The following is a 115,343-nucleotide window of genomic DNA, read 5'->3' on the forward strand; positions in this document are numbered from 1 at the left end:
TTGCGCAACCGCACCAGCGCGGTCTGCAGGATGTGCTGACCGCGCGGGATCGTCGCCAGGAAATGCGGCTTGTCGATCACGAGGATGTCGTCGTCGCGGTGCACGATGCCGATGTCGAACGGCACCTCGGTCTCGATGGGCAGATCGCGGTGGAACCACACGGCACTGCCCGGCACGAACGGCGCGTCCGGCGCCAGCGGACCTTCCAGATCCACGATCTCACCCGCCACCAGCATCGCGTCGATCCTGGCCGGATCCACCCGCGGCAACCGCTCGACGAGGTGATCGCGCACGGTCGCCCACTGCCCGTCCTCCGGGAGCCGGAGTCGAGCGGGATCCAGGCCGTGCCGTTTCGGCAGCGGCGGCTGCTGCCTACGTCGCATGAAACAAGTGTGGTCTGTCCGGTGAACGCGCTGTGCCGTGGGGTTCAGGCGGTGCGCGTCGCGATTCCCGGATAGTCCACGACCAGGCCCGACTCGTCGTAATCCAGCGTGGCCCGGAAGTCGAAGTCGGGAGCGCTGTAGTCGTAGCGCTGACCTGCCCCGTCGGCGATGCGGCGATAGTGCTGCGGTAACCGGGCCGCAGTGAGGTCGGCGGCCCGGAGATAGACCGCGGGCGCGTCGGCCGCGTCACCGACCGTGAGTCCGAGGCGATGCACCGGTAAGGCGTTCGTGAATGCCGACGCCTCGAGATCGATATCGAGGCACCCGTCGAGCTCCAGCGCGGGCGTGCCGTCGACCTGCCAGCGACCCAACCCGTCGGACTGCACATGCACCGACCGCCTACCCTCGGGATAGCGCCCGACGATCTGTGCCGACCGGGTATGCCAGCCCCCGTCGAGCCGCAGCCGATAGTCGATCGCCCAGACGAGCCCGTCCTCGACCGCTGTCGCACACCCCTCGACCAGAAGTCCGCGCGCATCGTCGCGGAAATAGGTCACTTCGAATCCGGTGCGCGCATCACGATGCAACCAGGCGGCCGAAGGTGGCAGGGGAGTGAACATGGCCAACGCATTCCCGGAATTCCGCCGCCCAATCGCTAGCCGGCCCGCTGATCGAGCACCATCAGTTTCGCTTCGACGAGGACTTGGCGCGCACGCCGTCGCACGCGGCACAGGTCGACGCTGCATTCCAGGTGTATTTGCATCGCCCGATGCGCCTGTTCGGGCGACAGCTTTCCAGGATCGGAATGGCAATCGGCAATTCCCACCGCTACACGAAATCAAGAAGTGGGGAGGAAATTACGCGCGAAATGGCGCAGTGCCGAAGGGTTGACTGGCAATTCACGCAACCTTCCCCGATCGGCCACGACCGCTCAACTTAGGCTAACCTACCTTCGGCGGAGTTGCCGCGGACAGGTCGAGAGGCGAGAACGATATGACGGTGCAGGTAGCGCCGCCACCGGGGGCGGAGTCGGGGAACCGGCTGCCCAAGGCGGCAGCGAAAGCGCAGAAGCAGCAGGAAGCGCTGGCGCGCAAGGAGATTCTGGCGCCGGTATCGGGGATGCTGACGGTGGCGAGCCTGATCGTGGCGCTCGCCTCGGTGTGTTCGGTGGTCCCGTTCCTGCTGATCGTCGCGGCCTGCCGCGAACTGCTGAACTCCCCGGTCGACACTGACCGGGTGTGGTGGCTGTTCGGCGCTGCCGTGCTCGTGCTCGTCGTGCGGGCCCTACTCCAGGTCGTCGCGCTCAGCTGGTCGCACGCGGTCGACGCCGGCTACCAGCTCACGCTGCGCAGGCTGCTCGCGGCCAAGCTCACCCGGGTGCCGCTCGGCTGGTTCGGTGAGCGCAGCTCCGGTGAGGTCAAGGGCTATCTGCGCGACGATGTCGACGCTCTGCACTTCCTGGTCGCGCACGCCCGGCTCGATTTCATCGGCGCGCTGGTGGTCCCGCTGGTCACCCTCGGCTACCTGTTCACCGTCGACTGGCGACTCACGCTGGTGCTGATGATTCCGCTGATCGCCTACATGATCCTGTTCAGTAAGATCATGGACCGCGACGGCCGCGACCGCCTCGCCGTGTACACCCGGTGGGAGCGTCGTCTGTCCGCCGCGACGGTCGAGTTCGTCGACGGCATCCAGGTGGTGCGGGCGTTCGGTCAGGCGGGTAAAGCGCACAAGGAGTTCCAGGACGCTGTCGAAGGCCAGGTCCAGGCGGCGCATCGGATGAAGACGCCGATCATTCGCGTGCAGGCGGCCTCCGACATCGTGGTGATGCCCGTGTTCGTCATGCTGGTCGTCGTCCTCGGTGGCCTCGCCGGGGTCGGCCTCGGCTGGGTGGACCCGCTCGATCTGCTGCCGTTCCTGCTGGTCGGGCTCGGCATCGGCAGCTCGCTGCTCGGCCTCGGCTACGGCTCGCAGGCCCTGCGCGCCGGTGGCGCCGCGGCCCTGCGACTGCACAAACTGCTGCAGACCCCGGAATTGGAGATCGCCGAAACACCGGCGGGCGTCCAGACCGGCATCGTGGGATTCGAAGGCGTCGAGTTCGCCTACCGCACCGGCCATGATGTGCTGCGCGGCATCGACCTCGAACTGACCCCGGGCACCATCACCGCCCTGGTCGGTCCGAGCGGTTCCGGCAAGTCGACCCTGGCCAAGCTGCTGCCCCGCTTCTATGACGTGGGTGCGGGCCGAATCACCATCGACGGCCGCGATATTCGCGAGTTCACCAGCGAAGAGCTCTACCGCACAGTCGGATTCGTCTTCCAGGATGTGCGCCTGATCCGCGGCAGCATCCGCGAGAACCTCCTGCTGGCCCGCCCCGACGCGGACGACGAAGCCATCGAGCGCGCGACAAGGGCCGCTCAGATCCACGACCGGATCCTGGCGCTGCCGCGCGGCTACGACTCCGAGATCGGCGTCGACGCGACGCTCTCCGGTGGTGAATCGCAGCGCCTGTCGATCGCCCGCGCACTGCTGGCCGACACCCCGGTGCTCGTCCTCGACGAGGCGACCGCGTTCGCCGACCCCGAGTCCGAGGCCGCGGTCCAGGACGCGCTGGCCGCCCTGGTCGCCGGGCGCACGGTGCTGGTTATCGCGCACCGTCTGCACACCATCACCGGTGTCGACCGGATTCTGGTGCTGGACAACGGAGCTCTCGTCGAACAGGGCACGCATGAGCAACTGCGGGCCGCGGGCGGGCTGTATCAGCGGCTGTGGGAGATCAACGAAGCTGCCCTCGGCGCGCTCGCCCTGGTGGAGGAAACACGATGATTCGCAAGGTTTTCCGGCTCGTCCCCGACGAGTTCGCCCCCCTGATCTCGCGGCTGCTCGCCGTGATCGTGGTGCAGGCGCTGTGCCAGGCCATCGCGTATCTGCTGCTGGTTCCTGTATTGGAAGCGCTGTTCGACGACAACCTGAGCGGCGCGTGGCTGTGGGCGCTCGGCATGGCCGCCGCCGTGGCCGGTGTGGTCGTCTTCGGTTACCTGCAGGCCGTGATCGGTCTGCGGATCGGCCTCGGCATGCAGCGCGGTCTGCAGACCCGGCTCGGCGATCAGCTCAACGCGTTGCCGCTCGGCTGGTTCGAAGATCGCGACGCGGGCCCGCTCTCGCGGGTGATGGTCGAGCAGGTGCGTGAAATGCAGGGCCTGATCGCCTATCTGCTCACCAAGGTGCTCACCGGCATCATCGTGCCGCTGGTGGTCGCGATCGGGATGCTGTTCATCGACTGGCGCGTCGGCGTGGCGATGTTGCTCGCCGCACCGGTGCTCTACCTGGTAAACAATCTCGCCAATCGCGCCTACACCGGCGCCGACGCCCGGCTGCACGCCGCGGCGGCCGAAGCCGACTCGCGGGTGGTGGAGTTCGCGCAGGCCCAGCCGGTACTGCGCGCGTTCGGCGCTGTCGGCGCCGGCAACAAGAAGCTGGATTCTGCGCTGGTACAGCAGCGTTCGGCCGTGCTGAAGATGATGGTCGCGACCGTGCCGGGGCTGACGGTGTTCGCGCTGTTCGTGCAGGCCGTATTCCTGGTGCTCGCCTATATCGCGGTCGTCCAGGTGACCGATGGCGCGATCTCGGCCGCCGCGGCGATCGCGCTGATCGCGGTGAGCGCGCGCTTCATCGAACCGGTGAACCAGGCCGCCCAGTTGGGTACAGCCCTGCGCTCGGCCGCCGCGGCCGCCGATCGCATCACCGACCTGCTCGCCGAATCGCCGCTGCCCGCCGCCACCGAACCGGTCACCCCCGGTGCGCCCGCGGTGGTCTTCGACGAGGTGAGCTTCGGCTACCGCCCCGGCGAACCGGTGCTGTCGGACCTGACCTTCACCGTCCCCGCCGGCACCACCACCGCCATCGTCGGGCCGAGTGGTTCGGGCAAGACCACCCTGCTTCGTCTCGCCGCCCGCTTCTACGACGTCGACTCCGGCACGGTCTCGGTGGGCGAACACGATGTGCGCCGACAGCCTTCAGACACCCTGCTCGATCAGCTCTCGCTGGTCTTCCAGAACGTCTACCTGTTCAATCGCTCGGTCGCCGACAACATCCGCATCGGCAAGCCCGATGCCACCGAGGACGACCTGCACCGCGCGGCGGTCGCCGCCAGGGTCGACGAGATCGTCGAACGTCTTCCGGACGGCTTCGACACCACCGTCGGCGAAGGCGGCACCTCGCTGTCCGGCGGTGAGCGTCAACGGGTCTCGATCGCGCGCGCCCTGCTCAAGGACGCCCCGATCGTGCTGCTCGACGAGGCCACCAGCGCGCTCGACCCGCACAGCGAGGCCGTCGTGGTCCGTGGCATCCACCAACTCACCAGGGACAAAACCGTTCTCGTCGTCGCGCATCGTCTCTCGACGATCGCCCACGCCGACCAGATCCTGTTCCTGGACAAGGGCCGTATCTCCGAACGCGGCACGCACGCCGAGCTTCTCGCCCTGAACGGCCGTTACGCCGCGTTCTGGAACGAGCGCGAGCGGGCAACAGGCTGGCGCCTGGAACCCGTCTCTGCCTGACCAGGTATGCCTCGGCGGTCTCGCTGGACCGCCGAGGTGTTCTCGGCGCGCCTCCGCCGATGGACTGACCGAAGGGTGCGACGAAGGAGTGCCCGTAGGGAGGGAAGAGGTGGAGTCAAGCGCCGAGAACCGCGGCGCCAGCCGCCAATGTTACTGCTGGTAGGTGGAGAGGAATTCGCCGATCCTGCCGATGATCTGGTCGAGTTCATCGGCGTGCGGCAGGGTGACGATGCGGAAGTGGTCGGGTGCGGGCCAGTTGAAGCCGGTGCCCTGCACGACGTGGATCTTGGTGGCCAGCAACAGATCAAGGACGAACTTCTCGTCGTTGTCGATCCGGTAGGTCGCGCGGTCGAGCTTGGGGAAGGCGTACAGCGCGCCCTTGGGCTTCACGCACGACACACCCGGAATCGCGTTGAGTGCCGACCACGCACGATCGCGCTGCTCGAGTAGTCGCCCGCCCGGCAGGGTGAGTTCGTGGATGCTCTGATGTCCGCCCAGCGCCGCCTGAACGGCCTGCTGTGCGGGCACATTCGCGCACAGCCGCAACCCGGACAGCATCGTCAGACCCTCGAGGTAGCTTTCGGCATGACGCGTCGGCCCGGAGACGGTGAGCCAGCCCGACCGGAAGCCGGCGAGCCGGTAGGCCTTGGACAAGCCGTTGAACGTCAGACACAACAGGTCGGGCGCGAGCGAGGCGGTGACGGTGTGGGCCACGTCGTCGTAGAGGATCTTGTCGTAGATCTCGTCGGAACAGACGATCAGATTGTGCTGGCGGGCGAGCTCGAGCATCTGCTCGAGCACCTCGGTCGGATACACCGCGCCGGTCGGGTTGTTCGGGTTGATGATCACGATGGCCCGCGTGCGGTCGGTGATCTTGGCCGCGATATCGGCGATGTCGGGATACCAGTCGGCGCCCTCGTCGCAGAGGTAGTGCACCGCTCTGCCGCCGTTGAGATGCACTGCGGCGGTCCACAGCGGGAAATCCGGTGCGGGGACGAGGACTTCGTCGCCGTTCTCGATGAGCGCGGTCATCGCCATCATGATGAGTTCGGACGCGCCGTTGCCGAGGAAGACGTTCTCGATGTCGAGGTCGTCCACGCCGCGGTCCTCGTAGTACTGCACCACCGCGCGCCGCGCGGGCAGCAACCCCTTCGAGGTCACGTAGCCCGCCGACGCCGGCAGGTTGGCGATGATGTCGCGCAGCAGCTCCGACGGCGCGTCGAACCCGAACTGCATCGGGTTACCGGTATTGAGCTTGACCACCCGGTGTCCCTCGACCTCTAGTCGAGCGGCGTGCTCGGCTATCGGGCCGCGGATTTCATAGGAAACGTTCGCGAGCTTGCTCGACTGTTTGAACTGCATGTCGGCTCCCCACCGTGATACGGACGGAGATCGCCACAGTACTCGCCGGGATCCGGCGCACGAACCGCGGCAGTTCAGAAGCCGCGCAGGCGGTCCGGGGCGATGCGGATCGGCACCGAGTAGGTCTCGAAGAATTCCGATCGGGTCATCTTGATGTCGACGAAACCCTTGGTGTATTTCCGTGCGTAGTGGGCGATCTCGTCCTCGGTGGGCGGTTCGTCTACTCGCGCAGTGCCGGTGAAGACGGCAACCTCGCCACCGGTATCGGTGGCATTGAAATTCAGTGCGACCCGCGGATTGTGCGCGAGGTGGCGCAGCTTTTTGGCCTCGGGCATGGTGAAGATGAGGAACTCGTCGTTCTCCCAGTGGAACCACACCGGGTTCGGCTGCGGGGTGGTGTCCGCGCCGACGGTGGTCAACCAGATCACGGTTTCGACGGCCAGCCGCTTACCGACCTCTGCGCCGAACGGGGTGGCGGCATCGAGAATGGACACGGTGTTCTCCTCGCGGGCAGGGGACAACTTCCGCCCCCACCCTTGCCGAAATCCCGCCGCGTAGCTACCCGCCTCGCGGGCTACCGCGCAACCGGTCCGCCGACGACCCCCGGATGGTTCGTCGCGGCGGGCGCGATCTCGCTGTGCCTACCGAGGAGAAACGGCGTGAGGATGTCGTTGGTGAGGCGTTGGGTGTCCGGTGCGCCCCGTGACCCGCCGACCAGGCTCGTCACGACGAAACGGGCTGGAGCGGCCAGGAACTGGGGGACGTCGGTGAAGCTGTAATGGTCGGCCTTGCTGATCTCGTACCGGAACCCCGGCGCCCGCAGCCGTTCCAGCAGACTGCGATTGCCGTCGAGATAGCTCTGGGAATGGCCGGTCTCGGCTCTGTCGCTCTCGATCAGCAGGACCGGTCGGGTGAGCGAGCGCTCGGGCAGTGCGCCGTAGAGCGTGCCGTCGATATTGGCCGCGGCGGTGAGCCTGTGGTCTGTCGATAGCGCCGACAGCGCGGTGGCACCCCCGAAGGAATGGCCTGCCGCGCTGAGGTTTCCGAGGTCGACTCGGTCGGCAAGCGGGCCGAGCAGCTCAGGGCGCGCGAGTTGATCGAGCACGAAGCGCAGGTCGGCCGTTCGGGTTTCGAGTCGCTCGGCCATGTATCGGGTGCCGTCGGGGTCGTCGGCCGACATGTTCTCGACGGTGGTGGCGATGGTGCCGTCGGCGAGTTCGGTCACCGCCGATTCGTAGGGGTGATCGACGGCGAGGACAACGAAACCGCGGCTGGCCAGGTCGGCGATCAGTCCGGTGTAGAAGGCGCGCGGTGCGCCGTAGCCGGGGGAGAACAGCACAACGGGCCAGCGATCCTTCGCTGCCGAGATCGGCACATCGGCCGTGGCATGGGTCTCGACGTGGTGGTCGGACAGCAAGAAGCCCGGTATTCCGGACACCCGCGACGGCAATCGGCCGTGCCCGTCGAGATACACCCACTGCCTGCCGGACTCGACTTCTGTCGGGTACCACGCCTGGACAACGACATTGCGCCGATCGTCGGCTGCTGTCATCGGCTCCGGTCGCTGCTCGTCGACCCAGCGGAAGATCTCCGATCCGACGGCATAGGGGCCGGTGGGCTCGGGCAGTCGCGGCTGCGGTGGCAATGCCCACGGCAGTATCGCCACGGCGGTGAGCACGCCGATCCCGATCCGGAACGGCACCCGGCGGCGGGCACCCGCGACATCGGTCACCACGAATGCCAGCATCAGCGCGATCAGCAGGTAGAGCGGCCACCAGTGCCAGTAGCCATCGAGGACCCACAGCCCCAGACCGCCGATGATCAGCAGTGGCAAGACGAACGGTGCCGCCCGCCTGCCGAACCTGGGCGCGGCGACCAGCGAGATCGCGAGCGCGACGGTGGACAGCAACAGCACGGCATCGACGGCGGACACGGCTCTCGATTCGGTCTGGTCAGCTCGGAGAGCGACTATCCGACCAGCTTGCCGAGAATCGACGATGCCCGCATCGGCATCAGGGTGCGGTTCGGGTCATCCCGGAGGATGACCTCACTTCCAGTAGGCCTGCGACTTGATCGAGGTCTTGGGCAGGGCGTGCTGGGTCTTGAGGGTCTTCACGATCGAGCGGGTGGTGTGCCCGTCGCAGGTGACCCATCCGTAAGTGCCAGGTACGCAGGTGATTTCCTGAGCGGCCTCGCGCAGCAGGCGGCCGTCATCGATGCGCTGGACCCAGGTGAGGGTGTGGTGGGGCTTGTTGCTGACCGGGATGGTCTGGTCGGACTCGTACTGCCATTCCAGCCAGACTCGCGCGGGGGTGTCGCCGATGGCGTCGAGCAGCGAGTTGATGGCGGGCAGGGAGGCGGTGTCGCCGAAGATGACGTACTCGCTCGGTGTCTGCTCGGGCAGTTGGAAGTCCGAGCCGAGCACGGTGGCGTCGAGCGGGTCGCCCGGCTTCGCGCGGCGCGCCCAGTCGGCTGCCGGACCGTCATGCAGGGCGAAGTCGATGCTCATCGTGTCCGCGTCGGGGTTCTGGTCGACCAGGGTGTAGCCGCGGTGGTGCAGCTTGTCGCTGGTGGCGTCGGGAATCCACAGGCGGATCCACTGGGTCGGGTGCACGGGGTGGTCGGCGAGCAGGCCACCCGCGGTGAAGCCGATGCGGACGAACTTGTCGGTGACCTGTTCGTTGGACGTCACCGTCAGCCGGTAGTCGGCACCGCCCCAGGCCTTGGTTATCAGACCATTCAATCCCTTACCCATGGGCGTTAGGTTAGCCTAACGACACTTGTTTGTCTGCTCCGGTGGTTAAATAAGGTAAGCCTATGCAAATATGGGCTGGTGCGTAAGAGAGTGGAGAACGAACCGGTGGAAACCCTCCTGGTAGTCGGCGCGGGGCCGAAAGCCCTTGCGGTGGCGACTAAATCGCACGTTCTGCGCTCGCTCGGAATGCCCGCTCCGCGCGTTGTCGTGGTCGAGGCGCACGCCGTCGGCGGTAACTGGCTGCCCACCGGCGGCTGGACCGATGGACAGCACCGTCTCGGCACCAGTCCCGAGAAGGACATCGGCTTCCCGTACCACTCCACCTGGGCGCGCGGCCGCAACCACGACATCGACCATGCGATGTCCGCCTTCAGCTGGACCACGTTCCTGATCGAACACGGCACCTACGCCGAGTGGATCGACCGCGGCAGACCCAGTCCGCAACATCATGTGTGGGCCAAGTACCTGCAGTGGGTCGCGAAGTCCATCGACCTCGAGCTGGTGCTCGGTCGCGTGGAGCGCATCAGCCACGGCGACGGCGAGCAGTGGCAGGTCGATGTGGTCGACGCCGACGGCGCGCGCAGCGAACTGACCGCCGACGGCCTGATGATCACCGGCCCCGGCCGCAGCAGCCGCGCCCTCATCGACCATCCGCGCGTGCTCAGCATCGCCGAATTCTGGGACAGGGCGGGCAAACGCACGCTGCCCGCCGCCTCGCGCGCCGCGGTGATCGGCGGTGGCGAGACCGGCGGCTCGGCGCTGGACGAGCTGGTTCGCCACGAGATGCTCACCATCTCGGTGATCTCCCCGCTGGCCACCCTCTACACCCGTGGCGAGAGCTTCTTCGAGAACTCGCTGTTCAGCGATCCCGTGAAGTGGGCGGCGCTGAGCATTCAGGAACGCCGCGACGTGATCCGGCGCACCGACCGCGGGGTGTTCTCGGTGCGCGTGCAGGAGAGCCTGTTGGGCGACAACCGCGTTCATCACCTGCAGGGCCGGGTCACCAAGATCGCGCCGCAGGGCGAATCGCTGGCCCTGACGCTGAGCAACGAGTTGCGGGCCGATCAGGTGCACAACTTCGATCTGGTGGTGGATGCCACCGGCGGCCAGCCGCTGTGGTTCCTCGAGATGTTCGATCAGCGCACGGCGGACCTGCTCGAACTCGCAGTCGGCGGAGCGTTGACGCAGTCGCGGATCGAATCGTCGATCGGCTACGACCTGGCCGTCACCGGGCTCGGCGGAAAGCTCTATCTCCCCAATATGGCCGCGATGGCGCAGGGGCCGGGGTTCCCGAACCTCAGTTGCCTCGGCGAGCTTTCGGACCGAGTGCTGCAGACGGTGCCCGCTCGTGCGCGAGCCGCCGCCATCTCTCGCTGAGCACAGACAAAGAGCCCCTTCTGGTCGAGAAGTCGACGAGAAGGGGCTCTGGTGTTCGCGCTCAGCGCGGCGCGACTACGTCTTCCGGAGTGCGCGGCACGTACTGCAACGCGATGCGCCGATCGGGGCGGACGTCGATCTCACCGATCATCTGGAACCCGGCCTTGGCCAGGCTGCGGGCGATCGCCACGTTGCGGTGGTCGGGGTCGCCCAGCACGCGACGGCAATCGGGATCGGCCGCGAAGACGGCGGTGGTCATGGAGGAAATCCAGGCGGACATGATGCCCTTGCCGATCACCGCGGTGTCGGCGGTGGCGATGTGGAAGCCGATGTCGCTGGGATCGCTGTCGTAGAAGCGGCCGATCTCGTCTTTGGCGGCGCGGTAGAACTCCAGGTAGGCGATATCGCGGACACCGAGTTCGGGCTCGCCGAGCAGGGCGAAGTCCAGGCTGAGAATGCAAGGGCGGGAATAGGTTCCGGCCAGTTGCGCGCGGAAGTTGTCGCGGCGGCGCTCGGCATCCCAGTCCTGTTCCCACGATTCGAGCAGGTGCGGGCGGGCCATCCATTCGGCGAGCAGTTCGGGGTCTGTGCCGTCGGGATCGGCCAGGCGCAGGCTGAACGGCGCCGCGAAAACGGGCAGCGCGGGCGCGGGCGCGGCGGCCACCTCGGCGGGCAGATCGGTCTGCTCGCGGGGCAGCGCGGTGGGGGTCCCGGCGGGGTTCATCTACTCGGTGCTCCGTTCAATCGTAACCTTGGTCACCTCGATGGGTAAGGCTAGCCTATACTAATGGCCGGGTGTTACTGTTGCCCGACCGATCGCCCGGTAGTAGCGGGCGGTCCACGAGTCCGGTCGGATTCGGGTGCAACAGGATTCACCCCGGTCCCGGACGACCGCGCCGGGCGGGCCCGTGCGCGAGCGCGGCGTTGGACAGTGCGAAACGGTAGCGCAGCGTTGTGCGGCCGGTAAGGGAGAGCGACATGGCAAGAGAACTCGGCTGGATCAGGCAATTTCAGGCCCCCAGGACCGATTCCCTACCGCCGCTGATCGTCTTCCCGCACGCGGGCGCGGGCGCCTCGGCCTACCGGGTGTTCGCCAAGCGTATGGCCGCCGATTTCGACACCGTGATCGTGCAGTACCCCGGCCGTCAGGACCGTGCGCGCGAAGCCGCCGCCGACACGCTGCCCGAGCTGGCCGCCGGTGCCTTCGACGCCTTCCGTGACTCCGCCCGCGACACCGGCGCACCGCTGACCGTCTTCGGCCACAGCATGGGCTCCATCGTCGCGTTCGAGTTCGTGCGTTTGGCGGAAGCCGCGGGGTTGCCTGTGCGTTTGCTAGTGGTCTCCGCGGCCGCCGCACCGCACCGAATCGCCGAGCTCCCCGGCCATCCCACCGAAGACGATGAATTGCTCGACCACATGGCCGCGCTCAACGGAACCGGTGCCGACGTGATGGCCAGCCGTGAGGTGATGCGGATGGCGCTGCCGGTTTTGAAGGCCGATTACCGTGCCTTCGATGCCTATTCGTGCGGCCCCGAGGTGACTGTCGCGACACCCGTGCTGGTCCTCGGCGGCGACGACGACCCGTTCGTCGGCCCCCGCGACCTCTACGGCTGGGACCAGAGCAGCACCGCCGAGACCGAGGTCAACCTGTTCGCGGGCGGCCACTTCTACCTCGACGAGAACATCGACGGCATCGCCGAGGCGCTCGTCGGCAAGGCGCTCGCGCGATGAACTCCGATCCCATCGTCATCGTCGGGATGGGCGTCGAAGCCCCCGGCGGCGTCGACACACTGCCCGACTTCTGGTCGGCACTGGCCTCCGGGCGCGAGCTGATCGGCCCGTTCCCGCGCGACCGTGACTGGCCGCTCGACGAACTGTTCGCCCTCGGCAGGCTCGAGGGCTGGGCACCGGTCCGCGACGCGGGCGGATTCCTCGACAGCGCCACCGAGTTCGACGCGCAGTTCTTCGGCATCACACCGCGCGAAGCGGTGGCGATGGATCCGCAGCAGCGGGTGGCCATGCGGGTGGCCTGGCGCGCGCTCGAGCACGCGGGCATCAATCCCGGCGCGCTCGACGGTGATTCGGCCGGTGTGTGGATGGGTGTCTCGGCGGCCGAGTACGGGCCCCGGGTGGGCTCGGTGAACGAGTACAGCGGTTACCGCGCGACCGGCACCGCGCTCGGTGCGGTGGCCGGGCGGATCTCGCACGGGCTCGGCCTGGTCGGTCCTTCGATCAGCGTGGATACCGCGTGCGCGTCGTCGCTGACCGCCGTGCATCAGGCGGCCTCGGCGATCCGCGCGGGCGAGTGCGACTGGGCGCTGGCGGGCGGGGTGTGCGTGATGGGTTCGCCCGGCGCGTTCTACGAGTTCTCCAAGAACAATGCCCTGGCCACCGACGGCCACTGCCGTTCCTACGCCGCCGACCCGACCGGCACCCTGTGGGCCGAAGGCGCGGGAGTCGTCGTGCTGGAACGGCAATCCCGGGCGAAGGCGCTCGGCCACCGGATCTACGGGCAGCTGCTCGGTTCGCGGGTGAACCACAACGGTGCGGGCGCCCCGATCGCGGTACCCAGCGCGAGCGCGCAACAGCGGCTGATCGCGGACACGGTCGCCGCGGCCGGAATCAGTGCCGACGACATCGGCCTGATCGAAGGCCACGGCACCGGCACCGCCGTGGGCGATCCGCTCGAATTGACCGCGTTGGCAGCGACTTACGGCAATCCCGATCGCACCGACGGCCCGCTGCTGGGCTCGGTGAAGTCCAACACCGGCCACGCCCAGGCGGCCTCGGGGATGCTCGGGCTGATCAAGGTGCTGCTGTGCGGTGCGCACGGCGCCATCGCACCGAGCCTGTGGGCCGACGCCCCGACCACCGACATCGACTGGGACGCGACCAGTTTGCGGCTGGCGGCCGAACTCACCGACTGGGCGCCTCGTGCGGACGGCCTGCGCTACGCCGCGGTGTCCTCGTTCGGTGTCGCGGGAACCAATGCGCACGCCATCGTCGGCCTGCCGGTGCTGGAGGAGACCAACCATGGCTGAGTACCGCTTGCCGGACGGCAGCGTTCCCGTGCTGGTGTCCTCCGACAGTGTCGACGGCCTGCGCGTCGAGGCCGCCGCGCTGCGCGACTACGTCGCCGCGCATCCTGAGGTGACTCCGGAACGGTTGGCGGACATGCTGTTCCGCACCCGTTCGGCCCGTCGCCGCCGTGCCGTGATCCTGGCCTCGCCGTCGGTCGCGGCCGATACCGACTCGGGCGCGGGAGCCGACCAGGCCGCAGCGCCCTCGGCGCGGGCAACAGACGAGCTGCTTTCCGCCCTCGACGCCATCGCCACCGGCGCCGACCACGCGTTGGTCGTGCACGGCGACGTCCCGGCGAGCGCGCGTCGGGTCGGCTTCGTTTTCCCGGGTCAGGGCAGTCAACGGCCCGGGATGGGCGCGGTGTTCTACGCGCAGTCGCAGGCCTACCGCGCGGTTGTCGACGAGTGCGCCGCCATCCATGCCGAACGCTTCGGGCATTCCCAGCCGCTGCACTATCTGCTCGGGCACGAGGGGCAGTACGAGGACACGGTGTGGGAAGTGCAGCCCGCGTTGATGTTCCACATGACGGGCCTGGCCGCGCTGTGGCGAGCGGCGGGTGTGGATCCGCACGCGACCATCGGCCACAGCCAGGGCGAGCTCGCCGCCGGCGCGGTCTCCGGCGTGATGACGCTGCGTGATTCGGTGCTCGCGGTGACCCATCGCGCCCTGCTCGCGGACCGGCTTTCCCCGCGCGGCTATTCGATGGCGGTCTTCGGGATGGACCGCGAGAGTGTGGAAGCGCTGATGGCGCGGCACTCGGGGTGGGCCGAACTCGCCGTCGTCAACTCGCCGCATATCATCGCCATCTCCGGTGAACGCGGCGCCGTGGTCGATCTGGTGGCCGCGGCCACCGCGCGCGGCCAGTTCGCCAGGGAGATCCGGGTCGCCTTCCCGGCACACACCTCCATCGTCGCCGAGGTGCGGTCCGATTTCGAGGGCTTCCTCGGTGACGAGATGAGCACACCGAACTTCACCGCGTCCGAGATCGCTTGCTACGGCGCGACCCTCGGCGAGAAGATCACCCCCGACCTCAAGCAGGAGGAGTACTGGTTCTGGAACCTGCGCAACCGCGTCCGGTTCGACCGGGCCGTGGTCAGCGCGGGCAGTGACGGCGTCGACCTGCTGATCGAGGTCGCCGAGCACCCCGTGCTGCAACTGGCCATCCAGGAGAACCTCGGCCTCGTCCCGAACCGTCCCGGCCTGCCCGCGCGCGATTTCCGTGTCCTCGGTACCTCGCTGCGCACAGCGGACGGCCTGTCGGAGTTCACTCGCAACCTCGCCCAGGTCGCCGTTCTCGACATCGATTACCGCTGGGACGCGCTGCGAGTCGACGACACCGTCACCCTCCCGCTGCGCGACTTCCCGCACACCGTCACCAACCCCAAGCGTCTCTGGGCACCCCTCGGCACCAACGAGACTCCCGCCGAACTCGCCGTCACCACCCCGAAACCCCAACGGCTGGTGGAACAGTGGACGCCACTACAGCGTCGCGCGCTGACCGCGCCGCGTCACCTGCTCATCGTCGACCACACGGGCGAATGCGCCGAGCTGGCCGCCGCGTTGGTCACCGCGGCGGACCGCCACGGCGCCGAGGCGCGCGTTGTCGCCGCGGGTGGACGCGGCGATGAACTGCCCACCGACACCGTGATCGTCCTGCTTCCGCCGAGCCCCGACGACGACAGTGCCGATGCGATCGACGCGCTGGTCGACTTCTATGCCGAACGTGCTTGGGCCCCGGCACTATCCGCGCTGCGACCGGGCGGCGAGTGCTGGCTGCTCACCGCAGGCGGCGAGACCGTGCACGACGGTGACCCGATTCCCGGACTGTTCCAGTCGGGCGTCAGCGCCGGATTCCGCAGTGTCGGCATCGAACACCCCGGCATCCACTTCCGCCATCTCGACCTCGCCGCGAGCGAATCCGCGCCCGCGCAAGCCGCCAAGATCGTCGGCGCGGTGCACTCGAGCGGTGAGGCCGAGTTGGCGCTGCGGACGGGCAAGCTGTTCGTGAAGCGGCTGGTCGTCGATACGACCGACGAAACCGGCTCGCTGGACACGGATCTCGATCATGTGGTGATCGTGGGCGGCACCGGTCAACTGGGTCTGCGGTTCGCCGATCACCTGGCGCGCACGGGTGCGGGCCGGGTCACGCTGCTGAGCCGCAGTGGCGAAACCGACGCGCTGGCACCGGAACTGGCTCGGCTGCGCGGTATCGGCACGACCGAGATCGTGGTGCGGTCCTGCGATGTCAGCGACATCGACGCCGCGACCGCCTTCGGGGCCGAGATCGCCCACCGCCCCGTGGATCTGGTGATCCATGCCGCGGTGAACTACGTGGACGCCGAACTCGAGCAGATCACCGGCGACGCCGTGCGCACCGCCGCCGCCGCGAAGCTGCGCGGCCTGGACAACCTGATCGACGCGGTCGCGCTGACTGTGGACTGCCGGGTCCTGCTGTGCTCCTCGATGGCGGCGACGCTGGGCGGACGCGGGCAGGTTCTGTACGCGGTGACCAACCGCATGCTCGACGTGGCGGCCCGCCGACTCCGCGCCCACGGCATCGCCGCCGCGAGCCTGCAGTGGGGTCTGTGGAGTGTGGCCGGTCCGCTCGACGACGCCGGGTTCGCCCGGGTCGAAGAGGCGGGCGTGTTCCCGATGGTGCCCGCCGACGCGATCGAGGCCGGACTGGCCGCGCCGGTTCGCGACGGCATGATCATCGCCGCCGACTGGGACTTCCTGCGCGAGGTGCTCGGGGCGTTCGGACAGGCCAGCGTGCTCACCGGCCTCGAATCCGCGACGCGGACACCGCAGGTGACACAAGCACCCGCCGACGTGGTTCCTTCCGCCGCACCCGCTCCCGTCGCTGCCGCACCAATCGACAGCTTCCCGCTCGACCTGCGCATGCGCACCGAACTGCTCAAGGTGATCGGCGGTGACAGTGCCGAATCCATCGACGCCACCATGCCGTTGGTCGCACTCGGCCTCGATTCCTTGCAGGCTTTGGACTTCCGCAAGCGCGTGAAGGCGGAGCTGGATCGCGATCTGCCGGTCGCGGCGATTCTCGGCGGCGCATCGCTCGACGATGTCGTGCTGCTCATGGCACAGAACACCAACCAGGGCTGAGGGGCCGAAGAACATGTCTGACACCGAAGCCACCCTGTCCGTCGCGGAACGCCGCAAACTGCTGCTGCAGCAGAAGCTGCGCGAACGCGGCATGTCGGTCGTGCAAGCCGAACCCGTCGAGGTGCCGAGGATCCCGGCGGGGGAGCGGCGCCCGCTCACCCCCGGCCAGCGCCGCATGTGGTTCCTGCAGACCCGCGACGCCGACGACACCGCCCTCAATATCTGCGTCGCCTACCGCCTCACCGGCCCGCTCGACGCCGACCGCCTGCACGCCGCGTTCGACACGGTGGTGGCGCGCCACGACATCCTGCGCACGACCTACGGCGCGGATGTCGACGGCACTCCGTTCCAGGTGTTCGCCACGGATGCCCGCGCCGAATGGTCGACCCACGACGTCACCGAGCTCGCGGAGTCGGGTCGCGACCTGCGGGTGGAGGTGCTGGCCCAGCGTGACTTCGCCCGCCCGTTCGCCCTCGGCACCGAGCTCCCGCTGCGTGCCACGCTGATCCGCACCGGCGTCGACGAGCATGTCGTGCTGTTCACCATCCACCACATCTGCTGGGACGACGACTCCTGGGCCATCTTCTTCGCCGAACTCAACGCCGCCTACCGGCTAGGCACCGCGTCGAACGCCGACCGCCCGGCGGCCGCTAGCGGCTCCCAGCCCGACACGGTGCAGTTCGCCGCGATCGCGCCCACTGCCGAGCCCGCCGAAGACGACGTCGCCTACTGGCGTGACGCCCTTCGCCCGCTGCCCGAACCGCTCGACCTCCCCGGCGCCGCCTCGGTCGGCGCGGGCAGGCACGCCCGTCGCCGCACCCACCGGCTGCCCGCCGACCTCGTCACCCGCACCGAACAGTTCGCGCGCGAGCAGGCCGCGACCCCGTTCATGGTGCTGCTCGCCGGTTTCGACGCCCTCGTGCACCGCTACACCGCCGCCGACGACTTCCTGGTCTCCATCCCGGTGACCGACCGTCCCGTCGGCACCGAACAGCTCATCGGCTACTTCGGCAACACCTTGCTGTTGCGCGCGGGAATCGGTGGCCGCGACGATTTCGCCACCTTGGTCGCCGGCGTTCGCGACACCTGCACCGGTTCGTTCGCACGCCGTGGGGTCGGCATCGATCGTGTTGTCCGTGAAGCGAATCCGGACCGTGTCGCCGGACGCGACGGCATGGATCAGCTGGTCCGCCTCGGCTTCAGCGTGCGCAAGAGCGCCGACGGTTTCGCCATCGACGGCGTGCGATCCACCCAGCTCGAACTGGGCGCGGCGAGCGCGCAGGTGCCGCTGGCCTTCGCCGTGGTGCTCGAGGCCGACGGCAGCGCGGTGGTGGAAGCCGAGTATCAGACCGACGTGCTCGCCGATGCCCTCATCGACCAGCTGCTGGTCCATTTCGGTCGCCTCCTCGACAGTGCCCTGCGCGACCCGAAGCGCAGGCTCGCCGATCTCGACATGCTCGGCGACGCCGACCGCGCCGCGCTGCTCGACCGTTCGCACGGCGTGCTCGTCGACGAACAGGCGACAACCCTTGTCGCCCTGCTGGAGTCGGCCGCGGCCGCCGATCCCGAGGCGCGGGCGCTGGTCTCCGATGATGTGGAGCTCACCTACGCCGCGCTGCACGCTCGCGCGAATCGGTTGGCGCACTGGCTGATCGAGCAGGGCATCGGCACCGAAGACATCGTCGGCCTTCGGCTCGGTACTTCGGTCGAGTTCATCGTCGCCGTGCTCGCGGTGCTGAAGGCCGGTGGCGCGTACCTGCCGATCGACCCGGCCTACCCGGAGGACCGCATCGAGTACCTGGTCGAGGACGCGAATCCTCGACTACTGCTCGGGGCGGTCGAATTGGCCGCCGCGGAGGAGACGGCGTCCGAGCTGCCCGTGACGGCACCCACCGATGCCGAGCGACTGCGCCCACTGCGCCCGTCGAACCTCGCCTACGTCATCTACACCTCCGGCTCCACCGGCAAGCCCAAGGGTGTTCCGGTGCCGCACAACGCGATCGCCGAACATATCGTCTGCTTCACCGCCGACTGGAACATGACCCCCGCCGACCGGCTGATGCAGTCGTCGTCGGTGAGCTTCGACGCGTCGCTGGTCGACATCGCGATCACGCTGACCGTCGGTGCGCAGCTGATCGTGCCCAAGCCCAACGCTTTCCGCGACATCCGCTACGTCGCCGACTTGATCAGCCGCCGCCAGGTCACCGTGCTGCACATGGTGCCGTCGATGCTGAGCACCTTCCTGCTGCTTCCCGAGATCAGTGAATGGCAGTCGCTGCGCCAGATCCCCGTCGGTGGCGAGGCATTGCCCGGCGAGGTCGCCGACCGCTTCGCCAACACCCTCGACGCCGAACTGCGCAACCACTACGGCCCCACCGAAGCCGTGGTGTGCTCCACCCACATGCCGGTCTCCGGCCCGCAGGGTACCGGCGTGGTGCCGATCGGCATCCCCAACCGCAACGTCTACACCTATGTCCTCGACGAGGCGCTCCAATTGGTGCCCGACGGCGTCGTCGGTGAGCTCTACCTGGGCGGTGAGCAGCTCGCCCGCGGCTACCTCGACCGGCCCGCGCTGAGCGCCCAGCGTTTCGTCGCCGATCCGTTCACCCCGGGCGCTCGGCTGTACCGCTCCGGTGACCTGGTGCGCCGCAACAACTTCGGTGAGCTGGAGTTCGTCGGTCGCGCCGACGAGCAGGTGAAGGTGCGCGGTTTCCGCATCGAACTCGGCGAGGTAGAAGCCGCGATCGCCGCGCATCCCGCCGTGGCCCACTGTGTTGTCGTGGTGACCGAGGACCCCGCCATCGGCGCGATGCTGGCCGCCTATGTGGTGCCCGCCGAGGGCACCGTCGACCTCGAACAGGTCCACGCGTTCGCGGCAAGCGGACTGCCCGAATACATGGTGCCCAGCGCGTTCGCGGTGATCCCCGAGATCCCGCTCACCGTCAACGGCAAGCTCGACAAGCGCGCCCTGCCCGCGGCGACCCCCGCCGTGGTGCGCACCCACCGCGCCCCCGCCACGGCCACCGAGCGCAAGGTCTGCGCTCTGTTCGGCGCTCTGTTCAGCCTCGACGAGGTCAGCGCGGAGGACTCCTTCTTCGAACTCGGCGGCCACTCACTGCTCGCGGCCCGGCTGGTAGCCCAGGTCCGCGCCGAATTCGGCGTGGAACTCGACGTCCGCGTCGTCTTCGACAGCCCGACCCCCGCTGCCCTCGCCGCGAACTTGGTCGCCCGCTTCCTGGCCGAATTCGACATCGACCTCGACGCCGTCGACAACGATTTCGACGACGCCCCCGCCGCTACCGAGAGCGAGTCCGTGACCACGGACACCAGCCGCCCCGCGATCGGTGGGCGCCCGCGTGGCGAGCGCGTTCCACTGTCGTACTCGCAGCTGGCGATGTGGTTCCAGTATCGGATGGAGGGTGCGGGCTCGGTCGGCAACCTGCCGCTGGCCATGCGCTTCGACGGCGCACTCGACATCGCGGCGCTGCGTGCCGCACTCGATGACGTGGTCGCTCGGCACGAGTCGCTGCGCACTACGTTCCCCGAACACGACGGCGTGCCCTACCAGGTGGTGCACCCCGTCGCTCCGGTCCCGCTGCCGGTGCGCGAGATCGCGTCCGACCAGCTCACCGAGGCACTCGCCGAGATCGCCGACTACCACTTCACCCTCGACGGTGAGCCGCTGATCCGCGCCGAACTGCTCGTCCTCGACGCCGACACCCACGTGCTCTCGCTGCTCGTGCACCACATCGTCGCCGACCACGCGTCCTTCGGCGTGCTGCTCGACGACCTCACCACCGCCTACCGTGCTCGAGGCGAGCTGGGCGGCGCCCCGAACTGGGCGGCACTGCCGGTCCAGTTCGCCGACTACGCGCTGTGGCAGCGCGAACTGTTCGACCAGGCCGCGCCGAGCGCGTTCGCCACCGACCAGATCGACTACTGGCGTGGCGCGCTCGCCGACGTCCCCGAGGAGATCGCGGTCGCCCACGATCGGCAGCGTCCGCCGGTGCTCGGCAAGCGCGGTGAAGTGGTGAACTTCTCGTTGCCCGCCACCGTGCGCTCCGGGCTGGAATCGCTCGCGATCCGCAGCGGCGCCACCGAATTCATGGTGTGCCAGGCCGCGGTCGCGACCCTGTTGCACACCCTCGGTGGTGGCACCGACATCACCCTCGGCACTCCCGTCGCGGCGCGCACCGATCCGGCGACAACGGCCATGATCGGGTTGTTCGCCAACATGGTCGTGCTGCGCAACGACCTGTCGAACGCGCCGACCCTGCACGACACCGTGCTTCGGGCGCGCAATGTGGTGCTCGACGCCAATGCCCACCAGGAGCTCCCGATCGAGCGACTGGTCGAAGCGCTCAACCCGCGTCGCTCACGCTCACGGAACCCGCTGTTCCAGAGCATGATCCACTTCCGTGGCGCCGACTGGGCACCGACCACGTTGCCGTTCGCCTCCTCGGGCGAAACCACCGTCACCGTGCTGCCCGCCGACTTCGACGTCTCGTTCCTGGATCTGAACCTGAGCCTGAACGTGACCGCCGAGGGCGGCATGGATGTGCGCGTCGTCGTCAACGCCGATCTGTACGACCCGGCCACAGCCGCGCTGATCGCCGACGCGCTCGCCGCCACGCTGCGCGCTTTCGCTGAGACACCCGACCTACCGGTCGCCGACCTGCGGGTGCTGCCTGCCGCGGATCTCGAGCGCCTGCTCGCCCCGCCTGCCCCGATAGCGGCGAGCGCCGTCGCCGCCGGTGCCGCGACCGACTCCGATACCGAGCGCACCCTGATCGCCCTGATCGAGGAACTGCTGGAGATCGACGAGGTCGTCGGCGACGACAACTTCTTCGCCCTCGGCGGCGACAGTGTCATCTCCATCCAGTGGTCGGCCCGCGCCGATGCCCTCGGCCTGCCGCTGTCGCCGCAGATGGTCTTCGAGTGCGCCACGATCACCGAATTGGCCGCCGCAGTCGACGCCGCCGCCGGTGGCGCGACTCGAGCCGATGAGCCCGAACAGGTTTCGCACGCGCCGATGAGCGCGTCGGGCCTGGAATCCGACGCCCTGTCCGCGCTGACGGCCGCCTGGTCCGCACAGGGATGAGCACGAACGTCGGGATGAACGAGCAGTTAGGAAGGGACGCAGCATGAGTGCGCCGCAGATCGAAGACGTACTCGCGCTGAGCCCGCTACAGGAGGGGCTGTTCTCCCTTTCCCGGTTGACGGGTACCGAGATCGACCTGTACACGATGCAATTCGTGGTCGATATCGACGGCCCGCTCGACACCGACCTGCTGCACCGCAGCGCGCAGGCCATGCTGGACCGTCATCCGAACCTGCGGGCCGCGTTCTGGGACACCGATGTGCCCAAGCCGGTGCAGATCATTCCTTCGCGCGCGGAGCTGCCGTGGGCCGAACGGTCTGCGCTGTCCACAGAATTCGACTCGATCGCCGAATCCGAGCGCCGCGTCCCGTTCGTGCTCAGTCGCGGTCCCGCACTGCGAGTGCTGCTGCTCGACGTCACCGACGCGCCCGCGCCGCGCAAGCGGATGATCCTCACCGCCCACCACATCCTCATGGACGGCTGGGCGGTCGCGGTGTTCTTCACCGAACTGCTCGCCGTCTACCGGGCGGGCGGCACCCTCGACGGTCTGCCCGCGCCCCGTCCCTACCGTGACTACATCGGCTGGCTCGGTGCCCAGGACCACGACGCCGCGGCCCGCCGCTGGGCCGAGTACCTGCAGCAGGTCAGCGCACCGCTGGTGCTGGCCGACGGCACCGGTGAGCGCGGCTCCGCGGTTCCGGAGACCACGCGACTCCGGTTGTCCGCCACCGAAACCGAACAGTTGCAGCAGTGGGCACGCGGCAACGGGATGACGCTGAACACCGCGGTCCAGTTCGCCTGGACGCTTCTGCTCGGCCGCATCACCGACCGTCGCGATGTCGTCTACGGCACCACCATCTCCGGCCGCCCCGAGAAGCTCGCGGGCGTCGAAGGCATGGTCGGACTCTTCATCAACACCGTCCCGGTCGTGCACCGCCTCGATCCCGCCGAGCCGGTGGTCGCGCAATGCGCACGCCTGCAACGTGATTCGGCCACCATGCGCGACATCGGCTACCTCAGCCTGTCGACCCTGCAGCGCGCGGCGGGGCACGGCGCCCTGTTCGACACCCTGTTCGTCTTCGAGAACGCCCCCATCGACGACGCCATCCAGACGGTCACCGCCCCCGACGGCGCGCAGTTCCGCCCGATCGAGATGGAAAGCCTCGCCCACTACCCGCTCACGGTGGTCTCCCACCTGAGCGACGGCGAGCTCCTCGTCCTGGTCGAGGCGATTCCCGCCCTCCTCGGTCACCTCGATCCGGCCGACCTCGGGTCCCGGATGCTCACCGTCCTGCGCACCCTGTCGACCCTCGACGCCACCGCGACTACAGAGTCGATCGACCTGCTCACCGAGGCCGAACACGCCGAACTCCGGAGCGCCGCATCAGATATCACTGCGGCGCCGACCGCCACCCCGTGGGAACTGTTCGAGCGGCAGGCGGCCGCTAGCCCGGACGCGATCGCCCTCACCACCACTTTCGGCGAGGTTTTCACCTACCGCGCCCTGCGCGACGAAGCCTGCCGGTTGGCGGGGGAGTTCGCCGCCAACGGCGTCGGCCCGGAAGCCGTCGTCGCCCTCATGCTCCCGCGTGGCCACCGTTCGATCGTCGCCATCCTCGCGACGTTCGCCGCAGGCGCTGCTTACGTCCCGGTCGACATCACGCTCCCGGCCGCTCGGATCGAATCGATTCTGCGCCAATCGAACCCGGCGCTCGCCGTCGTCCTGGACAAAGATCGGACGCTGCTCGGCGAGTCGGTGTTCGATTCGCCGTCCGCCGGATCGGAGACCGGAACGAGTCGGCTGAACAGCCTCGGCTCGGCAGCGCTCGCCGACACCACGGACGATCGAGGTTCAGTGCCGGTGTTGGCGATCGACGAGCCCGCCGTCGTGGCGCGGGTCGCGGCCAGGCCCGCGCAGGCACCCGCCGTGCATCGCGAACTCGACCACAGTGCCTACATCATCTTCACCTCCGGCTCCACCGGCGAACCCAAGGGTGTGGTCGGCACCAACGCGGCATTGGCGGGTTACTTCGCCGATCACCTGGAGCGTTTCTACCGTCCGGCCATGGAGAAGCTCGGCCGACCGCTACGGATCGCCCACGCCTGGTCGCTCGGCTTCGATGCCTCCTGGCAGCCGATGGTCGGCTTCTTCGCCGGCCAGGCCCTGCACCTGTTCGATGCCGAGGAGATGCGCGACGCGCACCGAATCGTCGCGGGCATGGCCGAATTCGACATCGACATGATCGACACGACCCCGTCGATGCTCGCGCAGTTGGCGGCAGCGGGCCTGCTCGACCGCGAACTGTCGGTGCTCGCCCTCGGCGGCGAGGCCATCGACACCGCGCTGTGGGCGAGACTGCGCGCCCTGCCCGGGACGGCTGTGTACAACTGCTACGGCCCCACCGAGACGACCGTCGAAGCCGTGGTCGCACCCGTGGCCACCTCGGAGATCCCCACGATCGGCACCGCCAACGGCGGCATGGTCGGCTACGTCCTCGACTCCCGGCTGCGACCGGTCCCGCAGGGCATCGTCGGCGAGCTCTACCTGTCGGGCGTGCAGTTGGCCCGCGGCTACCTCGGCAAACCCGCCATCACCTCGGACCGTTTCGTCGCCGACCCCACGCGCCCCGGTGAGCGCATGTACCGCACCGGCGACCTCGTGCGCCGGCTTCCCGGTGGCCGTTTCGGCTACCTCGGGCGCGCCGACGCCCAGGTGAAAGTGCGCGGCTATCGCATCGAGGTCGGCGAGATCGAGACCGCGCTGCGTCGCTCCGCCGATATCGACACCGCCGCGGTGACCGTGGTGCGCCGTGCCGGTGGTGCGTCGCTGGTCGGCTTCGTCGTCGGCAAGGCCGGTCGCGCCGTGATCGTGAGCCGGGTGCGCGCCGATCTGGCGCAACGCCTGCCCGCGTACATGATTCCCGCGCGCATCGTCGTGCTCGACCAGCTGCCGGTGAACGTCAACGGCAAACTCGACGGTCACGCGCTGAACGAACTCGCCGAGCAGTCGCTGTCGGTCGCTCACAGCAACGCCGCCGCCGAGACACCCACCGAGATCGCGCTCAGCGAACTGTTCGCCGAACTCTTCGACGGCCGCGCCCCTGGCATCGACGCCGACTTCTACGAACTCGGCGTGGACAGCATCGTCGCGATCTCGCTGGTCAACAAGGCCCGTCGTCGCGGCCTCGCCCTCAATCCGCGAATGGTGCTGGCCTGCCCGACTATCCGTGAACTCGCCGCCGCCGTCGATGACGCACCGGCCGCCGCCGCGCAGTCCGGCGCCGACGCCTACGGTGTGGTGCCGCCGCTGCCGGTGGTCTCCTGGATGTACGAATACGGCAACTACCGCCGTTTCACCCAGACCGCACTGCTGCGTCTGCCCACCGGAATCGACCGTGCGGCACTGGAATCCACCCTCCAGGCGTTGCTCGACGCACACGACACCCTGCGTGCGGTGCTCACCGATACCCCGGACGGCCCACGCATGATCACGCGCGCCCCCGGTGCTGCGAACGCTGCCGACCTCGTTATCGAAGCGCCGCGAGGGCTCAGCGGCGCCGAACTCGACACGGCCATCACGAAATACGCGCGAATCGCCAATGACGCGATCGACCCGCTGGCCGGCGGAATGGTTCGGGCAGTGTGGTTCGCGGGTACCGAGCCGACCGCCGACGCCCACGGTGCGGCCGAGATCGAGGGTGCCGCCACGCCTGGTCCGGAAGACGCGCCCATCTCAGTCGGTGGCACCCGTGCTCACGGGGACATCTTGCTGCTCGCCGTGCACCACCTCGCGGTCGACGTCGTGTCCTGGCACATCATGCTCGACGCACTGGCCGCCGCCTGGCAGCAGATCCAAGCCGGCGTGACGCCGAAGATGTTGCCCGAGTTCACCTCGTACCGACAGTGGTCCGAGGCCATGTGGCAGCGCGCGTCCGAACCGGAAGTCCTCGCTCAGCGCGATTACTGGACCACACAGGTCCGCGAACCCGATGCCGCACTCGGCTCCCGGCACCCCGCCCCGGCGACCGACACCTGGTCGAGCCTGCGGGTCAGCACGGTAGCGACTCCGGTAGCGGTCACCGAACGTCTGCTCAACCGCGTCGGCAAGGACGAGGGCGTCCGCGAATTCCTCCTCACCGCCCTCACCATGACCATGGCCTCGCTGCACGCCGACAACGGAAACGACCCGGCCGCAGGCGCATTGATCGCCATGGAAGGCCACGGCCGCGCCGACACCACCCTCGGCACCGACACGGCCAACACCCTCGGCTGGTTCACCAGCGTCTTCCCGGTACGCCTCGGCGTCGGCGACAACGCGGTGGATGTCGCACGCGCCCAAGCAGACCCCGCCGCCGCTCGTACCCTGCTCGACTCGGTTTCCGCTCACCTACGCGAAATCCCCAACCAGGGCCTCGATTACGGCCTCCTCCGCTACGTCAACCGTTCCGCGGAGCTCCGCACCGCCGCCGAACCCCAGGTCGAGTTCAACTACCTCGGCCGAATCGACTTGAGCGGCAACGAAACCGACCCCTGGTCGCTGCTCGTCGGCGAACACGACACCGCACTCCCACTCGACCCGGAACCGGACCTACCCCTGCGCTACGCGGTAGACGTCATCGCGGGCATCGGCGCCACACCCGACGGTTCCGCGCTCACGACGAACTTCCGCTGGAGTACCGCGCTCTTCACGGAAGCTCAGGCGGCCCGCTTCGCCGAACTCTGGGAGCTGGCGATCACCACCCTCGCCGACGTGCTGGACAGCTAGAACACACTGCTTACCGGGCTTGTGCCGGTGTCGTCATCCGCATTGGTCGTGCCAGGCAGGCTGTGTCGGTGGTCCGACAGGACCGGCAGAGATCGCCCGGTGGTTCGCGCGGTGTCGGTCAGTCACTGTGGGGTTTGGCGAACTCTTCGATCAGCACGGGATACTGTTCCCCGCCGTGACCCGCGGCGATCGACCGGTCCGCTATGGCCTTGATCAGCTTCGGCAGTTCGGCGTTGACGCCGAGCGCCTCGCACTCCTCGATCAGGTGGGCCATCGTTCGCGCGTCGGTCTCCAGGGCCGCCACCTCGGCGGGATAGGAACCGTTGTCGATCTGCTCGGCATAACCGGGCAGCCAGGTGGCCACCCCGGCCGCCATCATCTGCGCGAACGGGGCGAACGTCGCGGCGTCGACACCAGCTGTTCTGAGCATGGCGGTGCCCTGGAGCCAGGCGTTGAGGACGCTCCACATCATGGTCAGGCCGGCCACGTCATACAGGGAGGCGAGGCCGTGATCGGCGCCGAGGTAGGTGACGGTGCCCAGTGCCTCGAGCGTTGACTGATGGGTATCGAAGTCGGCCTGTGGACCGCTGTGCAGAATCACTGCGTCGGGGGTTCCGATCGCCTGCGGGATGGCCATGATCGCGCCGTCCAGGTAGTGAGCGCCACGCCGCGCGAACCAGCGGGCGGTCTCGCGGGCCTGGGCCGATTCGCCCGAGGTCAGATTGAGCAAGGTCGTACCGCCGACCTCTGTGGAATCGAACAGTTCACGGACGGCCGGGTAGTCGGAGACGCAGATGATCGTGATCGAGCCCGCTCGTAGCGCGTCACCGATGGTCGGCGCGAGCCGCGCACCCTCGGCGACCAGTCGGTCCGCCTTGGCAGGCGTCCGATTCCAAACGGTGGTGGGATGTCCGGTGGCGAGGAACGCGCCGGCGAGCGCCTGACCCATGAGCCCGAGTCCGATGACGGTGACAGGTGTTTCGGTTGCGTTGTTCATGGCAGCATCATCAACGTTCATACCGGTATGAAGGTCAAGCGAGGATGCGATGCGAATCGGCGAACTGAGTACCCGCACAGGCGTCAACACCCACCAACTGCGCTACTACGAGGCACAGGGCCTGATGTCCGCGCACCGCAGCCCGAACGGCTACCGCGAATACGACGAAACCGCCCCGCTGCGCGTCCAACAGATCCGCCACCTACTCGGCGCGGGCCTGTCCTCCGAAGACATCGCCTACCTCCTACCCTGCGCAGAAGGCGAAACCCCCACCCTCCCCGCCTGCCCAGACCTACTGTCCGCCATGCGAACCCGCCTCCACCGCCTCGACGACCAAATCAACCGCCTCGCCCGATCCCGCGAAGCCCTGGCCGGCTACATCGCCGCCGCCGAACGCACAACCAGCGACACCTACCCACCCTTCGACGGAACCGAACCGATCCCCGCCTGAGCGATGGTCGCGTTCTCCACCAACTGAGTCGGCATGACGACTCCTGCCGACCCACGCCACCGTTCGCGTCGATCAGACAGGAGAGTGATATTCAACTTGGTGGTCGCCGATCTCCGCACCATGGCGACGCAGGCTGTCCAGCACCTGTCGCGTGAATCGTCGGGCAGGTCGGTAGTGGGTGCTGTGATCGCTGATCATGAGGACTTTCCCCTGGTGAGCTGCTATTTCCCCGGCTCCCGCGACGGGTGCTCCCGCCAGGAAGCTCGAATGATGGAACTCTCCGAGGATATGAAAAGGCGCCGAATACAGGTTTCCGTCATGGTCCATGGCGAATATTGCTCGACCTCCCTGTGGAGTCCACAAGGTTTGTGCAGACGTGGTGTCGAACAAATTTCGTTCGAAGTCACGAAGTAATCCGCCGTCGCGGAACAGTTTAAATCTCCAGCGTTCTTCGCCATCGAGATATTTGACTTGTTTGCCTGCCCAAACGGAATTTCCGACAAGGTGTTCGCCCCAGAACGGGGAAGTGATCGGTGTCGTTTCGTATCGCGTAGAAAGTGGTGAGGACCGGGGATCCTCGCTGCCGAGTAGGAAGATATTCCGCCAGTCCAATCGTCCCGTTCCGACGAGCTCGCGAAGGACGTCCATGGGGTCTCGGTCCGGGCTTCCGTTGGCAACCATGACATCATCGCTCCCCTTCCAATAGGGCGAGAACAATCCGATGACGGCACCTGATCGGAGGCGTAGCAGCAGGAAGGAGTCATCGCTGTCGGTAGGAAAGAACCCGCGGGCGAGTCGAGCTGAGACATTGTTCGACGACAGCGCGATGCGCGCGATCGGTTGTGTGTGTTCGAAGGCGGAAAGCCACTCGCTGGGAAGCCGTACGTACTCTGGATGGGCCCAGGGGCGCAGTGCGTCCATACGTTCGACAACACGGCTCAGAAATTGGAACAGCTCACGGGGGCTCTGCTTCATTTCCACGACAGTCGGCAAGGGAGAATGATTTCTCAGTCCGGTGCAGAGGATCGAGTACTCTTCCTCGGCGGTCATCGTTCCGATCGGTTCCACGATGAGCGCGTTCGCAATTCTGCCGACCAGGTCGTCGCTCAGTTCGTGTTCGAATTGGATTGGATAGAAGATGGACGTAATTGTCCCCGACCAAGTCGTTATCACTCGAACTCCATCTCACACCTGCGCTAATCCACATCCCGATGCGCTGACCGTACCGGCCGATGTTTTATGACTGACGATGACCGGATTTCAACCACTTCCATCGGTTCGGCTAATTTTCAGCATCGTATCGGTGCCCGACGGAGCGTACGTCGACGTAACTGGACTCGATGCGTCGAGGAGGGATGGAGGAGGGAAAGCTGACGAGCGTCGCCGTATCGCGTTCTACTACAAGGCTGGTCGCACCTCGGCCTTGAACCGCGCGGACAATCCGCCAACCTGCGTCGAACTCGACCAAATCGAATTCTTCGGAATCCAAAAATTTGGACGCAATTTCTCTGGCGCCGGACTCATTTATCATGGTAGCTCACTTTCCCTCAGGTGATTTCCATCAGCATCGATGTACATGACATCAATTGATCTCGCGTCACTTTCATCGTATCCCACCCCCTGGTCCGACGGCGGCCACGGCTCCAGTGTGGAGTTTTGGGAGTCAGATGCCATAGGGACGCCTTCGACATTGAAAGCGTTGAACCAATGTCCTCCGCCGCCGTGCCAATCGACTCCGACTATTGCGCTCGATCCCGGCCCGAGTTGCGACAGCGTATCTTGGATTTCTTGGAATGTTGCAGTAATTCTTTCGCCTCGCTCCCAGTCATCCATGCACGAGTTGGGCTCACCGTCTCCGTGCGGATCCGTATTGCGCCCTGCTTGGGGTTCGATGCCGCGCCATCGCATCTCAGATGCGCGTGTGCAGTCACCGCAATTGTTATCAGTACCTGTGACGTGCGGATAGCCTGGATTGATGGATCCTATCCATCCTGCGGGGTTCTGAAGCGGGGGTACTGGGGTCGGCGCAACGTTTCCGGCACGGTCATATAGTCCTGGATGGCCGATGTCGACCTCATCCAACGAAGGCGGAGAGACCTGGCCTGCCTGAGCGATGCTGTTGCTCAGCCCTTGAAGGTCGCTTGCATTCAGGGCCGTGCCGCCGTTGTCTGCCAACCCGATCTGCTGTCGCAACAGCGTAGTGAGCGCAGCGAGTTCTGTTGCGGGGCTTATGCTTTCGGGGCCGCCGGGGTCCAAATCAACGGTCATGTCAGCGCCGGGTCCAGTGACTGGAACGAGATCGACCATCATCCAGTCGCCAGACAATAGCTGGCTGCCGCTGTTGAAGTGCAGATCAACAGCGAGCTGGGCACGTTCAATCAGCGCATTGACGGTTGCGGGGGAGAGGTTTCCTCCGCCGACCACGCGAACTGTAATACGTAGAACGGATACCGGGGCGCCTAGTGCGGTGGCGTATCTGCCCACCGTGAAGCGTGGACGCCCGTTCGGATCGGTCACCGGCTGTATGCCGCCGTCGGGCTGTTGAGTCCGGAGGTTGTCGCGGGCGACACGCGACTGGTTCGCGTTATTTATCTGTTGTGGCGTCGGTGTGGAGATCGGCGACGACGGCTGTGAGGGCGGATGAGACCCGCCATTGGTCGGGATCGGCGAGGTCCCTCGGGCGTTCGACGGTTCGACGGGGCCGGAGGATCGAGTCGCTGTTGTTGTCTGCCGCTGCGCTGTCGGCTCCGGACCGGGCTGTGTGGAAGCTCGTGTCGGTATGGTGCCGGGGCTCGGACTGGTCGTCGGCGTGTTCCACGGGGCCGCCGACGGTGTCGGTCGGATCGCCGGAGTCGGTATGTTTGCTGTGGTCGGCGTTGGTTGCGATGACGTAGACGACTGGTGAGAAGCGGGCGTTGTGCTGTTGACAGGTGCTGGTGACGTAGGACTGGCCGCCGGTGGTGTGGAAGTTGCGGGAGACGAGGTCGACGGGTTGGTGTCCGAAGCCCGCGTTACTGCTCGATCGTTCCCTCCGCGGGCCACGTCCCCGTGTTCCGGCTCTGCTCGTACGCCCATGATGTCGCCACCGCTGAGACTCGGTCCGTGGGCCGGTGACGGATCGGATTCTTGGTGATCTCGACTTCCTGAGTCATTCCCGGATCGTCCGGGCTCTCCAAGAAGGTCAGGTGTACTCGGTACACGATCGTGTTCTGGTCCTCGAACCGGCGAGTCAGGTGAATTCGGCGCTGTTTCGGATGGATCTGGTAGCCCTGGGGTGGTAGGCCCGCTTCCGTCGTCGCGTCGAACTCCTCCGCGATCACCGGCATCGCCATGCTCGAGTGCGCCGTGATCACCCCCGTATGTTTGTTGATCACGTAATTCCCCAAGCCCATTCCCCTCTGGGCGTCCTCCTCCGGCGACAGCATCGGCTGACATACCCAGCCGTGCTTGCTCTCCAGGATGCTGTACTCCTGGCTCGGACCGAACACTTGGGCCAGCAAATGTCTGGCCTGTTCCCGGGTGGGTACTGGTTCCGCCATGGGGAGATCCTCCGTTTGCGTCGATGGGTATGCACTCCAACGCCGCCGAGTCGTTGGTCAGGTATGCCGGTGGAGCATCGAATGTCTGCCCGGACTGCGGATCCCACCACACCGGGCCTGCCGCTCCCGGTGGGAAGACGATCACTGTCGCATGCCCGCCGCGGAACACAGGTGAGCCGTCGTTGTTGTAGAGCTTGTTGCCGTTCTGATCACGCGCATGCCACCTGGTCCCGACCATGGCCGCGGAACCAGGGCCGAGGCCGGCGATGTGGTTGTGCAATGCCTGGTACTGGTCCGGAATCGGCATTCCAGAATACGACGCCCAGTTCGCGCCCAGGCAGGCTGCCGCACGGCTATGGCCGTTCCACTCTCCTGACACGTTGTCCAGCTGGCCATTCGGCAATTGGTCGGGCCACCGGGGCGCGGACACTCGAGGCAGGCCGAAGAACGATGACAAGGCGGAAAGCGAGCAGTCGAGGCAGTTGTTGCCGCGGCCCGGGACAGTGCGCCCGCCGTCGTTGGTCAACTGCCCGTACGGATGGGTGCGTGGGTCGGCGCCCTGGATGAAGCCGTTACCCGCGCGAAGCGAGTCTTCGATCCGAGTCTGATGCAGGGGATCCTCGACGTCGGCGAGTTCGCGATGATCGACCACCCGGGAATCCGCGGGATCAGCGATTCTCGAAGGCGTATTCGCGCGAGCGATGTCATTGCTGATCTCGCGAAGATCGCTCGGGCTCAGGAGCTGTCCGGGCGGCGCGGGGAACAACCCCATGTGGTCGCGGAGCGCGTTGGCGATGTCGGCAGGCCGACTGGGATCCAGGACTGTGTCGGCAGCCGCGGGATCGGTCATGAACTCCACATCGACCAGGAATCGGTCACCGCTGAGCAGGGGACTGCCGTTGTTGAAGGTCGCGTCAACGGTCGCCTGGATGCTCTCCATCGCTTGGTGTAATTCGCTGGGCGACATCGAGTGGGCGTTAGGGATGTGCGCGCGGATCGTGGCGACGGCAACCCACTGATTGCCGCCCAGGTGGAAGCGGCGGATTCGGTAGGCCGGCGGACGCTGGACGAATGGGCTTCGATTGGCGTCGACCGCGGTGGTGCGGCCGTCCTGAGATGGCAGGTTGCGCAGCGATTCTCGGAGTTCGCGAGCCTGACTTCGGGGCGGCTGGTTGGTGGTGTTCGGTGTACTGGGACTGCTGGTCGGTGTGGGGTTGGGACCGAATGGTTGGTGGGTGTTCGGTGAGTTCGGCGAAGTGGGACCGGTGCCGAGAGACTGCTGCTGTTGAGGCAGCGATGACGGTGTCGTTGATGGGGTCGAATGCGGTGTGTTCGGGGATCCGGTTGCTGCCGGAGGTGTTGTCGTCGGACTGGCGGATGACGTTGCTGACGTTGGGATTTGGCTGATCGGGGGTGCCGGCGCGGACGTCGGTGAGGTGGTGGGCGGTGGGGTCGACGTGGTGGGTGTTGTTGTGGAATTGACGGTTTGAGTTGGGGGAGCCGTGGCTGTGGTGGCGGTCGCGGTCGATGTGTCAGTGGACGACGGACGGGTGGTGTCGGAGTGTGTGGGGTTGTTCGTCGGGGTTGACGGCTGGGTCGAGGTGAGGGTCGGTGAATTGGTGGTTGCGGCGGGAGTCGAGGTCGGCGATTGCTGAGGAGTCGACTCCTGGGTAGTGGCGGTTGCTACGGGGTTCGCCGTGGTCGGTTGTTGGGCGGTCGAGTCGGGCGTGACGGTCGGGCCGGTGGGTGCTGCCGGTACTGGTGTGGGTTGAGGATTCGCCGGTGTGGTGTTCGATTGCCCGTTGTCACTCGGGGTCGGATTCTGTTGTCCAACAGTGGTATTCGTCGGCCCGTTGTCGATGTGGGTGCTCGGCTGGGAATTCTGGGTCGGTAGGTCCAGAGATGAGCCGGTGGGGGGTGTGGTCGCGGGGTTGTCCGAGGGTGCGGTGTCGCCGGTCGACGGCGTTTCGGTTGGGGCGTTGCTGTTCGGAGCCGTCGGTGAGTCGCCGCTATGGGGGGTCCCAGTGGGGGTGTCGCTGGTCGGGTTCGATGGTGTGGTGTCGCCGCTTGGTGGGGTCGGGTTGGACCCGTTGCCGTTCGGGCTGGCCGGCGTCGTGTCGTCGGCGGGGGATCCGGTGGACGAGGATGCGGTTTCCCCGGCGTCGGGCGTTCCGGTGGATCCGTTGTTGTTCGGGTTCGATGGTGCGGAGTCGGCAGTGGGCGGAGTTCCGCTCGTGCCGTTGTCATTCGGGCTCGTGGGTGCGGATTCTCCCGGTGCCGAGGTATCGGGCGAACCGTTTTGCGGGGTCGCGCCGTCCCCGGTAGGAGTGGTGGATGCTGGGTTCGTGGACCCGCCGGTGTCGCCGGTGTTCGGACTTGTCGGCGCGTTCGGACTGGTGCTGCCGGATCCGTTCGGGCTCTGATCGCCGGAGGGGGTATCGGTCCCCGCGGGCGTGGTGGAGCCTGGAACGTCGGTGCCCAGATCGGGAACGGTGGGGGCGGTGCTGTTTCCGCCGTGGCTGCTGGATTCCAGCGCGCTCTGAACGCCACCTGCTCCAGCACTGGTGAAGGTGTCCACGCCGACATCGAGCTTGAATTCCTGGCCGAGGAAGGCCGCGCCGACGCCTGCGGTGGCGACTTGGGCGGAGAGATCGGCGCCTAGTTCGGTGACGGTGCCGCCGACGACCTTGCCTGCGAGTTTGCCCGCGGTAGAGGACGCGACATCGCCGAGCGCGCCGGTGCCGCCGCCGAGCAGGCCACCTGCCGCGCCTCCGACTGCGCCGCCGAAGGTGGCGAGGCCCAGATCGGTCCAGCCGAATTTATCGCTGGAGCGGTCGCCCTTGGCTACCTGGATCAGCCGTGCGCCGAGATCGGTGCCGCCTTCTTCGAGTGCTTCGAACGCGGCGCCACGCAGAGCCAACCGGGCGGCTGCCTTCGCGGCGCCGCGGGTGAGCATGCGGGCGATGAGCTGTCTGATCGCCACGCGCACCGCTACTTGGGCGGCGACCCGCGCGGCCACACCGGCCACGGCGCCGATACCCGTCCACGAGGTCGCGATCGCCGCACCGATTTCCACCGCGGCGATGATCATCGTCGCGATGATCACCAGTTTGGTGTGCTCGATATCGTTGGCGCCGTCTTCGAGCAGCTCGGCCTGTTTTTCGCACCACTTGCGAACAGCGGTGAAGGTCGCTTCGTCGCCCGACAGCAATTTGTCGCGGTAAGCGGTGATGGCGGTGTGGGTTTCGCCTTCGGACAGCGCAGTCAAGGCGGCGTTCAGTGCGAGGGCGGCGTTGTCGTCGATCGTGTCGAGGGTGTTCGCCATGGCGGTCCACCCGTCGGCGACTCGGCGCATCGCCGTTTCGTCACCTTCGGGCCAATCACCCGCGCCGAGAATGTACTTGGCTACCCAGGCGAGCTCGTCGGGGATCTCGATGCCCATTTACAGCGACCCCGTGGCCTTGTCGATTTCACCGGCGCGCGTCGTGTCCTGGGCCTGCAACGCCTCGGCGACGGTGACCATGTTCTCGCCGAGTTGGGTCATCACCGTCGCCAGCCCGGTCACCGCCTTCTGACCGGGCTCGACACCGGGGGTGTAGTTCTTGGCGAACGACTGGCCGATCTCGTCGTTGCCCCAGCACTCACCCTCCGCCGCGATCACGGCCGCCAGCTTCTGGGCGCCGGTGGTGATCGTGTCGGCGACAGAGGTGAACGACGGCTGAGTGCCGCGCAGCGCTTGCGGGTCGGCTTTCAGCGAGCTCATCGGAGGTATCCGCGATTGCGGAAGTATTCGCCTTCTTCGTCGTCGGTGTCATCGACGAGACTGTGGGGTGAGTCCGTGACCGGTTCGGGGGCCGGTGGTGGTGGCGGGGTCAGCTGGGCGATGAGGTCTTTCATGCTGGGGGCGCCCGGGATCAGGTCGGGGAGGTCGGGCATGTTCGCGCTCATGTCCGACAGCGGGGCGAGGGCTTGTTGTTGGGTCTGGGCGGCTTGCGCGGCTACCTGGGCGATCGCCTCGGTCACCGATCGGCCGAGGGATTCCGGGGTCGACCGTTTGAAGGCGTCCGGCTCGATGTGGACCTCCGAGATGCCCGCGATGGTGCCGGAGGCGCGGACCAAGCTGTCCGCCGACCAGGCGGTCACGAGCTGGCCGGCCTGGGCCCGAGCGTCGAGCAGGGCCGATTTCTCAGCGGTGAAGGTATCCAGCATCGCATCGATCTGCGCGCGCAAAGCGTTGTTCGACGCCGGTGTCGGCGCCGACCAGTCCTCGTTCATGAGACCCTCGATCTGTCGGAATGCACGTCATATGGTTGGACGCGCGAGACCCGTCGAGGGTTGCATGGTGTGACGTAGATCTCTACCGCTAGCGGGCCGGTGAGCCGACGATGATGCTGCCGACGTTGCACTCTTCGAGTTCGTCGAGCCCGGTGGCGGCGGCGAAAGCGGAGGTGTCGCTGAAGCCTTGGGCGACGACGCCGAGGTTCATGGCGGTGGCGGCCAGGTAGACGGTCTGCATGAGGACGCCGACGTGTTTGAGGATGTTGGCGTAGGCGACCTGTTCGTAGCTCCACATGACGCGGCCCGCGCGGGCCGAAACCAGCAGCAGGACTTGGGGTTGCGCGCCGCCTGCCAGGGTGGCCGAGGTGGATTTGAGGAGCTTCTGGACGGCGGGGGCGTCGGCGAGGGCGACCTGGCGAAGGGCGTGGTCGGTCGAGTCGTAGTGGTACATGCCGTTTTCCAGGCCGGCGACATTGCGCACCACGGGGTAGATCTCGAGTTCGTAGGCGCCGCCGCCGGAGGGGTAGGGGCGGGAGCCGTCCTCGCGGGTGCGGGCGGTGCGGAACAGTAACTCGCCCAGTTGAACCGAGGTGATGGGGGCGGCGTCGTCGAAGGAGCGGGTGGAGACGCGGTCCTCGATGGCGGCGGCCAGGCTCGGGTCGGATACGCGCAGCGACACCAGGTCCGGCTTCGGAAGGGCGATCGGGTCACCGGCGAATGACGCACGGCGCAGAGGTAATTCGGGGAACTGGCCGTCGGCCCAGCGGGTGGGGCCGAAGTCGTCCCAGGTCACCGTGCGGGCGCCGAGGGTGCTGCGGCGGTGGAACCACAGGTCGGGGGTGTTCCAGGAGCGGGTGGTGAACTCGCGCTCCTCCTCGTCGCCGTCGACCAGGAAACCGCACCACTGCAGGTCTGCCATGAACTGGGTCTTCACGGCGGCGGGCACCGGCGAATCGGCGGCGAGGGGACCGTCGAGCAGGGCGAGCAGGCGCGGGTCGTGGATGCGCAGATCGCACCACGCCTGCGGGTGTTCGAGCACGAAGCCCTGGTTGTCACGGTGCAGGACAGCGAATTTCGACAGCGTCGCCGACCAGGTGGGCAGGGCCACCGTGGGGCGAGGGGCGGGGTCGGCGAAGGGGCGGATGCTGTAGAGGTCGCGGCCGCCGTCGCGGACTGTCACCGAGAGCCAGCCGCCGTCGGTGAGCTTGCGCATCAGCGCGGTGATGTCGTCGCCCGCCGCCGCGGTCGCCATTTCGGCCGCGGTCGCCGGGCCCTGGTTGAGGGTTTTCAGCGCCTGCAGCGCCCCCGCGCCCAGACCGGTCAGCTTCTCGTTGCGCGGCGGGTTCAGCAGCACCGCGCCTGCGGGTGTCGTGAGGCAGGTGACGCCCGCGCGCAGGGCGAAGCGGGTCTGGGCGGGGTAAGCGGAGGCGAGCACGGTGAAATCCTCGGGGGTAGAACCGGTCTGGGGCAGAACCTATTTCGCGGCGGAGGCGAACGCGGGTTCGAGCTTGTCCAGCATGTACGGCACCGACAGCGCGCTCGGCTGGTTGATCGCGCTGATCTCCTGCGTTGTCAGGAACACGACCGAACCCTTGCGCACCGACGGCAGATCGGCGTAACCCGGCAGCTGCCGGTACTTCTCGTCGAGGCCGGGGGAGTAGCCGGCCAGCAGCAGGTCGGCGGTGAGCTCGTCGACCTTCTCCGGCGACAGCGCCAAGCGGCCCTGGTTGGCCGGCATCGCGGTGAGGTTGGCCGGGATGCCCATGCCGAGTGCGGTGAACACCTTGGCCGAACCGTCGTTGGGGTCGGTCAGCACCATCAGCTGTGCGGGGCTCGCGAGCCAGGTGCTGGCGAAGGTCTTGCCCTTCAGGCCGGGGTTGGCGGTCGCGATGGCGGCGACCTTGTCGTCGACCTTCTTGATCACCGCGCCCGCGTCGGACTCCTTGTGCAGCACTTTGCCCAGTGCGGTGACCTGGTCCTGCCACGGGGTGACGGCGTCCTTGGTCAGCGCGGGCAGGGTGGGGGCGACCTTGGACAGGTCGTCGTAGGTCTTCTGATCGGCGATGAACGGGTCGGCCAGGATCAGATCCGGTTCCAGCGCCGCGACCTGCTCGGCGATATTGCCGGTGGTGTTGAGCGCGGTGGCCGACTTCAGCGACTCCGGCGTCCACGGCGGGGTGCTCTTGGACACCGCCGAGACGTTGTCGATGTAGCCGACCGGGACCACGCCGAGCGCCAGCGAGGTGTCGAGCCACTGGTTGCCGAGGGCGACGATCTTCTTCGGGGTTCCGGGGACGCTGGTTTCGCCACGGGCGTGGGTGATGGTCACCGCTTCCCCACCGGTCGACGACTCGTCGGATGAGCTACAGGCCGTGACACCGCCGAAGGCGAGCGCGCCTGCCAGCACGGCCACCGCCGTGCGGCGCCACCCGCGTGAGGTCCGAGCAGTCATTTGCGTCCCTTCTACCTCGAGGAGTGCTCCTCGAGCGGCCCTGACGGCCTGTCTCAGCATAAGTCAGCCAAGGCTAACCTACGTCGGTTTTAGGTGGTCAATCGATGGGCCGAGCTGCGGCCCGGCGAAGACCGGTTCGGCGGGTTAGACTGCGCCGAATTTCGGCCGTCAGGGATGGGATGCGTGCGTGGAGACGTCTAGAGACTGGAGCGTCGAGTGGTTCGAGAGTCTGAAATGGCTCGGGATCGCCTTCCTCATCACCGCGGTGGCGTTCGTGGTCATCGCCGCACTGCTGCTCAGGCTGACGAAGTGGGGTCGCCAGTTCTGGTCCGTCAGCGGTGACTACTTCCGTGGCCCCGGAGCCTGGCGGACCTGGCTGTTCATAGCTGCCCTGCTGATCATGGCATTGTTGAGTGTCCGGCTGAGCGTGCTGCTCAGCTACTGGGGCAACGACATGTTCAGCTCGTTCCAGTTCGGTGCGTCCGCACTGAAAGCTGGGGACGAGGCGGGGATTTCGGAAGCCAAATCCGGGTTCTGGGACTCCGCGAAGCTGTTCACGCTGTTGATCACCATCTGGATGGTCAAAGAGCTCGTGTATCTGTACGCCAAGCTGGCGTTCGATATCCGCTGGCGGGTGTGGCTGACCGAGCGCGTCACCGGCGATTGGACTCGTGGCCGCGCCTTCTACCGCTCCCGGTTCATCGACAACACCATCGACAACCCCGACCAGCGAATTCAGGCGGACACCGACACGTTCACGCAGCAGTCCCGCGCGCTGGCTCTCGGTGCGGTCGAGGCGGTGGTCTCGGTCGTGTCGTTCACCAAGGTCCTGTGGGATCTGTCCGGGCCGATGACGATTCTGGGGGTCACCATTCCCCGGGCCGCCCTGGTCATCGTGCTCACCTACGTCCTCGTTTCGACAGCGATCGCTTTCTGGATCGGCCACCCGCTGATCCGGATCAACTTCCTGATCGAGCGGATGAACGCCAACTTCCGTTACGCGCTGGTGCGCGTGCGTGATTCGGCCGAGAGCGTGGCGTTCTACCGCGGTGAGGACGCCGAAAGGACCGGCCTGCTCAGTCGTTTCGACCAGGTGATCCAGGTGCAGTGGTCCTATGTCTACCGGTACCTCAAGTTCGCCGGCTGGAACTTTGTCGTCGGCCAATCCGCTTATCTCTTCCCATACCTCATTCAAGCGCCGCGCTTCTTCAGCGGCGCGGTGACTCTGGGCGGGATGAACCAGACGGCTTCGGCTTTCGGTGAGATCCAGAGCTCGCTGTCGTTCTTCCGTGAGTCCTACGACGACTTCGCCGCCTACCGGGCGTCCCTCATCCGTCTCGACGGACTCATGATCGCCAGCAAGGAATCCCGCGACCTGCCCAAGCTCGCCGCCACCGATCTGGACGACGCGGTACGCCTCGACAAGGTCGATGTCCGCAAGCCGGACGGTGAAGTGCTCATCGATGACCTGACTTTGCAACTCGTCCCCAGCGACGCGTTGGTCGTGAAGGGCGCCTCGGGCAGCGGCAAGACCACGTTGCTGCGCGCGCTGGCGCAGATGTGGCCGTACGCCGACGGCGAGATCGGCCGTCCGCCAGGGACCGAGACGTTGTTCCTGTCCCAGATGCCCTACCTTCCGCTGGGCGATTTGCGCAGCGCGGTCGAATACCCGGTCAAGCCGGGCGATGTCACCGACGACATGCTGCGCGAAGCTCTCAACAAGGTCCACCTCGGCCACCTCGTCGACCGGCTCGACGAGGAGGATGACTGGGCGAAGATCCTGTCCCCGGGCGAGCAGCAGCGCTTGGCCTTCGCCCGTATCCTGCTGATCCGCCCCAAGGTGGTCTTCCTCGACGAGGCGACCTCCGCCGTCGACGAGGGTCTGGAGTACTCCCTGTACAGCCTGCTCCGCACCGAGGTGCCGGACACCATCATCGTCTCGGTGGCCCACCGCAGCACGGTCGACCAGCACCACACCCAAGTCCTCACCCTCACGGGTGACGGTCCGTGGGAACTGGCACCGGTAGCGGGCTGATACAACCTCGACCTGGTCGAGTAGCGGCCGAGCGAAGCCCTGATCGGGCCTCGCTCGGCCGCTGTCGTCAGGAGGCGCTGCCCGAGCTCCCCGTCGCCGGTTCGCAGGTCCGCTGCCCGCGTTCAGATCGTCACCGTCGGCACCCAGGCCCTTCGAACTGTTTGGTCTGTATCGGGTCGGTAGGATCGCTGGCACGGTGACCGAGGGGGATGTCGTGGCGAAAATCTGGATAGTCGCGAGTGTCGTGCACTACGACGAGAAGGTGCTGCGGGAGATGCCTGATCGGCCGGGTGGGCGAACCCTCGCGCAGTGGCGAGAGCAGTTCGGCGGCTTCCGGGGGTCGGTCCCGATGCCGGGCGGCGGTACGGCCGAAATCTCACTCGCGGCCTTGGATGGTCTGTCCGATCACGCGTATATCGATCTCGCCTGGATTACCAGCACCGATGGCAAGTCGCCGACCGAATCGGAGTTCGTGCCCGGGCAGTATCTCTTGGCCGAGATCGACGATGAGTCCGGCGGCGGCTGACCGCGGTTCGGCACTCGTTACCCTGGCTCACCCGTGCGTCGAGTGAGTCGGCTGTGAACGGGTCGGCCTTGGCACCCCGGTTGGGATCGTCCCGGAGCTTCACCTACACTAGAACGGTTGCCTGCGGGAGCTATGCCCTCGCAATCCGGCAGTGAACCCCCAGTGGAAGGTATTTCCGCTGGCAGGCGCGCGTCCGGAGGGTGACTGACCATGTGCGTCGGGTCGGCAATCCGGCGTACGTATACATCCAGGTCCAGGAGGTGCTGAAGTGATTCAGCAGGAGTCGCGACTGCGCGTCGCCGACAACACCGGAGCGAAGGAAATCCTTTGCATCCGCGTGCTCGGTGGCTCGTCGCGTCGCTATGCCGGTATCGGTGACATCATCGTCGCCACCGTGAAGGACGCCATCCCCGGCGCCAACGTGAAGAAGGGCGACGTCGTCAAGGCTGTCGTCGTTCGCACGACCAAGGAGCGTCGTCGTCCGGACGGTTCCTACATCAAGTTCGACGAGAACGCTGCCGTGCTGATCAAGCCGGACAACGACCCTCGTGGCACCCGCATCTTCGGCCCGGTCGGCCGCGAGCTGCGTGACAAGCGCTTCATGAAGATCGTTTCGCTGGCCCCGGAGGTGCTCTGACTATGAAGGTGCACAAGGGTGACACCGTGCTCGTCATTTCGGGCAAGGACAAGGGCGCCAAGGGCAAGGTCATTCAGGCTTTCCCGGCGACCGGCAAGGTTCTCGTCGAAGGCGTGAACCGTATCAAGAAGCACGTCGCGGATTCCGCGAACCAGCGTGGCGCGTCCTCGGGTGGCATCGTCACCCAGGAAGCCCCCATCCAGGTTTCCAACGTGATGGTCGTCGACTCCGACGGTAACCCGACTCGCGTCGGCTACCGCACCGACGAAGAGTCCGGCAAGCGCGTCCGGATCTCCCGTAAAAACGGGAAGGACATCTGACATGACCACCTCTGAGCAGACTCAGCCCCGGCTGAAGGCGCGCTACCGCGCCGAGATCAAGGACGCGCTGAACGGCGAGTTCGAATACGCCAACGTGATGCAGATCCCTGGCGTCGTCAAGGTCGTCGTGAACATGGGTGTCGGCGACGCCGCCCGTGACGCGAAGCTGATCAACGGTGCCGTCAAGGACCTCGAGCTGATCACCGGCCAGAAGCCCGAAATCCGTAAGGCCACCAAGTCGATCGCGCAGTTCAAGCTGCGTGAGGGCATGCCGATCGGCGCGAAGGTCACCCTTCGTGGCGACCGTATGTGGGAGTTCCTGGACCGTCTCGTGTCCATCGCGCTGCCCCGTATCCGCGACTTCCGCGGCCTGTCGCCGAAGCAGTTCGACGGCAACGGCAACTACACGTTCGGCCTCAGCGAGCAGTCGATGTTCCACGAGATCGACGTGGATTCCATCGACCGCCCGCGCGGTATGGACATCACCGTGGTCACCACCGCGACCAACAACGAAGAAGGCCGCGCGCTGCTGAAGCACCTCGGCTTCCCGTTCAAGGAGAACTGAGCACATGGCTAAGAAAGCACTGCGCATCAAGGCGGAGGCCAAGCCTAAGTTCGCCGTCCGCGCCTACACCCGCTGCCAGCGTTGCGGTCGCCCGCACGCGGTCTACCGCAAGTTCGGCCTGTGCCGCATCTGCGTCCGCGAAATGGCGCACCGCGGTGAGCTCCCGGGCGTGCACAAGAGCTCCTGGTGAGCTTGCGCTCCTCGTGAGCGCACCCGCCGCCTAGGCGAAATATCGACGAAGGCACGGACTTCCGACGGGAGTCCGTGCCTTTGTGCGTCTATCCGGCGCTATTCGGGATTGTGGAGTGTCATCAAGTTGGATGAAATGTTTGCATTTCACTCCAAGGATGGCTGTCGGTGTGTTCTCTGAGCGCATGAAGAAGTTCGCCACAGTCGCTGTTCTTTCCGTCGCGCTCCTCGGGGCGCCTGCTGTTGCATCCGCCGCCCCCAGCGGCGGTTCCGGGTCCGGGGGTGGATCGGGGTCGTCGGAGACGCAGTTGATCTGTTCGCCGATCGCGCAGTTGTTGTTCTCCACGGGCAGCGTGGAGAAGCCGCCGCTCTACGACCTGCTCTGCCTGTTCAGCTGAACGGAGAGCGGTCGATTCCGCAGCTGACGCCGGCGGGCGGGAGTTGGGCGGTGAACAGGTAGTCGCGTTTGAGGTGTTCGGCGCAGGTGCTCTGGACGTACATGGAGCTGTGGCCCGCGCCTTCGATGACGACTACCTGGGCCCGGTTCAGTTGGGCCGCACCGGCTTTGGCGCCCTGTAGTGGGGTGGCCGGGTCGTATCGGCTGTTGAGGACGAGGATCGGGGCGGCGGTTTCGCGGTTCCACGGGCCGGTATAGCGGTCTCGGTCCTCGGCCTGCCAGAAGGCGCAGGGGGTGGCGTTGAAGACGGCGGTGCGCCCGAAGTAGCGCGACTGGAGGTCTTCGGCCGCGGCCACTCTGCTGTAGACGGCGGGGTCCGTGGGGACGGTGCTGTCGGAGCATTGGATCGAGTAGAAGGCCTCGACGCGGTTGGCGGGGTGGTTCTCGGCGAAGAGGGCGTCGGGGACCCGGGCGGGAAGCACCGTTGCCGCGTCGAAGAGGCTTTGGAGGAAAGTCGCCAGGTCGGGGTAGGTCTCGGGGCGGGAGAGGCTGCCCGCGGCGCTCACTATCTGGGAGAAGGTCCACGGGGTGCCGTCGACCGTGATCGGGGCCAGGCGCGCTCGTTCGGCCAGCGCAATCCACTTGAGTTTCGGGTCGCCCTCGGCGAACGCGCAGCGTGGGCCCGCGGCCGAGCAGTCGCGCAGGAAGGTGTCGAAGGTTTCGGCGATGCCCGCGGCCACGCCCTGGCGGGTATCGAGGGGCAGGTTCACACCGTCGGAGCCGTGGCCGTTGACATTGCCCTCGAAGTCGAGGGAACCGTCGAACGCCATCGCGCGGACCCGGCCGGGGAACATGTTGGCGTAGACCGCGCCGACCTGGGTGCCGTAGGAGATGCCGTGGTAGGTCAGGGACTCGTCACCGACCGCGCGGCGCAGCAGGTCCAGGTCGCGGGCGGTGTTCGCGGTGGAGGCGTGGTGCAGGATCGGACCCGCGTTTTCGGCACAGCGGGCGGCGATATCGGCGGAGGCGGCGAAGAACGCGGGCTCGTCGCGCGGATCGGTGGGGGTGCCGGGGAAGGAACCCAGGTACGCGTCCTCCTCGGCGGCGCTGGGGAAGCACTGTGTGCCCGCGCTGCGCGAGACCGAGCGTGGATCCCAGGAGACCAGGTCGAACCGGGCGCGCAGTTCGTCGGAGAACAGCCACTGCCAGCGGGCCCGTTCGCGGAGGCGGTCGACGCCGGACGGCCCCGGCCCACCGAAGTTGACGAACAGTGTTCCGATGCGCCGAGCGGGATCAGATGCGGGCAACTTGATGACAGCCAGGTCGATCTGCGCCGCCTGCGGGCTGTTGTAGTCCAGCGGCACCTGAGCCAACGCGCACTCGAATCCATCCGCGCAACCCTCCCACCCCAGCGTCGGGGTAGCTGCCGCGTCGGCGAGCTGGTCGACGTAGGGATCGGCCGAAGCACGCGCGGGTGTGACGAGCGCGCCGATCCCGAGCAGTACGGCGAGCAGATAAGCCGAGCCCCGGCGGCGCGCACAGTGGGAAGACAACGGCCGAGCCTCCTGCGCAGATCCGACGAACCTCGCGAAGCTACCACACTCGTGAGCAGCGCTCACGAACGCAAAGTGGTTGGTATCGAACACAATTCGATCGACGGTGTGGATCAGCCGCCATCCCGCGGCGGCATCGTCGCAGGTCGCGCGTAGGCGTAGACGGAATTGATTTCGATTTCTCGGTTACTTCGGCATTGCCGACACCTCATAATCCTGTGTCTTTCCCGAGAATGTGATCTCCGAGCTGGTCGGAAATTAATTTCGTGGCTACTGTCGAGGTCGTTGCGTAACAATGCAGCGTGCAGATGGGTGTCAGTGTCGATCCCTTGCCGAGTAAATGCAGAGGATGTGAAAATGTGACCCTGACCACAGAAAACAAGCCTCGTGACGTGGCCCACCGGGCGCCGCTACGTGGGATTCCCGCGGGCGCGATGCCGATGGTGGCATTTCTTTCGATATTGGCCGGATTTATCGGCGCCGCCGCATATACGCATTCCGCCGGATATTTCGTGACATTCATGACCGGTAATACCGAGCGCGCCGTTCTCGGCTGGTTCGACAATGATCAACTGCTGGCCACCGGGGCTATTACGCTGCTTATCTCGTTCGGACTCGGCGTGTTCGTGGCCTCGATGCTCCGGCGGCGGTTGTGGCGCAGTGGTCACTACGGCGCGTCCGTGGTGACCACCGTGGCGCTCGCCGTGGCCGCGGTCGTCGACTACGCCCTCGACCGCACCGGCGGGCCGGAGGTGGGGTTCATCCCGATCGCGTTCGTCGCCTTCGCGGTGGGTGCGCTCAACACCGCGTTCGTCAAGAACGGCGAGACCAGCGTTCCGCTCAGCTATGCCACCGGAACGGTCGTGAAGCTGAGTCAGGGCATCGAAAGCCACGTCAGCGGCGGTAGCGCGCGCGATTGGCTCGGCTACGGCCTGCAGTACGCGGCCTTCGCTGTCGGCGCTCTGCTCGGTGGCTTGATGAGCATGGTGGTGGGTGGTGAGATGATGCTGATCGTCGCCGCCGGTGTCTCGGCCTCGGCGATCCTGATCACCTACATGACGGGCGCGAAGGCCGATCACACGGCCGCGTGACGGATATCGCCCCGGTTCGTCGGCCCCCGGGTTTGGTCCTGACCACGGCATTGCCTACACTAGACCGGTTGCCTGGGCAGATCTGTGTCCGCTGCGCGCTCCGGCGTGAGTGGGACCGTGCCAGGCGCCGAGAGCTCGCAAGAGAACTCATCCGGTCGGCAAGTGCCGACCGGACCAGCCGAATTGTTGTAGGCCCACGATCACCTGCGCGCGAGCGTGCGGGAGATGTTGTATGGGAACCGCAGCGAGAAAGGTGTCGAGGTCTAACCATGACCATGACTGATCCGATCGCAGACTTCTTGACGCGTCTGCGCAACGCCAACTCGGCGTACCACGATCAGGTGAAGGCGCCCCACTCGAAGATCAAGGTGAACATCGCCGAGATCCTCAAGCGTGAGGGCTACATCGCCGATTACCGCACCGAAGACGCGACCGTTGGCAAGGCCATCGTCGTCGATCTGAAGTACGGCCCCAGCCGTGAGCGCAGCCTGCAGGGCCTGCGTCGCGTCTCGAAGCCGGGTCTGCGTGTGTACGCGAAGTCCACCAACCTGCCCAAGGTCCTCGGCGGCCTCGGCGTGGCGATCATTTCCACGTCGACTGGTCTGCTCACCGACCGTCAGGCGTCCAAGCAGGGCGTCGGGGGCGAAGTCCTCGCCTACGTCTGGTAAGGGAGGTCAGGACTAATGTCGCGTATTGGTAAGAAGCCCATCGAGATTCCGGCCGGCGTCGACGTCAACATCGACGGCCAGGTTGTCACGGTCAAGGGGCCCAAGGGCGCCCTCTCGCACACCGTGGCCGAGCCCATCACCGTCACCAAGGGTGAAGGTAATGAGCTCGAGGTTGCTCGTCCCAACGACGAGCGCGCGAACCGTTCGCTGCACGGCCTTTCCCGCACCCTGATCGCCAACATGATCGAGGGTGTCACCAAGGGCTACGAGAAGAAGATGGAAATCTTCGGCGTCGGTTACCGCGTTCAGGCCAAGGGTTCGAACCTCGAGTTCGCCCTCGGTTACAGCCACCCGGTGCCGATCGAGGCCCCGGCAGGCATCACCTTCGCGGTGGAATCGCCCACCAAGTTCTCGGTGTCCGGAATCGACAAGCAGGCGGTCGGTCAGATCTCCGCTGTGATCCACGGACTGCGTAAGCCCGACCCGTACAAGGGCAAGGGCATCCGCTACGCCGGCGAGGTCGTTCGCCGCAAGGTCGGAAAGACGGGTAAGTGATCATGGCGCAAACTGCTAACCAGAAGGCCAAGCGGGTTCCGCTCGGCAAGGATGCTTCGACGAAGCGTCGCCTGTCGAAGACCCGTCGTCACTTCCGTCTTCGTAAGAAGGTCGAAGGCACCACCGCGCGTCCGCGCCTGGTGGTCAACCGCTCCGCGCGCCACCTGCACGCTCAGCTGATCGACGATTCGGTGGGCAAGACCATTGCCGCCGCTTCCTCGATCGAGGCCGACGTGCGTGCGTTCGAAGGTGACAAGTCCGCCAAGGGTGCGAAGGTCGGTCAGCTGATCGCCGAACGCGCCAAGGCTGCCGGTATCGAGGCGGTCGTGTTCGACCGTGGTGGTCACGACTACCACGGCCGTATCGCGGCGCTGGCCGATGCCGCTCGCGAAGGCGGGCTGAAGTTCTGATGACCATTATTTCCAACGGAAGGAACGTCTGATGCCGGGACGTCAGCGGCGCGACGGCGGCGGCGGACCCGCCGGACCGAACAGCAACAACAACAGCAACGCCGGTGGCCCCGAGGGCAACCGTCGTGGCGGTGGCGATCGTCGCGGTGGTAACGACCGTGGCGGTAACGCGGCCGAGAAGAACCAGCTCGAGCGCGTCGTCGCGATCAACCGTGTCTCCAAGGTCGTGAAGGGTGGTCGTCGCTTCAGCTTCACCGCCCTCGTGATCGTCGGTGACGGCAACGGTCTGGTCGGCGTCGGCTACGGCAAGGCCAAGGAAGTTCCCGCGGCCATCCAGAAGGGTGTCGAGGAGGCTCGTAAGAGCTTCTTCCGCGTCCCGATGATCGGCTCGACCATCGTCCACCCGGTTCAGGGTGAGGCGGCGGCCGGTGTGGTCATGCTGCGTCCGGCTTCGCCCGGTACCGGTGTGATCGCCGGTGGTGCGTGCCGTGCCGTGCTCGAATGTGCCGGTATCCACGACATTCTGTCGAAGTCGCTCGGTAGCGACAACGCGATCAACGTCGTTCACGCGACAGTTGCCGCGCTCAAGATGCTCCAGCGTCCCGAAGAGGTTGCCGCGCGTCGCGGTCTGCCGATCGAGGATGTCGCTCCGGCGGGCATGCTGCGTGCGCGTGCAGGACAGGGAGCCTGACATGGCTGATCTCAAGGTGACTCAGATCAAGAGCACGATCGGTGCCAAGTCGAACCAGCGCGACAGCCTGCGGACGCTTGGTCTGCGGAAGATCCGCCAGTCGGTGGTTCGTGAGGACAACGCTCAGAACCGCGGTCTGATCAACGTCGTGCGCCACCTCGTAACAGTTGAGGAGGTCTAGACATGACCATCAAATTGCACCACCTGCGTCCCGCCCCTGGCTCCAAGACCGAGAAGACCCGTGTGGGTCGCGGTGAAGGTTCCAAGGGTAAGACCGCCGGTCGCGGTACCAAGGGCACCAAGGCACGCAAGAACGTCCCCGCGGCGTTCGAGGGTGGCCAGATGCCGCTGCACATGCGTCTGCCGAAGCTTCGCGGCTTCACCAACCGCTTCCGGGTCGAGTACCAGGTCGTCAACGTTGGCCGCATCGCTGAGCTGTTCCCGCAGGGCGGCACCATCGGCAAGGCCGAGCTCGTCGAGGCCGGCGCCGTTCGCAAGAACGAGCTGGTCAAGGTTCTCGGCGACGGCGAGATCGGTGTCGCCATCCAGGTGACCGCCGACAAGGTGACCGGCTCCGCCAAGGAGAAGATCACCGCAGCCGGTGGCACCGTCACCGAACTGGCCTGACGGTACTCTGAATAGCAGTCGACACCGGACGAGTGGCAAACTCGTCCGGTGTCACTGTTAGAGTTCAGTCGTTGGCTGCCAACACTTGTCATGGGCTGACGTTTCCGTAAAACCGATGTCGCATGGCATGACCATGTCGTTCGCCAGGAGGATTTGTGCTTTCCGCCTTCGTATCGGCCTTCCGGACTCCGGACTTACGGCGGAAGATCCTCTTCACGCTGGGGTTGATCGCGCTGTACCGGTTAGGTGCCGCGCTGCCGTCCCCCGGTGTCGACTACCAAAACGTCCAGGAATGCGTGAAGCTGGTCTCCGGCGGTGAATCCGCCGGTATCTACCAGCTCATCAACCTTTTCTCCGGTGGCGCGCTACTGCAGCTGTCGGTGTTCGCGATCGGCATCATGCCGTACATCACCGCGAGCATCATCATCCAGCTGCTGACCGTCGTCATCCCGCGGTTCGAGGAACTGCGCAAGGAAGGCCAATCCGGCCAGACCAAGATGACGCAGTACACCAGGTACCTGTCGGTCGCCTTGGCGGTCCTGCAGGCCACCGGCCTCGTCGCGCTGGCCTCGCGCGGTCAGCTCCTACAGGGCTGTAACGAGCCGATCCTCGCCGACACCAGTATTTTCGGCATGATCATCATCGTGCTGGTGATGACCGCCGGTGCCTCGCTGGTCATGTGGTTCGGCGAGCAGATCACCGAGCGCGGTGTCGGTAACGGCATGTCGCTGCTCATCTTCGCCGGTATCGCGGCGCGTATCCCGCTCGACGGCAAGTCGATCCTGGATACCCGCGGTGGTCTGGTCTTCGGTCTCGTGTGTGCCGCCGTGCTGGCGATCATCGTGGCCGTGATCTTCGTCGAGCAGGGTCAGCGCCGGATTCCGGTGCAGTACGCCAAGCGCGTCGTCGGTCGCAAGATGTACGGCGGTTCATCGACGTACCTGCCGTTGAAGGTCAACCAGGCCGGTGTCATCCCGGTGATCTTCGCGTCCTCGCTGCTCTACCTGCCGAACTTGATCGCGCAGCTGACCGGATCGAGCACGGCGACGGAGCCGAGCTGGTGGCAGGAGATCATCCAGAAATACCTGGTGAACCCGTCCAACCCGGTCTACATCGCGATCTACTTCGGGCTGATCGTGTTCTTCACCTACTTCTACGTCGCGATCACCTTCAACCCGGAGGAACGCGCGGACGAGATGAAGAAGTTCGGTGGCTTCATCCCGGGCTACCGGCCCGGTAAGCCGACCGCCGACTATCTGAACTATGTCCTGAGCCGCATCACCCTGCCTGGCTCGATTTACCTCGGTCTGGTCGCCGTGCTCCCGAACCTGTTCCTCGACATGGGCAATTCGGGTGCGGTCGCGAACCTGCCGTTCGGCGGTACCGCGGTGCTCATCATGGTCAGCGTGGGTCTCGACACGGTCAAGCAGATCGAGAGCCAGCTGATGAATCGAAATTACGAAGGGTTCCTCAAGTGAGAGTTGTTCTGCTCGGTCCGCCGGGTGCCGGCAAAGGTACTCAGGCCGTCCTGCTGTCAGAGAAGCTGGGCGTTCCGCACATCTCCACCGGAGACCTCTTCCGCGCGAATATCAGCCAGCAGACCGCCCTCGGGCGTGAGGCACAGAAGTACATGGACGCGGGCGACCTGGTCCCCAGCGACGTCACCAACCGCATGGTCGAGGCCCGCGTCGGCGAGCCCGATGCCGCGAACGGTTTCGTGCTCGACGGTTACCCCCGCACGGTCGACCAGGCCGACGCGTTGAAGAAGATCCTCGAGCACAACGGCACCACGCTCGACGCCGTGCTGTGCTTCGTGGTCGCCGAGGACACCGTGGTCGAGCGCATGCTCGCCCGTGGGCGCGCCGACGACACCGAGGACGTCATCCGCAACCGGCTGCGGGTCTACCGTGAGGAGACCGAGCCGCTGCTCGAGCACTACGACGGTCTGGTCGTGACCGTCGACGGCATCGGCGAAGTCGATGAGGTCAACGGCCGGGCGCTCGCGGCGCTCGGCCAGTAATCAGCGGATCGGAGTACTGAGGCCGGATGGTCTTCACCCGTAAGAAGAAGGTCGTGCCGTTCCGTTCGGCGGGCGAGCTGGATGCCATGCAGGCAGCAGGCGCGATCGTCGGCGCGACGCTGGTCGCCGTTCGCGCGGCGGCCAAGCCCGGCGTTTCGACGCTGGAGCTCGATGAGGTCGCCGAGGCGACGATCCGTGACGCGGGCGCCGTCCCGTCGTTCAAGGGTTATCACGGCTTCCCCGGCTCGATCTGTTCTTCGGTCAACGACCGTGTGGTCCACGGGATCCCCTCGGCGAGTGAGATTCTCACCGAGGGTGATCTCGTGTCCATCGACTGCGGCGCCATCCTCGACGGCTGGCACGGCGACTCGGCGTGGACGTTCGGCATCGGCAACATCATCGAGGCCGATCAGCTGCTGAGCGAGGCCACCAGGCTCTCGATGGAGACCGGCATCGCGGCGATGCTGCCGGGCAACCGGCTCACCGATGTCTCCCACGCCATCGAGCTCGGCACCCGCGCGGCCGAGCAGGCACACGGTCGTCAGTACGGCATCGTCGACGGTTACGGTGGCCACGCCATCGGACGCGAGATGCACATGGATCCGTTCCTGCCCAACGAAGGCGCGCCCGGTAAGGGCCCGCGCCTGGTGGTCGGTTCGGTGTTGGCGATCGAGCCGATGCTGACTCTGGGCACCACCGACACCAAGACTCTCGATGACGACTGGACCGTGGTCACCACCGATGGTTCGCGTGCCGCGCACTGGGAGCACAGCGTCGCGGTGACCGAGGACGGGCCGCGCATTCTCACCCTGCGCCCGGAGTAGTCGCCGGCGAAGTCAACCTTCGAGCAGAACGGTGATCGGGCCGTCGTTGGTGAGTTCGATCTGCATGTGGGCGCCGAATTTTCCGGTGGCGACGGTGGCGCCCAGTTCACGGAGTGTTTCGGCGAAGGTGTCGACGAGGGGTTCCGCGAGCGAGCCGGGGGCGGCGGCGTTCCAGGAGGGGCGGCGACCCTTGGCGGTGTTGGCGTAGAGGGTGAACTGGCTGACCACCAGGATGGGGGCGTCCAGGTCGGCGGCGGAGCGTTCACCGTCGAGGATTCGCAGGCGATATGTCTTGTCGGCCAAGGCTTTCGCGTTGGCCACCGTGTCGGTGTGGGTAGCGCCGACGAGGGCGAGGAGGCCGTGGGGGACACCCGCCGCCGTCGGGTCGATTCGTCCGACGACCTGATCGTCCACGCTGACCTGGGCACTGGTCACTCGCTGCAGCAGTACTCGCACGACTCCGATCATGCCGGGTGTCCGTGCTGCACGGCATTCCAGGGCGGCATATCCGTTCCAGCGGTATGAAGTACCGCTGCCAGGATCAAGCGGGATGCGACTCCTGACACGACGAAGCCGCTGCCTCCTGCTGGGGAGGCAGCGGCTTTTCACTGCGTCGGATCAGTCCTTGCCGAAGAAGAGAATATTCGGGCCGTAGTCGGTGAGCGGGGCCTTCTCCGCGGCCTGGCGGATGCCCGCGCCGGGGAGTTCGGTGACCTTGGCGAACATTTCGGCGTTACCGAAGGCCGCTCTGACCTGTGTTTCCGAGGCGTAGTCGGCGCCATAGTCGGCCAGAGTCGCGAAATCCAGTGGGGCCAGCGGGGCATCGAGGGGCGCCTGACCGGAGGGTCTGCCGAGGGCCGCGTACTGGGTGGCGATGCCGCTGTCGTAGAGGCACAGTTCGTAGGAGATCTTCTCGATGGTGGCGACGGTGAGGACCGGCCATTTCTTCGAGAGAGCAACGGCGAGTGGATGTTTGCCGAGTGCGCCGATCTCCCAGTTGAGGCTCTTCACCGAAATCCAGCTGCCCGAGGACTTCTCGACGAGCACCACATCGGCACCGAGTTCGGTGTCGAGGTTGGTCTTGGGTTCCTTGACGCCCCAATGCTTATCGTGCACACCCGCGAATCGCCCGGCATCGACAGGCTCCGCTTTGTCCTGGGTGTACGCGGCGACGATGGCGGCACGGACCTGGTCGAGCGCGTCCGGCGCCGAGCACCGCACGGCGATCGCACCGTAGGTCGCCGAGATCTCCACCGGCCGCGATGGCGGCTCCGGCATCGCCCCTGCCGCGAGGGGCTTGAGGCCGACGAGCGCCAACCGCCAGTTGATCTCGTCGATCGTGGCCAGGTCACCGCCCGACTGGTACAGAATCTGCTGCTGAGTCAGCCGCCCCGCGCGTTCCAGGGTCGGCGCGCCCAGCTTGATCAATGCCTGGGTGGTCTTGACCGTGAGATCCAGTTCCTCGACCCGGGTTTCCCGCAATTTCGCGGTACTCGCTGTGGTGGTCACCTCGGAATACAACGCGCGATAGCTCGCGATGGCCTGCTTGCGCGAGCGCCCCACCATCAGCGTGCGCAGCAGCGTGCTCAGGCTCGCCAGATACTTCCCTGGCTGCTCGGACGCGCGCGCGTACATCCCCGCCCGAATCCGCACTGCCGACTCACTCGCCGCCACCGCCGCATCGTGATCGAGCCGCATCAACCACACGCCACACTTGGACAGCCCATCGGCGCACATGGCCGAAACATCGGGATAGTCCTGCGCGACCTGCCGATACGCCGAGCAGGCGCTGCGAATGGTGTTGGTCGCGAGCTGCCGATGCCCGACCAACCGCGTCGCCTGCTCGAACTGCCGCAACGCGTCCTGCAAGGCACCCGCGTACTCGTAGGAGACGTACCCCCCGACGAGCCAGTGCAGCCGGATCGCCACCGCTTCCTGCGCGGGCTCCAACGCCTCGGCGGTGCGGTCGCGATCCGATGGATCATCCCTGGTCGCCAGCAGGCCCTGCGCCAGCTCGGTCAACGAACCGGCCAAGCGCAGGTAGTCGTCGGCGTGCTGGCTGCGGGTGTTGGCGCGATTGGCTGCCACGCGCCGTTCGAGGCCGCTCAGGTCGGTCATGAGCAGTTCCGTCGCGACGTCAACCTGAGCCGAGTCGACGTGTCCACGTTGGTCATGAGCGGTTCCATCGCGACGTCTACCTGAGCCCTATCGTTCGTTCATTGTGGCCTTCAGACGGCCGCTTGCGCTTCGATCGAGTCTGTCACAGATCGGTGTGGGCCGTCGGATCGTCATCGGATTGCCGAATTGTTCCGGTGTGGGACAACGGTGAGTGGGAACAGGGGGTCATGTTGCTCTCCGTTCGCCGAAGCATGACCCCTGTGACTCTGGGGGAAATTCGTGGTTGCTGGAAGATGTTGGGCCTGGGCAGATTTCATTGGGGTAGCTAAGCTTCGGAGGTTCTGGCCCGAGTGAGATGGGTCATGTCGGCGTGCATCGAGGAGCTGGGCGTGGGAGAGAAGACTCCATGGGACGGGGCGGCCGGCAAGGCGAGCATCAGGGTCGAGACCGGTGCCGCGCTCCAGGCCGCCAACGCCTGCCACGATGTGATCGCGGTGCTCAAGGGGTGCCAGGACTTGCTCGCACCGGGCAAACTCAACAATTACTCCGTTGACGCGATCGGCGGCACCGAGGTCCACGCGAAACCGCTGCGGGACAGGTTCATCGAGGAGACGGACCAGGCGTCGGACTCGGTCGGTCGGTTCATCGACGCGCTGCACGACATGCGAGACATGTTCAAGGCCGCCGGCGCGGAGTACACCGGCACCGACGAGTTGTCGGCCGACGAAGTAGCCGCGTTGAAGGCGAAGAAGGACGATCTCAGCAAGGTGTCGACGTCGCCGGGCGCGGTGAACCTGGCAGACATCGCCGCGAAGGCGCCCAGGTACACGCCGCCGGATTACCAGACCGCCGGTGGCAACTACACGGTGCACGACGATGACATCGATGTGGCCAAGAAACCCGGCGCGAAGACGTCGCTCGCCACCGCCGAGGGCGCTGACGTCTTCAGGCACCACGCTCGTGAACCATCGAGCATGGGGTGGAAAGACCTGCAGAACCTCGGCAGGCGTATTCAATGGTCCCAGGTCTCGGCCGAGGTGCCGACCTGGAAAGTGCTGGCCGACCAGGTGGAATCGGTGGGCACGAAGTTTCAGACGGCCGTTCGCACGATTACCACGACGAATTGGGAGAGCAAGGGCGGTGACGCCGCCCTCGCCGCGGTGCAAGCGTTCGTCGGGTCCCTCGGTTCGTTGCGTGACGGCTTCATGATGACGCACGCGGCGCTGCAGTACACGGCCGACTTCTTGCACGCGACCGCGGCGTCCATGCCGGTGCCCGCGGACGGCGAAACCTGTGACGATGTCGGCGAAGTGCAAGAGCTGTACCGCAAGCACTACTACGTCGGCTTCGACGAGGCGCAAACCATGTTCCCGGTGGCCGCGGAACCCGCCGCACCGAAGGGCGCGCTCGGTCCGCCGCCCAAGAGCACGGAGCAAGACCCGAGCAAGCGCGACGATGGGGCGGGCAACAACGGTGCGGGCAATAACGGTGCCGGGCGCAATGGTGCGGGGACCGGCGGTGCGGGGACTGGCGGTACCGGGAGCAATAGCGGCGGGAATCAGGGTGCTGGTGGCGGTAGTAAGCAAGAGGAAAAGGCCGGCCAGCAGTCGGATGGCCTGATCGGCCAGCGCGTGGAGTTGGCCGATCAGCAGAAGGAGTTGGACAAGCAGAAACAGCAACAGGACAAGGGCAGCGGGAGTCAAACCGGTACCGGTCAAACCGGTGCCGGTATCGCGGGCGCTGGTAGCACGGGTGCCGGAAGTTCGGGCGCCGGAAGTTCGGGCGCTGGTAGCTCCGGCTCCAAGAGCGGTGCCGACAGTAGCTCCGACATGTCATCGCTGGTCTCCGCAATTTCCGGAGTCATCAGCTCGGTCACGCAGGCGCTGCCGTCTGTCATCGAAGCGCTGTCGGCCATCGATCTGAGCGCCGCCATGCCGGACCTGACTCCCTTGACACAGGCGCTGACCGAGTTCCCCGACCTGCGGGCGGCGATCTCGGACTCACCAGAATTCGCCGCGCTGATGGCTGAGCATCCCGAACTGGTACCCGTTGCCCAATCAATCGGGCTGACCGTAGATGCCCCGACTCCGGTCGCGATCTCCGCCGCCGACTCCGCAACGAGCGAGCCGGTGACGGCATCAGCGGACGCGGCAGCCTTCCCGCGCGCCGCGTTGCCGGATTTCAGCGACCTCGGGTCGCTCGCCGATATCGTCTCGCCCATTGTCGCCGCGAGTACTGGCATCGCCGTACCGGGTCTCCCGGAGTTCGCCGAGGTGAATACGGAGGCCGAGGGCGCCGACGCGGAGAGGCGGGCATGACACGAATCTGGGAATTCACCGACGTCGAGTTCTACGTCTTGTGGCAGCGCCTGGTTCGGGCGAATATGCCTCGGCCGCTGACCTTCGTCACCGAGATTCGGGACTCGAACGAGTTCGAGCAACACAAGCACGAGGCGTGGCTGCGGGTGAGCGAGATGATCGACGGGGAACTGCGTTCCGCCATCGATGTGCTGGCTCGGCCCCAAGCCTATGTGCGGTTGCGCGGGTGGCACGACCGCGCGTCGGAGGACCCGAAGTACATGATCAAGGCGCGGGCTGCCCGCTCGGGGGCACATGGCTACCTGGTGTACCAAAAGCCGGGTATCACCTCGTGGCACAGCTCCGGTTACACCGTGGTCGAGTGCGGTCCGCACGGATTGGCCGAGGCGATCGCCGGGCACATGCCGCCGCTGGAGGCGGGCAGGTCGGGGATCATCCCGCTGGTCGGGGGGCAGTCGACCGTGCAACCCGATGTCGAATCGCGTCCCTCGATGGTCTTCGAGGAGGCCGACACCGGGATCGCTGCCCGTAGCGCCGCCTTCTTCGACACCGAGGCCGAACGGACCGGCCTCATCGAAATCCTGCAGAACCAGTCCATGTTCGGCTCCCGCGGCATGCGCCGCGAGATCCTGGTCTGGCGCGATCTGCCGGGCGATGGTCGGTACACCATCGAGTTGCCGTCGGAAACGCCGACCGCTACACCGATGTCGCGACCCGCGCTGATCGCGGCAGTCGACGCTGCCGTCGAGCGCATGATGGTCCGCGTGGAGTCGCACTGGGAGGCGAGCGCGTAGCTGTCACCGTAAGGTGTTCTACGCCAATCTGTTCCGCGCTACATAAGTCCGTTCACGTTGCTGTCACCTCGGATTCGCTTTACAGTCACAGTGACGTCTTCAACGATCTGACTGGTGCGGTGCGCCGCGTAGGCGCTGGAAGTGGGCTACCGATGGCGGACAAGAATGTCGAGTTCGATTCCGGCCTATTCTTCAAGGCCGCCGACGCGACCGGCCGCGTCCATGATCGGATCAATGCCGTGTTGGATGCCCTCGCAGCATCGACGTCGAGCCGCGAAGGGTGTTGGGGCTCGGACACGCTCGGCGCGAACTTCTTCGCCGGCCCCGACGGTGACAACGGCTACGACAGCTCGCGAGAGAATACCGTGGGCAACGCGGGCAGCATGTCCACCGGCATGAACAACCTCTCCACCGGCCAGTACGAGAGTGCTGTCCTGCTCAGGAAGATGGAGCAGGGTAACCGCGACGGTCTGCGTGGCTGAGGCGAGCGCGAATGACCAATGAACAGGCGAGATCCGATCTGCACACCGTGATGGACGGTGTGCAGGAGCAGTTGCGGACCATCGCGCGGATGCAGCAGGAACGGGCGCAGATTGTCGGCACCGCTACCGTGCGCAAACGGGTAACGGTGACGGTGAATGCCGATAACCAGGTGATCGAGACGAAGTTCGCCGCCGACATCGACGACCTGGACTACGCCGAGATCGCCAAGGCTGTCACCGAAGCCGCGCAGCAGGCCGCGGCCGAGGTGGCGCGCAAGACCGCGGAGTTGACCTCGCCGCTGCAGGCGCAGCGTGCGCGGATGCCCAGGCTCAGCGACATGATCGACGGAATGCCGGAGCTGCGGATCCCACAGCCCGTCGAGGCGTCGCTTGCCCCACCGAAAGCGCGCGAGCGGGCCGAGCAAGTCGGTGGGGAAGAACCGGCCGATCGCGGCAGGCCCAATGCCGCGACGGATTCGAGCTGGTGACCTAGCGTCGCATGATCGAGCTGCCTGATGAGCTGAGCTGGCTCAAGATCGTCGTCGGGATGGAGTGGCCCGAGGGCGACGAAACCGAGATGTGGGCGCTGGCGCAGGACTGGCGGACCGCTGCCGATGGGCTGCGCGCGATCCTGCCCGACATCGACCACGCGAAAACCGCGTCGCTGAAGGCTTATCCGTCCGGTGAGGGCGTCGAGGAGATGACCAAGGCCCTCGACAGCATGCGCAACGGTGACCAGTCGCTGGGCAAACTCGCCGAGTACTTCGATCTCGTCGGTGACTCGGTCGATCAGGTCGCCATGGAAATCGAATACACCAAGATGATGTTCTGGACCTCGCTCGGCCTGCTGTTGGCCGAGCTGGCGGCGGCATGGTTGTTCCCGCCGACGGCGCTCATGGTGGAGGCCGCCGCGATCATCGCGACCAGGATCGCGGTGCGCATCATCGGGGAGCGGGCCACGGCCGCGATCATCCGGTGGGTCGCCAGGGCGGCGGCCAATACCTTCATCAAATTCATGGCCAGGCACGTCGCGATCGACGCGACGCTCGGCACGATGCAGGAGTACCTGGTCCAGCAGTGGCAGGTCGACAAGGGGACCCGCGACAAGATCAATGTCGACCAGGTCATCGTGGCCGCGGTCAGTTCGGCGGCCGGTGGTGCGGCGGCCGGGCCCGCGGGTGATGCCATGGGCAATTGGCTCAAGAACAACGGTGTCACCGACAAGTGGTTGCAGTCGGCGATCACCGGCCCCGCCGCGGGGTTGGTGGGCGCGGGCGCGGGGCTGCTCGCCGCGACCGCGACCCAGTTCGGTATCGATGCCTACAGATTCGATCTCGACACGGCATGGGATAACGCGAAGAAGTCGCTGACCACGATCGATCCCCTGATGTTCACCGCGGGCGCGAGCAACGGCTTCATGTCGGGAGTGAACAAGGTCGGCGCGAACACGGCGTGGCAGAAGATGGCACCGGGTATGTCCGACCGCGCGAGTCTGGCCGACCGGATCAATCCACTGCTCGGAGATTTCGGAAACCTCGGCGCGGGTGCGGGTTCGGGTGGTCGGTCTGACGGGCAGAACAGTCCTGGCGGCCGGTCCGAGGGCGAGGGCGGTGGCCGTGCGCGAGGCGAGGGTGAGGACGAGCTCGGCGCGGGCCCCGATAGCGAGGTGCGCGGGGACGATTCGGAGACCAGGGGCGAGCGGCGCGACGACACCGCGGGACAGAGTAGCCGCGGATACGGCGACGGCTCGGCCATGCGGCCTGCGGGCACCACCGATCCGGGTGCCGGTCCTGGCGGTCCTGGCGACGGTGAGCGGGCAGGCTCGGGTGAGAATCCGCAGAAGACGGGCCTCGGCGAGTCACGCGCCGACGGCGACTCCGCCGTGGCCGAGGGTGGTGCACCGGCTCGCGACGAGGGCGGTGCGCGTCCGCTCGGTGCGAGCGATGACGCGAATCAGACCGCTGGACAGTCGGATTCGCCACTCCAGCGCGGCGAAGACCAGCGGGCCGGATTGCCCGAGCAGGGCGGCGCGACTCGGGGCGCCGACGACGGGGTCGCCCAGTTCGGTGACCCGGCCGAGTCGCAGAACGGCAGGCTGCACCCCAGCCGTGCGGAGAGTCCCGAGATCGCCGCCGGTGCGGCCGCGGCTACCGGGGCCGCGCACGCAGCGCCGATGAATGCGGGTCAATCGCCTGCCGCTACGAATGCGGGTCAATCGCCCGCTCCCGCCACGCATGCGGGTCAATCGCCCACTGCCACGCAGGGCGGCGGTGAGGCGAAGCCCGCCGGTACCCAGGCGACACCGGCGCGATCGGGTCCGGCACCGGAGATGCGTGCGCCCGCGACGGGCGACGCGCCCCGTGCCGACGGGCCGCGCGTCGCCGAAGGCCGTGCTGGCGCGCCCGAGACCCGCGGTGTGCCGCCGCAGTCGTCCACCGAAAGGCCGCGGATCGGCGACGGCTCCATGGCGAGGCCGAACGCGGAAATTCGGGCGGGCGTAGGTGATCATCGCGTCGCGGGCACCGCCGCGCAGGATGGTGCGGGAGTGCGGGCGGATCGCGCGGACGCGGTCGCGCCGATCCTGCCGGTGGTGACATCGGACGGGCAGGCGACACCGCGAACGGCGCGGGCGGGCGGACGATCCGATGGTCCCGACGCCACCCGCGGTACGGCCGACGAAATGCGCAGCGGCCGCAAACCGGACCCGGAGACCGTCGACGAACCGCAGGTGCGCGATATCTTCAACAGTTACCTGGCCAACGGCGAGGGGATTGTGTACCGACCGCACAGCACCTCCATCGGCGACGATCCGCGCACTCATCGGGTACGCGAGAACCTGCGCAACGAGGGCATGCACGACGTCATCGTGCATGGTTCCGAGGACGGCGCGCCGATTCCCGGTGACCGGTCGAAGGTGCATCCGCAGCAGATCGTCGACGCGATCCTGCTCAACCCGGACTATGTGCGAGGCACGCCGGTGCGGTTGGTGTCGTGCCACAGCGGTAACGACAACGGGTGGGCGCAATACATCGCCGACCGGATCGACGCGCCCGTGCTGGCGCCGACGAAACCCGTTGGTGCGCCACGTAGTCCGGACTCACCCGTGCGGCTCGCGCCTGGTGGCGAGTGGCGTGTGTTCCCGGATCCCGATGCGGTGGCGCCGCAGGTCGACGGCGATTCAGCGGCGCCGCCCGCACGCGACCCGGTGGATCTGAACAACGATGCCGACTGGCGGCACGGCCTCGACGTGATGGGCGAGGACGGACCACGTGTCGAGCCGACCTCGTTCCTGCGGCCTGATCCCGATCTGCCGACGATGGCCGTGCCGCCACCACCGAGTACCGATTCCCACCTGCTCGGCGTGCTCGACCCAGCGCACACGACCAGAGAGAACGGGCTGATCACCCACGTCGACGGGGAGCCGATCGCCGATTTCGTGCGCAGACTCGGGCTGGAACGGCAGGCGGATTTCGTGCAGGCCGCCAAGGACAAGGTGCTCAGCAAGAAGGCGCAGGGCGCTGTGATGTCGGTCGGGATCGACCGGGCAACCGGGCGGGTATACGAGGCGGCCAACGGGCGGGTCGGTGACGTGATCGCCGATGCCGACGTGCATCCGACGGTGGCCGAGCGCTTCAACGAGATGCGGGCGGGCACTTACACGCGCGGCGACGATCCGGAAACCTTCGACCGACCGCACCCCGACGAACCGCTGGCCCACGCGGAAGTCAAGACCACCAACCAGATACTGCACGATCGGGCGCGGTTGAAGCAGACGCCGGAGTGGAGCCATCTGCGCGACGACGCCGACGCGCTCCCCGACATCATCAACTCGCCGATGTTCGTCAAGGGGGTGCGGATCTTCGCGCCGTGCTGCGCCAACTGCACCATGTTGCTCGACGGTGCGCAGAGCACGACCGGATATCAGCACGGTTACCCGCCGAGCGATTTCACTCCGTTCGACCATGTGCGCCGAAATCCCGATGGGGTGATCGAATCGTTGGTCGGCCTCGATATCCTCACCCCGCAGCCGGATCCGGCGACCATCGCGACCCCCGAGGGCGACGCCACATCACATCCGGAGACTGACGGCTCGATGGCCGAACATCGGCGGCTCACAGACGAATTGGAGCGCACCCGGGCCGCATTCGCGGACCGCTTCGCGCGTATCGTCGGCGACGGCCCCGATGCCGAGTCGATCGCGGATTCGCTTGTTCGGCAGGCTGATACGGCGCTCGCGGAGATGAATGCCAGACTCGACGCGCTGGCCGGGCAGGCCGATGCGGCATTGGCGCGGACCCTGGAACAGCTGACACGGGTCGAACAGGAACTGGCCACGCGCCTCGATCGACCCGACGGCCTCGATCGAGGTCCGGACCGGGTGTCGCCGACCCAGCGCATCGATGCCGCGCTGGCGGATCAGCTCGCGCGCGACACCGAGTCCGCGATACGGCGTGCGGAACAGGCCGAGGCGCACCACCAAGCCGTTCTCGACCGGATCGACCACATCGGCCGTGATCTCGCAGCGCAGGCGGAGCACGTCAGAACAATGCGCGATCTCGATGCGGCACAAGAGCAGTCGCGCGCTCGATTCGACGAGTCGGCCGGCCGAGATCGCGCCGACGACGCACGCAACCGTGGCTCCGACGACGAGATCGACTGGCTCGGCAGCCGTCGCGATGACGACGACGGCGAGCACGTCCCGCCCGCGGCCGAGGAATCCGGCGGCGCGAACAAACCACCGACCCGCCCACTCGCGCCCGCGGGCTTCCCCGAGCCGGGCGAGGGCGACGGAAACGCGGTTCCCCGCGGCGAACCCGATGAGGCGTCGCCGGTACGCGCGGGCGAGTCCAGCGTCGTCCATGTCACGGTTGACGGTGAACAGGTCCCCGTGCGGGTGGAGCCCGACGGTCCGGACAATTGGCGGCTCGCCACGAGACCGGAGAACACACCGGCCACGCCGGAGGAGCCGCCCGCGCCCGTGCCCGCGACCGGGCTGCGGGGGGTGCTGAATCATTTGCGCGATCGGCTTTTCCGCCGGGCGAACCCGGATTATGTGGCCGGTTCCGGCATCGACGGCTTCACCCCCTTGCGTGACGGCGTCGCCGCGCTGCCACAACTGCCCGGCGGGCCGCATGCCCCGATGCCGCACGGTCATCCGCCGCCGCACAGCGGTCCGGAGATCCGGGAAGTGCCAGACAGCGGCCACCCGGTCATGGGTCCCGGAGTTGTCACCACGGCGATCACCTTCTATCGAGGCCGTGTTCACGCGCCTGTCTTCGGTCGGTTCTCCTCCCTACGGCCCGACGTCGCGGGCGAGTACATGCCGGTGCACGACGACGACGGCACGCCGTACGAGCCGTGGTTCACCGAAGGCGATCCGGCGGAACTCCGCACGCTGGCACTGGATCAGCTCGATACCGGGCGTATCACGAGGGACGAGGCGCGGGATATGCTCCGGCACGCGCTCGCCCGTGCCGAGGGCGAACTGCGGCGCAAGATCATCGACGAGTTGGACCTTCGAGGTCTGATCTCGATCGAGGACGCCGATGCGCTGCGCCGCGGCGAACTCCCGTCGTGGGCCGAACCGCCGAGTGTTCCCGAGTCATCGCTGTTGCCCGTGGCCGACGATTCGTTGACGGGACTGGCGGCACGCTCCGGATTCGACCTGCCCGACGAGTCGCCGCTGACCGTGCGCCGGGTGGTCGACGAGCAGACCTACCTGGCCTGGCGCGACGCGGCGGCGGTCGAAGCGCTGGCTGCTGCCGCGCGGCGCGTCGAGCTCGAGAGCAGCATTCCGTACGCCAGTCCCTCTGACCCGACCCCACGACCGGCGCTCGAAGGCGGTAACCGACAAGCGGAGATCGAAGGGCCGACGCCGCCCGAGGCGGAGACCGGCTCCCTGCCCGCTCGGCTCGGCGACCACGACGAACTCGGTCGTCCTGTTCCGCTCGGCGAGTTGACCGTCGCCTACAACGAGAGCCACCTCAATACGTTCTTGCGCGAATTGATGACGGCTTTCGGCAGTGACACAGCCATGATCACCGCAGGCCCGGTTGGCAACGGCGCCGATCCGCTGCCGGTATTCCGCGAGTTCGGTGCCGAGCCCGGCGGCGACTCGGCGCAGCGCGCGTTCTTCGAAAACTCGTCCCGACGCGCGCAGCTGCTCGACGAAGTAGCTACTTGGGCACGGCATTTCGAGGTCGATCCAGCCGCATTGCGTGGGCCGGAGCGGGATTCGATCATCGCCGATCTCCGTGCGGCGGCGCAGTTGCGGGCCGAGCGACTCGGTGAGTTCATCGCCGCGGCCGAACCGGTGCTGCGGATCACCGACGACGCGGTCGGCACGACGTTCGGTGACCAGGTGGCCAGGATGCCGGTGGGTGAAGGTCAACCGGACCGGCTGCTGGTCATCGAAGGAGCACTGGACCGCGACAGCGCGCTGGCGCAGGTGCTCGCCGACCATCCCCAGTTCGGCGACCAACTCGCCGCGGGCACGCTGAAGCTGGAATTCCGGACCGCGCGCGTCGACGCCTTCGGCATCATCCACCTCGATCCCGCTCCGACCCCGGAAGTCCGGCAGGTCAGGCAGATCAGCGATGGTCGCGAGCTGGTGGTCACGATGCTGCGCGACGCTGACGGTGACGGATCGTGGCGAGCGGTGCAGGCACCGGAACCCGGCGCAACCCTCGGCGGGCCGCCGCCGCTGCCGCGCACTCGCGCCGAGTTGATCACCGAATTGGTCGATGTGGCACAGGAACTCGGGCTCGGTCATCAGCAACTGGATTTCCGTCGCATCGATGACGCGGTGGCCGAACTGCGCGTCGACAACGCGGTGCGGGCCGCGATGCTGGAGGGAATGGCCGACTTCGCGCGCTACGCGAGGGCGGTCGACGAGTACGCATCGATCAGTGACGCGTACAGCCAACTGGCCGACAGGTTCAAGCTCACGGCCGCCACGCTGACCGCGCTTCGGCTGGGCGAACTCCTGGCTGACCGCGCCCAGCCCAGGGATCTGCGTAGAAATCAATACGCGGATCTCGCGGCCTACGTGGCAGAACTTCGCGGGATCGATCCCGACCGCATCGACGCCGCGAACGCCCGGCTCGCGAGTGCGCTCGGGCTGGAACCGGATGCGCTGCAACAGAAGGGCTACACCGCGAACGAGGAGACTCGCAAGTTCGACTACGAGCGCGATCCCGACGAGTTCGACTGGAAGAAGCTGCTGTCGGAAGTCAAGAAGCGCGAGCGGCGTGACCCGACGATCGCGCAGGCGCTGGCAGCGTACGCGGCCGAACTGCACGGGATCGACCCCTACTCCGACGGCAAGACCCGTGTCCGGAGTGCCGACCCGCGCCGGCTCGGCCCGCTGGGGATCTTCGACCCGATGGCGATCCATGCCCTGCGGGAGGTGGTCGCGGCCGCGTTCCCCGGCGGCGACGCACTCGAGTTCGCCCGGTTGCTCGCCGAGAACGCGCACCAGGCCTTCGGTGCCGACACCGTGCCGGGTTCGAGAGATCCACGACCGCAACCGAACCCGGACTGGCTGCGACTGGTCGGTCTCGATCTTTCGACGCTCGACGAGAAGGGCTACTACGACGCGTACGAGAAATCCCGCGCCGCCGAGCCCGACCAGCACGCGGGGCTGAGTCGCGATGAGCTGGAATCCGAGCTGAACACGCTGCGTGGGGACGTTCGCGCCCGGGCGGCGCTCATCGATCGACTCGTTCAACTCAGCGACGAGTTCTACCGGCCTACGGCGGAACCGACGCCTGGGCATGCGCCCGAAGCCGACGGTCCGCATGCGCTCCACCCCGGCACACCCGACCCGACGCCGCCGACCGGTACTGCTTTTCCGCCCGACCCGACGCCTCCGGCCGCTCCCGCCGCGCCGACCGGCTCGACGCCTCCGGCAGGTCCCGCGCTTCCGGCTGGTCCGCCGCCGACACCCACGCCGCCGCCGACACCTGGCCCGACAGCGACGCCTGGCCTGGCTGCCCCGGCCGTGCCCGGCAGCTCAGTAGATCCCGATTCGCCGACGCCGCACCGCGACCCCGATCCGGCGCCGGACAACAGCGCCGACCTTGCCGTCGACGGCACGCCGGTACCCGCGCGGTTCGGCGACGCGGTCGACCGCCAGCTCGAGCTTTTCACCGAGTCACAGCGTGAGATCGCCGCGCATGCCGATGCCGACGCGACGCGACGCCTCGACCGGCTGGCCGAGGTGCTCGATGAACTGCGTGATCCGGTCGTCGGGCTCGACGGGCGGCCCGACGCGACCGCGCTCATCGACGCCGCGCGCGCCCGCGAAATCGACCGGATGACAGCCGGTTTCGAGGAGCGTGAGGCGCGGGCCGAGGCCGCCCATCGGGCGTCGATGGACCACCTGCAACAGGTTGCCGACGAGCTCGCCGCACAAGCAGAACATCTGCGGATGATGCGGGAATTCGACGCCGCGCAGCAGCAGCCGAGCGGGGAGTCGCCCGACCGAGCTCGCGACGACGGCGACGACCCGGAGCCGGACGCCCGAACCCCGGCGAGCCCGGACGAGCCGCCGAAGACCCCGCCCGCCGACAACGCCCGCACACCCGACGATGACGTCGACTGGATGGGCGGCGACCCCGAACCACGACCACGCTACGGCGACGACAACGCGGGTCAACCGGCGACCTGGCGGACGAGCCCCACCGACATCGCGGCATCGGAAGTTCGGGATGTCCTCGCGCACAGCGATCTCGGCACGCACGCCGTACGATCGCTCGCCGCTGCCGACGCCGCGATCCGCTTCACGCCCGAAACCCTCGAAGCCGACGGTGCCGACCACTTCGACGGCCGCACGATGTCGGTGGTGATCGGCACCGAAGGGCGCAGCCAAGTCGCGCAGGGCGCGGGCGTCATCCGGGCGGGGGTGCTGGCCGACGCGGTGCTCGCCGGTGAGGTCGAGGTGGCCCCGGCCCGCATCGCAGGCCTCGATCGCGACGCCCATATCGACGCCAGGTTGCGGGCGGAGGCGATGGCGCTCGGTAGGCAGGCGGAGTTCCATCGCGAGATGTCGGACGCCGGTTACGACGTGTCGGTGGCACCGCTGCGCGACCTGATCGACAGCAACTACCGGCAGGATCTGGAAGCGTCATATCTCGCGGCATTCGACGAGGCGGTCTCGGCGGCGCGCAGCGCAGACCCCACTATCGACGCCGACCGGCTACTCGATCTCGCCCGGACCGCGGGCGTCGACCGTTTGTTGGCAGGCGAGCGGTTCGACGTGGCCGGCTTCCCGCACGATGGGCGGAGTTTCCGGGATATCGCGGGCCGGGAGTGGGATAACGCACGCGCGCATACCCCGCCGCCCGGGCTGAGCGAGTACGTGCCGTCCACGCCGGCGCACGCACGTGCCGTCGACGGGTTGGTGCGCGCGCAGGCAGCGACGGTACGCGAACTGCATCGGATCGAAACCGATTGGCAGCGAGTCGCATCCAGGCTTCAGGAGCGGATGAACATCCGCGACGACGAGCTCGGACCAAGCCGACGCGAAACCGCGGATCTGCTCCTCGAACGTATACGCCACGTGTTCATGCCACACCTCACCGAGGAAGTGCATGTCCTGGACGCACTGACGCACCGGCACGCGGAAGTCGTCGCGGCGCGCGCACGGCTGATCGGCGAGATCACCGCGGCGGTTCGCGCTGATCTCGGTGTGCCGGTGGCCCCGCACGGTGACGTGACGGGTGTGGTCTACGTCAGTGACGCACCGGTCACCCCGACCCCCGTCGAACCGGCACCACGCTCGCGCTTTGTCGAGCACCGGATGCCGCCGCAGCTCGACGGTATCGGCGAGCGGAAGCTGCGCGGCGCCTTCGAGGAACTGGCAGGCGATCCCGTGGGGCGCTGGGCGGCACAGGTCCTCGCCGACAACGCCGTGGCGATCCGCTACAGCGTCGAGCCCGACGCCAGGATCGGTTACGACCCGGTCACCAACGAGACCATCCTCGATCGAAATGGTTCAAGGGGCGATCAGGCAAGGGAACTGGTCAAGGCGGCGATGACCGTCGAGCTGACAAGGACCTTCGCCGACAACGGCATCGAACGGTTGCGGATGTCGCGCGACGAATACGTCGCGACCATGCTCGATCGTGCGGCCGAAGCGCACGGGCTGGCGTGGGCGTTCACTCGCGGCGGCGAGAGCAATCCCGTCGTGCCACAAGGGGACGCCATCGCTCGGACCTACGCCGCCGAGTATCAGCGTGCGTCCGAGCTGGCCAAGCGGATCGGCAAGGACATGACCGCGACGCCGTCCGCTGTGCACGGCGCGGCTCATAGGGCGGGTGTGCGTGCGGTGCGGGCGTCGATCGCCGAGCTGGCGCCGACTGTCGACGGTCGCCGTCTCGCTGATCATCACGGTGCGAATTGGGATCGGGCACATGGGATTCCGGATAGCGATCAGCCGAGCGATCTGGCCGCGATCGCCCGCGATACCCCGCAGCGCCGCGACCGGCTCGCCGATCAGTTCACTACCGAGATCGAGACCCTCCGAGCGCTGCGCGTCGCGGGGGAGTACATCCCGGTCGGTCCCGCCGAACGTGCCTATGCCACCGCCCACGACAAAGCCCTTCGTAAAGCCGAGCGGGTCGCGGAGCGTAAGCGCGACGCGCCGGCGCCCGAGCGGGTAGCCGCGGACGCCGGTCGGGCCGCGGTGCGTCGCTACATCGACAAGGCGGGCATCGATACCGCGCAGGTCGCCATGGACCTGGTGCACGGTGGGTTGCACGAAGGTGAGCCGCGGTGGGGTCGTCCGCAGCCGGTCGACGCGGGCGCCGACCGGCTGCGCGCCGACGACCTGGTCGCGCTCGACAGCGCGGTCATGGCCGACCCCGCGGCGGCCGACGCGCTGGCCGTGCGGGCGCTCAACCGGTACCTGCAGCGCCATCCCGAGGCGCAACGCCTGACCGACTATGTCGCTCTCGCCTCGCCCTATGCGGGGGACGCCTACCGCCGCCTGGTGATCGTCGCGCCTGCCGGTGAGCACATGCGGGTGCTCAACGACTTGGCCATCATCCACCCGCAATACTCGAATGTGCTCTGGGACCGGTCACATCGGCTCAGCTACGAGTTACCGGTGGTCGGTCCCGGTGGGCGGCCGTCGCTGCGCGATATTCCCGCGGCGCAGGCCGAGGGGCCGTTCCGGGCTCCCGACCGCAACGAAGCAGTGGCGCACGCGTTGGCCCGCTACCTGAGCCTGCGCGGGGAGGGGCGGATCCGGACAGGTTTCGATGAATGGCTGAAGCAGTTGGGCTCAAACGGCTTCCAGGATCAGAGTGTGTTCGCCGACAGCTTCCTGCACGGGCGGCGGCGCGTGCAGGTCTCGATGCTCGCCGATGATTTCACGGCGATCGGCCACCAGTTGCACGCTGCCGAACCCGATCGGTACGGGCCGGCGCACCCGGCCACCGTCGCGCACGAACTGCACACCCGCCAACTCTCGATGCCACCGTTGGATGGGCACCAGGAACGAACGGCACCGCGATATGAAGCGCGAACCGTCGAACTCGGCGGGCGCCCGTTCACGCTGTGGCTGGTCGGTGACGGTGACGGCAACTGGCGCCTGGCGCCGCCGACCACACAGGGGCATCCCGCCGATGTGATCAGCCGGGTGTTGCCGGACAGTTGGGTCAGCGATGCCGACACCATCGAGGCCGCCGTCACCCGGATCCTGCAGGACGGCAACGCGAGCCTCGACTCACTGGAGCGACGTGGACTGCTCGGCAGATTGACCGAACGGTTGCGTGAGTCCGACCAGCAGGCCGACCCCACTCCCGCGCTGCCGCCCGGCGAACAGAGCGACGGCGTCGACTGGATGGGGTCCGATGACCACACCGACGCTGACGACATCGCGCAGGCCGAATCCGACGGCCTACCCGCGGACAATGGTCGGGCCGGAGCTGGTGCCTCGCGTTACCAGGCGGCCGTCGATCATGAGTTGGCCGCACTCGATGAGCACCACCGGTTGCTCACCGCGGAGGCCGACGCGGATCTGCGCCGCACCATCGAGCGGATGGAGCAGACGCGGCGTGCGCTGAGCGCGCCACTCGCCGCTGTCAACGACATTGCCGGTGTCGTGCCCGAAGCCGATGTTCGCAACCGGATCGACGCTGTGCTCGACCGCGAACTCGCGCGCATCGACGCGGAGTTCGACCGCCGCGCGGCCGAAGCCGAAGCGGCGCATCAGGAACTGCTCGATCACCTCGACCGGGTCAGCACCGACATGACCGAGCGGGCCCGTATCGCCGGTGATCTTGATGTCGCCCAGGGCGAGATCGGTCGGCGTTTCGACGAACTCGCCGGGCGCTACCTCGGTACTCCCGACGCTGCCGTCCGTGCCGAGGACTCGCCCGACCAGCGGTTCACACCGGACGAACCCGATGACACTGATCCGGCTGACGGCGACACCCCACCACCGGGCCCCGAGTCGACCGGCGATGCTGACACCACCGATCGACACGGCGTGCCCTCGCACGCGGTGCGCTCGCGCATTCCGCATCCGCCGCACGAATACGAGTACGAACTGTCGATTCCGTTGCCGGGCGACCCCGCGCGATGGCCGGTGCCCGAGTCGGCGATCCGGGATCATGATCGGGGCGCAGACGGGACCCGCTCCGGTGACGGGCAGTCGAATACGGCACAACCGCAGCATGATTCGAGTTCGTCGCACGGCTCCGGTAGTGCGTCTGCTCAGTCGGGTCACGGACAATCGCCATACGGCCAGGGAGTCGGGCAGCCGGCACAGTCCGGTCATCCGCAGCAGCCGACCTGCCCGCAGCCGCAGTACCCGCACGGTTCGTCGCCGCAGGTCCCCGGGTACGCGCAGCAGCTGCCTGCTCCGCAGTATCCACACGGGTGGCCGCAGTCGCCGAATCCCGGCTATCCGCAGGGGTCCGGTTATTCCCAGGGCTCCGGCTATGCGCAGAACGGGCTGCCACAGGGACCGGTCTCGCGAGGCACGGGCTATCCGTCGACCGCGCAGCCGCAGGGCTCTGGCCCGCAGGGTTCGGGCTACTTCCCGACCGAGCAGGTTCCGCAGGGCGGTCCTGGCTCGGGGTATCAGCCGTCACTGGGTCAACCTCCGCAGTATCAAGGAGGTATCCCTGGCTACGCACAGCCGCCGACCGGAAACGGTTATGGGGCGGCGAGGCAGGGTGGTTCCCTACTGCCCGCCTATCCGCCATGGCATACCCCCGCGGATTCCGGGACCGCAGGGCCGCGGGCATCGGCGGACCAGCCGGGAGCCCAGCCGTCGATGATGCCGCCTATGACGCCCATGTCGCCGCCGCAAGGCGGCGGAGGCCGGGGTGCCGGACGGACACCCGAGCGTCCCTACCATCCGGAAAACCCCAGTCGTTCTTCAGTTTTCGTGCAGCCCTATTTCGGCAACGGGGGACAGGCGCAATTCGATCCCACGACAGGTTCGTTGTTCGCGTCGGCCGACGGCGGTCTCGCGCTCGGTGGCTTCTTCGCCGATCTCGGCAATGTCTTCGTGGTGTTCTACCGGGATTCGGGCCGGTTGGGTCTGCGGGTCGGTGGGCAGCGGATCGAGTTGGACGGTCCGGTGAGTGTGGAGTGGGCGCAGTCGCAGCAACGACAGACGCGGCTCACGATCCTCGTCGGCGGTACTGTGCGCTGCGAGTTGATCTACTGGTCACTGCCGCCCGAGATGGATCTGGGACTGATGGTCCGCGATGTCATGGCTGACCCGGTTCGCCGGGCCACGATCTTCGGTGGCTGAGCGGGAGATGGGCGATCTGGGAGGAGCACCGATGACCACGCCGAGCACCGACGCGGTGGCAACCGACGCCGAGACGGAGACGGCGCCCGACGTCGGTTTCACCCTGTCCCCGCTCGACAACGCCGCAGAGCTCAGTCGCCGGATCGCTCGCGAGACAGCCGAACTCGGGCCCCCGGGCTGGCGCCGGGTGCAGGCGACGTTCTCGATGACCGTGGCAGGTGAATCGACGGCGATGGTCTTCACCGATGAGCACGATCGGGTGGCGCGGGTCTTCCCGACCGAGTCGGTACTGGCGTTGGTGCGTGAGCACCGGCATCTGTCGGCTTCGCTCGGCGACGGCCCGTGGTGGCGTTTCCTGATGACGCTGACCGACGAGGGACAACTGGAGGTCGACTACGACTACGGTGACGAACCCTTCCCCGACGATCAACTGTTCGCACCCGAGGTGTATCGCGCCGACCTCACGACATATCCGCGTTCGCAGGTGCCGCTGTGGTTGGCCGCCTACGTGGGGCACGGTGGAAGGCAGTCGCGTCCGCCGCGACTGGCGGCGGAGCAGGCCCGAAATGACGAGGCGACCGGACGGGTGCCGGTGCGATGTGGCACCGACACCGAATTCCCGGACTTCCCGGTGCTGGTCCGGCGATGGGCGGTGATCGCGGCGGGATTCGTTGCCGTCGGGTCGATGTGGGGTCCGCGGGTGGCGCCGTCGACCTGCGTTTTCGAGGGCGTGCGCCGCAGCGGGTCCACCCTGCAGGCGTTGCCGGGCGATCGGGCGGTGCTCTCGGGTGGCGTGTGGAACGCCCCGACCTTGGCGGCGGTCTATCGCGACGGCGCCGAGTCGCCCGATCTGTACCGCGGCGCACCGGCGTGGGTGGCGGACCCGGTGCTGAACGCGCGCACGGGTTCTGGCCTGCTCTCGTTCTGCTACTGGTGGGCTGACGGGCACTGGTATCGCGCGGATTCGCCGGGCGCCGATGATCTCGCCGAGGCAGTGCCCGGTATGTGGACGGCCGACATCGTCGCGGGCATCATCGCCGGTCTGCTGGCCGACGAGCCGAGCGAATTCCAGCACGCGGCCGCGCGGCGACTGGTCGCCGACGCCGAGGCAGGCGTGGTCACCCGCGCCACGTTGGCCGAGGTGTTCGACGGTGATTTCGACGTGGACGGCGCATATTTCCAGCTGACCGTCGCAGGCGCCACCACACCGGATGCGATGGTCGCCGCGGTTGTGACACCGTAGGGACGCAGCGAACGGAAAGGCAGGTATCGATGACCCGGCGGATCGACATGGATGACCCGGAGGCCGACGCGACCGGCCCCGACGGTCTGATGTACTACCGCGGCGAACTGTTCACCGGTGAAATGGTCGAGCTCTACGACGACGGCTCGCTCTTCACCCTGACGACCTATGTCGACGGCATGGAAGACGGCCCGTCTCGAGGCTTCTACCCCGACGGTTCACCCCAATCCGACGGGACAGCGGCGCGAAACCGGGCGATCGGCGAGTGGCGCGAGTGGTACCCGGACGGCACCGTCAAGCAGATCGATGTCTACGACGACACCGGCAGACTGCGCGCTCGTCGAAAGTGGGATGGCACGGGCACCCTGATCCAGGATGTGACCCAGTGATCCTCAAACCCGTTGGCATGTACCGGGAGATGTTCCGCGGCTCGCACGACGAACTGCCGTCGATCGCCGAATCCAGGACCGATCAGGTCCTGCCCGACCGCGCCGAGATCATCGACTACCTGCGCAATCCGCCTGCCGGATTCGATGTGATGGAGGCGGTGGCGCACCTGTTCGAGAACGACCGCTGGATTCCCGGCGGCTCGTCGTTGAACTCCGACGGTGTGTGGGTCTGGCGTGAGGACTCTGTCGAGTACCTGGCCGCCCAGCCGCTGGAGATCCCCGCTGACTTCGTCGAATACGTGCGGTCCATCGACTACACCCCACCGGCGGTCGAGGACGACGACACGTTCTACGACGCGCTCCTGCGCTACTTCGGCTGATCGGGTCGGCGTCACCACCGCCCATTGCGTAGCGATCACGCGGTGGGAACCCTCCATTCATGTTGGCGTTACGAAAGATTCGCTCACCCCTGCCATTCTTTTGCGCAGCAAACGAGTTGTGAGATCGGTGCGCTGACGCTGGAGGGACACGAACGCGATGGTGGAGAAGTTCGAGTACGAGCCGCTGCTCTTCCGCAGGGCGGCCGACAAGACCGGTTCGGTTCGTGACCAGGTCAACGGCGTCATCAACCGGCTCGATGCGGCGGCCGGAGCGCGTGGCAGGTGCTGGGGCGACGACACCCTCGGCCAGAACTTCTTCAACGGCGATGCGGACAACGGCTACGGAGCCTCGAAGAAGAACACTATCGACAGCGCCACATCCTTCGCGAAAAACATGGGCACGATGAGCAAGGGACAGCTGGAGAGCGCCCGGTTGCTCGAACAGATGGAACAGGGCAACTACGAAGGCTTGCGCTGATCCGGGGGTCGCACAACCATGACGAACGAACAGGCCAAAGCTCAGCTCGCGGACATCATCGAAGGCGTGCAGGAGCAGATGCGCGCGATCGCGCAAGTGCAGCGCGACCGTGCCAAGATCATTGCCAGCGCTACGGTCCGCAAGCGGGTGACGGTGTCGGTCAATGCTGATTACAAGGTCATCGAGACCAAGTTCAGCTCCGACATCGACGATCTCACCTATCCCGAGATCGCCAGGGCGATGACCGAGGCCGCACAGCAGGCGTCGGCGGAGGTCGCCCGGCTGACCCAGGAAATGATCGCGCCGATACAGGAAAACCGTTCGCGGCTGCCGAAACTGACCGACTTGGTCAGCGACATGCCGGACCTCGTTGTCCCCGAAGCGGTGGAGGCCTCGCTCGCTGCTCCGAATGCACCTGAGCGGCAAGAGAGTTCGGAAGGCGACCAGCTACTCGGAGCACCGGATCGGTCGGGTTCGGCTACCGACTCGAGCTGGTGACCTCGCGTAACCGCGGATGATCGAACTTCCTGGTGAGCTGGCCTGGCTCAAATATCCGGCCGGCATGGAATGGCCCGACGGGAACGAAGACGAGCTGTTCGGTCTCGCCGAGGACTGGCAGACGGCGGCGAATGAACTGAGCGCCATCCTCGACGACATCGACGCCGCGAAAGCCGCGTCGCTGACGGCCTACCCGTTCGGCAAGGGCGTCGAGGAGATGATCAAGGACTTCGACTCGATGCGGACCGGCGATCAGTCGCTGGAAAAGCTGGCCGAATACTTCGAAGGGGTCGGCAAGTCGGTCTTCGACACCGGCACCGAGGTCGAGTACACGAAGATCATGTTCTACTCGTCGCTGGCGTTGTTGGCGCTCGAGATCGCCCTGTGTTGGGTTCCGCCGACTCCCGCCTCGCCTGCCCTGCAGACCGCTGCCATCGTCTTGACCCGGGTGGCCGTCCGGATCATCGGGCAGGCAGCGACGCGAGCCCTTGTCCGCTTCGGCAGGCAGGCGTTCGTCAAGACCATGCTGAAGTTCCTCGCCAGGCACGTGGCCATCGACCTGACCCTCGGCACGATGCAGGAGCTCGGAACCCAGGCCTGGCAGGTGAGCCAGAACCACCGAGACGAGATCAACCATCGCCAGTTGCTGGTCACGATGGTGAGCTCGGCCGCGGGTGGCGCTTTCGCCGGGCCCGCAGGTGAGCTTCTCAGCAACCGCGTGCTCGGCCCACAGATGAACCGGTGGCTCAAGGCCGCGATCACGGGCCCCACCGCCGGCTTCGTCGGGGCCGAGGCGGGCAACTACGCGGCCATCGGCACTCAACTCGCCATCGACCTGCACGACGCGAAGAACCAGGAAGAACGCGACGCGGCCTGGGACCGGGCCAAGCATGCCGCCAACCCCAAGAACCACGATCCGCTGATGTTGACGGCGGGCATGTCCAACGGGCTGTTGTCCAGCCTGAGCGGGACCGGCGCGCACGCGTTCCGCACCCGTGGCGACGGCGCCCCCACACTGGGCATCGACACGATGAACGGGCCGAGCCTGAGTGATCAGATCGACGCCATCGTCGGCATCAGCCCGCCCGAAGGCCGCGGTGCGGGGGAGGGTGACGACAGCGGCCTCGGCGCAGGCGAGGGCTCGCGCGGCGACGGCGCTCGGCAAGGTGACCCGACGCGTGCCGGCGATGACCAGGTGGGGGTGGGTGAAGGTAGCCGCGCCGGCCTCGCGGAGGGCGAGGGCGAGAACACCGGCGCCGGGACGCACGGCGACGGGCCGCGGCCGAGTGGCGCGGCGGGATTGGGTTCGAGCGGCAACGACGGGTCTTCGACGCGTCCCGCCGCGAGCATGCCCGCGGGCGACCTCGACGCTGGAACAGGGGCTCGGCCCGCCGCCGCGGCGGGCGATGACGATGCTGCCGGGACCGGGGCGAGTCGAGGCGAGGACTTCGCCGCCACCCAGCGCACCGGCGAGGATTCCCGTGCTGATGGCGATCGCGCTGATGGCGGCGATCGCGGCAACGGTGTTCGTGCCGAAGGCGATCGTGCGGAAAACGGTGACCGACCAGCCGCCGAGCCGTCGGCGACCAATCGTGCGGGGAATGAACCGGATTCGCCGGTCACGCAGGCTGCGGACCTGGATGGCTCGCAGCAGGCTGGTACTCCGCTCGGTGATGAGGGTCTGTCGGGTGCGGACCTCGGTACGCGCGGCATCTCCGACCCCAGCGCGCCGGTCACCGCTGCGACCAACGGCGAGGCGGGGCACGTTCCGGTAGTAGCCGCCGCGCCGCTCGCGGCTGTGGGTAGCCCGGTGCCCACCGCAGTCGGCAACTCGGCGCCCGCGGTGGGTAGCCCGGCGGCCGCGGCGGTCGGCAACTCGACGCCCGCGGTGGGTAGCCCTGCGTCCGCCGTCGCCGGTAGTCCGGCACCCGCCGCCGCGGGCAATCCGGCGACCGCTACGCAGGCCGCAGCTGGTGGCGAAACACGCAGCACACCAACATCTTCGGCTCCAGCGCGTGGCCCCGCCGCCGACTCCGGCAGTCGCGCCGGACTCGCCGATACGGGGCGGATCGGTGCCGACAACCAGCCCACGGTGCGCGCCGATCATGCCGACAACGCGGCGACGAACTCGCGCGACGGTGTCGACACAGGACAAGCGCGGCAGGCCGCGACTGTCGATGACGCGGTGGCTCCGGTCGTGCCGCTGGTCCCCGGCGAGAACGCGCCGTCGAATCCCGTTCGTCGGCGCGCACGCGTTCCGATCGGTGATCCGGGTGTAGCGCCGACCGATGGCGCTCCCCACGGGGACCGTACCCCTACCAGCCCCGACCCGAACAACGGCGACGACAGCGAAAATGTCGGCAGCACAACCAATTACGCTCAATTCCTGCCCAATGGGCAGGGCGTGGTCCACACGCCGACCGCCACTTCCATCGGCAACGACGCCGCGACGCACAATGTCCGCGACAACCTGCTCAACGAGGGTATGCACGACGTCGTCGTGCACGGCAGTGCGGACGGCCACCCCATTCCGGGCAAGGCGGGACCGGTCGATCCGGCGCTGATCGCCCAGGCGATCCGCGACAACCCGCACTATGTTCCCCACACTCCGGTGCGGCTGCTCTCCTGCTACGGCGGCGCTGACGGCAGCTTCGCCCGGGAGCTTGCCGCCCTACTCGGCGCGACGGTGTACGCACCGACCGAAGAAGTCGGGGTCCGGCAGGAAAGCGACAATCCCGCCGAATTGATCGGCGGCAAATGGAAAGTATTCGAGGCGCCGAGGAGCGCCGAACCTGTTGTCGACGGCGCGCATCCGCTCGCGGACTCATCGCGGGCACCCGGAATTCTCGACGGTCTGGATCTGAACCAGATGGGCGAGGACGGGCGGTCACGTGCTGAGCTGGAGGCCGCACTCGGCGGCCCGCTGCGCGACTTCGCCGATCCCGGCGCCGGTCAGCCACGGCATCAGGGGATCGTCGACGAGCTGATGCGGATGGCCCGTGACGCCGATCCAGCCGATATCGCCCGCGGTGCCGGACCGCGCGCTTTCGTCGTCGACCAGTTCGCCAGCCCCGGCCAAGGGCTCAATGTCGGCGGCGCCCCGTACGCCATGGTTGTCGGTCTCGATCCGGCGACCGGGCAACACCGTGTGGAGGTGCTCGATCCCGATACCGGTGCGCGGCATCCCTATCCGCGGCCGACCCCGCCGGATCTACGTTCGGTGTCGGCGGTCCTGATGGATTCGCAGGGCAACGTCGTGCAGCCGCGCGGTGTCGACCCGCGCCTGCAATGGTCGGCGAACCGCGATGGCGTGGGACCGACGCCACGTGCCGACGGGGTAGCGGCCGTCCCGCCTTCCCCGGCGGAATCGCCTGGGCGGCAGCCTGATCCGCGTCAACCGGCTGAGCCGCGGTTCTACGATCCCGATGAGGCCTATGAGGCGGGCCGAAATCCTGACCTACCGCGGGATGCACCGTTCGGCCCGGCCGTCGACGGGAATCCGGCACACAACACCCCGGAAGTCAGCGGGCCGCCGCGGACGCTCGAGGAGTTGGGGCGCGATCGGCCGGATCTGTCGTTCGACGATCTGCTCGACCTGCGTGACGCGCTGTTCCTGCAGGCCGGAATCGAACCGCCGAGCCTGTCCCGCGAGAGCCTCGACAACTTCCTCGATGCTGTCTGGGCGAATCGGGACTCGATGCCCGGCGCCATGGATGTCTACAACCTGTACGCGCTGGCGCACGAACCGAATGTGGTCACCGACCCCGCCGCCTACCTGCGTGCCGTCACCGACATCCTGGTGAACAATCCCGATCTTCAGTACGCCATGATCCAGCGGCCGAGTGGGCGCGGCATGATCCTGCCGGAAACCGTCGGTGACGTCGGCCAGGACTTCCACTTCCTGCACTTCAACCGGCCCGGCGCCGACTTCGAGCCCGGGTACCGGGTGTACGTGAACCCCCGCATGGATGCCGCACCCGAGTTGATGCGCAACCTGGTGCGCGACATGCTCCTTTCTCCCGATGACTTTTCCGGGGTCAAGACCGCGAAGGTGGCAGGCCCCCTTGCGGCGCGACCCGACGCGATCGTGGTCTACGTGCGCGATATCGATGACGCGCACAGAGTGGCCGAGTGGTTGCGTGACTATCGCGATCAGGCCGGGGATGTCTTCCTCCGGGACGCGCCCCCGATGACGCGGCAGATGATGGAGGGTGTCGGCATCGGCGCGCACCCCAAGGGCAACAGTTTCGGATTCGTGCGCGCGGTCGCGATTCGGGCGGCGCTGGAGGCCACGCTCGCCAACGGCGGTGACTTCGCGGCATTCCACGCCGAAGTCTTGCGCAGGCTGCCCGCGGCCGGGGTGTCGCCGGACAACCCCCATCTGCGCCCGGAACCCGACACGGACCAGGGGCGACCTGGTTTCGACAGGATGGGTGAGGACGAACCAGGCGAGGACACACCCGCGCGCAGGGCCGACCGCGTGCGTGCCGAATTGGCCGACCTGCGTGCCGATCTCGCAGCCAACCGTGCGGAATTCCTGCACGGTATAGCCGATGCGATCGCCGAGTCCGACCCGATCGCCCGCGAGGGCGAGTCGGCCGATTCGGCCCGCGGACGCGCGCAACAAGCCGACTGGAACGCCCGCCAGCTCAGGGCAGACGCGGACCTGCTCTGGTCCGCTGTCGGCGACAGACCCCAAGCCCCTGCCCCGGACCCGCGCGTGGGCTGGATGATGGATGATGCTGCGTCGCAAGCAGATCCGTCGATGGCGGACCCCCGTCGCGCGTGGATGATGGATAACCCTGCGTCGCAGGCGGATCCATCGGGTGTGGATCCGCGTCGCGCGTGGATGATGGATAACCCTGCGTCGCAGGCGGATCCGTCGGGTGTGGATCCGCGTCGCGCGTGGATGATGGATATTTCCGCGTCACAGCAGGATTCGCCAGCGCCGGATCCGCGCATCGGTTGGATGATGGATCCACCTGCGTCGCAACCGGATCTGGCTGCCGCCGATGCGTGGGCCAAGGGTGAGTACGACCGGTTGATGGCCGAGCGCAATCAGTTGGCGCGGGAGATGGAGTTCTGGCGGGCAAAGCGTGATGACCGGGTGACTCGGTTGATGGGGATCGTCGATGCTGATCAGGCGGTCGGCACCAGGGCCGACCTCGCGCAGACGATGCGGCGTCTGACCGACGAGGCGGCATCGCAGTCCACCCGGGTCGCGCCGATCGGTGAGGAAGCTGGTGGACGGGTCAACGAGCGGCGCTCGCAGGTTGACCAGGCGCATCGGCTCGAGACCGCCGCCAAGCTCGACGATGCCGCACGTCGAGTCATCGAGCTGCGTGAAGATCTCGCTGCCGTCGATCGCCAGATCGCCGAACTCGAGGCCAGCGGCGCCATCGACGGCCGACCGCCGCGTGCCGAAGCCGCCGCCGAACTGGATCGGCTGGCACGGCAGCGGGCAGGCGAATTGCTGCGGATCAAGCCGCACCGTGCCATGCGCGACGATCTGGCGCAGCGCTTCGATCTGGTGGACGCCGATGGCGCGATCAACGAGGCCGCACTCACACCGGAGAACCTCGCCGCGACGATCGATCAGTTGCGCGACAACCACCCCAGCCGCACCGCCGAACTCGACGCGCTCGCCACCGCCGCCCGCGACGTGAACGAGGCGCACAACCGGATCGGCCGCCTCCAGGACGAGATGGCGCTGGTGGCCGGTGCCGCCCGCACCGACGTCGAGGGCGACGGCGGCCGGATGCACACCAGAGACGTCGGGCTCGTCGACGGCGAACCGCCGCGGATCATCGTCTACGGACCGCGTGAGCCATTGGGATACCTGCCACGCGACGGCGGGCTCACCGACCACGAGATCGCCCTGCGGCACGCGCTGAGCACCTCCGATGCGGTGGTCAGGGCTTTCACGCGTGATCACGCCACGGTGGAGTTCCGCCGGATCACCGCAGATCGCGAGGGCAACTTCCGCGTCGATCCCATGCCCGGCGCCGCCCCGCAGGTGCGGCGGACCACGATCGACTACACGATCCGCGACAGTGCGGGTGGGCGCACGCATCTGGATATCGCGCGGTGGCGTTCGTCGGACGGGACCTGGCACGACGTCAATCCGGAAGGCACACGGTGGGAGAACCGGCGTGGCTCCGACGAACGGCCCGACCAGTTCGAAGGCAGGCCGCTGCCCGAAGGCGTGAGCAGTGTCGGTGTCAGTCCGACCCAGGCGGCCATCGTGGACGCGATCAGCGGTTCGAACGGCCCCGGCGTCAATGAGGGTTTCCTGCCGAGACTTCCGGGCGGTCCGCCCTTGGACCCAGGCCTCGAGACCCATGCGGATCCGGTGCCCGAAGCCGCGTCCAGTCTGATGCGAGTCACGGTCGAGCTGGTGAAGATGTCGGGCTGGTCGTGGTTCCAGGACGCCGACAATCCCGGTCGAATCAAGCCGGGTTTCAAGCCGAAGCGCCTCATCCGTCAGCTCGCCTCGGACCAGCAGCCGTTCGTCAACCGACCCGACCGCGCCGACGTGGTCGACAATCCGGATGAACCGCCGCAGCTGCGGGATCGGCGCGACGAACGGCGGGCCGCGTGGGCCGAGGTACAGCGCTGGGCAGATCAGCAATACGACCAGTTCCTGCGCTCGGACAGCGATGTGGGTCCGATCGCGGACGCCGTGCGGAATCAGCGGGCGGCCGATCAGCGGACACAGGCTCGGCAGATGGTCGACGCGATCAAGAACGCGCTCGACGACGCCTCCGCACGTTTGCCTGGCGATGCCGATACCAGAAGGCAGGCCTTGCTCGACCAGGTCAGGGCCCGGCTCGCCGACCCCGACCTCCGGTTCAGTCGCAAGGATGCGGAGGCCGAGACCCGTCGCGAAGCATTGCGGCAGGTGTTCGACTGGCTCGAGGAGGGCGTACACCCCCACGTCATCGCCGACACGATCGCGCACCAGTTGCCGAGCCGTATTCCGGAACTCACCCCGGACGACGTGCGCCAGATCAAACAGCTGCTCATGCAGGACGAGATCCTGATGACCGACCCGGATTCCGGTCAGGTGCGCTGGCGTCCGCTCGACCGGCTCGCCCATGTCGCCGAGGCATGGGGTCGACTGAGCAGGGGCGAGCCGGAGCCGGGCGACCTGCTGTTGATCCGGGACGCATGGGAGTGGTCGGAGCAGCGGCGTCGCAGCTACGCCGACGACGACTACAACATCACCTGGGAAGAGATCCAGGACCGGGTCTCGCTCCTGCCCGGACAGCACTGGGACGGCCACCGCACGCCCCTCACCGACGACCGCGCGAACATCCCGTTCGAACCGCCTGCGCGGAGCACACCGGGCGACCCCACCCCGAGGCAGGAGGGAACACGACCCGAAATCCCCCCGACGGACCCGGACACCACGCCGCCGCGCCCACCGCTCGACCGAATGGGCGATGACAACCAAGACAGTCTTCGGAGCGAGGACAACTCTGACGGTCTTCGGGGCGAGGACAACCCCAACGCTCGCACCGACACCTACCGTGATCCGGACGGCACCTGGCATCACAACGATGACGCGCCGAATACCTACCGCGACGCGAACTTCAGCTACCGAGACGCGAACCACCAGTTCCTCAGCGATCACCTCACCGCGCTGGATTACGAGTACTTGGCGCAGAAGGGCGATTCGCGCACCTACGTGGTCAGCGATCCCGACCTCGCCCAACGGTTGCGTGACCTGTCCGCCGAGCGGATAGATCTGCAGGTCGAGCGGGATGCGATCCGTGGCACCGTCGATCGACTCAGGTCCGAGTTCGGGATCGGTCGAATCGCCGACCTGTCGACCGAACGACTCGGCCCCGAGATGCAGCGGCAGCAGGCCCGGCTCTCCGCGGATCCGTCGCTCACCGAGGCTCAGCTGGTGGACAAGCTCACCGAGCTCGCCGATCTGGAAGACGCGGCAACCAAGTACAACGACCTCGGCCCGGAGATGGTCGAGGTTTCCAAGGCACTCGGCGAGGTAGCAGGCCGCGCGTTCGCCCTCGACCCGCAGCTCAGGCCGGGCGCGATCCTGTTGTCCCCGTTCGACGGTTCCTTCGACGGCGCCAATACCGTCGATATCGCGTCGATGACGCGGGCCGTCGACGGTGCGCCGACGACCCTGATCGTCGTGGAGGCCAAGGGCGTCGGCGCAGTGCTCGGTGGTTCGAAAACCGCTCAGGCCCAGCAGGGTTCGCCGGAATATCTACGGCGCACCCTTGCCATCGACCGGAACCTGGCCCGGATCCTCAACGAGACCCCGGCCCAGATGGCGGCGCGCGGTCTCGAGCCGGACAGCGAAGCGGGCCGGACGCTGATCGACGCGGTGAGCGAACTGCGCGCGGCCGCCGAGGGCGGCACACTGCGGGTCGAGTACCACCTGGTGCACACCTCCGCGCGCGGCGAGGTCACGGTGACCGAGCTACTGCTGGTGCGCGACGGCGTGAATGTTCTCGCCGATGTCCCGTTGCCGATCGCCGCGCTGGACACGATGGGGGAGTCTCTGCCCGACGGCCCCGGTTACTTGCGCGACCCTGATCCCGAGGTGCCGCTGCCGCGCGATGGGCAACCGTACGGCTGGCTGCTTCGCCCACCCGACCCCGCACTGGCCGAGGTGCGAGACCTGTTGGCGCGCACTGATATCGGTGGCGAAGCGTTGGCCACCCTCGATGCCGTCGACGCGGGCCTGCGGCTCGGCACGCTCGACGATGGTGTGCCGGACTCGTTCAACGGTCGCACGATGGATGTGGTCGTCGGTGCGGAAGGCCGCGATCGCCTCGGACAGGCCGACGCGCTGGTGCGCGCCGCCGGTCTCGCCGATGCGGTGGTCGGTGGCCGGGTCGAGGTGACGCCGGCACAGATCAGGGCACTCGATCGGGGCGACCACATCGCCGCTCGCGTCCGTGCCGAGGCCGAAGCCTTCGGCAGGCAGGCCGAATTCCATCGCGAAATAAACGACGCGGGCCACGATCCGTTCAGCGGCACGGCCCGTGATCTGGTGGACGTCGCGGCACGCAGAACGCTGGACGAGGCTTACCTCGCGGCCTACGACGCAGCTTCAGCCGCTGCAACACAACAGGATTCGACCCTTGGCCCCGAGCGATCGCGGCAGATCGGCCGGGAAGCGGGTGTCGCCCGGTTGCTCGACCACCCACTCTTCGACAACCCGGACGGGTTCAGCCGACGCGCCGAAGCCGGCGCCGAATGGGATCGGCATCAAAGCCCCTCCCCGAGTGGCGGACTCGACGAGTACGCGCCGTCCAGTCGCGACGCGGCGCGAGAACTCGAACGTCTGATTCGCGCACAGTCGGCGGCCTCGCGCACCCTCGTGCGGATCGAAGCCGACTGGGACCTGGTCGCCGACCGTCTGGTGCGTGGCTTCAACCTGCCCGTGGACGAACTGCCGGGAACCCGCCGCGCGATCACCGACCTGTTGGTGCTGCGGGCGATGGACATCGACATCTGGCACGGCATGGACAACGCACTGCTGCTCAATGATCTTGTCGCGCAACACACCAGAGCCACGGTGGAGCACGCGCGCGTCATCGACGAGATCACCGACACCGTCCGAGCCGACCTCGTGCGGCAGGGGATGCCGCCCGACGATGCGGCTTCGTCAGGCGATGCCCGGCCCGCGTGGTTGTCCGACCCCGGACTCACCCGTGAGTCGCTCACCCAGGCGAATGCCGACCATGCGGCTCTGGTCGACCACGTGAACCGAATCCACCGCGAGTCGGCCATGCTGCTCGACAGCTGGCGGCGGGGTACCTCGCTCGACCGCATGGGCAAGTGGGCACTGCAGCAGCTCGCGGATCGCGGGGTGGCGGTTCGCTTCAGCATCGAGCCCGAATATCGGGCACAACCGGATGCCGACGGAATCGACCGCGGTGCGGCCCCCGGCTACGACCCGGTCACCAACACCCTGGTGCTCGATCGCGATGCCTCGCGTGAGCAGCAGGCCAAGGACATGATGTTCGCCGCGCGTATGGCGAACCAGCTGGACGATGTGGCCGACGGATTGCCCGAGCGGCTCAGTCTCTACCGGGACGAATACGCCGACCGGATGACAGATCGGGTGGCCGATGCGCTGGCGCTCTCGTTGGGGTACGACGCCGATCGAAGCAGGCTCATCCACACCGTCGATGACACCCCACTGCGGCGCGCCTACGACGTCGCTGTCGCGGACGCGTTGCGGACGGCGAGGAAGGCCTACGAGAAGCTCGGAACGGTCACCGATGACGGCCTGTTCCATGCTGCCGCGCATCGGGCAGGGGTCAGGGCCGTGCGCGCTGCCCTCGAAGCGGACGGACCGCGCATCGACGGACGCCACTACCACGACCACTTCGGTGCGGCCTGGGATCGGTCCCGCGGCATCAACCCGCCCGCACCGCGCGACGGTGCGCCCCGGCCCGACCGCCCCACGCGGCCGCCGGAGTCGCGGGCCAAGCGGGACGCGTACGCGCCGTATCTCGCGCTGGAGATCGAATCCCTGCGCACTGCCCGCGATCTCGGCCACTATGTGCCGATCGGCCCGGCCGAACGGGCCTACACCGACACGTACACGAAGGCCGAGGCCGAAGCCGAGCGCGCGTATCGGCGCAATGCCGACGCACCGCCGCCAGACCGCGTCGCCGCCGAGGCGGGGCGAGAAGCGCTGCGCCGGTACGTGAATCGGGTAGGTCTCGAGCACGCCGAGATCGTGCTCGATGTGTCACGTGCGGGGGATGACCGCGCGAATCCGCACTGGGGCCGTCCTGTCGCCGAGGATCGGGCGGACGCCGCCGTCGTACGCAACGACGACGCCGTGACCAGTGACTTCGCCCAGCGGGCACTGGCCAAGGACCTCGAATTCGATCCCAACGGCGAGTCCCTCACGCCGAATATCGCCGCCTTCCGGCGGCCCGGCATCCTGAACTGGCCCAGACTGCACGTTGTCGCCGAGCCGGGTGGGCATTTCGCCGCTCTGCACGAGCTCGCCGCGCGCAACCCCGAATACTCCGATGTGGCGTGGAATATCCTCACCCACGACGTCGTCTTCTGGGTCCCGGAGAGCGGTCCGGGCGGGGAACCGGTCCTTCGCTTCGTTTCCGAGGACGAAGCGCTCGGCGCGATGCGTCGTCCGGTCGGGGACGAAAGCCTCGCGCAACTGCTCGACCACTATCTGAAATACCGCACTGATGGCCTGACCGATCTCGGCTTCGATGCCTGGTTCCGGCAACTCGGGCCGGACCGCTTCGCCAGTCCCGAACAGCTGGAGAGCCAACGCAAAGCGGAGCCGAAGAAGTCCCGGGATTCCGTCGTCGCCTTCAACGGCGATCTGTACTTCGACGGGATCAGGGCGGCAACGACGCCTGGCGCCGTGGCGCCGGCCGCACCGCATCCGTCGGAGGTGCTGCACCGACTCGCCACCCGTCGAATTCCGCTGCTGCCGAGGGCAGCTGAGTACCCACCGCATTTTCGGCACCAGCAGTTCACGGTCGGCCCGGTCCGGGTCGATGCCTATTTCGAGCCGGATGGGAACGGAGCGTGGCGCGTGCCGCGACCGCGTGGGGACGCCTCCGCCGCGGACGTACTCGCGAGCCGGTTCCATGGACTGACCGATGCTGATCCTGTCCGACTGGGCAACCGCATCGCTCGGATGCTCGAAGACGGCGCCGCCGACCTGACCGATCGCAGCAAACCCCGCGGACGATTCGGACGGTTCATCGACCGAATGGGGTCCAACGAGTTCGCGGCAGAGCCAGGCGCTCACATCGAGCCGTTGCGTCCGCCGGACGACGACACCGATTCCTTCGATGCCGAAAATGATCGGCTGACGAAATACGCCGAGAACCCCGAGCTGCATTCCGGTGATCTCCTTCCGATCGCGGATGACGTGGACGTGCCGTTCGACCGCATGGGTGAGGACCGGTCCGGCACGCCCATCGAGCCGACCGGCGTCGGTCACCCGCCGCGGGTGGTCCTCGATGTCGACGGCGAACAGGTGCCGTTGCACGTGCGTCCCGACGGCGATGATCGATGGCAGGTCGTCGGGGAGAACGCGCCTCTGGCAGACGCGACCCCGGCCTCGCGGCTGCGCCGGGAATGGCAGTTCATTCGAGAATCCCTGCCACAGCACGTGGAGCAGATCAAGTACCCGTCCGGCTCGCCCGTCGGCGACAGCAAGGGTCAGGCCGCCATCGCCGATGGCATCGGCGGGCTCGCCGATCTCGTCCAATCGGGCGGCGCCGCACCCGCACCGGTGAACCCGCCGCCCACGTCGTCACCGGATATTCCGGTGATCCAGCCGTCGCCCGATGCCGGTGGGCCTGATCCGACCTTCCTTCGAATCGCGCAGCAGTTGCCGATCTGGATAGCCAATCGCGAGAAGATCCCGCTCCTCGGCCAACTCTCGGCCCGAATGCGCGATTCGGCAGGCGAGCACCTGCCGATGAACCTGCCGGACGGCTCGGTGTACCAGCCCTGGTACACCGACGTCGACCCCGACGCTGTTCGCTCCCAGGTCGTCGCCGACCTCACGGTCCACCGCACCACGCCCGACGAAGCACGCGAAGGCCTGCTGCTCGCGTTCACCAATGCTGATGCCGGAGCACGGAATCGGATCATCGACGCACTGCTCGAGCATGATCTGATCTCGCCCGAGGCCGCGGACCTGCTCGCGGACGAGCCGCCTGCGGCGCCGCAGGCGCCCGAACCCGTCGGCCCCGCGCGCGAGGGTGAGACGCTGACCGAGGCCGCGCGACGGCTACTCGATCTGGAGCTGTCCGACGAATCCGAGCAGACCCTGCGTCGCGTCATCGACGAGCAGCAGTACCGCGCGATGCGGATGGTCGGCTCGATCGAAGGGCTGGCCGCCGCGGTGCAGCGGTTCATCGAGGAGCAGACCCTGCCCTTCGGTGGACCTGATCTCGTCGACGGCGAACGACCGGATTCGACAGGACTGCCCGGGCGGCGCGAACCGGCGGCCATCGACGAATCCCGCGACACCGACCCCTATTCGGACGAGGACGACGAGTTCGACGAGTCACCGCGGCCACGGCGTCCGAGCCGATACGACGATCCCGATCCGGCCGGTCGGCCGGTGCCGATCGGCGGTTCGGTCAGCTTCATCGACCAGAACCCGCTCGGACGGCTCCGCGACGAGTTCCTCAGGGCATTCGGCCACGATCCGGGTCTGCTCAACACCACCCCGATCGGCAACGGCGCCGAGCCGCTGCCGGAGTGGGGCGACGCGGATGAGCTCGGTCGGGACGAGGGTCTGCGCAAGTTCTTCGAGCACGCGCTGCGACGCGATCAGCTCCGTGACGAGCTGGCCACCTGGGCGGCCAGCCGCGATGTCGGTATCGACGAAGTGGCGACCAGGGCCGCCGCCGACGCCCTGCTCGACCGCTTGCGGACCGAGAGTATCGCCAGGTCGGCCAGGGTCGCGGAGTTCGCGGCCGCGGCCGAGCGCTCGCTCTTCCCCGACGGCGACGAGAGTGTGGCGCCCGTCGGCGCCCGGCTCGGCGATCAGGCGGTGCGGGTGCCGTTCGCGAACGGGCCGGACCGGTTGGTCATCGTCGACGGTCTCGCCGATCGCGACCACGTGCTCGCCGGCCTGCTCGCGGCCGACCCCGATCTCGCCACCCAACTCAACCGGGGTGAACTGGTCGTGGATTACCGGGTGGCGCACACAGATTGGTCGGGCAACGTTCGACTCGAAGCTGTCGCCACACCCGACGTCAGGTATCTGCAGGAGGTTGTCGACGGTCGGGAACTGGCCGTGACCTTGCTGCGCGACGGCGACGGCCCGTGGCGTCCGGTGCTCAACGCCGACGAGCTCGCCCCGTCCACCGACCGCGACGCGCCCGGGCCCCGCCCGCCCACCGCTGTGCTGGCCGACCTGGTGCAAGTGGTCCGCGATCTCGGCTTGAACCCGCTCGCACTCGACCGGTCCGAGCTCGAAGCGCTGGTGCCGGACTTGCGGCTCGACAATGCCGTGCGGGCCACCCAGATCGAGGCGCTGAGCGATTTCACCCGCTCCGCCAACGACATTCAGACTTTCCACGAGGTCAGCGACGCGCGCAGTCACCTCGCGACGCGCCTCGGTCTCACCCAGGCAGAGCTCACCCCGGAAACGCTGGCGAACGCCCTCGCCGACGACACGACCGCGAGAGCGCTTCGTCTGCAACAGGTCAGCGACCTGGTCGCCTACGCCGCGCAATTGCGTGCGGTCGACCCGACGGCCGTAGATGCCGCACGCGACCGGCTGGCCCTGCGGCTCGTCTCCGAGGACCGCGCGCGCAGGTTGGTGCCGAAGCGGTTCGTCGCCCGGGTGGACATGGATCCCCGGATCATGGCGCTGCTGCCGCCGGGCTACGTCGACGGCCCGAACGGCAAGCGCGTCTACGCGGTGAACGAGAGGGGGTTGTCGGCCAAGAAGCTGCGCAAGCTGATCCGGATGCTCGAACGCGACGGGCAACACGACCTCCTGCGCGACGCGCTCACCGAATACGCGAGCGCGTTGCAGGGAGTCGACGCGTATACCGAGGTGCCGCGCGGCGACGGGTCCGCGGACCCGCGCGTCGTGGACGGCAGGCTGCCGATGCACGATCCGGAGGCCGTCTACAGCGTGCGTGATGTGGTCGCCGACGCGATGCGCGGTCGCGGCGAGACGGATTTCGCCACCGCGGTGGCCGAGGCCGCGGCCAGATCCGACAGTGGGCCACTGCCGACGACCGATCCGGCGCACCGTCCGACCGCGAACCGCGATTGGGCAAGGATCGTCGGTGTCGACATCACCGACGCCGACGACGCCACCTTCCGCAAGGTGTACGAGGCCTACCGTGACGGCCGGATCGAGCGTCACGAGGGTCTGAGCCCGGCGGAGCTGGTCGCCGAACTGGCCGCGCTGCGCGGCGAGATCCGGGTACGCGCCGATCAGATCGACACGCTGGCCCGTCTACTCGCCGAGCTCGACCTGGCCGTGCGCGCCGAGCCCCTGCCCGGGGCCGATCCCGGCGAACTGCCCGCTGATCCGCCGCATGCCGATCCCGACAACTCACCATCCGGCCGCAAGCCCAGCGAACCCGCACCGAACCCCTTGGCACAGATCGACGCAGCCCTCCAGCGCGAGACGGCGGCGCTCGACGAGGCGTTCACCCGCGCCGACGACGACTCGGTCGCCGAACACGACCGGGCCGGCGACGAGCTGGAGCAGATCGACGGGGACATCGAGGCGCACGCGGACTACGTGCGCGCAGTGAACGACCTCGAACAAGCGCGGGAAGAAGCGCTCGCCGCCTTCGACAACGCCGACGATCCCCGCCCGGGCACAACCCACAAGCAGCCCGCGCCCGGCGAAGCGGGTCCTGTTCAGCCGGCCACGCCTGCTTCGCCTGCTGAAGCGGGTCCTGTTCAGCCGACCGCGCCTGCTTCGCCTGCTGAAGCGGGTCCTGTTCAGCCGGCCACACCCAGGTCGACCGGCGACGGCGGAACCCGCGTACCGCCGAACGGCGACACCAGCGAGGGTGGTCCCCACACCCCACGGTCGTCGACCCCGACCTTCCGATCGCACATCCCGCACCCCCCGAAGGAATTCGACCCAGATCTGCCGGATCCGATGCACATCGACCCGATCCGCTGGCCAGACCTGGACCTGACCCCCACCGACCCCGACCACCCCGAGCCACCCGAGCCCCCGACCGTCCCCACGCCTCCCGTTCCGCCGTGTCCGCCGACGCCCACGCCGACGCCTTCGCCGACGCCTTCGCCGACGCCTTCGCCGACGCCTTCGCCGACGCCTCCGCCGACGCCTCCGCCGACGCCTCCGCCGACGCCGACGCCTCCGCCGACGCCCACGCCGACGCCTCCAACGCCGCCCACCCCGACGCCGCCCACGCCCACGCCGACGCCGCCCACGCCGCCGCCGCCCACGCCGACGCCGCCCACGCCGCCCACGCCCACGCCGACGCCGCCCACGCCGCCGACGCCCACGCCCACGCCGACGCCGCCGACGCCGCCGACTCAGGTTCCTCCGAGCCCGACGCCGCCGTGGCCGACGCCGCCAGCACCCCCGACATCGCCGAACCCGATTCCGCCGTGGCCGACACCTACGCAGCCTTGGCCCACACCGCCGACACCCACCCCGCCCCCGCCATCGGCCCCGGCCATTCCGCCATCACCGCCGTGGTTGCCGACACCACCGGTGTCGACCCCCGACCTGCCGACACCACCGATGGGAATACCCGTGGTCCCGCCCGGAACCGGGTCCTATCCCGGTGCGTCACCGACGTATCCGTCGGACTCGGGCACGCCGATGCCGTTCTCACCGATGCCACCGATGCCGCCGATGCCACCGGGTGGACGGGGTCGATACGACCCGCGACGTCAGGAGTTCGGCGGTGGGAACAGTGCGCCCCCGGTGTCGAACGAGAAGATCATCGTGCACCCGTTCGTCGGCTACGGTGTGCGCGCGGAGTTCCGCCCCACGACCGGCGCATTGCAGGCAGCCGCACCGGGTGCCGACGGGCTCGGCGGTGTCTACGGTGAAGTGGACGGTGTTCAGGTGATTTTCTACCGGGACGGCGCCCGGCTCACGCTGCGGGTCGGCGATCGTAAGATCGACCTCGATGGCTCGGTCGGCGTCGAGTGCGGCCCTGTCGATCGCACGCACACGCGGTTCGCGGTCGTCGACGGGAGCACCGTGATCTGCCAGCTGTTCTATAGATCGCTACCGCGCGAGATGGATCTGGGCGCGCACATCGCGCAGGTGCTGGCCGACCCGGCCCGCCGAGCCGAAATCTTCACTTCCCGATGACCACGACAGGCTCGACCGATACGACCAGGAGGAGGCAAGCATGCGCACCGACTATCCGACCGAGGACGAGATGCGGGCCAATTTCGAGGAGATGCTCGCCTCGGTGAGCGGTGGCGGAGGCCTGCGCACCGAAACCGGCCTGGACAACGAGACCGAGAACGTGCTCTGGGCGATCTCACGTGTCCGCCCCGAGGCGCCCGAGGAACTGGTGACTGCGGCACGCGTCGAGTTCGCCGCCCAACTCGACGGTTCACACAAGCGGGCGCGGAGAGCCGCGCTGACGCGCAGGCTCGACGGGCTCGATCGTGAGGCGAAGGGGTGACCGAATGGCGCGCGCCCTCGGCCACTGAGCTGGCCGACCTCGCTACTCGGCTGCGCGACCTCGACTGGTCGTGGGAGCTGTCCGATGTGCCGGAACTGGTGGCCGAGTTCGGATGGCGTGCGGTGGTGAGCCGACCGAACTGGGTCATGCTCGACACCGGCTTGGGGGTGAGCAGCGGGAAGGTGCACGGCGAGGACGGCAGGGCCGTGCGCATCGAGACCCGGCTGACCGATTTCGTCGACGAAGACGCGGCGGGCACGGCCCGCCTACGCACGGTGTTCGCCGATACGGCCGGTGTGCTGACCGAGGTGCTCGGCGAACCGACCTCGCGAATTCCTGGCCAGTGGCCGCAGATTCGCTGGGCGGGCCCGGCACAGACCGTTGTCTTGGCGCAGTCGCCGGTCTCGCTTGTGCTGTATCTGGTGACCAACGCCAGGCTGGCCGCCGACGATCGCAATATCGAGGCCGAGAAGCGCAGCCGGTGACCCGCCCGTCCGACGAGACCGAGGCAGCGGTCGCGCAGCAGCCCGCTACTGCTGAGACGACCGAATCCGGTTCGCCACCAAGTGAATCCGCCGATGTCGACGTCACCTTCACCGCCGATATCGGCGAACGAGCCCGTGACCTGATGCACCGCGCCGCCCGCGCGCTGGCGAGTCAGGGGCCGCCCGGCTGGCGCAGGGTCGACGCGGTCTTCGCGCTGACCGTGACCGCCGAGATCGTGCTCGCGGTGTATTCCGACGACGAGCAGCGGGTGACCAGACTCCGCCCATCCGCCGAGGTGCTCGCCCTGATCAGGACGCATCGGGAGTACTCGGCCGAGCTCGGCGACGGGCCGTGGTGGCGATTGACGCTCGGGCTGACCCCCGCTGGTCAAATCGAGGTCGACTACGACTACGGCGACGAACCGTTCCCGGTCGACCACCTGTTCCCGCCGACCGCGTACCAGGCGGACCTGGAAATATTTCCCCGCGCCCGCTTACCCTTCTGGCTGGCGGCCTACCTCAACCACGACGATCGTCAGCTGCGATCGGCGGCGGCCGCGGCGGTCCAGGCTCGCGCCGACCGTACGGCGGGGACCGCCCCGGTGCCTGCCGACGGGTTCCCGCCGTTGCCGTTGCTCGTGGCGAGGTGGGCGGTACTGGCGGGCGTCGCGGTCGCGGTCGGATCGACCTGGGGGCCGCGGTTCCTACCCTCGGTCGGCCGCTTCGACACCAGCGACCGCCACGGCAGCTCGCTCTGTCGACTCGCCGACGATCGAGCCGTGCTCTCCGGTGGCGTCTGGAACTCGCCCGCGCTGGACACGGCCTATAACGACAACGCACCGCTGCCCCAGCTGTACACGGGTGCCCCCGCCTGGGTGGCTACTCCGACACTCGATCGCCGCGCGGCGGGTGGTCTGCTCTCCTTCTGCTACTGGTGGGTGGACGGGTGCTGGTATCAGGGCGAGTCGCCCGCGGCCGATGCGGTCGCCGTCGCACTGCCGAACGTGTGGTCGGCGGCAGCCACCGCGGACGCGGTCGCCCTCCTGATCGAGGAAGATCCGACCGAACCACGCCACACCGCCGCCGCGACCCTCGTCGCCGCGGCCGAGGCCGGTGTCGTCACCCGCGGCACACTCGTCGAACTCTTCGGCGACGAAGGCTTTTTCGATATCGACGGTGCCCTGTTCCAGCTCGTCCTCGGCGGGGTGACGAGCGAAGCGCCGGCACCGATGCCGCGCGCGGAGGCGATCGACCGGGTACGCGAACAGCTGATCGACTCGGCCGTCGACACCACCGCTTACCCGCCCGCGCTGCTGCGGGCGGACCGGTTGTCGGTGGGCTGGATGGTGTATCTGCCGGTCGAACCAGGCGAGATCGCGATCGGCCGGGCGATCTACTACATCGCCGATGACGGTGTGCTGGAACGGTCTTCGTCATCGGTGGCGCCCTCGATATACATCGACGCTTTCGAGCGCCGGTTCCAGGAGCGGCATGGCTGAGCAGACCGCCGATCCACCGGTCGAGGACGCGGCGACGCAGATGTCGGCGCTGAGTTACCGGATCGGTTTCGAACTCGCCGAACTCGGGCCGCCGGGGTGGTTTCGGCTCACCGCGTCGTTCGCGATGACGGTGACCGCGGAGTCGGCGGTCGTGGTGTTCGCCGATGAGCGGGGCACCTCGATCCGGGTGTTCCCCGCCGAGGACGTGCTCGCCCTGGTGCGGGAACACCGCAGGCTGTCGGCACAGCGCGACGACGAGCCGTGGTGGCGGTATCTGCTCGAGCTCACCAGCGACGGCCGGATGGAGGTCGACTACGACTACGGCGCCGACCCGTTTCCCGACGGCCAGCTCTTCGCCGCCCCCGCCTATCGCAGCGACCTGGAGATCTATCCGCGTCCGACGCTACCGGTGTGGTTGGCCGCCTATCTCGGCCACGGCGGGCGCCAGGTGCGCTCGCCGCGCGACGCCGCGGAACAGGCACGTCGCGACAGCGTTGTGGGTAACAAGGCGATCCGCTCGGTCCCGGACCAGGACTTCCCAGCGTTCCCGCTGATCGCCCGCCGCTGGGCCGTGCTCGCCGCGGCCTTCGTCGCGGTGGGATCACCGGTCGGCCCCCGGATTTCACCGGGCGTCTGTCAGTTCGATGGTGCCCAGCGCAGCGGCGCGACTCTGTGCGCGCTGCCGGGTGGACGCGCGGTGCTCTCGGGCGGGGTGTGGAACGCGCGACGTTTGCGCGATTCCTACCAGGACGGCGCACCGCTGCCCGACCTCTACGCGGGTGCGCCGGCCTGGGTCGCCGAGCCGGTGCTCAACGGCCGCGCGGCCGACGGCTTGCTGTCGTTCTGCTATTGGTGGGACGACGGTGCGTGGCATCGCGGTGACTCGCCCGTCTCGGATGAACTGGCCCCCGCCGTCCCCGCCATCTGGACCGCGCAGACCGTCATCGATGTCGTCGCCGATGTTGTCGGTGCGACCGGCGACCGGCTCCACGCGGTGGCCCAGTTGGTCGCCGCGGCGGAGAAGGGCGAGGCCACCCGGACCACGCTGACCGAATTGTTCGGCGAAGACGCGGGATTCGACATCGACAGCGCGTTGTTCGAACTCACGATGGCAGGCGCGACGGGAAAGGACACGAGCAGATGACCGACGGTCCCGCACTCGATATCAACGATCCGGAGTTCGCACTGAGCTCCGGTGACGAGCCGACCCGCTACCGGGGCGAGCCGTACACCGGGCAGGCGATCGAACGCCATCCCAACGGCACGATCGCCGGCCGGTGGAACTTCGTCGACGGTGCCGACGAAGGGCTGAGTCAGGCTTGGTACGAGGACGGTGCACTCGCGTCGGCGGGCACGACGCAGCGCGGCATGGCAGTCGGTGAATGGCGGGAGTGGCGTCGCGACGGGACCCTGGCCACGCTCGACGTGTATGCCCGCCCCGGCTCGCTGCGCCTGCGCAAACGCTGGGACGAACACGGCAGGCTGATCGAACATCGGCTGGAAGCGGGCGCTCCCGGTGAGGTTTTCGAGCTGAAGCCGCTTGGCATGTATCGCGAGATGTACGACGGCAGAAGGGACGAGTTGCCCTCCATCCTGGAGGCGCTGATGTCGGAGCGCGCCGACGAACATGGGCGAGTTCTCGACTATCTGCGCACGGCACCCGGCATCTTCGATGTGATGTCGGCGGTACCGAACCTGCTGGCGGGCGAGGGTTGGATCCCCGGCGGCCCCTCCCTGCACTCGGACGGAGTCTGGATCTGGCGCACCGACTTCATCGAGTACTACGCCGAACACGCGCTGGCCCTGCCCGCGGAGTTCCTCGACTACGTCCGCGAGAACAGTTATCTCCCAGCATCTTTCGATCGCAGTGACCAGAACTTCCACACGGCGACCGATCGCCACCGCTGACACACCCGCTGCGACCGATTGTCGATGCATTGGCACCGGCGAGATCCGCTCTGTACATGCGGGATTCACATCTGCGACATTAGAATCGTTGCTACGTCGAAGGAATTGATCACGCAGGCAGTCTCTCGTCGCAGGGAAATGTCCGTGTGGTGATGAGGAGGACAGGCGCGCATGGGCGATACACCCAATCCGTGGAGTGGGCTGCGAGCCGAGTCGCTCAGCGGTGTACTGGAATTGCAACCGAAGGTGATCGACGGCCTCGTCAACGAGGCGATCGACGTTCGTATTCGGGTGAACTCCGTGCAGGCCGCGCTGGGTAAGGTCGATCAGCTCGCCGCGTTCGCCGCGGTGATTCCGTCGGCGGCGGCACTGGCGAATCGGTTTTCGGCCAAGGGCCGCGACCTCAAAGGAATCCTCGACGATCACGGCAAGATCCTCGACGACATGAGCGATACGTTCCTTGCCTCCGGTAAGGCATACACCGGCGGCGACGAAGGCGGCAAAGCCGACCTGGCCGGCCTGCGTGGGCGGATCGAGTCGGACAAGGGCAAGACCGAGAATCTCGGCACTGCTCCCCAAGCCTTCGGGCGATGCATGGACATCTCGGTCCTGAAGAAGGAAGGAGGCGGGGTCCCTGACAGCCTGCTGATGCCGCCTAAAGGCCTGGAATTCGATCCGATGGTCGTCAACGCCGAGGATCCGACTCAGTTCGGCTATGACGATTATCAGAAGATCATCGCCTCGCTGAGCGGAAGCCCGAGCATGGAGGTCACCGCAGCACAGGCTGGGTCGGATTGGAAATGGCTGGCGGGCAGGCTGGACGAGAAGTTCGAAGGGCTGTCGAACAAGATGATCGCCACCGAGAACAGCTGGCGTAGTCCTGGTGAAGGCGGTGGCGCCGACCGCGCACGTCAGGCGATCGCGGCGTACGGCAGTGGCAACAAGAACCTGGTCGAAGGCATGAACGCGCTCGGCGATCTGCTGGGGTTCGTCTCGGATTGGCTGTACGCGACCAGGACTTCGTTGCAGGCAGTGAACTACACCGACGTGCAATATCTGTCACCGGAGTCGGTGCGCGCGTATGAGACGCGAAAGAAGCTTGCCTACGAGGCGCGTTATGCGGCGGCGATGAAGAACACCTATGTGCTCGGTGTCGACAACTCCGCGGGCGTGATCGCCCTGCTTCCCGACCCGATCCCGCCGACGACGGGCAGCAAACCAACGGGTGACGGCGCGGGTACGGGCGGTGGCTCCGGATCCGGCGGTGGTTCGGGAGCAGGCGGCGGTTCAGGCGCGGGTGGTGGTTCGGGTTCCGGAGCCGCCGGGCTCTCCTCCGGATTCCAGAACGGTATGTCCGCCTTGCAAACGGCGGCTCAGACCGCAGCCCAGGCCGCGGCCAGCGATGCGGCGAAGGCCGCCGCGCGTACCGCGGCGGAGCAGGCGGCGAAAGCCGCGGAGCAGGCGGCGCAGAAAGCAGCGGAGCAGGCGGCAGAGCAGGCGGCGTCCTCAGGGCTGGAGCAGGTGAGTTCGGCCGCGCAGTCGGCGTTGGAACAGGCGAGTTCGGCCGCGCAGTCGGCGCTGGAACAGGCGAGTGCGGCAGCGGCGGGAACTGATCCGAGCGCGCTGTCGTCGATCCCCGGCCTGGCCGGTCTCAGCTCCTCATTGGAGGATCAGGCGAAGAAGATGACCGCGGCGGCCAAGAGCGGTGGTGGTGCGGGCGGCGGCTCGGGTGGTGGCGCGGGCGGCGGGCTGTCAGGCCAGAGCTTGCAGAACGCGTCGAGCCTGTTTCCCCGTGCCGCGGTCACCGCGACCGGCCTCGAAGCGATGGCGAGCCGCGCGGGTATCGCGGGCGGTGGTTCCGGGATGCCGATGGGCGGCATGCCGATGGGCGGCGGCGGGGCAGGCGCGGGCGGCGGCGGACAGCAGAAGGACCACAAGCGCGCCGACTACCTCGACTCGGTCGATCATCTGGACGAAGCGCTCGGCACCGCGCCGATCGTGGCGAGACCGGTCATCGAACAGTGACAGCCGTTGTGGAGTTCACGCCGGTGGAGTTCGCCGCGATGTATGACGAGCTGAAGGAGGAAAGTCTGCCCGAGCCGCTCAGCTATCGCGGTGCGGCGCAGAGCTATGCCGACAGCATTCGCGTCAAACATGAAGCGTGGCACGCACTTCGGCGCCGGTCGGGCCCGGAGCTCGAGCTCCTCACGCAGGCGCTCACCCGTCCCGATATCCGCGTGATCGCGCGCGGTATCGACGGGCGGGAACCGGAGAACCCGAAGCGGTCGCTGCGTGTGCTCGCCGTCCGCAAGGGTGACGACGCGTTCGTGGTGCGCCAGGTGCCGGGTGAAACCATGTCCGACTCGGCCGGTTTCGCCGTCACCAGGCACGATGCCCTCGCGCTCGGGGATGCGGTGGCGTCGTTGTTTCCCGTGGCCGACCCGGGCAGGCGTCGTGACTTCGAGCTCGTCGACACCACGGCCCCGGATGTCGACTTCTCGTTCGGCCGCTCCCTCGTGCACGACACCGGCGATGATTTCGCTGCCGCCGGTGCCGGATTTCTCGACGAGCCCGATGACCTCGCGGGCACCATCGAGATCGAGCAGGGCTGGTCGCGATTCGGACCGCGCGGCATCGTACGGCTGTATCTGGTCTGGCGTGACGTGGTCGACGATGGGCGATACGTCATCGTGCCGGGTTCACCGGCCCGGGTGGTCCCCGCCGATCGCAAGCGGCTGGTCTCGCTGGTCAACGCGCAGATCGCCGAAGTTGTCAGAGCCATCAGGGATGATCGGGCGTAGGGAGGGCAGATGGACGAGTTTCCGACCGAGTTCACCGCGGCGTCACTGACGGGCGGGATCGAGGTGCGTACCACCGAGCAGGGGCTGCCGGTGGGGATCACGCTCGATGCCGATCAGTTGCGCGGCGATCCGGGCGCCCTGGCTGCCGAGGTTCTGCGGTTGTGCCGGAAATCGGCGAATCGGGCGGGGTTGGCACGGCGAAATCAGTTGGCGGCGGCCGGGTTCGATCCGGGTCTGCTCGCTGCCACCGGTCTGCCGACCGAAGCCGAGGTCGCTTCGGCGGAGATCATCGAGGAGCAGGACTACGACACCGAACCCGAAAGTTGGTTGCGTTCGGTATGACTCGACGAGAAGGCAGGTAACCGGGGATGGTCGAGACCATGGACGAGCTCATCGCGCGCGTGCAGGGACAGCTGTACCGGTTACAGGATCTGACCGAGACGACGCAGGGCATTCGGGCGGAGGAGACCTCGGCAGACGGTGCGGTGACGGTGACCGTCGACGGCAACGGCGCACTGGTCGGGCTGGATTTCTCGGCGGCGATCAGCAAGCTCACGCCGGCGGATTTCGAGCGGGTGCTGGTGGAAACCGCACAGGCGGCTGCCTATCGCGCTTACGCCGATCGGGCCGCCGCGATCACGGCGTTCAACGAAGCGAACACGTGAGGTTCAACGAAACTTTACCGGCGCGATGCGTAGCGCTGACATTCGACTGGTAGATAGAGTAACGAAACACCAAGGGCTGTTTCGAGATTGGACGATAGTCATGAATCATGTTGCGGTAGTTCCCGATGCAGTTCGTGCCTACGCCGGTGCTTCGGCCACCATGGCGGCGGGGGTGGCCCAGGCCGGTGCCGTCGATCAGGCGGCGACAGTCGGCGCGGTCGTGCCGGTGTTCGGCCTGATCGGGCAGGAGTTCCTGCTGTCGTTCGCTTACGCGCAAGCCAACCACCTGACTTCGGTCGCGCAGCTGGCGGGCGTGCACGCCGGGACGGCGCTCACCGCGACGCAGGCGGCCGCCACCTATGAGGGTGCCGACGCGGCGGCCGGACTCAACATCGCGATGGTCGACAAGTAGCCATGGCGTTTCCCGGGGGAGTTCCTACCAGCGGCGCGTCGCTGGATCCGACAGTGCTCGAGCTGATGCGGGGCAGCGCGCTCGCGCCGATGCTCGACCAACCGGTGAGTCAGGCGCTGACGTCGATGGGTCTACCGCAGCTGCCGCAACTTCCGCAGTTCGTCGGTCTGCCGGAGATGCCGCCGCTGCCGACGATCGATCTCACGGCGCTGATGCAACCGCTCACCCAGCTGGCCTCGGCGTTCGGCACCGGCCAGCTGGGCGGCACCGGCACCGGCGACGGGACCTCGGTCGATCCCACCGACATGCTGTCGAACGTCAGCTCCACGCTGCAGACGGTGATGTCGCTGGGTTCCACGGCATTGCAGACGGTGATGTCGCTGTGGCAGAGCGCCGGGTCGTCGGAAGCGGCCACCAAGGCCACCGCCGCCCAGGCCGATGGCGCGAAGCTGGCGACACAGAGTACGCAGGAGAAATCGGTTCTCGTCGGTGCGGCGGGCAGTGTGGCCACCGGTGCGGCGCAGTTGTCGGCGGTCATCGCGCGCTATTCGGCGACCCTGGCACTGGCGCCGCTGTACGCGTTGACTCCGGTCGGGCAGGGCGTGCTGGTCGCGGCGACGATCGAATCGATGACCGAGGCTTTGGCGATCACCGCCAAAACCAAGGTCGAACTGCTCGGGCACAGCGGCCAGATGGCCAAGGCCGGCGAGAAGGTCGAGATCACCAACGCGCCGACCGGTGTCGACTCGAGCGAATCGCTGAGCCAGTTGATGAGCATGATCACGCCGTTGATCTCCACCGCGAGCACGGCGGTGCAGTCTGTCAGCTCGATGGCCGAACAGGCGAAATCGCTGTCGGCGACGACCGCTGCCACCACCACCGATGCTTCGACCACCGGCGATGCGCCCCTCGGCGCGGATGCCGAAGGACTGGGCAGCGCGGGTGGCGGTGGCGGCGGTGGCATGGGTGCCATCGGCGGGATCGGCGGGATCGGTGCCGCGGCCGCGACACCGCTGAGCCCCTGGCAGGGCGGCCGGGGTAGCGGGCTGTCGACCGTCGGAACCACTGGCGCCGCAGGCGCTTCCGGTGCCCCGGCTACGGGTGGCAACGCAACGACGACCAGTTCGTCGCCGGGTTACATGCCGATGGGCGGCGCTGGGGGCGGGGCCGGTATGCCGATGGCGCGGGCCGTCGACGGTGGCGGCAACGAAGCCGTGCACAGCCAGCTGGTCACAGGCAATCACGGCGACGAAGTCGTCGGCCAGATCGAGGGGGTGTCGATGCCGGTGGTCGGCGCCGCCGAACCTGCCACCACCGAGGCACCACCGGACCGAGAACTCACACTGTGACGCGGGCACACCACGACAGGAGTCGCAATGAGCAACACCTTCGAATTCGATTCAACCGCAGCGAGTAACGCCGCATCGGCATTGGACGCCATCGTCGATCGGCTCTCCACCGAGCTGACCGCGGTCGCGCCCGCATTGCACGTGACCGCCGCCGGGACCGATGAGGTTTCCGCGCGGGCCGCGGTCACCGCGAACGGCGTCGCCGACGACTACCTGACCGGAGCCGAGGCGGGCGCGCGGGAAATGAGCAAGCTCGCCGCCACGCTGCGTTCGCAGGTGTCGGAGTTCGATCGGATGGAGTCCGACAACACCAGCGGCTTCGGCGGCTCGTCGGCCTAGGGGAACACACCACTGATGATCGAACCACCGCAGCCCGGGTTCACCGGTGTGGTGTGGGAGGCACGCGAGCCGCAACGGCTGGCGACCGAACTCACCACCGGCCCCGGACCGATGCCGATGGCCGACGCGGCCGCCGCCTGGACGCGGCTCGCCGCGGCCTTCGGCGCGGCCGTGCTCGACTACGAGCAGGTGCTGCGGATGCTGCGCGGTTCCTGGCAATCCGGGCGCAGTGACGAAGTGTGGGAACGGGTTTCGATGCTGCGTGACTGGCTGCTCGAAACCGCGGCGGCGGCCACCGCCAACGCCGCCAGGATGCACGCGCAGGTGCTGGCCTACGAAGTCGCGGCGCGGGCCATGCCCAACTCCGGCGAGATCGCCGCGATCGCCGAGATCCAGAAGGCACTCGAACAGGTCGGCACGATGCTCGGCGCGCCCGTGCAGGCGATCGCGGCCCAGACCGACGCCGACGCCGACGTCGCCAAAGCCGTTGCCTCCCGGGTGATGCGCAGTTACGAGGCGGCCACCGAGCCGCTGGCGAATCCGTGGTTGCATGTCCCGCCACCCCCGATCGTGCCCGAGACCGCGCTGATGGCAGAGCAGTCCGGTGGGAAGGCCGTATCGGCGTCGGCGACACCGTCGGCGATGCCGGGGATCGGCTTGCCGGGCCTCGGTGGCATGCCTGCCCTGCCCGCACCGGTGCAAACCGCCTATCGCGCACCCGTTTTCGCTCAGTCCGCGACCGCCGTCGCCCCGACCGCGCAGCCGACACCGGTAGCCACCACGGCGGGACACTCGACGCCGATCGCGCCGGGACCGATGGCGTCCGCCGCGGGCGGTCAGGACGCGGCGCGCTTCCCGCGCGCCGGCCTGGCCTACGAAGAATCCGACCAACTGGTCGCCGAGGGCGAAATCCAGGCCGCTCCCGCCGTTCTCGGTGTCGCCGAGCGAGCGGCGCCGCAATCCGGATCCGTGCAATCGGGCGGTGAGTCGTGACGACACTGACCAATGACTCGCTGCTCGCAGTCGCTGAACGCCTCGGCGTGCAGACCCTGCCGCTCGTGCTCGCCGTCGGTCCGCAGCAGGACACGATCGACGCGTGGCAGGCCGCGCGCGACAGTGCCGTCGCCGAACTCACGGCAGGCGGCGTGTTCGACGGATTCGGCGATGTCGAACCGGGTTTGGCCGAGGCCATGTTCACGCTCACCGCACCCGGGGCCGAACTGGCCGCGCGCTGCTACGGCGAAGACGGGCAACGCCGGATCTGTGTGGCGCGCCGCGGTTCCCAACACGCCATCGCGGTCCGAACCGGATCTTCGTTCGAGCTCTCGGCACCGGCGATCGATGGATCGGACCGGGAACTCACGAGATTGCTGCTCACCGCGCTGCCTGCCTGTCCGCAGGCCGAGATCGCCACGGTGAGTGTCGCGGCCGACGAGTTGTCGCGGCGCCTCGACGAGGCGAGTACCACCTCCGACTACGTGGACGCGATGTATGCGCTCGGTATCGACGCGCACGTCGCGACAGTGCTCGGTGCGGCTTTCGGCTCCTGCCGCGGCTACACCGAGATCACTGCCTTCGTCCACCACGACGGGCTGACCACCCGGGCTCCTGGCGCGGTCGCGGTGTACGACACCGCGCGCGGCCGGATCGTCGTAGCGCCGATGACGGCGCCCGACGGCCAGGTGTGGTCCACCATCACGCCGGGCACCGACCACCGCCTCACCCAGGCGATCGGTGCGCTCCTCGAGGGGCTTCCCGGTGGGGGGTGGCAGTCCGAATAGCCAACTCCCGTGTCACCCATCAAGAAGGAAAGGTTCGACAATGCCCCCTCAGGGACCAGTAGGCGTAGAAGCCGGCGGCGTAGACAACGTTGTGACGGCACTGCAGGAAACCATCAGCAATCTTCGTCGGTCGGTGAACGAGATCGACAGCTCCGCCCAGGCGGTCGTCAAGGGCTGGAAGGGCGACTCGCACGACGAGTTCGTCAAGGTCGCCGAAGCGTGGAACACAGAGGCCACCGCCCTGAACCAGAAGTTCGACCGGTTCAACGAGGCCATCGACTCCGGCAAGAGCACCATCGTGAGCATGGACCAGGGCGGTCTGTCCGGCGGCGGCTCGGCCGGCGGCCCGGCCCCGACCACCACTCTCCACACCTGATCGCTTCTCCCGATCGCAATCGGCATCGATACGACAAGGAACTAAGAGCATGACCATTCTTTACGATCCCAAGGCGATGAACGAGCTGTTCAGCGACCTGCAGGAATTCGGTGGCAGGATGCGCGGCGAGATCTCCGAACTGGAGACCGCCGCGACCAACTTCAAGGCAGCGCTGACCGGTGACAACGCGCACGCCAATTTCGAAAAGGCGCACAGCTCCGTGCACACGGAGCTGTCGGACACCCTCACCACGCTGGACAAGCTGGCCGGGGCGGTCGAGTCGGCGCTGAACCGTGCCCTCGAGGCCGACGGCAAGGTCGGCGACGGTTTCGCGGATTTCTGATCCGATCGTCGCGAAGGCCGACCGGTGTCACCGGTCGGCCTTCGTTATATATAGGGGTCAGCGGGCGGCCAGTGATTCGCCGATGTAGTGCATCTCGTCGGGGGTCGTGACCATGGTGACCGTCGCGGTGCCGGTGCTGGTGCGGACGGTGATCCGGTTGGGGGAGTGGGGGTCCTGGGTCAGGGTCACGTCCGGGGCGAAGTCGTCATGGTCGCGTTCGGCGGTGCGGACCTCGACCACCGTGGCACCACCGAGATGACTCGTCGGCGCGATGCCGTCGTACACCAGGACGGTGGTGGTCGGGTACGGTGCCGCGGGCATCGGGGCCGGCCCGAGCTGCGGTGGCGGGGTGGCCCCAGCGGCCCGGGGTGCGATCGAGAGTAGTTGGGGCATAGCCAGATTCGCGACCATCGACTGCCAAGCCTGCGGTCTGGCGGTGTGCACGATGGCGTGGGCGCCGAGTGCGGTCGCCCGCAGGATCACCTGCTGGGCGAGGTCGAGGTTGCCGATGACGTCGACGTGGCGGGTGCCTTCGCCGATCAGCGGCACGGCGATCCCCTGGCCGGTCGCGTCGGCGCCGATGAGTTGTCCGCAGCCGGTGGTCGGCACGGCGATATCGGCGAGCGCGACGAGGGTGCCGCGGTAACCATCGCGCCCGCCGAGGTCGTCGGCGGCGCCGATCGGCAAGGTGTCCAACAGGATCCGGCCTTGACTGCCCGGCAGTTCACGCAGCCCGGGCAGCGGCTTGTCGTCCAGTGGTGTGGCGGTGTCGAAGCGGACGACGGCGTTGAGCACGACGGTGTCGGCCTTGTCGTCGCGGCGGTCGGTGCGCCGCGCACCCGGGTGCAGGCGCAGGGTCACCGTCGTCGACAGGCTCGGGGTCGACCAGATCTCGGCGAAGCCGAAGGTGGTGATCATCGGCGCGGTGAGTTGGTAGTGCGTGAGATGACGGGGCGGGGTCTCCGGCTCGGTGTGCTCGGGCTGCTCACGCTGCCCGGTGACCTGCTCACGCAGTGACGTGGTGCGCTCGGGCCTGTTCCGCTGTTCGGTGGCCAACCCGTGCGCCGACTCGGTGAGTCGCAGCGGATCGAACCCGTGGGTGAGTTGGCGCAGCGCGCTGTTCATCTCGGTGGCGGTGAGGACGGCTGCGTCGATGCCGTGAGTGGCGAGGCGATTGGCGACTCGGCGGGTAGTGATGATCATCGTGCGCAGCGCGCCCTCGGCGCCGCCGCCGCGCTTGCCGACCGCGGTGGCATTGGCGACGGGATCCAGGCGCAGCACCAGCCAGCAGGTGCGGTGCGCGATGGCGGGCAGCGGACCGAGGATGCGGTCGTAGAGCTGCGCCGCCGCACCGATACCCGCGGTCCGCGCGCCGGTCGCGATCACATCGATGCTCACGAGCTGAACATCGAATTGATCCAGACAGCGCGCGATCTCGGTGATCGGCATCAGTTGGTCGGCGCTGAGCGAACCACTGCGCAGCAGTGTCAGGGTGTCCGGCGGCGGATCGATGCGCAGCATCGTCAGCAGCAGGTCACCGTCCCAGCGCATCCCACAGCCACCGCCTTCGGCCAGCGGCACGTCGAAGGCGGGCGCGCGGTCGATGGTGTCGGTGCGGCCTGCCAGCCTGCGACCGATCCACCCGCTGAGCCGGACGGCGGGTGTGCGCCGCCGGATCGGGACGAGCCCGATCAGCAGCACCGCTACCGCGGCGCCGATCGCGCCCGGCACCGACTGCGTCGTCGCGAGGACGACCCAGGCCACGATCGCGGCGAGTATCGCCACGGGCACGCAGGCTTGCAGCGGAAAGATGCGGAAGAGCCAGAATTCCGGATCACGCAAGGTGTCGTAAACGTTGTCGCCACCGGTTTGCCCGGCGTTCATCCCATTGTTCAAAATCGTTGTCCCTGGCTGGCATACGTCGAATCATGGTGAAAGGCAATTCCGGAATTACGGTACCGTGTCGAGCGAGAACGTGATCATCGCAGCAATGGAGAACGTGTGCCGGCACAGCTGACAACCAAGGCCCAGGTCAACGGTTATCGGTTTCTCCTGCGCAGGCTCGACCACGCGCTGATCCGCCGTGACGTGCGGATGCTGCACGATCCGATGCGGTCGCAGAGCCGATCGATGTGGGTGGGTGCTGTGCTCGGGCTGATCGTCGTCGCCGGTGCCGCCATTCTCGGTTTCCTGAAGCCGCAGGGTGCGATCGGTGACTCGCTGATCGTCACCGGAAAACAGAGCGGCGCGATGTATGTGGTCGTGCAGGGCAAGGACGGCACGAAAACATTGCACCCGGTGCTGAATCTGGCATCGGCTCGGTTGATCGCGGGCGCCGCCGAGGCTCCGAACGCAGTCAAGGACGACAAGCTCGGCGCCTTGCCGCGAGGGCCGATGCTCGGTATTCCCGGCGCCCCGCTCGCGCTGCCCGGTTCCGATCAAGGCGCGGGCTCGGACTGGACGCTGTGTGAGACCACTCAGCTCTCGTCGAGCGGCAGCGCTTCCGGCGCGACGGGCGGCCTCACCACCGTCCAGGTCGGCAAGCCCGTGCTGAGCGATCGGATCGGGGCTGCCCGCGCCGATGACGCACTGCTGGTGCGGCGCGGCGACAAGACCTACCTCGTGTACCGCGGCATCAGGGCCGAGATCGACCCGGCCGATTCGGTCGTCGCGAGAACGCTGGGGCTGTCGAACCACAAGCCTCGACCGATGGGTACCGGATTCCTCGGTGCGACCACCGAGGGGCCGCCGCTCGTGGTGCCGACGATTCCGCAGGGGGGTGCGCCGGGTCCTGGCAAGCTGTCGAATGTGCCGGTGGGCGGCATCATCTCGGTGCCGGGTGCGAACCGCGAGGAAACCTTGTACGTGGTCCTGGCCGACGGTGTGCAGCCGGTATCGGAGTTCACCGCGCAGCTGGTGCGCAACGCCGACTCGCGCGGGATGCGCGAGATCGCCGTCGTCGCACCGGACGCACTCGACCGGATGCCGGTGGTGCACGTCCTGGCGACCGACGACTTCCCCGAGCACAAGCCACGCCTGCTCACCGCCGAGGACGCGCCGGTGGCCTGTGTCAGCTGGTCGAAGACGCCGGGAACCGCTGTCGCGCAAGGCAAGTCGGTGGACGGACCGGCGGAGCGGGCGGCCCGCACGCTGTTGACCGGCGCCGAGCTGCCGTTGGCCGATGCCGCCCAGCCGGTCGTGTTGTCGAGCGCCGACGGTGCGGGCGACCGCGTGGACGCGGTGTACTTGGCGCCGGGCTCGGGGGAGTACATCCAGGTCACCGGCACCGAGCCGGGTAGCCCACGCCGCGAGTCGCTGTTCTACGTGGCCGACAACGGCGTTCGCTACGGCGTGCCGGACACCGCGACCGCCGCGATCCTCGGCCTCGGCGACAAGCCGCGACTGGCACCGTGGGCGATCGTCGGTCAACTGGTGCCGGGACCGACCTTGTCGGCCAAAGACGCGCTGACCAGCTTCGATTCGCTGCCCGCCGTCAAATAGTCGGTCGAATCCGCTCGGCTAACGGCCCACGTTGAGGGTGGCGATAACGCCGTCCAATGCCGTCCGCATGTCGGATTCCTCGATACGCATCAGCACGTCGTCGTCGATCTCGGACAGATCGACGTCGATATCGTTGGCCAGCCGGAACTCGCGTTCCTCCTCGGCCGCTTCGATGACGTTGCGGATGAATCGGCCGTTGCCCGCCAGGTCGACACCGCGGCGCGGCTGCCCGCTCTGATCGGTGCTCTCCAGGTTGTAGAGGTAGGTGCACGATTCGATCAGCGCGGCCAGCGCCGCGTCGGAGAGCTGGGAGTCGCGGCTGCCCGCGATGATCTCGCCGATCTGGCCGAGTTCGACCGGAGTGTAGGACGGGAACTGCAGGCGCTTGGAGAAACGTGATGCCAGACCATCGTTGGAGGTCAGCAGGCGATCGATCTCGCCGTCGTAGCCTGCGATGATCACGACGAGACGATCGCGGTCGTTCTCCATCCTGGCCAGCAGCGTATCGACGGCTTCGCGGCCGAACGCGTCACCGCCGGACAGGCCGGTCTGGATCAGGGTGTAGGCCTCGTCGATGAACAGCACACCGTCCATCGCGCTGTCGATCAGCTTCTCGGACTTGATCGCGGTACCACCGAGGTTCTGGCTGACGAAGTCGACCCGCTTGGCCTCGACCACCTTGTCGGTCTGCAACAGGCCGACGCCGCAATAGATCTTGGCGACGACCCTGGCGATGGTGGTCTTACCGGTTCCCGGCGGTCCGGTGAAAGCCAGGTGCTGGCCACGGGATTGGCTCGACAGTCCCTTCTCGGCGCGGATCTTGGCCAGCTGCGCCGAGGACTGCAGCTTGGCGACCTGCGTCTTCACCGAGGCGAGACCGACCTGCTTGTCGAGTTCGGCGCGGGCCTGCGCGAGCACTGTCTTGGCGCGGTCCGCGGCGTCGGCCTGGTCCATCTGTGCCATGGTGGGTGCCGAGGCCGGATCCCACTTGTTCGTTCTGGCATCGATGGATTCGCGGCTGGTGACCACGATCCGGAAGGTGCGATCACGCATCGCGGTCGTATTGGCGGTGAAATCGGGCAGCTGTGAATAGACCTGCTCGAACAGCGCCTGGGCCTCGGTTTCGTTGCCCGACTCGCGCAGGCACAGCCCGCGGTTGTACATGGCGGTGAACCGCGCCGACGGGATCGGGCCGGCCTCGGCTGCTTCCATCCGCCGGATCGCCTCACCGAACAGGCCGAGCTGGGCGCACGCGGTGCCGACCATCACATGGGCGCCGGTGGCCAGATAGGGGTCTTTCCACTCGGCGGAGCCGGTCAGCACGGTCATCACATCCGACCAGCGCTGTGTGTTGTAGTGCAGGACACCACGAATGTAGGTGCTGATCCGGTCGTCGATCTGCTTGTCCGGATCCTCGGTGCGAGCCTTGCGCAGCGCATCGAGTTCGTCGAGCACCTTCTCCGCCTGGTCGTAATTCTGGTCCTCGATCTGCCGTGCCGCCCAGGCCAACCAGATCTCGGTGAGCCCGGCGAGTGGGTAGTCGATGTAGAGACCGGGCAGGAATCGGCCCGCCATCACACGCGGCGCGAGTCCGAGCCTGCGTTGTTCGCGGCCGAGGGAGTCCAGGCTGGTGCGGTGCAGGTTGAACAGCACCTCGTTGGTGACCTCGCCCGCGGCGGCGCGGCCGAGCCACGCATCGCACATCGACGAATCCCACTCGGTGGCGCGCTGAAACGCCAGTTTGGCGTAGTCGTTGTCGCGCGCGGACTCCTGGCCATCGATGGCCAGGCCGAGCGACAGGACACCTGCGTCGAAGGCACGCTGAGCTTGGCGAATGTCTGGCATGTGGTGTCGGACCCCGAAATCTTCGTCTGGTGTGTGCATTACGTTCAACCCGGCAGGCGAAGCTACGATCGCGCCGGCTTGCCCTGTCCGTTAGATTAGGTAACGCTGCCGGGTGGTTGCAACGGAAGTAGTCAGCTACGACTGAGAGTTCATCACTGGTGTCGACGTTGTTAGGCAATGAACCCGAACTATGCCGTGTCTCGGTGATCGGGGGTGATACGCAGCTCGACATCGGACTGCCCGCCACCGTGCCGATCGCCGGATTCATCGGCGATCTGGTGTCTTTGATCCGCTCGCGTGACCCCCGATTGCCGGACGGCGACGAGGATTCGACCCCGGTGCGCGCTCAGCACTGGACGCTGGCACGTCTCGGGCAGGACCCGCTCGCACCGAACCGCACGCTCGTCGAGGCCGAGGTCTACGACGGCGAGCTGCTGGTGCTCAGCCCGGTGACGCGCAAGGAATCCCCCGCGCTGTTCGACGATGTGATCGACGCCGTATCTCGGCTCACCGCAGGCGAATTCCGCGGCTGGTCGGGTTCGGCCGCGCGCTGGACCGGCCTGGTACTCGCCACCGTCGCCATCGTCGCCGCACTGGCCCTGCTGGTCGTCTCCCGTGCCGACAGCGACCCCCTCGCCCCGGCGTTCGCGCTGCTGGGTACCGGGTTCGTCGCCTTGGCCGCGGCCGGTATCGCCGCACGCAAATACCTCGACCCGATCACCGGAAGCTGGTTGTCGCTCGACGCGCTACTGCTGCTGTTCGGCGGCGGCGCGCTGCTGGTGCCGGGGCCACTCGGCGCCGCGCACGCCCTGTTGGGCAGCACCGTGGTGCTGCTCGCCGCGATCGCGGGCTATCGGATCACCGGGAACGGGGCCGGGCTGTTCGCCGCGGCGATCACGATGAGCGTGCTCGCAGCCGGGGCGGCGGCGGTGTCGCTGATCTGGGAGCCCGCACCACCGAAGCTGTTCGCCGGCGTACTGATCGTCGGGATCGTGCTGCTGTCGTCGGTGCCGCGGTTGGCCGCGGTGGCCGCCCGTTTGCCCATTCCACCGGTGCCGACCGCGGGCGGTGCGATCGACCCAGCCGACCACGAACAACGCCCCACCATCGAGGGGATCGGCGCGGTCGGCGCGATGGCGCTGCCCTCGGCCGCCGGGCTCGGCGAACGGGCGCGGGTGGCCAACCAGATCCAGACCGGCCTGATCGCCGCCTGTGCGGCCGCCGCCGGTCTCGGTTCTTTCGGTGCGGTGAACCCGTTCGGGCCGATCCATTCCGGCGGTGTCGCGTTGGCCGTGATCACGGCGATCATCCTGTGTCTGCGCGGCCGTTCCTATGCCGACCTCGCGCAGGCGGCGACCTTGATCGCGGTCGGTGCGCTGACTCTGCTCGCCGTGGTCTTCGGGCTCGGGCTCGGGCACAGTTCGCTCGAATTCGCCGCGATCGCCCTGCTGTTGGTCATCGCACTCGGGGTGGTCGGCTTCGGCGTGATCGGCCCGCATGTCGAGGTGACGCCGGTGACGCGGCGGATGATCGAGATCTTCGAATACCTGCTCATCATCGCGATGATCCCGTTGGCGTTGTGGGTCATGGGCGTGTACTCGGCCGCCCGCAACATATGACACGCAAATCTCAGTGGCGCACCCTGATTCGGCCTGCCTTCGCCGTGGCGATCCTCGCGGCCGTGGCCGGTGTGCCCGCACCCGCGGTCGCGATCGCCCCACCGCAGGTCGACTCGGGTGCGCTCGACGCGGCGGTGGTGCTCAGCGCCCGACCTGCCCCGCTGGAACCCACCGAACAGCGTGAGCTGTGTGCCGAGCCGTTGTTGCGCGGTAGCGCGCCGAGTGAGCCGCCGTTCGCCCAGCAGGTACTCGACCTGCCTGCGGCGTGGCAGTTCAGCCGCGGAGCCGGGCAGAAGGTGGCCGTCATCGACACCGGCGTGAATCGCCACCATCGCCTGCCCGCCCTGCAGCCGGGTGGTGACTACGTCAGTGACACCGACGGCACCGTCGACTGCGACGGGCACGGCACCCTGGTCGCGGGCATCATCGCCGCCAGGCCGTCGCCCGACGACGGTTTCGTCGGTGTGGCGCCGGAGGCCGAGATCCTCTCGATCCGCCAGCTCAGCCTCGCCTACGAACCGAAGGATCGGCGGGGCGCGGACAAGCCACCCGGTGAGCTGCGCAGCGACGGCTACGGCAGTGTGCTCACCCTCGCCGCGGCCGTCGTCCGCGCGGTCGACATGGGTGCCACGGTGATCAACATCTCCGAAGTCGCTTGCACCCCAGCAGGTTCGGATACCGCCGACAGCGCCCTCGGTGCCGCGGTGAAGTACGCCTACGAACGCAATGTGGTGGTGGTCGCCGCCGCGGGCAACGTCGAGCAGGGTGGCGCTTGCCAGACCCAGAACCAGGGTTCCGGGTGGGGTGCGGTGGCGACCGTGCCGACCCCGGCGTGGTTCACCCCGTATGTGCTGTCGGTGGCATCGGTGGACGCCAACGGCGCACCGTCGGCGCTGTCGCTGCGTGGGCCATGGATCGGGGTCGCCGCGATCGGGCGCAATATCGTCTCGCTCGACAGCAAGCCGGGCGGGAGCGGGCTGGTCGACGGAGTACAAACTGCCCAGGGCGTGCAGCCGGTCGACGGAACCAGTTTCGCCGCACCGTATGTGGCGGGCCTGGCCGCGCTGGTGCGCGAGGAGTTCCCCGAGCTCAACGCCCAACAGGTGATCGACCGGATCACCCGCACCGCACACGCGCCGGGTCGGGGCCGCGATGATGCGATCGGGGCCGGACTGATCGATCCGCTCGCAGCGCTGACCGCACCGCTACCCACCGATCCGGTGAACATCGGTGCCGATACCGGCCATCCGATCGCGGCGCCCGCTGCGCCGCCCGCCCCGGATCCGCGTCCGCGGCAGGTGGCGATCATCGGCTCCTTGACCCTGCTCACTGTTCTCGGAGTCGGTGCCGCACTCGGCTTTCCGTTCCGTACCCGGCGGGCTGACCTGAATTCGGATTTCGAGTAGAGGTTTGTGATGGCTACCGAAGGTTTCGTCCGCCGCCCCCGGATCGCGCCTCCGCGCGCGCCGGGTGGTGAAGTCGCGCTCACCCCGCCGCCGGAGATCGACCGCGCGATTCCCGCGCCGCTGATGATGAAGATCATGCCGGTGATCATGGTCGTCGCGGTGGTCGGCATGATCGCGATGATGGCGACGATGGGCCGCAACCTGCTCGCCAATCCGATGATGATGATGTTTCCGATGATGATGCTCATGTCGATGGTCGGCATGATGGCGGGCATGCGCGGCGGCGGCCCCAAGCGGGCCGTCGAGCTCAACGAGGAACGCAAGGACTATTTCCGCTACCTGGACCAGGTGCGAAAAGATGTGCGCGGCACCGGTATCAAGCAGCTGGAGACGCTCAGCTGGAGCCATCCCGAGCCTGCCGACCTGGCGTCGCTGATCGGCAGCAGGCGGATGTGGGAGCGCCGCCCGAACGATCCCGACTTCGGGCACGTGCGCGTCGGCGTCGGCAGCCATCGGCTCGCCACCAAGCTGGCCAGACCGGAAACCGGTCCGCTCGAAGACCTCGAACCGGTCTCCACCGTCGCGCTGCGCCGCTTCGTCCGCACCCATTCCGTCGTACACGAACTGCCGACCGCGGTCTCGGCGCGCGCGTTCCCGGCGATCAATATCGGCGGAGATGTCGAGCAGGCCCGCGAGCTCGTCCGTGCCATGGTCATGGAGCTGGCCACCTTCCACGGGCCCGACCACCTCGCCGTCGCGATCGTCTGCGCCGACCCTGACGCCCACTGGGCCTGGACGAAATGGTTACCCCACCTTCAACATCCGAGCCAACGTGACGGGCTCGGCACGTCCAGGATGTTGTACACCTCGCTCGGCGAGCTCGAATCGGCGTTGCAGGTAGAACTGCTCGAACGCGGACGCTTCATGCGCAATCCGCAGCCGACCCAGGGTCGCCTGCACCTTGTCGTCGTGATCGACGACGGCTACATCAGCGGCAACGAACGCATCATCAGTGAATCCGGCCTCGACTCGGTGACCGTGCTCGACCTGACGGCCCCGGAGAACGGCCTGGCCGCCCGGCGCGGGCTGCAGTTGGTAGTCAGTGACGGCGCGGTGTCGGCGCGCAGCGCGTCCGGGGTGGAGAGGTTCGCCACCCCGGACGAGGTCAGCCTGGCCGAGGCGGAGTCCTTCGCCCGCAATTTGGCGCGCTATCGGCTCGCGACGGCGGCACAGATCGTCAGCCTGGGTGAGGGCACCGCCAGCGATCCGGGTTTGATGGCGCTGCTGCGCATTCCCGATGCGGCACAGATCGATCCGGCGCGCGTGTGGCGCCCGCGGACAGCGCGCGAACGCCTCCGGGTGCCGATCGGCGTCACTCCCGACGGCACCCCCGTCGACATCGATATCAAGGAGTCGGCCGAGAACGGCATGGGCCCACACGGGCTGTGCATCGGTGCGACGGGTTCGGGCAAGTCGGAATTCCTGCGCACGCTCGTGCTGTCGATGGTCACCACGCACTCCCCGGACGCGTTGAACCTGGTGCTGGTCGACTTCAAGGGCGGTGCCACCTTCCTCGGCTTGGATTCGCTGCCGCACGTCGCGGCCGTGATCACCAACCTGGAGGAGGAGCTCTCCCTCGTCGACCGCATGAAGGACGCGCTGGCGGGCGAGATGAACCGGCGCCAGGAGCTACTGCGCTCGTCGGGCAACTACGCCAATGTCACCGATTACGAGAAGGCAAGGGCCGCGGGCGTTCCGCTCGATCCACTACCCGCGCTATTCGTAGTCGTCGACGAATTCTCCGAATTGCTCTCGCAGAAACCCGACTTCGCCGAACTTTTCGTGATGATCGGCCGCCTCGGCCGCTCGCTGCACGTGCACCTGTTGCTCGCCTCGCAGCGCCTCGAGGAGAACAAGCTGCGCGGTCTGGAATCGCACCTGTCCTACCGCATCGGCCTCCGGACGTTCTCCGCCAACGAATCCCGTGCCGTGCTCGGCATCACCGATGCCTATCACCTGCCCAGCGTGCCCGGTGCCGGCTATCTGAAAAGCGATGCCTCCGAGCCGCTGCGGTTCAACGCCAGCTACGTGTCGGGGCCGTACGTGGCGCCCGTCGGCACCGTCACCGATGACGACGGCGCGCCCGTTGCGGGGCAGCGACCGGTGGTCTTCACCGCCGCACCGGTGGAGATCATCGAACGCGAGCGGGTCGAGACCGAGGGCTCCGCCGTGCTCGGCAGGCCCGAACTGCCACCGCCGCCACCCGCCGCGCCCGTCGTCGAGGAGGGCGTTCCCGACTCGCTGCTCGATGTCGTCGTGAAGCGGCTCAACGGCCACGGTAGGCCGGCGCACGAGGTGTGGTTGCCGCCGCTGGAGGAGTCGCCGACCGCCGATATGCTGCTGCCGGATCCGGACTGGCGTTCGCCGGTCAACCGGCACGGGCAGCTGTGGATGCCGATCGGTGTGATCGACAAGCCCTACGAGCAGCGCCGCGATGTGCTCACGATCAATCTGGCAGGCGCGCTGGGCAATACCGCCGTCGTCGGCGGTCCACAGTCGGGCAAGTCGACCACCCTGCGCACCATCATCATGGCCGCGGCCGCCACCCACACCCCCGAACAGGTGCAGTTCTACTGCCTCGATTTCGGTGGTGGCAGCATGGCGGGCCTGGTCGGGATCCCGCATGTCGGTTCGGTCGCCGGTCGCCTCGACGGTGATCGGGTGCGCCGCACGGTCGCCGAACTGACCACGCTGATGCGACTGCGCGAGGAACGCTTCGCCGAGCTCGGCATCGAATCGATGATCGAGTTCCGCAGGCGCAAGTTCTCCGCCTTCGAAGCGCGTCAGATCAACGGCACCACCGCGGCCCCCGGCGACCCGCTGGCCGCCGACCGGTTCGGCGACGTGTTCCTGGTGATCGACGGCTGGTCGGCGATCCGTGAGGAATTCGATCTCCTCGAAGCGCAGATCAATGCCATTGCGGCCCAGGGTCTGTCGTTCGGCATCCACCTGATGATCGGCGCATCGCGCTGGGCCGAGATCAGGCCGGTGGTGAAGGACCAGATCGGCACGAAAATCGAGCTCCGCCTCGGTGACCCGTCCGACTCCGAGATGGGTCGCCGGGTCGCGCACCAGGTTCCAGTCGGCAGGCCGGGCCGTGGCCTGAACGCCGAACATCTGCATCTGCTGATCGCGTTGCCGCGCTTGGATTCCGACTCCGACCCGGCCACCGTCGCCGACGGTGTCACGCGCGCCAAAGAGGGACTCACCGAGCTCTACCAGGGGCGCCGCGCGCCCGAGGTGCGCATGCTGCCGCTGCGGTTCCCGCGCGATCAAGTGCTGGCCACGGCTCGCGAGCAAGGCACCGAGCTCAACGGCACCAGGGTCGTCATCGGTCTCGACGAGTCCGAATTGCAGCCTCTCGTCCTCGATTTCGGCGTCGAGCCACATTTCATGGCCTTCGCGGACGTGGAATCCGGCAAGACGACGCTGCTGCGCAATATCGTCATGGGCATCACCGAGCAGTCGAACTCCGACGAGGCGCGAGTGATCCTCATCGACTACCGGCGCACCATGCTCGGCGTCCTCGACGGCAAACAGTTGGCCGGCTACTCCACCTCGTCGCAGACCTGCGGGCCGATGATCTCCGAGGTCGCCACCTACCTGTCCAAGCGGATCCCCGGCGCCGACATCACCCAGCAGCAGCTGCGCGAACGCAGCTGGTGGTCGGGACCGGAGATCTATGTCGTCATCGACGACTACGACATGGTCGCCACCAGCTCGATCAACCCGTTCGCGCCGCTGATCGAATATCTGCCGCAGGCCAGGGATATCGGCCTGCACGTGGTGGCCGCTCGACGCATCGGCGGTGCCTCCAGGGCACTCTACGACCCGATCCTCGGCGCGATGAAGAACCTGTCGGTGCAGACACTGATCATGAGTGGTTCCCGGGACGAGGGAAAACTCATCGGCGAGGTCCGCCCGAGCAAGCTGCCGCCCGGTCGCGGCACCATGATCTCGCGCAGTCGCGGTATCGAGATGGTCCACATCGCCGACCTGCCG

General features: G+C 67.5%; 76 protein-coding genes (2 of these 76 only partly in view). 57 read left to right on the plus strand and 19 right to left on the minus strand.

Annotated elements, in window-relative coordinates; all coding sequences use genetic code 11:
* On the minus strand, positions 1 to 383 hold the beginning of the coding sequence (locus tag IBJ82_RS11455) for an RluA family pseudouridine synthase (protein WP_194825862.1). It extends 559 nt beyond the left edge of the window; the window shows 383 of its 942 coding nt (coding positions 1–383); the start codon lies at positions 381 to 383; its stop codon lies beyond the left edge, outside the window.
* 44 nt (positions 384 to 427) lie between these two features.
* Positions 428 to 1,003 (minus strand): putative glycolipid-binding domain-containing protein, encoded by a 576-nt coding sequence (locus IBJ82_RS11460; protein ID WP_194825863.1) that lies wholly within the window; start codon positions 1,001 to 1,003, stop codon positions 428 to 430.
* A gap of 373 nt (positions 1,004 to 1,376) precedes the next feature.
* Here IBJ82_RS11460 and IBJ82_RS11465 point away from each other — a divergent pair, with 373 nt between their 5' ends.
* Entirely contained in the window at positions 1,377 to 3,209 is a 1,833-nt protein-coding gene (locus IBJ82_RS11465) for an ABC transporter ATP-binding protein (RefSeq protein ID WP_194825864.1), read from the plus strand.
* Complete coding sequence (locus IBJ82_RS11470) at positions 3,206 to 4,942, plus strand: ABC transporter ATP-binding protein (RefSeq protein ID WP_194825865.1); 1,737 nt, start codon at positions 3,206 to 3,208, stop codon at positions 4,940 to 4,942. The genes IBJ82_RS11465 and IBJ82_RS11470 overlap by 4 nt, the downstream gene beginning before the upstream one ends.
* 150 nt (positions 4,943 to 5,092) lie before the next feature.
* Here IBJ82_RS11470 and IBJ82_RS11475 read toward each other — a convergent pair whose 3' ends face one another.
* The 4 genes from IBJ82_RS11475 to IBJ82_RS11490 all read right to left on the minus strand — a co-directional run bounded on the left by IBJ82_RS11475 (position 5,093) and on the right by IBJ82_RS11490 (position 9,059).
* A complete protein-coding gene (locus tag IBJ82_RS11475) occupies positions 5,093 to 6,304 on the minus strand; it encodes a pyridoxal phosphate-dependent aminotransferase (protein ID WP_194825866.1) in 1,212 nt (403 codons plus the stop codon).
* 74 nt (positions 6,305 to 6,378) lie between these two features.
* The gene (locus IBJ82_RS11480; protein WP_194825867.1) at positions 6,379 to 6,798 is read right to left on the minus strand and encodes a TIGR03667 family PPOX class F420-dependent oxidoreductase; all 420 of its coding nucleotides are present in this window, start codon (positions 6,796 to 6,798) and stop codon (positions 6,379 to 6,381) included.
* Positions 6,799 to 6,878: 80 nt separating this feature from the next.
* Complete coding sequence (locus tag IBJ82_RS11485) at positions 6,879 to 8,237, minus strand: hypothetical protein (protein ID WP_194825868.1); 1,359 nt, start codon at positions 8,235 to 8,237, stop codon at positions 6,879 to 6,881.
* A 114-nt stretch (positions 8,238 to 8,351) separates the two neighbouring features.
* Complete coding sequence (locus IBJ82_RS11490) at positions 8,352 to 9,059, minus strand: siderophore-interacting protein (RefSeq protein WP_194825869.1); 708 nt, start codon at positions 9,057 to 9,059, stop codon at positions 8,352 to 8,354.
* Between the two features lie 105 nt (positions 9,060 to 9,164).
* Between IBJ82_RS11490 and IBJ82_RS11495 the strand changes: the two genes are divergently transcribed.
* Positions 9,165 to 10,436, plus strand: a complete 1,272-nt coding sequence (locus tag IBJ82_RS11495) for a SidA/IucD/PvdA family monooxygenase (protein ID WP_194826228.1) — start codon at positions 9,165 to 9,167, stop codon at positions 10,434 to 10,436.
* 61 nt (positions 10,437 to 10,497) lie between these two features.
* On the opposite strand, the gene IBJ82_RS11500 is transcribed toward IBJ82_RS11495, so the two are convergent.
* Entirely contained in the window at positions 10,498 to 11,160 is a 663-nt protein-coding gene (locus IBJ82_RS11500) for a GNAT family N-acetyltransferase (protein ID WP_194825870.1), read from the minus strand.
* Between the two features lie 254 nt (positions 11,161 to 11,414).
* On the opposite strand from IBJ82_RS11500, the gene IBJ82_RS11505 reads away from it, so the two are divergent.
* The 5 genes from IBJ82_RS11505 to IBJ82_RS11525 are packed head-to-tail and all read left to right on the plus strand — an operon-like array spanning position 11,415 to position 26,503.
* The gene (locus tag IBJ82_RS11505; protein ID WP_194825871.1) at positions 11,415 to 12,167 is read left to right on the plus strand and encodes a thioesterase II family protein; all 753 of its coding nucleotides are present in this window, start codon (positions 11,415 to 11,417) and stop codon (positions 12,165 to 12,167) included.
* Positions 12,164 to 13,477: a polyketide synthase gene (locus IBJ82_RS11510; RefSeq protein WP_194825872.1), complete on the plus strand. Its 1,314-nt coding sequence runs from the start codon at positions 12,164 to 12,166 to the stop codon at positions 13,475 to 13,477. Before IBJ82_RS11505 ends, IBJ82_RS11510 begins: the two co-directional genes overlap by 4 nt.
* Positions 13,470 to 16,637, plus strand: coding sequence for a nocobactin polyketide synthase NbtC (nbtC, locus tag IBJ82_RS11515; protein WP_194825873.1), 3,168 nt, complete (start codon positions 13,470 to 13,472; stop codon positions 16,635 to 16,637). Before IBJ82_RS11510 ends, nbtC begins: the two co-directional genes overlap by 8 nt.
* Positions 16,638 to 16,650: 13 nt before the next feature.
* A complete protein-coding gene (locus IBJ82_RS11520; protein WP_194825874.1) occupies positions 16,651 to 21,738 on the plus strand; it encodes a non-ribosomal peptide synthetase in 5,088 nt (1,695 codons plus the stop codon).
* A gap of 43 nt (positions 21,739 to 21,781) precedes the next feature.
* Positions 21,782 to 26,503, plus strand: coding sequence for a non-ribosomal peptide synthetase (locus IBJ82_RS11525; RefSeq protein ID WP_194825875.1), 4,722 nt, complete (start codon positions 21,782 to 21,784; stop codon positions 26,501 to 26,503).
* A gap of 118 nt (positions 26,504 to 26,621) precedes the next feature.
* Here the strand turns inward: IBJ82_RS11525 and IBJ82_RS11530 are convergent, their stop codons facing one another.
* The gene (locus IBJ82_RS11530; RefSeq protein ID WP_194825876.1) at positions 26,622 to 27,500 is read right to left on the minus strand and encodes an NAD(P)-dependent oxidoreductase; all 879 of its coding nucleotides are present in this window, start codon (positions 27,498 to 27,500) and stop codon (positions 26,622 to 26,624) included.
* Positions 27,501 to 27,549: 49 nt separating this feature from the next.
* On the opposite strand from IBJ82_RS11530, the gene IBJ82_RS11535 reads away from it, so the two are divergent.
* On the plus strand, positions 27,550 to 27,951 hold the full coding sequence (locus IBJ82_RS11535; RefSeq protein ID WP_194825877.1) for a MerR family transcriptional regulator: 402 nt from the start codon (positions 27,550 to 27,552) through the stop codon (positions 27,949 to 27,951).
* 72 nt (positions 27,952 to 28,023) lie between these two features.
* Here the strand turns inward: IBJ82_RS11535 and IBJ82_RS11540 are convergent, their stop codons facing one another.
* From IBJ82_RS11540 to IBJ82_RS11565, 6 genes are all read right to left on the minus strand, one after another.
* Positions 28,024 to 29,124, minus strand: a complete 1,101-nt coding sequence (locus IBJ82_RS11540) for a hypothetical protein (RefSeq protein WP_194825878.1) — start codon at positions 29,122 to 29,124, stop codon at positions 28,024 to 28,026.
* Positions 29,125 to 29,478: 354 nt separating this feature from the next.
* Entirely contained in the window at positions 29,479 to 34,932 is a 5,454-nt protein-coding gene (locus IBJ82_RS11545; protein WP_194825879.1) for a toxin glutamine deamidase domain-containing protein, read from the minus strand.
* Positions 34,933 to 35,253, minus strand: a complete 321-nt coding sequence (locus tag IBJ82_RS11550; protein ID WP_056818405.1) for a type VII secretion target — start codon at positions 35,251 to 35,253, stop codon at positions 34,933 to 34,935.
* Positions 35,250 to 35,765, minus strand: a complete 516-nt coding sequence (locus IBJ82_RS11555; protein WP_194825880.1) for a YbaB/EbfC family DNA-binding protein — start codon at positions 35,763 to 35,765, stop codon at positions 35,250 to 35,252. The genes IBJ82_RS11550 and IBJ82_RS11555 overlap by 4 nt, the downstream gene beginning before the upstream one ends.
* Before the next feature lie 88 nt (positions 35,766 to 35,853).
* Complete coding sequence (locus IBJ82_RS11560) at positions 35,854 to 37,203, minus strand: SagB/ThcOx family dehydrogenase (protein WP_194825881.1); 1,350 nt, start codon at positions 37,201 to 37,203, stop codon at positions 35,854 to 35,856.
* 39 nt (positions 37,204 to 37,242) lie between these two features.
* On the minus strand, positions 37,243 to 38,220 hold the full coding sequence (locus IBJ82_RS11565; protein WP_194825882.1) for an ABC transporter substrate-binding protein: 978 nt from the start codon (positions 38,218 to 38,220) through the stop codon (positions 37,243 to 37,245).
* 187 nt (positions 38,221 to 38,407) lie between these two features.
* Between IBJ82_RS11565 and IBJ82_RS11570 the strand changes: the two genes are divergently transcribed.
* The 7 genes from IBJ82_RS11570 to IBJ82_RS11600 all read left to right on the plus strand — a co-directional run bounded on the left by IBJ82_RS11570 (position 38,408) and on the right by IBJ82_RS11600 (position 42,890).
* Positions 38,408 to 40,255, plus strand: coding sequence for an ABC transporter ATP-binding protein/permease (locus IBJ82_RS11570; RefSeq protein WP_194825883.1), 1,848 nt, complete (start codon positions 38,408 to 38,410; stop codon positions 40,253 to 40,255).
* Positions 40,256 to 40,451: 196 nt separating this feature from the next.
* Positions 40,452 to 40,781 carry a hypothetical protein gene (locus IBJ82_RS11575; RefSeq protein ID WP_194825884.1) on the plus strand — a complete coding sequence of 110 codons (330 nt, stop codon included), beginning with the start codon at positions 40,452 to 40,454 and terminating at the stop codon, positions 40,779 to 40,781.
* A 268-nt stretch (positions 40,782 to 41,049) separates the two neighbouring features.
* On the plus strand, positions 41,050 to 41,418 hold the full coding sequence (rplN, locus tag IBJ82_RS11580) for a 50S ribosomal protein L14 (protein WP_056818394.1): 369 nt from the start codon (positions 41,050 to 41,052) through the stop codon (positions 41,416 to 41,418).
* Between the two features lie 2 nt (positions 41,419 to 41,420).
* The gene (gene rplX / locus IBJ82_RS11585; protein WP_056818391.1) at positions 41,421 to 41,738 is read left to right on the plus strand and encodes a 50S ribosomal protein L24; all 318 of its coding nucleotides are present in this window, start codon (positions 41,421 to 41,423) and stop codon (positions 41,736 to 41,738) included.
* A 1-nt stretch (position 41,739) separates the two neighbouring features.
* Positions 41,740 to 42,303 (plus strand): 50S ribosomal protein L5, encoded by a 564-nt coding sequence (gene rplE, locus IBJ82_RS11590; RefSeq protein WP_056818389.1) that lies wholly within the window; start codon positions 41,740 to 41,742, stop codon positions 42,301 to 42,303.
* A 4-nt stretch (positions 42,304 to 42,307) separates the two neighbouring features.
* The gene (locus IBJ82_RS11595; protein WP_056818387.1) at positions 42,308 to 42,493 is read left to right on the plus strand and encodes a type Z 30S ribosomal protein S14; all 186 of its coding nucleotides are present in this window, start codon (positions 42,308 to 42,310) and stop codon (positions 42,491 to 42,493) included.
* Between the two features lie 184 nt (positions 42,494 to 42,677).
* Positions 42,678 to 42,890, plus strand: coding sequence for a hypothetical protein (locus IBJ82_RS11600; RefSeq protein ID WP_067448258.1), 213 nt, complete (start codon positions 42,678 to 42,680; stop codon positions 42,888 to 42,890).
* Here the strand turns inward: IBJ82_RS11600 and IBJ82_RS11605 are convergent.
* Positions 42,883 to 44,442, minus strand: coding sequence for an alpha/beta hydrolase (locus IBJ82_RS11605; protein WP_228536847.1), 1,560 nt, complete (start codon positions 44,440 to 44,442; stop codon positions 42,883 to 42,885). The genes IBJ82_RS11600 and IBJ82_RS11605 overlap by 8 nt on opposite strands.
* 359 nt (positions 44,443 to 44,801) lie before the next feature.
* Here IBJ82_RS11605 and IBJ82_RS11610 point away from each other — a divergent pair, with 359 nt between their 5' ends.
* From IBJ82_RS11610 to map, 10 genes are all read left to right on the plus strand, one after another.
* Positions 44,802 to 45,533, plus strand: a complete 732-nt coding sequence (locus IBJ82_RS11610) for a YoaK family protein (RefSeq protein ID WP_370585272.1) — start codon at positions 44,802 to 44,804, stop codon at positions 45,531 to 45,533.
* A 269-nt stretch (positions 45,534 to 45,802) separates the two neighbouring features.
* Complete coding sequence (rpsH, locus tag IBJ82_RS11615; RefSeq protein ID WP_194825885.1) at positions 45,803 to 46,201, plus strand: 30S ribosomal protein S8; 399 nt, start codon at positions 45,803 to 45,805, stop codon at positions 46,199 to 46,201.
* Positions 46,202 to 46,216: 15 nt separating this feature from the next.
* Positions 46,217 to 46,756 (plus strand): 50S ribosomal protein L6, encoded by a 540-nt coding sequence (gene rplF, locus IBJ82_RS11620; protein WP_194825886.1) that lies wholly within the window; start codon positions 46,217 to 46,219, stop codon positions 46,754 to 46,756.
* A gap of 2 nt (positions 46,757 to 46,758) precedes the next feature.
* Positions 46,759 to 47,166, plus strand: coding sequence for a 50S ribosomal protein L18 (gene rplR, locus IBJ82_RS11625; protein ID WP_194825887.1), 408 nt, complete (start codon positions 46,759 to 46,761; stop codon positions 47,164 to 47,166).
* A gap of 31 nt (positions 47,167 to 47,197) precedes the next feature.
* Positions 47,198 to 47,857: a 30S ribosomal protein S5 gene (gene rpsE / locus IBJ82_RS11630; RefSeq protein ID WP_056818377.1), complete on the plus strand. Its 660-nt coding sequence runs from the start codon at positions 47,198 to 47,200 to the stop codon at positions 47,855 to 47,857.
* A 1-nt stretch (position 47,858) separates the two neighbouring features.
* Entirely contained in the window at positions 47,859 to 48,038 is a 180-nt protein-coding gene (gene rpmD / locus IBJ82_RS11635) for a 50S ribosomal protein L30 (protein ID WP_056819257.1), read from the plus strand.
* Positions 48,039 to 48,040: 2 nt separating this feature from the next.
* A complete protein-coding gene (gene rplO / locus IBJ82_RS11640) occupies positions 48,041 to 48,484 on the plus strand; it encodes a 50S ribosomal protein L15 (RefSeq protein ID WP_056818375.1) in 444 nt (147 codons plus the stop codon).
* A gap of 155 nt (positions 48,485 to 48,639) precedes the next feature.
* Positions 48,640 to 49,962 (plus strand): preprotein translocase subunit SecY, encoded by a 1,323-nt coding sequence (gene secY, locus IBJ82_RS11645; RefSeq protein WP_194825888.1) that lies wholly within the window; start codon positions 48,640 to 48,642, stop codon positions 49,960 to 49,962.
* A complete protein-coding gene (locus IBJ82_RS11650) occupies positions 49,959 to 50,504 on the plus strand; it encodes an adenylate kinase (protein WP_056818371.1) in 546 nt (181 codons plus the stop codon). Before secY ends, IBJ82_RS11650 begins: the two co-directional genes overlap by 4 nt.
* A 26-nt stretch (positions 50,505 to 50,530) precedes the next feature.
* Positions 50,531 to 51,328: a type I methionyl aminopeptidase gene (gene map / locus IBJ82_RS11655; protein WP_194825889.1), complete on the plus strand. Its 798-nt coding sequence runs from the start codon at positions 50,531 to 50,533 to the stop codon at positions 51,326 to 51,328.
* 12 nt (positions 51,329 to 51,340) lie between these two features.
* Here map and dtd read toward each other — a convergent pair whose 3' ends face one another.
* The gene (gene dtd, locus IBJ82_RS11660) at positions 51,341 to 51,784 is read right to left on the minus strand and encodes a D-aminoacyl-tRNA deacylase (RefSeq protein WP_194826231.1); all 444 of its coding nucleotides are present in this window, start codon (positions 51,782 to 51,784) and stop codon (positions 51,341 to 51,343) included.
* Positions 51,785 to 51,946: 162 nt separating this feature from the next.
* On the minus strand, positions 51,947 to 53,446 hold the full coding sequence (locus tag IBJ82_RS11665) for a hypothetical protein (RefSeq protein WP_194825890.1): 1,500 nt from the start codon (positions 53,444 to 53,446) through the stop codon (positions 51,947 to 51,949).
* 389 nt (positions 53,447 to 53,835) lie between these two features.
* Here IBJ82_RS11665 and IBJ82_RS11670 point away from each other — a divergent pair, with 389 nt between their 5' ends.
* From IBJ82_RS11670 to IBJ82_RS11800, 27 genes are all read left to right on the plus strand, one after another.
* Complete coding sequence (locus tag IBJ82_RS11670; protein WP_194825891.1) at positions 53,836 to 55,764, plus strand: hypothetical protein; 1,929 nt, start codon at positions 53,836 to 53,838, stop codon at positions 55,762 to 55,764.
* Positions 55,761 to 56,558 carry an ESX secretion-associated protein EspG gene (locus IBJ82_RS11675; protein ID WP_194825892.1) on the plus strand — a complete coding sequence of 266 codons (798 nt, stop codon included), beginning with the start codon at positions 55,761 to 55,763 and terminating at the stop codon, positions 56,556 to 56,558. Before IBJ82_RS11670 ends, IBJ82_RS11675 begins: the two co-directional genes overlap by 4 nt.
* A gap of 152 nt (positions 56,559 to 56,710) precedes the next feature.
* On the plus strand, positions 56,711 to 57,040 hold the full coding sequence (locus tag IBJ82_RS11680; RefSeq protein WP_194825893.1) for a hypothetical protein: 330 nt from the start codon (positions 56,711 to 56,713) through the stop codon (positions 57,038 to 57,040).
* 11 nt (positions 57,041 to 57,051) lie between these two features.
* Positions 57,052 to 57,528: a YbaB/EbfC family nucleoid-associated protein gene (locus tag IBJ82_RS11685; protein WP_194825894.1), complete on the plus strand. Its 477-nt coding sequence runs from the start codon at positions 57,052 to 57,054 to the stop codon at positions 57,526 to 57,528.
* A gap of 11 nt (positions 57,529 to 57,539) precedes the next feature.
* Positions 57,540 to 70,814, plus strand: a complete 13,275-nt coding sequence (locus IBJ82_RS11690) for a YwqJ-related putative deaminase (protein ID WP_194825895.1) — start codon at positions 57,540 to 57,542, stop codon at positions 70,812 to 70,814.
* Positions 70,815 to 70,845: 31 nt separating this feature from the next.
* Positions 70,846 to 72,057, plus strand: a complete 1,212-nt coding sequence (locus IBJ82_RS11695; RefSeq protein ID WP_194825896.1) for a hypothetical protein — start codon at positions 70,846 to 70,848, stop codon at positions 72,055 to 72,057.
* Positions 72,058 to 72,086: 29 nt separating this feature from the next.
* A complete protein-coding gene (locus tag IBJ82_RS11700) occupies positions 72,087 to 72,446 on the plus strand; it encodes a toxin-antitoxin system YwqK family antitoxin (protein WP_194825897.1) in 360 nt (119 codons plus the stop codon).
* Positions 72,443 to 72,826 (plus strand): hypothetical protein, encoded by a 384-nt coding sequence (locus IBJ82_RS11705; RefSeq protein WP_194825898.1) that lies wholly within the window; start codon positions 72,443 to 72,445, stop codon positions 72,824 to 72,826. The genes IBJ82_RS11700 and IBJ82_RS11705 overlap by 4 nt, the downstream gene beginning before the upstream one ends.
* 157 nt (positions 72,827 to 72,983) lie before the next feature.
* Positions 72,984 to 73,304, plus strand: a complete 321-nt coding sequence (locus IBJ82_RS11710; RefSeq protein ID WP_194825899.1) for a hypothetical protein — start codon at positions 72,984 to 72,986, stop codon at positions 73,302 to 73,304.
* 78 nt (positions 73,305 to 73,382) lie between these two features.
* On the plus strand, positions 73,383 to 73,802 hold the full coding sequence (locus IBJ82_RS11715; RefSeq protein WP_228536849.1) for a YbaB/EbfC family nucleoid-associated protein: 420 nt from the start codon (positions 73,383 to 73,385) through the stop codon (positions 73,800 to 73,802).
* A gap of 16 nt (positions 73,803 to 73,818) precedes the next feature.
* Positions 73,819 to 90,630 carry a T3SS effector HopA1 family protein gene (locus IBJ82_RS11720; RefSeq protein ID WP_194825901.1) on the plus strand — a complete coding sequence of 5,604 codons (16,812 nt, stop codon included), beginning with the start codon at positions 73,819 to 73,821 and terminating at the stop codon, positions 90,628 to 90,630.
* A 40-nt stretch (positions 90,631 to 90,670) separates the two neighbouring features.
* Positions 90,671 to 90,952 (plus strand): hypothetical protein, encoded by a 282-nt coding sequence (locus IBJ82_RS11725; protein ID WP_194825902.1) that lies wholly within the window; start codon positions 90,671 to 90,673, stop codon positions 90,950 to 90,952.
* Positions 90,949 to 91,437, plus strand: coding sequence for a DUF6301 family protein (locus tag IBJ82_RS11730; RefSeq protein WP_194825903.1), 489 nt, complete (start codon positions 90,949 to 90,951; stop codon positions 91,435 to 91,437). Before IBJ82_RS11725 ends, IBJ82_RS11730 begins: the two co-directional genes overlap by 4 nt.
* A complete protein-coding gene (locus IBJ82_RS11735; RefSeq protein ID WP_370585273.1) occupies positions 91,434 to 92,936 on the plus strand; it encodes a hypothetical protein in 1,503 nt (500 codons plus the stop codon). Before IBJ82_RS11730 ends, IBJ82_RS11735 begins: the two co-directional genes overlap by 4 nt.
* Positions 92,929 to 94,080, plus strand: coding sequence for a hypothetical protein (locus IBJ82_RS11740; RefSeq protein WP_194825904.1), 1,152 nt, complete (start codon positions 92,929 to 92,931; stop codon positions 94,078 to 94,080). Before IBJ82_RS11735 ends, IBJ82_RS11740 begins: the two co-directional genes overlap by 8 nt.
* Positions 94,077 to 94,844 (plus strand): toxin-antitoxin system YwqK family antitoxin, encoded by a 768-nt coding sequence (locus IBJ82_RS34645; protein WP_228536850.1) that lies wholly within the window; start codon positions 94,077 to 94,079, stop codon positions 94,842 to 94,844. Before IBJ82_RS11740 ends, IBJ82_RS34645 begins: the two co-directional genes overlap by 4 nt.
* Positions 94,845 to 95,015: 171 nt before the next feature.
* Positions 95,016 to 96,869, plus strand: coding sequence for a hypothetical protein (locus IBJ82_RS35065; protein WP_194825905.1), 1,854 nt, complete (start codon positions 95,016 to 95,018; stop codon positions 96,867 to 96,869).
* Positions 96,866 to 97,645 carry an ESX secretion-associated protein EspG gene (locus IBJ82_RS11755; protein WP_194825906.1) on the plus strand — a complete coding sequence of 260 codons (780 nt, stop codon included), beginning with the start codon at positions 96,866 to 96,868 and terminating at the stop codon, positions 97,643 to 97,645. Before IBJ82_RS35065 ends, IBJ82_RS11755 begins: the two co-directional genes overlap by 4 nt.
* A gap of 9 nt (positions 97,646 to 97,654) precedes the next feature.
* Positions 97,655 to 97,987, plus strand: a complete 333-nt coding sequence (locus tag IBJ82_RS11760; protein WP_194825907.1) for a hypothetical protein — start codon at positions 97,655 to 97,657, stop codon at positions 97,985 to 97,987.
* A gap of 26 nt (positions 97,988 to 98,013) precedes the next feature.
* Entirely contained in the window at positions 98,014 to 98,310 is a 297-nt protein-coding gene (locus IBJ82_RS11765) for a YbaB/EbfC family nucleoid-associated protein (RefSeq protein WP_194825908.1), read from the plus strand.
* A gap of 100 nt (positions 98,311 to 98,410) precedes the next feature.
* A complete protein-coding gene (locus IBJ82_RS11770) occupies positions 98,411 to 98,722 on the plus strand; it encodes a type VII secretion target (protein ID WP_194825909.1) in 312 nt (103 codons plus the stop codon).
* Positions 98,723 to 98,724: 2 nt separating this feature from the next.
* The gene (locus tag IBJ82_RS11775) at positions 98,725 to 100,071 is read left to right on the plus strand and encodes a hypothetical protein (RefSeq protein ID WP_194825910.1); all 1,347 of its coding nucleotides are present in this window, start codon (positions 98,725 to 98,727) and stop codon (positions 100,069 to 100,071) included.
* 27 nt (positions 100,072 to 100,098) lie between these two features.
* On the plus strand, positions 100,099 to 100,410 hold the full coding sequence (locus tag IBJ82_RS11780; protein ID WP_194825911.1) for a PE family protein: 312 nt from the start codon (positions 100,099 to 100,101) through the stop codon (positions 100,408 to 100,410).
* 15 nt (positions 100,411 to 100,425) lie between these two features.
* Positions 100,426 to 101,403, plus strand: coding sequence for a PPE domain-containing protein (locus tag IBJ82_RS11785; protein WP_194825912.1), 978 nt, complete (start codon positions 100,426 to 100,428; stop codon positions 101,401 to 101,403).
* The gene (locus tag IBJ82_RS11790; protein ID WP_194825913.1) at positions 101,400 to 102,191 is read left to right on the plus strand and encodes an ESX secretion-associated protein EspG; all 792 of its coding nucleotides are present in this window, start codon (positions 101,400 to 101,402) and stop codon (positions 102,189 to 102,191) included. The genes IBJ82_RS11785 and IBJ82_RS11790 overlap by 4 nt, the downstream gene beginning before the upstream one ends.
* Positions 102,192 to 102,231: 40 nt before the next feature.
* Entirely contained in the window at positions 102,232 to 102,567 is a 336-nt protein-coding gene (locus IBJ82_RS11795; protein WP_194825914.1) for a WXG100 family type VII secretion target, read from the plus strand.
* Between the two features lie 49 nt (positions 102,568 to 102,616).
* Positions 102,617 to 102,910 (plus strand): WXG100 family type VII secretion target, encoded by a 294-nt coding sequence (locus IBJ82_RS11800; protein WP_228536851.1) that lies wholly within the window; start codon positions 102,617 to 102,619, stop codon positions 102,908 to 102,910.
* A gap of 57 nt (positions 102,911 to 102,967) precedes the next feature.
* Here the strand turns inward: IBJ82_RS11800 and eccE are convergent, their stop codons facing one another.
* Positions 102,968 to 104,794, minus strand: a complete 1,827-nt coding sequence (gene eccE / locus IBJ82_RS11805) for a type VII secretion protein EccE (RefSeq protein ID WP_194825915.1) — start codon at positions 104,792 to 104,794, stop codon at positions 102,968 to 102,970.
* Positions 104,795 to 104,911: 117 nt separating this feature from the next.
* Between eccE and eccB the strand changes: the two genes are divergently transcribed.
* Entirely contained in the window at positions 104,912 to 106,411 is a 1,500-nt protein-coding gene (gene eccB, locus IBJ82_RS11810) for a type VII secretion protein EccB (protein ID WP_194825916.1), read from the plus strand.
* A gap of 18 nt (positions 106,412 to 106,429) precedes the next feature.
* Here eccB and eccA read toward each other — a convergent pair whose 3' ends face one another.
* On the minus strand, positions 106,430 to 108,256 hold the full coding sequence (eccA, locus tag IBJ82_RS11815) for a type VII secretion AAA-ATPase EccA (protein WP_194825917.1): 1,827 nt from the start codon (positions 108,254 to 108,256) through the stop codon (positions 106,430 to 106,432).
* A 158-nt stretch (positions 108,257 to 108,414) separates the two neighbouring features.
* Here eccA and eccD point away from each other — a divergent pair, with 158 nt between their 5' ends.
* The 3 genes in view from eccD to eccCa are tightly spaced (at most 9 nt apart) and all read left to right on the plus strand, a layout consistent with a single transcriptional unit that may run on beyond the window.
* Complete coding sequence (eccD, locus tag IBJ82_RS11820) at positions 108,415 to 109,875, plus strand: type VII secretion integral membrane protein EccD (protein WP_370585274.1); 1,461 nt, start codon at positions 108,415 to 108,417, stop codon at positions 109,873 to 109,875.
* Positions 109,872 to 111,281, plus strand: coding sequence for a type VII secretion-associated serine protease mycosin (mycP, locus tag IBJ82_RS11825; RefSeq protein ID WP_194825918.1), 1,410 nt, complete (start codon positions 109,872 to 109,874; stop codon positions 111,279 to 111,281). The genes eccD and mycP overlap by 4 nt, the downstream gene beginning before the upstream one ends.
* Positions 111,282 to 111,290: 9 nt before the next feature.
* Positions 111,291 to 115,343: the 5' portion of a type VII secretion protein EccCa gene (gene eccCa / locus IBJ82_RS11830; protein ID WP_194825919.1), read on the plus strand. Its footprint extends 9 nt past the window's final position; 4,053 of the gene's 4,062 nt are visible here — the first part of the coding sequence; it begins with the start codon at positions 111,291 to 111,293; its stop codon lies off the right edge, out of view.

This window comes from Nocardia sp. XZ_19_231 (assembly GCF_015355705.1).
GTDB classification, from domain to species: domain Bacteria; phylum Actinomycetota; class Actinomycetes; order Mycobacteriales; family Mycobacteriaceae; genus Nocardia; species Nocardia salmonicida.

Coding starts and splice junctions, on each gene's coding strand:
- IBJ82_RS11725 (WP_194825902.1), top strand. CDS start 90,671: ATGCGCACCGACTATCCGACCGAGGACGAGATGCGGGCCAATTTCGAG.
- IBJ82_RS11700 (WP_194825897.1), top strand. CDS start 72,087: ATGACCCGGCGGATCGACATGGATGACCCGGAGGCCGACGCGACCGGC.
- rpsH (WP_194825885.1), top strand. CDS start 45,803: ATGACCATGACTGATCCGATCGCAGACTTCTTGACGCGTCTGCGCAAC.
- eccE (WP_194825915.1), bottom strand. CDS start 104,794: ATGAACGCCGGGCAAACCGGTGGCGACAACGTTTACGACACCTTGCGT.
- IBJ82_RS11695 (WP_194825896.1), top strand. CDS start 70,846: ATGACCACGCCGAGCACCGACGCGGTGGCAACCGACGCCGAGACGGAG.
- IBJ82_RS11665 (WP_194825890.1), bottom strand. CDS start 53,446: ATGACCGACCTGAGCGGCCTCGAACGGCGCGTGGCAGCCAATCGCGCC.
- rplE (WP_056818389.1), top strand. CDS start 41,740: ATGACCACCTCTGAGCAGACTCAGCCCCGGCTGAAGGCGCGCTACCGC.
- IBJ82_RS11680 (WP_194825893.1), top strand. CDS start 56,711: ATGGCGGACAAGAATGTCGAGTTCGATTCCGGCCTATTCTTCAAGGCC.
- rplR (WP_194825887.1), top strand. CDS start 46,759: ATGGCGCAAACTGCTAACCAGAAGGCCAAGCGGGTTCCGCTCGGCAAG.
- IBJ82_RS11715 (WP_228536849.1), top strand. CDS start 73,383: ATGCGCGCGATCGCGCAAGTGCAGCGCGACCGTGCCAAGATCATTGCC.
- IBJ82_RS11460 (WP_194825863.1), bottom strand. CDS start 1,003: ATGTTCACTCCCCTGCCACCTTCGGCCGCCTGGTTGCATCGTGATGCG.
- IBJ82_RS11565 (WP_194825882.1), bottom strand. CDS start 38,220: ATGACTGCTCGGACCTCACGCGGGTGGCGCCGCACGGCGGTGGCCGTG.
- IBJ82_RS11780 (WP_194825911.1), top strand. CDS start 100,099: ATGAGCAACACCTTCGAATTCGATTCAACCGCAGCGAGTAACGCCGCA.
- IBJ82_RS11685 (WP_194825894.1), top strand. CDS start 57,052: ATGACCAATGAACAGGCGAGATCCGATCTGCACACCGTGATGGACGGT.
- IBJ82_RS11690 (WP_194825895.1), top strand. CDS start 57,540: ATGATCGAGCTGCCTGATGAGCTGAGCTGGCTCAAGATCGTCGTCGGG.
- rplX (WP_056818391.1), top strand. CDS start 41,421: ATGAAGGTGCACAAGGGTGACACCGTGCTCGTCATTTCGGGCAAGGAC.
- IBJ82_RS11765 (WP_194825908.1), top strand. CDS start 98,014: ATGGTCGAGACCATGGACGAGCTCATCGCGCGCGTGCAGGGACAGCTG.
- IBJ82_RS11520 (WP_194825874.1), top strand. CDS start 16,651: ATGTCTGACACCGAAGCCACCCTGTCCGTCGCGGAACGCCGCAAACTG.
- IBJ82_RS11505 (WP_194825871.1), top strand. CDS start 11,415: ATGGCAAGAGAACTCGGCTGGATCAGGCAATTTCAGGCCCCCAGGACC.
- IBJ82_RS11770 (WP_194825909.1), top strand. CDS start 98,411: ATGAATCATGTTGCGGTAGTTCCCGATGCAGTTCGTGCCTACGCCGGT.
- IBJ82_RS11550 (WP_056818405.1), bottom strand. CDS start 35,253: ATGAGCTCGCTGAAAGCCGACCCGCAAGCGCTGCGCGGCACTCAGCCG.
- IBJ82_RS11465 (WP_194825864.1), top strand. CDS start 1,377: ATGACGGTGCAGGTAGCGCCGCCACCGGGGGCGGAGTCGGGGAACCGG.
- rpsE (WP_056818377.1), top strand. CDS start 47,198: ATGCCGGGACGTCAGCGGCGCGACGGCGGCGGCGGACCCGCCGGACCG.
- IBJ82_RS11470 (WP_194825865.1), top strand. CDS start 3,206: ATGATTCGCAAGGTTTTCCGGCTCGTCCCCGACGAGTTCGCCCCCCTG.
- IBJ82_RS11490 (WP_194825869.1), bottom strand. CDS start 9,059: ATGGGTAAGGGATTGAATGGTCTGATAACCAAGGCCTGGGGCGGTGCC.
- mycP (WP_194825918.1), top strand. CDS start 109,872: ATGACACGCAAATCTCAGTGGCGCACCCTGATTCGGCCTGCCTTCGCC.
- eccA (WP_194825917.1), bottom strand. CDS start 108,256: ATGCCAGACATTCGCCAAGCTCAGCGTGCCTTCGACGCAGGTGTCCTG.
- rplO (WP_056818375.1), top strand. CDS start 48,041: ATGACCATCAAATTGCACCACCTGCGTCCCGCCCCTGGCTCCAAGACC.
- IBJ82_RS11545 (WP_194825879.1), bottom strand. CDS start 34,932: ATGGGCATCGAGATCCCCGACGAGCTCGCCTGGGTAGCCAAGTACATT.
- IBJ82_RS11675 (WP_194825892.1), top strand. CDS start 55,761: ATGACACGAATCTGGGAATTCACCGACGTCGAGTTCTACGTCTTGTGG.
- IBJ82_RS11475 (WP_194825866.1), bottom strand. CDS start 6,304: ATGCAGTTCAAACAGTCGAGCAAGCTCGCGAACGTTTCCTATGAAATC.
- IBJ82_RS11785 (WP_194825912.1), top strand. CDS start 100,426: ATGATCGAACCACCGCAGCCCGGGTTCACCGGTGTGGTGTGGGAGGCA.
- IBJ82_RS11535 (WP_194825877.1), top strand. CDS start 27,550: ATGCGAATCGGCGAACTGAGTACCCGCACAGGCGTCAACACCCACCAA.
- IBJ82_RS11760 (WP_194825907.1), top strand. CDS start 97,655: ATGGACGAGTTTCCGACCGAGTTCACCGCGGCGTCACTGACGGGCGGG.
- IBJ82_RS34645 (WP_228536850.1), top strand. CDS start 94,077: ATGACCGACGGTCCCGCACTCGATATCAACGATCCGGAGTTCGCACTG.
- IBJ82_RS11775 (WP_194825910.1), top strand. CDS start 98,725: ATGGCGTTTCCCGGGGGAGTTCCTACCAGCGGCGCGTCGCTGGATCCG.
- IBJ82_RS11500 (WP_194825870.1), bottom strand. CDS start 11,160: ATGAACCCCGCCGGGACCCCCACCGCGCTGCCCCGCGAGCAGACCGAT.
- IBJ82_RS11525 (WP_194825875.1), top strand. CDS start 21,782: ATGAGTGCGCCGCAGATCGAAGACGTACTCGCGCTGAGCCCGCTACAG.
- IBJ82_RS11510 (WP_194825872.1), top strand. CDS start 12,164: ATGAACTCCGATCCCATCGTCATCGTCGGGATGGGCGTCGAAGCCCCC.
- rpmD (WP_056819257.1), top strand. CDS start 47,859: ATGGCTGATCTCAAGGTGACTCAGATCAAGAGCACGATCGGTGCCAAG.
- IBJ82_RS11710 (WP_194825899.1), top strand. CDS start 72,984: ATGGTGGAGAAGTTCGAGTACGAGCCGCTGCTCTTCCGCAGGGCGGCC.
- nbtC (WP_194825873.1), top strand. CDS start 13,470: ATGGCTGAGTACCGCTTGCCGGACGGCAGCGTTCCCGTGCTGGTGTCC.
- IBJ82_RS11530 (WP_194825876.1), bottom strand. CDS start 27,500: ATGAACAACGCAACCGAAACACCTGTCACCGTCATCGGACTCGGGCTC.
- IBJ82_RS11720 (WP_194825901.1), top strand. CDS start 73,819: ATGATCGAACTTCCTGGTGAGCTGGCCTGGCTCAAATATCCGGCCGGC.
- map (WP_194825889.1), top strand. CDS start 50,531: ATGGTCTTCACCCGTAAGAAGAAGGTCGTGCCGTTCCGTTCGGCGGGC.
- IBJ82_RS35065 (WP_194825905.1), top strand. CDS start 95,016: ATGGGCGATACACCCAATCCGTGGAGTGGGCTGCGAGCCGAGTCGCTC.
- IBJ82_RS11600 (WP_067448258.1), top strand. CDS start 42,678: ATGAAGAAGTTCGCCACAGTCGCTGTTCTTTCCGTCGCGCTCCTCGGG.
- IBJ82_RS11800 (WP_228536851.1), top strand. CDS start 102,617: ATGACCATTCTTTACGATCCCAAGGCGATGAACGAGCTGTTCAGCGAC.
- IBJ82_RS11795 (WP_194825914.1), top strand. CDS start 102,232: ATGCCCCCTCAGGGACCAGTAGGCGTAGAAGCCGGCGGCGTAGACAAC.
- rplF (WP_194825886.1), top strand. CDS start 46,217: ATGTCGCGTATTGGTAAGAAGCCCATCGAGATTCCGGCCGGCGTCGAC.
- IBJ82_RS11555 (WP_194825880.1), bottom strand. CDS start 35,765: ATGAACGAGGACTGGTCGGCGCCGACACCGGCGTCGAACAACGCTTTG.
- IBJ82_RS11740 (WP_194825904.1), top strand. CDS start 92,929: ATGGCTGAGCAGACCGCCGATCCACCGGTCGAGGACGCGGCGACGCAG.
- IBJ82_RS11595 (WP_056818387.1), top strand. CDS start 42,308: ATGGCTAAGAAAGCACTGCGCATCAAGGCGGAGGCCAAGCCTAAGTTC.